This is a genomic window from Sphingobacterium thermophilum, from assembly GCF_039541675.1.
Classification (GTDB): domain Bacteria; phylum Bacteroidota; class Bacteroidia; order Sphingobacteriales; family Sphingobacteriaceae; genus Sphingobacterium; species Sphingobacterium thermophilum.
This window is the reverse complement of the sequence record NZ_BAABGR010000015.1, coordinates 57,672-173,014: the sequence shown is the minus strand read 5'-3', so window position 1 is coordinate 173,014 and position 115,343 is coordinate 57,672. Positions and strand designations below refer to the sequence as shown.

The following is a 115,343-nucleotide window of genomic DNA, read 5'->3' as shown; positions in this document are numbered from 1 at the left end:
GAAAGACCATTTGCCACTATTCATGACATATTCTGCAGCATCGCGCGCAAATTCAAGGTATTTCTTCGCCCGTGCGCCATCCAGATCATGATACTTTTGCCAAGATCCTTCAAACAGCATAAGGTTGGAAATAAGTGCTGCGGCAACATATCTGTTGAGATAGCCCACGCCGTCATTTTCACGCATATTGTCCATCACGTATTTGAAGTCCTCATAGACCTTGTCCATGACCTCGCCCCGTGGATCGCGAGCCTTATACATCTGGTCAGGATCATTCACGGCTACTTCTGTATCAAAATAAGGGATATCGCCGAAATTGCTTACTAGACGCGAATACTCATAACCTCTGAAGAATCTAGCTACCGCGGTCCAATGTTTGTATTCCTCGTCCGAAAGGTTAGGCTTAGCCACATTGTCGATACGATGGAGCATGATATTGGCTTTTCTTACCCAATAGAAGTTCCAGTTAGGTCCCGGATGTTCGGCACGCAATATAGACAAGGCCGAGCTACTAGAGCCGCCCGTACCCGTAGGTACACTTCCCAAGAGATTGGCCTGATTTCCTGAACTCGTAAAATCGTCGGCAAAATTATAGCCTGTCAGTGGAGCATATGCCGTTCCGTAACCTGTATTATACCCTACAAAGTAGTTGGGATAGAAGTCATTGGCAAACAGACGCAAATCGTTCTCATTGCGCCAGAAGTTACCTTCACTATCCACTACCTTATTCAATTCCGGTCTGTCTAATAAATCACTACAACTAGAAAGCCCCAAGGTCGTTCCCAGAAGTATATATATTAACTTTTTCATAATATCCGAATTAGAATGTCAACTGTAAACCAAAAGAAGCACTCTTATAGGTAGGCACGCCAACCCCTGCTCTATTCATATTATAGTTTGAGGTATTGAACATCGAATAGCCTGACACTTCTTCAGGATCGATAGGTAAACCTCTAAGCTTATCCCATGTAAAGAAGTTTTCCAAAGAGGTGTAGATTCTCACCCTATCCAGCTTCACCTTTTGTGAAATTTCTCTAGGAAGAGTATAACCTAAGGACAACTGCTTTATGCGCAGGTATGACATATCGAGCAGATAACGGCTTTGTATCTGCATATTATTGATATTTGCGGTACCACCATTGCTATAGGCTGCAGGGTAGAAAGCGTCCGGATTATCCGGCGTCCAATAGTCGTTAACGAAGGTTGCCGGCATAGCTCCGTCCGACACATGCCATCCAGCTTGCGCTAAGAAACCTTCTCCCCAAATCTTACGAGCCCCTACACCTTGGAAGAAAATGGAAAAGTCAAAACCTTTGTAGTCTGCACCGAACCTCAAGCCGTAGTTGTAGCGTGGCGTCGAGTTACCTATAATAGTTCGGTCTCCAGGATTATCAACGGTGCCATCCCCATTGTCAATCTCTCCATCGCCATTAAGGTCTTTAAATTTAACATCCCCAGGGCCGAAGTCGAAAGATGCTGAGTTTTCGAGAAAAGTCTGATATACAGGTTTACTGCCATCCGGATTATTTTTCAGCAAGTAGGTACGTCCCCCTCCATTCGTATAATACTTTGTCATCTCCGGCGTTAGCGTCACTAACTGAGGTTTTCCATTCGCATCCAGCACGAAATCATCTAACTGAAACAACCTGTCCGTAACATAACCCCAGATATCACCGTACACAGCTCCATCATGCAAAGATCCCTGAATACGCGAATCGGTATAACCGTACACTCTGGATTTTGCATCGTCGAAGTTAGCACGCAGGTTGATACCTAATCCATTTTCGAAGCGGTGATTGAAATCCACCGAGATTTCATATCCTTTGGTTACCAAAGAACCTTTATTCAACTGTGGTGCAGACCCTCCTATTGTCCAAGTCGTTCCGGACAATGCACCGAACATATCTTTGGTAGTCCGTTTATATATATCTACCGTTAACCCCAACTTATTATTAAGGAAACGTGCATCAAGTCCCCCATTCAAGGTTTCCAATTTTTCCCAGAATACAGAAGGATATCGTATTGCCGGAGAACCGATGGCTATGACTTTAGCGCCATTAGCAATCCAAGTACTCTCCGAAGAGGTCATATTAGAAACATACAAATCAGGTGGTACAGCCTGGTTACCGATGACGCCCCATGATCCTCTTAATTTCAGGAAGCTTATGGCTGGATTTAGTGCCTGCATAAATGCTTCTTCTGACACTACCCATCCTGCAGACATTGAACTAAACCACTGCCATTTCAGCTCTTTAGGGAACTTAGAAGAGCCGTCATAGCGTACATTTCCTTCAAACAGATATTTGTTCCTAAAAGCATAGTTCATACGTCCGAAATACCCCAACTGAGCATCCCAAGCTTCTCCACCACCTCCTGTGATTTCTCCTACAGCCAAGTCAAATTGTGGATTGGTTATATCCAAGAGGTTTGTGCGTTGGGTCCAGTGGCTCTTCTCGTTATTTGTCACCAAGTTTGAACCTACAATAAATTTGAAGGCATGGTCCGTATTCAAGTTAAGATCGTATGTGGTGAAGGCATTCAGCGTATGTTTGAATCGGTTTTCCGATCTTTGATAGATGTGGTCCGGGTTGGAACCATTTGCTGTGTAGGTTTCATACGCAAGATCGTAGGCTAACATTGCTCCTGGGTCACCTGCAGACACCACCTTACCTTCGGAATTTACATATACAGGATTTCCGGCGGCATCTCTACGCTCGCGTGCCGCCACCCAGCTGTTTGCCGCTGTAAAGCGCGTCCCTCTTCTATCCCATTTATAATCTTCTGTAGTGAAAGTATAATCTACATCAACTTTCCAATTGTTTTTAAGTTTTAGGGTCGTTCCGATATTAGCATTAACATAATTTCTATTCATGGATGCTCTATTGGCAAATTCATTTTCGCTCCATGGGCTGCGGATAGGATATCCTCTTTCATCATAACCCATAGGGTATAGAGAGCTCCATCGGTACATATAAAGCCATGGGTCAGCTGTTGTGGAGTTAGTGGCATATGGGTATGTCTTGATGCGATTCACATACATAAGCCCACCTCTTACTGTAAGGTAATCCGTCAGATCGGTGGACAGACGTAATGCTGCATTATATCGGGTGAAGTTATCTTTATTTCCAGGCTTAAGCATACCACTTTGGTCTACCGCAGCAAAGGATGTAGTGTACTTTGTCTTTCCCGCAGTACCACTGATTGAGACATTGTGGGTACGTGTCGGAGCCCACTCGCGAATCATATAATCATACGGATCATACGTTCTAAGGCCATACTTTCTTGTAGGGAACGCAGGATCTACATACCAGTCACGTCCATAGACGGTAGGGTCGTCAGGTCCCAACTTACCAGCATATTTATCGTGCCATTCCTTAGCCTTTTCATAGCTGGCCTTATCCAAAGAATAAAAAGCACCATACACTGTTGCTCCAACACGCTCCATCGCATCAATGCTATACTTTAAGGCATTGATGGTTCCCATCTCAAACTTTTTAGAAAGGTTCTGATACGAGAAGTTGTTGGAATAGTTTATACTGGGCTTACCTGCAGCTCCCGTTTTGGTGGTAATCAAAATCACCCCGGTAGAAGCTTTTGCTCCATAAATAGATGAAGCGGCGGCATCCTTCAACACCGTAATAGACTCTATATCGTCTGGATTGACATAGAGAATACTTGGAATTTCTACGTTATCTAACAAAATCAGAGGCGAACTACTTCCCGTTATGGAAGCCACAGCACCACGAATTTTGATTAAAGGGTCAGAACCTACCTCTCCACTAGGGATGGTAATGTTAAGACCCGGCGTAGTACCCTGAATAGCACGCCCTACATCCACCACTGTGCGTCCTTCCAAATTATCTTTAATATTGACAGTAGAGACGGCTCCAGTAAGATTTCCTCTACGCTGGGTACCATATCCCACGACTACTACCTCATCAAGGGCTGTACCCTGCTCATCCAAATCGATGTTTACGGTAGTTCCTGTAACTATAACCTCTTTGGTAGCATAGCCTACCATCGATACACGTAAAGTGGCTCCGACTTTCGCTTTCACAGAATAATTTCCTTCAGCATCGGTCTGTGTAGATTCTCCCCCCACTACTGACACCGTAGCTCCAGGCAAAGGACCAGACTTACTGGTAACCTTTCCTTGAACAACCTCTTGATCTACCTTTCGATAGGAATCGGAGGTTTTCTGGATCCTGTCTTTATCCTTATTCACCTTCACAAATGAATAAGTAGGGAGAGACATTCCCAGTGCAAGTGAAAATAGTACTAATTTTCGCATAACGTTTATAATTTGGTTATTGCTATAAGTAGATTAATGCAGAGTTAAATTAATCATTCCCGGAATGTTAAACAAGAAAATTTTCCAATTCTTGCCTAATTACAGCAAAAACCAGAAAGAATAGGCATTAATTGTAACAAACCAATAAAAAAGGGAGCTTATTGCTCCCTCCTTTAATATTCTTTGTTTTAAATCAATATGTTAGCTTAACTATTTTACCGTCCATTGTGCTCGCGATAACATATTTTTTGGTTACCAGTGGTGGGTTGACTAAGGCATTGGAAATCTTATATTGCCAAACTACCTCCCCCGAAACAGGATTTACCGCAGATACCAAACCTGAATTGTTCGGCACGATTATCACATCTTTATTGCTATAGATAGCCGACGGAGCTAATTCATAAGGCAATTTGAGCTTGGACTTCCATTCGATATCCATGGAATTAGCATATACCGATACGCCTATCAGCTCTCCGTCCATAGTTTTGGCGTAGACACGCTTCTTGTCGAAAGACAATCCCATAGATTCTCTGACACGCACGGTATCTTTTTTCTCTCTCCAAATCACTTTTCCTGTTTTCAGGTCTAAGGCTGTCATAAATCTATCCGGCGCCACAATGAACACTCTGTTGTTGGCTACTACAGGATAGCATGCCGCTGCGGAAAACATTCTGTTAGTATGACCGTTGTCCCATTCCCAAACCACTTTTCCGGTATGCACATCCAAAGCATAGAAGCCATTGCCCCAAGAGCCGAATATCACTTTTCCATCTGCAATCGTAGGAAGCGTAGAAACGTAGCCTTTCACTTTATCAAAACTCCAAATCACTCTTCCTGTTTTCAGATCTATACAACGGAAGATTCCGTCAGAAGCTCCTATATAAGCTTTTCCTTTATAAATATTCGGAGAGCCTAACACCGCTTTGTTAGCCTTTACACGCCAGATTTCTTTGCCTGTCTTGCTATCCACACCATAGATATGGTTATCAGAAGAACCCACCACTACCACACCATTAGCTACGGCCGGCGTTGAATAAATCTTTCCTCCGGTTTTGAAGACCCAAGCTCTTTTTCCTGATTGGATGTTTAGGGCAAAAAGCTCACCAATAGTATTGGCGGTAAAGGCCAACTTACCATCTGTGGAAATGCCTGCTCCTAGGTCACCATCGTTGATATATTCCCACACTACACGGGCCTTCGTGGTATTGTTAACAGAGAAATCCGGTCTTTTATAATTCTTATGGAAAGTAAGTTTACGCAAAGGCAACTTAAGCCAAGCCTCTTGTGTTCCTACGCCGGGATTACGTTCTTGGAAGAAAACAGAGTCTTTGGTTAAAGTGATTATGTTGTACCCTCCTACTTCGGCTTTAGCACGAAGGTTAGAACGCCCCATAATCCCTGGTATACCATCCCAATCGTAAAGCTTATTGATATGGCCGTGACCACATAAAGCAAATTGTATATTGCGCGTATGTAAGCGGTCCACCAACTCATACCAGTTGTTCAGGGATGAATCCAAAGGATAGTGATTTATGGAAATCAAAGGCACATCTTTATCGGGATGAGCTTTGAAAATGGAATCCAACCACACAATATTTTCTCGCGGAATCTGTCCCGGACTCATACGCATGTTGGGTCCGGACGTCGTACCCACAAACTGAAATCCTTTGTGCTCGAAGAAAAATGTTTCTCCTCCAAAAACTTTTCGGAAAGAGTTAGCACCGCTTTCCGACCAGTTGCTGTCGTGATTACCTGGAATAACATATAAAGGCAGCTTGAGCTCGCTAAGAATCTGCTTGCACAATTCCAATTCATGATCTGCACCAAATTCGGTAGCATCACCCGACAGGATTACGAAATCTATATCTTTCAGCTGATTGAGGTCTTTGACGGTACGGCGCAAATCCTCTTCACCGGTTTGGCCTCCCACGTGAGTATCCGTAATCTGAGCAAATTTAAAAAGCGTCTGGGCACATACAGTAGACAGACTAAAAATAAAGGCAATAGCAATAAATATTCTTTTCATAAGCAAATAAGTGTGCACAAAGATACTTTTTAAAATAATCATTCTTTACTTTTTCTCAATAGAATTTGTTGCCTTGCTTTCCACATTATCCACATTTACAGCGCTCACGCAATAATAGCCGGCTTTTGTTACAGTAGCCTTTGTCGATCTAGTTACTTCTATCAACTCTCCTTCAGCTGTAAGGCTAGAAAAGTAGTACACCGCATAGCGGACATTACTTCCTCCTCCGGACCAACTCAGCTCATTTCCATTCAATGCAAGATTCGTAGGAGTGGTAGGCGCTGCTGCCACCTCTCTTCCTGCGAAAGGCATCAGCACGTTGGCCTTATACAGGTCTGCAAGCTTGTCGGTAATGCCTATCTTGTTTGCCAGAATGCTGCTGGTATTATAGATGGAAGTACCTACTGTATAGTTGTTCTTACGTACTAAGTCAAATTGATTCACCAATTCTTGCGTATTCTGGAAGGCAGGATACGTTGGGTCACCAAACTTATAAAACCCTATCCCTATTACCAGCTTGGATTTACCACGAAACTGCGACCATATGCTTAGGTTTCCTTCAAAAGGGTTAAAAGAATTGCCTATTTCCTGATAAAGCTGAGGGATGAGTATATCTACCCAACCTTCTTGCGTCCATTTGGCTACATCGGCATACAGACTATTATAGTTGTTGTCCTTATTTGCCGCTGGCGAGACCGAAAACACTACTTGAGGTTTGGTAGACTTTATCGTATTGTACACCCCTTCTATGGCTTTATCTACATTACCCCGACGGAATGCTGCCTTGGACGTATAGCCTGAACCATACTGACTAAACTCAGCATCATCATCATGTGTCACGCCGGATGGGACGGATGGATAGAAATAATCATCGAAGTGAATGCCATCAACATCGTATTTGGTAATCAAGTCTTTAACAATATCATTTAGACGTTGTCTTACCTCCGGCAATGCGGGATTATACATCCTTATATTTCCGGGATAATCCTTTACCCAAGAAGGGTCGATAGAAGGATGTAAATCCGGATAAGGAGGAGCACTAGAAATACGATAGGGGTTCATCCAAGCGTGAAATTCAATATCTCTTGCATGGGCCTCATCAATCAAAAATTTCAGTACATCATAGCCGGGATCCTTTCCTCTGGTACCAGTAATCGCCGCCGACCACGGTTCATAAGGCGAATTGTAGAAAGCATCTCCCAAGCCCTTAACTTGGAAAAATACTGTATTGAATTTTAACTCCTTCAAGCGGTCTAAGATATCAATATACTGCTGCTTTTGGGTCGCCATATCGGTAGACTTAGGCCAGTCGATAGACCATACCGTAGCAATCCAAGCGGCACGCATCTCCTTGCGTGGGAATTTCAATTCCGTATTTGTTGGAGGGTTGGGATTTGGATTAGGCTCCGGATCCGGTCCTGGTGTCGGGCTGTCCTTACCACAGCTGCTCACCAGCAATACTACTAATAAGGCAAATATTTTAGTTATTCTCAATGATTTCATAAGATTAAGCGCTGACTTTAATAAAAAGAGATAGCACAACGGTTTGTGCTATCTCCAAATTATAATCTATTCATCTTCTAACACTTTTTTCGGAAATTCGAAGAATACAAATCCTGCATCACTTGCAGCAGAAAACAGCAATAAGCTCTCGTCATTACCCTGACTATCCTTTTTGATGGCCCATCCCGTATTGGATGAAGGAGAAGTGTTTACAGGCCCCATCAAAGAATGTTCGAATACAGGTTTCACATTAGGTGTCGAGTTAAGCGTTGCAAGTGCTTCGCTAACACTTGCCCCCTTAGTGATGTCGTATACGGCAAAGTTAGTAGCTTCTGATCCTGTACGGGCTGCCGTAGTGACGATAAGATAGCGTTCGCCGTTAAAGTAGATCACACGAGCATCCGAACTTCTTATCGGAATTGCCGTTCTGCTCATCTGAAAGATTACCGAGCCGCTTTCGGTCACCAGCGTTACCGGCGCATCGTGTCCTGTGAAGATATATTCAGAGGAGTTGCCTATCCTGTTGTAGGTCGTCCATGATCCAGCTCCTGATACCGGCATATTGAACACAAAAGGATCCGAAACAGTAGTGTAGTTTTCAACCTTAAGACGCAACACTTTTGTTCCAGCATTATCTCCGAAGAACATATAGCCATTGCCGCTATCATCCAAGCTTACAGAGAAGTGGTCTCCATGACGTACCCCAGCATTGGCCACTGTTCCTACATTTAAATCCACGATCATTTGTGGTGGCTCTGCAGGATTTGTCCAATGATAAACACGCATAGGACTGGCAGCGGTATTCCCCGATAGGTTGGCCACATAGATATGGCCGTTTACTAACGCTCCCATATTTACTGGGAAGGTACCCATTGATACACCTGTCATATTCAGCGGAATAGGTGTAGTGTCGTAATTTTTAAGATCAGAAACTTTAAGGAGATGTGTTCCCATCGTCGAACGTGAAACTACCAACACATGTTCGCCGTCGAAAGCACTTCCTCTAGTCATAGCCGTAAAGGTGTGGGCCGGATAAATAGGATTTCCTATAGCATTGTTCGTAAAGTCGTAAATAGTGCCCTTCTCGAAATCGGCGCCATAGACAGGCACTTTCAGACGAATTCTCACATAGTATTCTCTGTATCGTGGGCTATTTATCACTTTTATGACTATGGTTCTTTCTGATTCTCCTTCCGAAAAGGGTACTGTGTAAGTTTCTTGGTCCAGAGTAGCTCCCTCCGACAGTTCGGCTTCAAAACGCAACTTGCTGAAGTCGGTCAACGTATCCAGACGCGGAAAAGTCACGGTTTTCGTGTCTTCATTTACTGTCCCTATGACGACTTCATTGCCGTTAGGTCCCGCATTGACAATTTTTATGGATTTTAGTACCGTAAACTTATCCGAGGTATCCATTGCCCCAGGAAGCTCATCTTTACACGATACCATAGTAAGCACCCCTCCAAAGAGTATAGCTATAAGTATCGTCTTAAAAAATATTATTGGTTTCATAGTTGGTCCTTCTTAATTAAACATTACTAAACACAGACTTAATTTTGTGGCCATCCTTCCGTTTGTTGTAATACATAACCTCTTATCGCGTACTCGTTTATCTGGTTAATACCCACAGGAGTAAGATAAGGATTCACATTCGGAAGATTCAGGAATGGCAGGCGAGGTTTATTGTTTTGATTTTTGTAGAAGCCTACCATGGCTGCTCCATTGGTTCCGTTATACACGATCTCATTACCGTTGAGATCTACCACCGAAAGAATATTCACATTCTTCGCAGCCAACTCACCCGGAAGTTGAGCCGGGAAATTAACCCATCCTCCGGACAACAGGTCCGTGTTCAATGTATTGTCCATATATTCCAACTTAGTCCAGCGCTTCAAGTCTTCCAGACGGAAGGTTTCGAAGGCAAATTCCATACGTCTTTCTCTACGGATTTCCCATATAAGTGCCGGAACGTCGGGATCTCTGCTAGGATCTACAGGCAATGCAGACAGGTTCATAGGTGCTGTCTTCTGCACACCGCGGGAAACAGCCTCTTGTGCTAAAGGACGGTTTCTGATTTTATTTATCGTCTTGTCGATGTCATCTTGGGATACTGCCGGACCGCCTATTGTTGCCAATTCTGCTTTAGCTTCTATATAGTTGAGCAACACTTCAGCATAGCGGATAATAGGAGCATCCGTCTCATTTTTATCGCCTGTAAAGTCGGAAGGCATCGCTCCCCCATCTACTTTCACCAGCATTTCAACTTCACGTGGAATGAATTTATTTACATAATATAATGATCCTCTATTTAGCAATTCCGGCTTGCTATAAAATGTTGCCTCAAATCTGGAATCTCTGGTTTTGATCATATTTTCCAGGTCGAAATTATTGGCACCAGCCATGGAGCTAGCTTCCCATGGTTGACCGTCGTTTAAGAGATATGCTTTCAAAAGGTCTGAAGTAGGGCCGTTGTTTGTAGACTCCTGAAGGTTGCCATAAGAAGCTATTGCATGCGTCACACCCACCGCCGCATCATAGTTGCGAAAGAATACCATATCCTTGTTACCCTTGAGCTCTTTGGAAGTAAACAGCGAACGGTAGTCAGTCACAATATCATACCTATTGCTGTTCATCACATAGGTGGCTGCTTCTACTGCCAATTCCAAAAACTTCTGAGCTCTTGAATTATTTTTATAGTAATATTTCTGCCATGTTCCTTCATAGAGGGCCAATCGCGAAATAAAGGCCGCGACGACATATCGGTTCACATATTGATCGCCATCATCTGTTCGCACGTTGGTCATAGCAAAACGCCAATCTTCATAAACGGCATCCATCACCGTATTGCGCGGATCTCTAGGCTTATATAACTCGTCATAGTCGGTATCCCCTACTTCCCTATCGATGTACGGCACATCACCGTAGGTACGCACCAATCTAGCATATTCCATAGCTCTGAAAAACTTAGCTATACCTAACCAATGGTTTTTGGCCTCATTGGTCAATACGGACCCCATTCTTTCTTCAATACGGTTTACCATAATGTTCAGCGACCGTATAGTCGAATACGACCAGATCGAGCTTGTAGGAACCGCTCTGGTAAAGTTCGGTTGGTTACCCAATACCACGTAGTCGTCGTGATTGACATAACCTACCAAAGGGGCACCATCCGTAGAATACCCACTGCCATAGCCCACAAAAAAAGAAGGATAATATTTATTGGCATACAGACGCAGCTTCTCTTCGCTTGTCCATGCTGTCTCGTCATTCTCTGATGTCAAAGGTGGCCTATCCAGAAATTTCTCGCAAGAAGAAAATCCTAAAGCCAGACAGATCAACAATATTTTTGATGTAAGTTTCATATTATTCAACGCATTAAATTATAAACCAATTTGTAATCCAAATGATGCTGACTTGAACGTAGGATTACCTGTTCCTGTTCTTCCAAGGTTATAGTTTCCATTCGTCAGAAGAGGACTGTATCCGGAAATTGCTTCAGGATCAATAGGTAGGCCTCTCAGATTATCAAACGTGAAAAAGTTTTCCAAGGTGACATAGAGACGTGCTCGGTTCAACTTTACTTTGTTTAACAGAGAAGGGTTGAAGTTATATCCTAAGGTTATGTTTTTAATCCTTAGATAGGACATATCGAGCATATATCTCGACTGCACGCGCATTACGAAACCTTCGTTCGCGCCGTTGAAGTTCCACGCTCTAGGATAGAAAGCATCTGTACGGTCTTCTCTCCAATAATTTTTGGCGATTGCGGAAGGCATACCTCCTTCTTTCGAATAGTATCCCGGAATAGCGAGCTGTCCCGCCCCCCAGATGCTGCGTTTCCCTACACCTTGCAGAAATACCGAGAGGTCGAAGCCTTTAAATTCTCCCCCAAAGCGGAACCCGAAATCGTAGCGAGGAGTAATGTTACCTACCACTACTCTGTCTCCCGGATTTCCGTTGGTTCCATTTCCGGCATCGATGTAGCCATCACCGTTGACATCAACAAATTTTACGTCTCCAGGACTGATCAATAGGGTTTGGTTACCATCTTCAAAATAGGTCTGATATACAGGATTTGGTCCTGCCAATACGTTGGTACGCTTACTTGTTCCGTTGTAGATGATGTCTGTCTGAACAAAGTTGCCATCTGCATCGTACACAAAATCTTCTTTCTGGAACAGGCGGTCAGTCACAAAACCATACACATCACCATACCTTCTTCCTGTGGAGAACGTAGTACTCAACGATCTGTTTTCCCAAGGGGTTTTCCAGTCTGCTCCTTTTGTGGTGAAGGTTACCGCATCTGCAATATTGGCATTAGCAAACAACGTCAATCCGTTTTGGAACTTATGACTGAAATCAAGGGCTAACTCCCATCCTCGGGTCCTCAGGTTACCATAGTTTCCAGAAGGGGAAGATGCACCGAACGTTGCCGGTACCACATCTCCTGCTACGATCATATTTTTTGTATAGCGCTGGAACCATTCGGCGGTAAAACCTAACTTATTATTAAAGAATCTTAGGTCCGCTCCGATATTTAAGTGTTCGATATCCTGCCAAGTGATATTAGCAGATACGGCTCCCGGGGTTCCTAGCTGGAAGAACTGCTCTCCCGAAGAATTCAGCCATGTATTTTTGGCAATAGACATCTGAGGTAGGTACAAGGAGTTCGACACGGACTGGTCACCGATAGATCCCCAAGACGCACGGAATTTAGCAAAGGACAGCACCGGATTCAATGCCTCCATAAATTTCTCGTTGGATATCACCCATCCTCCGGATAGGGAAGGATACCATCTCCATTTCAAATGCGAAGGAAACTTGGATGTAGCATCTCTACGGAGACTGGCTTCAAAAAGATATTTATCACTGAATGAATAATTGATACGCCCGAAGAACCCCACCTGCGATTCCCAGTTTGTTCCTCCTCCAGAAGTTTCGGTTCCTGTGGCAAAGTTAAACTGTGGATTATCGTTATTGATAAGGTTAGTACGTTTTGAATAATGATTCAACCAGCTATAAGCCACCAAGTTTGTTCCCAACAAGAATTTAAATTCATGTTTATCCAACGAAAGATTATAGTTGGTAGTAGCATTAAACGTATGTCTTTTTTCTCTGTAGCTGCTTTGATAAAAGTAGGTATTCGCTTTTGTGGTGTGGTCTGTCATCGGAAACTGGTAGGCCAGCATACCTCCATTGTCCGTTGGATTTCCTTCCTCGTCGACATAGACATTCTGACCATTCTCGTCTTTCAACACTTCTACCCCATACCAGTGTGTCTTTGCACGGACATAAGGGACAGAAGAAGTTTCCATTCGGTTGTCTGTCTGATAGGAATAATCTCCTACTATATTCCAGTTTTTGGTAATATTAAGAGTTGACCCGATATTAAGATTAATATATCTATTGTTGTTGATTTCGTCATTTGACATTCTTGCCGAAAATGCGGGATCGATGATGTCGACACCATTTTCTTGCACACCGATAGGGAATAGACGACTCCAACGATACAGATAGAGCCAAGGGTCGGCGACAAATCCGTCAGCATTCAAGGAGTTAGGATTGCGTTTTGTTCCGTCCGCATAGCGTGCTGATCCGCGCAGTGAAATGATGTCATTCACCTTGGTGTTGATATTCAAGGTAGGCGTAAAGCGCTTATAGTCATCATGACGAGCAGGCTTCATCATACCTTCTTGCCCCAAATAACCCACACTTAAATTATAGGAGGTGTTTCCTGTCTTACCGTTGAGGCTTACATTATGTATTTGCGAATAAGCGAATTTTTTGATCATGGCCGACACAGGATCGTAAAGTCTGTAACCGAATTTCTGAGATCCATCCCAGTACCAGTCTCTGCCGTACACTACAGGATCGTTAGGGCCGACCTTGTCCCCATATTTCTGTTGCCATTCACGGATTTTTTCTAGGCTGGCTCTATCCACACGCCAGAATCCACCAGCGGGCCCGGTCTGCTTCATATTTTCATGAGCATCTACCGTATATTCCAGTCCTTCGATGCCGGCAAGTTGTATATCCGTAAAAGGAGTCTGCCAGATGAAATTATTGGAATAGACTACCTCTGACTTTTCACTTTTGGCGCCCTGTTTTGTCGTGATCAAGATAACGCCAAAGGCAGCTTTAGATCCATAGATTGCACTGGAAGCTGCATCTTTAAGTACCGTAATAGATTCTATATCATTGGGATTTATATATTGAATGCTAGGCACTTCGACATTATCTACCAAGATTAGCGGGTTATTTGAACCGTTTACGGAGCCCACCTGTCCACGGATTTTCAATATAGGATCGGAGCCGACCTCTCCCGAGGGAACCTGAATGGTCAATCCGGGAACAGCGCCCTGCAGACCTCTTCCCACATCCGGAATAGGTCTATTACCGAAAGTTTTTTCAACGTCTACTGATGTTACTGCTCCGGTGAGATGCCCCTTTTTCTGGGAGCCATATCCCACGACAACCACCTGCTCCAAGGTATTGTCTTGTGTAATCAACACCACATTCAGCGTTTGATTGGCACCCACTCGTATGTCCTGGGTGACATATCCCACCGATGAAAAGCGTAAGGTAGAACCTTGAGGCGCATTGATGGAATATCGTCCCTGAGCATCAGTAACAGCTATAGTGGAGGTTCCAACAACCTGGATTGTCACACCTGCCAACGGACCGTTATTGTCGGAAACCACCCCCTGTATGGTGTTCTGGACAATACCTCTGCTCGAATAAACAGATTTGCCATAAGAGTAGCCTTCCGAACTCCTATCCTTAGCAAAAGAATAGTGATTCAGAGCTACCCCGCAAGCTACGGTAAATAATAAATATTTCCTCATACTTAGCATATTGAATTAGATTTATAAATGTTGTAAGGTTAGTTTCAATAAACACTAGGAATCGGCTAATAAATTAATTACAGATTAGTAATATTTAAGTTTATTAATATTACTCGGAACGGCAGATATAGTAATACTTGGTTATCTGGTTAGTTAAGCTCTACAATCCATGCTCCTCCCGCAGGCCGCCATCAATCGTATAGAACCTAAAAAGTTTGATTTTTTGCGTCTTTTTTGTTGAAAAACGCACAAACACTCACCAATTTAATCAAATAAATCTTAATCGAAAAATAATTTTTCAAAAAAATTAATTACTCAGCGTTCATATTGCGTGATAATTAAGAAAGACGTAAAAAAACGCACAAAACGATAAAACGATTTAACAAGCTCATAAAAAAAGGGATGACACTAGTCACCCCTTTTTTTATAGGTATTCAAAGCAGGCCTATTTTATTATTCGGCTAAGGTCTTCGATAAGTTCTCTTGGTGTCTTATATCCTACAATTCGGCCAAGTTCCTTTCCGGAAGCATCCACCACCTTGGTAGGATAAGCATTGATTTTATATTTTTTGCTTATCTGTACGCCTTCACCTTTTTCCGCATTAATTTTCACTGACACAAACTTTGGATTCATAAACTCTCCAACAACTTGTGTGGGAAAGACTTCTGCAGACATGACCTTACATGGACCACACCAATCCGTATAAAAGTCTATGAACACCAACTTGTTGTCTTTCGAAGCTTTCAGCAGAGTCTGCTGATAGTCCAGATTTTCAAATTGAACGCCATTTTTGAACTCAAACTTCTCGTAAGCGTCCAGCATAGGACGAATGATTTTCTGATTATCTTCGGACAGCTCTTTAATGTTCTGTCTCAAAATACGCTTCTGCACAGCATTAATGCTTTCTGCATCGGCTTCTTTACGGGCAAACATATTAGCCATTAGGATAAACTTGTCGCTCGCCGTAAGGTTTGCGAACTCTTCTTCTGCCACTAGCAGTGCCTGTTCTTTATTATCGAACTTAAACCTCGCATCGGCAATTTTTACTAATGCCTCTATATTTTTCTGTTCTATCAATTTCGAGTCGACCAAATACTGTTTGAGAAAAGCATAATGCTGCTCATGGTTCAGGGCCTTGTTGGCCTTATTCCCATTGGCGAAGGCCAAAAGTTCTACCCTTCCTAAACGCATGAGGTAGCTTTGCACTTTTTCTTTTCCTAAAGTCCGCTCAAACGAGACCTGATGCTGAAGCAGGTACTTGATGCGCGGATGCGTAAACTTAGGTGTATATTGTGAAAAGACAAACCAATTGTCAGCACTATGCTTCTCCTCTTCGGAGAGTGCATTAAAATATTCGTGAAGGGCCAGCTCAGCCTCTCTGTCCTTACCTTCCTTACGTAGCAAAACTAAATAGTCCTGCATAAGCTGGGGCGACCTTTCTCCCGCAGCATATCGAGAAGCCACACTAACATCCGAACGTGAGGTATCGAGATGTTTGGCTATGAGCTCCTTAAACTCTGTTGGTGATTTTTTGCCGATAAAGCGAAAAGCCTCCTTGCGGTCTTGTTGCAGCACGACGAAGGTTGGATAGCTTCTCACAGCATATTGTTTGGCCAACTCAACTCCGTAATTTTTCTCCGCATTGACTTTAAGGAAAACAAACTTTTGGTTCATGAGGTTCTTTATGTCGTCTAATGAGAAAACCTCCTTGTCCATCAGCTTGCAAGGTACACACCAGTCGGCATAGAAGTCCAAGAAAATGAGTTTGTTCTGTTGACCGGCTTCACTTACCGCAGCGAGAAACTCTTTCTCAGAGATTATCTCCCGTTGGGCAAAAAGTCCTACAACATGAAGTTGTAGGACTAATAGGGTTAAAATTCTTTTCATATCAGTCTCTTTCTTTTATTGTGTGCTGTTTCTCCACGTCATGCTTTTTACTTTTAGCAATCCTTCCCATTTCACGTCGGCCACTTTGGTCATCACAAGGTTGTTAGGATTTGTGCCTGTGATATATTTCTGAATAGTTCCTTTAGTCTGTGGATTATAAGTAGCCACATACAGCTGGCTACCATTTCCTTGCTGTATATCACAATTGATCATGGTAATTTCATCCTCAAAATCTTCTATGAGATAAAGCTTTTCCAATCCCAAATTGTAGTCATAACCATACAGCTTGCTTCCCACCGCGTAGAACAGAATCTTCTGTGTAGAAGAGAAAGCAAATAAGCTGGCTTTATCGATATCCTTTGCCACATCTGTAATCCTGTAATAGGCCAATTTTGTAGGCAGAGTAATGCCGGTAAGCTTAAGTTCAGGCATTTCACTATCATAGACAATATCCACATCATACCATCTACTGATCTGGCTCATAACATACTGTATAGCGGTTTCTGCGAAATAGAAAAGATTATTTCTCCATGACAGATTCATATCTATATTGGCAGGGCTAACCATTATGCTATCCTGACCCATTACACTCTGCTGTGAAGGACGTAACAACACCTCCTTATCTTTGGCTCTCACCTTCACACTACCTTCCACCAAGGTCGCAACGATGGCCTTTGTCTCTGCATAAGCATTAACATTAAAGGTTGTCCCATACACGAGCACCTCCTACGAAATATTTCTGTTGCGCGCCACCACAATAAAGGCTTTATCGGGATTTTTCTTCACCGCGAAGAAAGCCTCCCCTTCCAGAAGCACCTTTCACTCCTGACTCGCAAATACCGAAGGGAATTCTAACTTGGAGCTGGAATTCAAATCTACCGTACCTCCGTCAGGAAGTGTTATTTTATAACTGCTACCGCGAGGGGTGATGATGCTGTTGATGATATGTTTGGCTTTTGGGGTCAGTGCTGACGAACGAAAGCTGAACACTATATTTCCGGCATCTTTCTTCTCGATGAGAATACCGTTGATCGTTTTAGACTCACCGATCTTAAGATCTTCCAAACTCAGCTTAATATCTTCCGATACGAAGAGGGCTTTATCTTTAGCGGGGAGTGGCTCTCTTCCATTTTTATCATCCGCTATGACATAAGACTCTGAATAGATCTTCTGCTTGTCACCCTGCACTGCAGCAACCTCTTCAGCTTGATTAGATGTTCTGAAGAGATAAACATACAATACGACAGACAGCATCATGATAAAGGCGGCAGCCACCGCCATCCAAGCTTTATACTTAAAACGTGGTCTAATAGGCACAACCGAAACTGGAGCTGCCTGCACAATGGTATCAAATATGGCTTCCTTAGACTGTTCATCCATATCCAGCAGCTCTATATTTCGGGTGAATAAGCCCTCAATCTTCTGGTCAAAAATCTGCTGATAGCGATCATCCGACAAATAATAATATAGCTCCGCCCTTTCAACCTCGTTGATTGAATCACTAAGACATTTTTCGATTAATATGGAAATACGTTCTACTACTTTATCGTCAAGCATAAAATATAATATTAGTCCGGCTATATTATTGAGCTACAATATGTGCTTTTATATTCCAAGACAATTGAAAAATAGAAATGGGGGTATGGGGTTAAAGATTTTTTGAAAAGAAAAACAAGAGCAAGACAAAAGGAAGGTCTTTGAGCTGCTGCTGACAGTAGGTACGTACGCTTTTCATCACTCTTTCGAGGTTTGATTTCACTGTTTCGGGCGAAACATTCAGTCCTTTTGCCACTTCTTCCCTCTTCAGAAACTGTTGTTTGGACAGAATGAATGCCTGTCGCTGTTTTTCCGGCAGCCTGTTTATCGCATCATTCAATATCTGTTGAAATTCCTTTTCGTGCGTATGATAATCCGCTTCCGGAAAAAAACTCATCAATGCTGTCTTGGCCTCTTCCTAGGCATAGACCTTGTAATATTCGGCCTTCTTCATCATGTTGAGGATAACATTTTTCGCTATGCGGTGCAGCCAAGCTTCAACATTCTCTATGGTAGGTAAGGATTCCTTGTTTATCCATACTTTCAGGAAAGTATCTTGCACCACATCTTCTGCCAAGGTTTTCTCTCCTAACAATTTGAGAGCAACCGTATAAATTTTAGGCCTATATCTATCATAGAAACGCCTAAAACTGGCCTCATCCGATGCTACAATTCCTGAAATAACATCTTTCATGTTTCTTTCGTAGAATCCCCAAGATTTATATCGGCCGTAAAGCTACAAAATAACACAGGGCTTCTTGCTACCATTTTACAAATTGATAATCAAATATTTGCAAATACAAACAAAAAAGGAGATGACATATACATGCCATCTCCTTTAATTTGCTGAGCGAGGAAAATTAATTCCAATACTTAGTTTGAGTTAATTTGTAACCTCTTTGCTCGTATTCATTGATTTGTGCCAAACCAACTGGAGCTAAATAATTGCGCTCACTAAATTGGTTACGGTTTTTAGCATTCTGAATAAATAAGAATCCAACAAGTTGATCGGCATTGGTGCCGTCATAAGTGACAACATTACCTGCTGCATTCAACACTTTGGTTACCCCTTTATACTTATCGGCCAACAGACCTTTAGCATCTTGAGGTACATTTACCCATGCACCTAAGAAATAATCTTGCTTTCTGGAGAAGTCCATGTATTCCAATTTTTTCCAGCGTCTGATGTCTTGCAGGCGTGAGAATTCGAATACAAACTCCATACGGCGCTCACGACGGATTTCCCACATCAACGGAGAAACGTCAGCATCGCGATTAGGGTCGTTTGGATATTGATCAAGGATTAAAGGAGCTGTCTTTTTCACTCCTTTTTGAATTGCTATAGGGTCCAGCGGTCTGTTGCGGATAGCGTTGATAGATTTATCCAAATCTTGCTGTGTTACAGGAGCACCGCCGAAAGACTCTGCCAAAATCTGTTTAGCCTCTATCCAGTTTAACACTACCTCTGCCAAGCGAATTACAGCAGCATCAGACGTGTTGGTGTTGGAAGCCCATTTTGAGTAGTCCGGATGAGAAGTAGACAGCTTGTAGCCATCTCTAGCTACAAATTTGTTTCCGTATACCAATGAAGAAGCAATAGTTTCATAATCTGTAGAGAACGAAGCTTCAAAACGAGGGTCTCTAGATTTTGCTAAGTCTTCCAGACGGAAGCTGTTGGCTCCATCTACTGAAGAGTTAGAGTACACCTCTCCATCGTTACAGATATACGATTTCAAGAAGTCTAAGTTTACAGCCTGATTTTGTGCTTCTAATCCGTTTTGGTATGACGCGATGGCGTGTGTTACCCCCAAGGTATTGTCGTAGGCACGGTAAAGGATAACCTCCTTGTTTGCTGCCAAATCCTGCGAAGCAAATAAGCTCTTGTAATCGCTATCGAAAGAGTATTTGCCGGAATTCATCACGATCTCAGCTGCTTCTACGGCAAACTCAAGGTATTTCTTAGCACGATCTTGGTCAAGACCATGATATTTTTGCCAAGAACCTTCAAACAACATCAATCTGGAGATGAAAGCTGCCGCAACGTATTTGTCTAGGTTTTGCAGCCCGTCGTTGGTACGGATATTTGCTAAAGTATATTTGAAATCATCATACACTTTATCCATTACCAAACCTCTGTCGTCACGGTCTTTGTATTGGGTGTCGAAGTCGTTCTCCGCTACAACGCCGTCAAAATAAGGCACGTCGCCAAACACGGACACTAATCTCGCGTACTCAAATCCTCTGAAGAAACGAGCCACAGCCGACCAGTGTTTGTATGCTTCGGTTGTAACTTTTGACTTACTGATATTTTCTACACGGTCGATAAAAATATTGGACTTACGAACCCACGAGAAGTTCCATGTAGGACCACCATATTGTGCAATCCACGAACCGGATTCCGATGTCGAATATCGGGACGAAGGAACCGCATTTTCAAAGCTTGACTGCGCAGCGTTTATGGTAAGGTCGTCCGAAAATGTATATCCTCGAACAGGAGTATAGTCAGTAGTCCAAGAACTGTTATATCCATTGAAATATTGAGTATAGAAACCTTTAGCAAATAATCTTAACTGTGTTTCATCTTGCCAATATTCATCATCAAAATAGGATGTCAAAGGTCCTCTATCTAACACATCTTTGTTACAGCTAGCAAACAGTAACGATGCACCAAAAAGTAGAGTTAATGCTTTATTATTGAATTTCATACGCTTTAGAAAGTTAATTGAACACCAAATGATGCTGATTTAAATGTTGGAGTACCAACACCGGTACGGCCACTGTTATAATTTGATTCATTGAACATCGAGAATCCCGATACTTCTTCCGGATCTATAGGCAAGCCGTTCAACTTATCCCAAGTCAGGAAGTTTTCAAGAGCCACATACACGCGTAAGTTCGATACTTTAACTTGATTCAAAATGTGTTTAGGAATGCTGTAACCTAAAGTGACATTTTTCAATCTCAAGTAAGACATATCCAACAGATAGCGTGTTTGGATCTGCATGTTGTTCACGTTGTCCGAACCACCATTGTTGTATGCAGCAGGATAGAACGCTCCTGTGTTTGTTGGTGTCCAATAGTTGTCTGAGATAGCAGCAGGCATAGCACCGTCCGAAGCATTGAAACCTGCTTGGGCCAAGAAACCTGTACCCCATACTTCACGTTTACCTACCCCTTGGAAGAAGGCAGCAAAGTCAAAACCTTTGTAATCAGCACCTAGACGGAAACCGTATTCAAAACGTGGAGTAGAGTTACCGATAATCTTCAAGTCACCGTGATCTTCAACAGTTTGTTTACCATTGTTGATTTCTCCGTCACCATTGAGGTCTTTGAACTTAACGTCTCCAGGGCCGAAGTAGAATGTCGAAGAGTTTTGCAAGAAGGCTTGGTACACGCCGTTAGGGTCTTTCAGTTTGTAAGCCTGTTTACCGGCATATAAAGAGGTTTCATTCGCTGTTAAGGTAATCAATTGCGGTTTACCGTTAGCATCTAACTCAAAGTCATCGAATTGGTACAGACGGTCTGTCTCATAACCCCAGATTTCACCGTATGTTTTGCCCACGTACCAGTCGTTGATAGAACGTGTGTTGCCGTATTTGGTGATTGTCGAAACAGCGTCAGATACGTTAGCACGTACACTTAATCCTAAACCGTTTTCAAATTTATGGTTGTAGTCTACCGCAAATTCCCAACCTCTAGTACGCAACGAACCGTAGTTACCTTTAGACGCTCCGGCACCGAAAGTTGGAGCCACATCCGCCGCAGGAACGATCATGTTACGTGTGTCGCGCTGATACCAGTCAAACACGAATCCCAAACGGTTTTTCAAGAATCTAGCGTCCACACCGATGTTTGTAGTTACGATATCTTGCCATGTGATATATGGAGATACGGCATTAGGTGTAGTCGTATAGTAATCTCTTGATTTATCGGCATTGATCCATGTCGATTGAGCGCTGTTAAGAAGAGACAGATAAAGGTTATTCGGAACAGATTGGTCTCCGATCATACCCCAAGAACCTCTGATCTTCAACTGATTCGTGAAGTCTGAAGCCCACTCCATAAATGGCTCTTCGGAAACTACCCATCCTGCAGAGAATGAAGGGAACCATCGCCACTGAAGGTCGCCAGGGAATTTGGAAGATCCGTCATATCTCAAGTTAGCTTCCGCCAAATACTTGTTACGGAAAGCGTAGTTCACACGACCGAAATAACCCAATTGAGCTTCCCAAAGTTTTTCGCCACCACCAGTAGTATTTCCGGTAGCTAAAGGAAGTTGTGGGTTATAGATATTACCTAAACCTGTAATCTGCGTCCAATTGGACTCGATTACATCTGCGACACGGTTTACCCCTACCATGAATTTTAAATCATGGCCACCATCCAATGCCATATTGTATGTTGTATAAGCGTTGATAGTGTGTCTTAGGAAGTTTTGAGCCGAGCGATATACGTGGTCGGGGTTGGCTCCCGTTCCGGTATATGTATAGTAGTTCAACTCATATTTAGGCATTGCTCCAGGAGTTGAAGGATCCACCACCTCACCTTCAGCATTTACATAAATCTGACTTCCGTCAGGATTCAACGAAGGAACAGCATTTGACCATGAATCCCCAGCAGTGAATTTCGTTCCCGGTCTGTTCCAGTTTTGTTCTTGGTTAGACAAGGTGTAGTCAAACTCCACTCTCCAGTTGTCCGTCAATTTAACTGTTGTACCTAAATTGATGTTGATGTAATTTCTAAGGATTGAACCTGTGTTAGCTGCGGCTGTTTCGTACTCTACACTACGGATTGGTCTTCCATTGTCATCTACACCCATTGGGTATAAAGAACTCCATCTATAAAGATACAACCATGGGTCTGCTGTCGTAGAGTTTGTAGCATAAGGGTATTGCTTGTTGGTACGGGAGAAAATTGCGCCAGCACGTGCAGTAACATATTTGTTTACTTCTGTAGACAAACGCAAAGATGCATTATATCTTGAGAACTCATCTTTCTTGGCAGATTTCATCATTCCCGCCTGATCCAACAATCCCAAACCTATGTTATAGTTTGTTTTGGCCGACTTTCCTGAAATGGACAGGTTATGTTGTTGGGTTGGAGCCCATTCGCGGATGATATAGTCGTACGGGTTATAGGTACGCACGCCGTATTTGCGGTTGTTTACAGCGTCCCAGTACCAGTCACGACCATAAACCGTAGGGTCGTTAGGACCTATCTTACCGCCATATTTCTCTGCCCATTCTACAGCTTTCTGGTAACTTTCCTCATCCACTTTATAGAAAGCACCTGTCACGTTACTTCCTACACGCTGTGCAGCATCCAAAGAATAACGCAGAGCGCTTAGAGTTCCCATTTCATACTTTTTGAATGGGTTTTGGAAGGAGAAGTTGTTTGAATAGTTTACGTTAGTTTTTTCATCTTTAGCTCCCTGTTTTGTTGTGATCAACACCACACCAAAGGCAGCTTTAGAACCGTAAATCGACGACGCTGCAGCATCTTTCAATACAGTGATACTTTCGATGTCATCAGGGTTTACCACGTTGATACTTGGAATTTCAACGTTGTCCAACAAAATCAAAGGATTGTTGTTTCCTGACAACGAACCGATCTGACCACGGATTTTGATTTTAGGGTCAGAGCCCACCTCACCACTAGGAATAGTGATGCTCAAGCCCGGAGTAGTACCTTGCAATGCACGACCAGCATCCGCGATAGGACGGCCTTCCATCGTTTCTTTGATGTTTACCGAAGATACAGCTCCCGTAAGGTTAGCTTTCTTCTGTGTACCATAACCCACCACAACCACTTCTTCCAAAGTGTTGTCTTCCAGCTGCAAGGTAACATTGATTTCGTTCGACGCCACTTTAACATCTTGCGACTGGTATCCAATGCTTGAAAATCTCAATGTAGCTCCTAAAGGTGCATTGATTTTAAATTTACCATTCGCATCTGTAATAGCTGAACCAGGAACGCCTACCACAGATACGGTCACTCCTTCAAGAGGACCATTAGCATCAGATACCGTACCCTGTACAGTATGTTGCACCAACCTACTGCTAGAATAAGCTGTTGCGGCATGTAGATTCGACGTATTAGCAACTTTAGCATGCGATGCTTCCGTCGTAAAAGTCAAACCCAATGCAATAGAGAATAGTAGTGTGTTTCTCATTTGTAGCATATTAAATAAACCGATTTTTCTCTTTAATAAATAAAAAAGCCTACCTACCTATTCTGCATAAATAGGCAAGCTTTTCTCATTAAGTGTGTGTGCTTTATTAAGGTAGATTATTCAAAATCCTTGTACAACAAATATTTCTTACGCATCTGTTTATAGGCTTTTAGATCTTCAGCCCATGAAGCACGGATCTCTTCCTCATTTTTTCCTGCGATAATCTGCTTTCTAAGTTCGTCCGTGCCGGCAAGCTTATCGAAGAATTCTGCGCGAGAGAAGAATTTCGTTTTATCTGGCATCTTGTTGTAGAAATACAAGATATATTTGAGTGTGAATTGTTGCTTGTTTGGATCCAGATTACGAAGATCTAAGCCGTAAAGTGTTTTTCCTTTTCCTTCCACATGCTTCACCATACCTGCTTTCTCTCCCGGAGTATAAGAGAAGTCACCGTATATAGGGTCATCATGTCCTACTACTTGGAATGGCCAGTCGGTACCTCGTCCCACCGAGATTTCTGTTCCTTCAAATAAACACAAAGAAGCATATAAGCGTACTGACAAGTGATTTGGCAAGCTAGGAGACGGAATCACTGGCAACTCATACATAGTTTTGTGATCCCAGTTTTTCACAGGAATAACTGTCAACTTACATTGGCGGCCCTGTTCCAACCATTTCTCACCGTTGATCATCTGAGCCAGCTCTCCTACCGTAAGACCATGAACCATGGCAATTTTATGGAAAGAAACATTCGACTTAAACTTGTCGTCTTTGCGAACAGGTCCATCTACTTGGTCTCCACAAGGATTGGGTCTATCCAATACAATCAGTTCTTTCCCATGCTTAGCACAAAGCTCCATCACACGATGCAAAGAAGTGATATAAGTATAGAAACGAGCCCCCACATCCTGAAGGTCGAAAATCATAATGTCGATAGAATTCACTATAGAATCCTGCTTCTCATTACCACCATAAAGCGAGTATAGTGGCAAGCCGGTCTTCTCATCGTATTCATTACTTACCTTCTCCCCCCGCTCTACATCACCTCTGAAACCATGCTCCGGCGCAAAAGCGAACCTTAAATCTATACCCTCACGCAGCAACACATCTACCAAGTGTTCTTTGTTGTCACCGACAATACTGGTTTGGTTTCCCATCAGACCTACACGCTTACCCTTAAGTAGCGGCAGATATGACGAAACCTGATCTGCACCGGTAATTACTTTATTGCTTTCAGAAGAATAAGCTGTCGTGGCCGACTTAGACTTGTTTTCTGTTGACTTACAACAAATACAAGAGGTCAACACACATAAAAGAGCTGTAGATAGTAGTATTAAGGTTCTGTTCATATTTAATTGCAACTAATCGCGATTAATCCATAATTTGATTATCAGAGGATAAAAATACGATAAAAAACGCATAAAAAAGCAAGTTTTACTTTTATTTTCTTCGTTATAAAGCACTGATAACGACAAAAAACGCACAAAACCGACAGTTGCAAAAACAACAAATTATGTCTTTTCTCAATAAGTATATCCTAAAAAACACTCATAAATTGAGGTTTTACCTTATGACCCACTACTACTTAGTGTAAAAACAACACTTTTATGCAACATTTATGTTACAATAACACAAACACAAAAATAGCCTTTCAGTTTGAAAGGCTATTTTTGCTAGAAGTATAATAAAATTATTCGTTAGTATCCCACCACACAGGGAACGACCAAATGTCGTCGCTCAATGCGTTTGGATGAGACGCAGCCACATTAGCAGAATTGTAGTTGATTTCGTGCGAAACCTGACGAACTCTTCTGAAATATTTACCTAGAGGGATTTTGATTTGGGCTGCCGCTGTATTTAGATATTCATATGGTACGGCCCAACCTTGGTATACCTCTGGGCTATAGTCGTATCTACGCATATCGTTCCAGTTTTGTTGCGAGTACGCCATAGCAATATATTTCTGTGTCATGATTTTCTTCAACGTAATGTCGCTAGCAGTACCAATACCGTTAGTGATGAAAGCATCAATTTTATCTTGGGTCATTGGCGATTTACTAGGGTTCACATTGCCGTAAGTCGCCAATTTTGAGTTCATCAAATTGATATTGGCTAGGACACCTTCCTTATATGCATTGAAAGCACCAGCTTTATCCCCTCTTTTAAACAACACCTCAGCTTTGATAAAACACATTTCTGCATAAGTCAACAAATATGTTGGTGCATCCGGACGGGAGTAGAATGTTCCTGTTGCTCCTACAGTACCATCTCTGAACGTATAGATATCCGATACATCGCCATTATATCCTATAGAGCTGCTCTTCAAAGATACATACACTGTATCTCCCCATCTTGCCGGATCGGAAGACGATACATACCACGAATGTGCTGAAATCACACGCGTGTTGTTATTAATTCGGATGGTATCGTCTTTTGGGTTATATTCAGCACGCACAGGACCTTTTCCAGAAAAACGGATAGGCGAAGTCATATCGACCCCTTGTGAACGCACAAACTCTTTTGGTGTACCAAACTGTGCCCATGGGATCAATTTATCTGCACGAGGGTCTTCCACACCACGACCATCAAAGTTGGTCAAGATATCCACAAACCACTTAGTTACGCGGAAGTTTTCATTCATCGCAATGTTGTTGAATACGATGGAAGTCTTCAAAGGATCTGAGAATAAAACGTCTCCCGAATTCTCTTTTACATCCTCGTGGTTGATTACGGTTCCTTCAGCGTTTGACAAAGGAGCTTTGCTCAATGCATCCAAGATAGCGTCTGGATTGTAAAGAGATGATTTTTTCGACAAGTTATTCAGCCATCTAGCCTTTAATCCATAGCAAAGCTTTATCCATTTGTTCACGTCTCCGTTGTTCCAACTATCACCGGCGCTCAAAGGAGTGGCTGTAGCCGGCTGAGTCATCTTGAAGTATTCGATGGCTTCATCGATTTCTTTCAGACAGCCTTCAAAGATGGTTTTACCGTCGTCAAACTTAGGAGTAACGGCGGCCCCTAAAGCCTCGGTATATGGCATTTCGCCGTACCAGTCGGTCATCAACATGAAGCCCATCGCACGGATGGCTTTTGCCGCACCGATATAGTGATAAGCTTGCTCAGCTTCCGCTTTGTCGATCAAATCTTGAATGTTGGCTGCGGAACCTACAAAGAAAAACTGATAAGGGGTAGTAGACATACCGGCAATAGGGTTCCATCCTGCTGCTTCACTCTGCTGAGAACCTACCACTATAGAAAGAATTTGCTGTGTGATCAATGACGCACGTACCCCTGCTGTACCTTGTGCATAAAGGAAATAATGCTGTACCCATGGAAGACGCGTACGAACGGCCGCAGTAGTGTTGGATGGGGTGTTAGGGTCAATATTGACATCCAGCCAACTTTTCTTACATCCTACAATCACAGTAGAAAGCAGGAAGGCTAATAATATATATCTTAACTTATTCATTGCTGTCAATTTAGAATTTTAAATTAATACCAAACGCTACACCAGCTGTGCTAGGCACACCGTTGTAGTCTATACCAACAGAACTTGAACCTACTACTCCCGAACCTGCTGCTGAAGTTTCAGGGTCCATACCTTTATAGTTAGTCAATAAGAACAAGTTTGATCCTGTAAGGGTTGCTGTAGCTCCTTTGATAATCTTGCTCAAACCTGCAGATTTGAACAATTGGCCACTCAAGTCATACGACAAAGAAATGGCGCGAAGTCTTAACCAGTTGGTGTTAACCATGAAGTTTGCACTTTCTCTAGCAAAATAATCAGACCAATAGTCTTGAATAATCTTACGACCGCTAGTCTGTACGCCATTGATGTTGTAGAACTGATCTGCTTCGAAAGTGTATGTTCTATCTTCATAGATCGGCTCAGCATTAGTACCTCCGGTACGAACAGCACCTGAAACTGTCAAGGACTCTCTATTTTCAGTACGTTTACTCATACCATTAATGGTCATGAAGTAGTCTGTACCGTTATAGATATCTCCACCGATTCTGAAATCTAACAAGAATGAAAGGTTAAGATTTTTGTAAGTAAAGCTGTTGTTGAAACCTCCTGTAAGCTTTGGCTCACGATTACCGATATTGTAAGTTGTCAGGTTGTCAGAAGTTGGCATTCCGGTATTGGCATCCAAGATAACTCTACCGTCGGCAGTGCGCGACCATTTAGAGCCTGAAATGCCCATGAAGCTACCTCCATTAAATGAGGCTGCCTTAGCATTACCCACCTGTACATCCGTAACATACAGGATCTCAACACCTGGCAATAGGTTGTCTACAGTACCTTTGTTTCTCGACATATTGATAGTAGACTCCCAAGTGAAGTTTTTGTTTACCACAGGTTTACCCGAAATAGACAACTCCATACCCTTGTTGTAGATATCTCCGCCATTCACAGATACGAAGATGTATCCTGTAGATTGACCTAAACGAGGAGAAAGAATCTGGTCATACGAGTTGTTGGTATAATAAGCATAATCTAAATTCAAACGACCGCCCAAGAATCTTAACTCAGCACCCACTTCGAAAGACGAAGTAGTTTCCTGTTTCAAGTAAGGGTTCCCACGTGTCCAGCTGTTTCCGGAACCGATAAAGCCGCCAAGCATTTCTCCTGGAGCCCATAGATATGTGTTGGTCACATAAGGAGCGGCATCCTTACCTACACGAGCCCATGAAGCACGAAGCTTACCGAAGCTCAACCAAGAAACATCTTTCATCAACTCAGAGAACACAAAACTACCACCCACAGATGGGTAGAAATACGATCTGTTCTCTACTGGAAGAGTGGAAGACCAGTCGTTACGACCTGTAACGTTCAAGTACAACATATCTTTATAAGATGCTCTCAATTCACCGTACAAACCAAACAATCTTTTTGTTGAGTGGTTTACCGAAAAGATTTCGTTAGCATCTACAATGTTTTCAAAGCTGTAGAAGTTATCAATTACGAAATCGTACCCCATACGACGGTTGTTGGTTGTTTTGGTTTGCTCCGCGAAATAACCTACTAGACCACCTAAATCAAAATCGCCAACACGCTTATTGAAGTTAGACATAAGGTTGGATGACCAATAATTGTACTTGAAATCACTTTCGGACATCATACCGTTCTGCCATAGTTTCTTCACTGCACCTTGAGCACCGATGATTGTCTGGTTTTTAGTCAAGTAACTGTCCATACCTACACGGTATACCACATCCCACCAGTCTGTAATCTTAAAAGATGCATTGATATTTCCGGTGATACGCTCTGTATTATCGTTAAGGTTATTTCTGTTGATAATCCAATAAGGATTTTCCACATCATCTTCCAATGCTTGACGACCTTCAAACATACGGTACTTGCTTCCATCCGGATTCAAGTAAACACGCATATCATCATTTCTTGACCATCTGTATACCGAAGTCATAGCTCCAGTACCACCTGAGTTGTACAAACCTGCAGAGGTAAGGGTCTTGTCGGTGTTGGCCAATGAATAAGCTACGTTAGCTCCTAAAGTTAACTTTCCATATTTCTGATCGCCGTTGAAACGGAAAGTAGTTTTATCGTATCCTGTATTTGGGATAATACCTTTTTGGTCAAAACGCGATGCCGACAGATAAAAAGTACTATTTGCATTACCGCCTGCCAAACTTACGTTGTGGTCATAAACGGTAGAATGCTGGAAGAAATTTTCTATATTGTTGTAGATGGTTTCATTAGGACCGAAAGCTTCACCCCATGACTGAGTAGTGTAATCGTTCAGTGTTCCTGCATTATTATAGAAACCTCTTTTGTATTTGCCTTGTTGCTCAGGAAAACGGTTGACCCAGTTGTTTCCCGCTTTAGTGCTAAAAGATACTTCCGCTCTTCCCTCTTTACCTTTTTTAGTGGTGATGATTACCGCTCCGGCAGCAGCACGCGAACCGTATAAAGCAGCAGCAGCAGGACCTTTCAATACGGACACATTTTCAATATCTTCCGGGTTAATATCCATTACCCTATTGCTATTGGTAGAAGAAACAGACTGCATACCATCGAAACCGCTGTTTCCACCAATAACTGTAGAGTTATCATAGATGACACCATCCACCACAAACAAAGGCTGGTTGTCTCTTTCCAACGAGGTACCACCTCGCAAGATGATCTGAGCACCGGCCCCTGCAGACCCTGAGGTCTGTGTAACATTTACGCCGGCAATTTTTCCGGCCAAAGAGTTAACTACGTTAGCCGTTTTATTTTTCATCAACTCATTGGCGTTAAGATCTTGAACGGCATATCCTAGGGCTTTTTTCTCCTTTTTGATACCCATCGCCGTCACGACCACTTCCTCCAACAGCTCATCAGAAGACTCCAGTACCACATTATACACTGTACCATCGCCCACCACCTTTAGCACCTCCTTACTACCGATAGATCTAAAGATAAGTTTTTCACCTGGCGCCGCCTGGATGGAGAACGTTCCGTCAGGATTGGTTTTAACTGCACGATTAGTTCCTTGAACTATTACCGTAACGTTACTCAGCGCCTCCCCGTCGGCAGAGGTTACTCTACCTGAAATAGATTTTTGCTGAGCCATCAAACAGGACGCATAGGCAGCTATCCCGAGAAATGTTAGAAGAAATCTTCTTTTCATGTGTTTGATAGTTTTACAAATAATTAGATTTAGTTATAAGTTATAGTTTGCTATGCAATAATGTGTAAAAAAGCACATCTAATCATACGCGCAAACCCCTGATACACAAAGAAGAACCCAATAGATTATTATCAAAATTTAGGTATTGGTTCTTAAAATTGCACGGACAAGTTTATATAAAAAAATGCACATTTAATAATGTTTTTGTGAAAATCAGCAAAAAGACGCATCAGTATTGCCTTTTTTTTTTGATAACAAATTTCAAATCTTACATAACAGACTACGTTTTTTTACTATTTTTCTAATATGTCACCCGAAAAGGCTAAAATTTTATACAGGCACAAGCTTCTGAAACATTTTTTTTACGAATACAATAAAAAAGCCTCCATTTAGGAGGCTTTTTAAGTAAATTCTCTTATTAAAAAGACTTATTGTACACCAAACTGCTTAACAGAAACAGTAGGCGTTGAAAATCTATATCCCGCAAAGCAGTGGTGATATATACGGCCTATCTGTGCATTCCACCAATCTGAATATTCTACAACACTTCCTGCAGTAGAACCCGCTAAAGTCAGATTTCCTTGATCTGATCCGTCCGGTCCTATTAATCGAATACGATAATCTATACGTGCCGTACCTGCTGAATTTTCAACAGTTTTGTTCACCACAACAGGTTCCCAACCTGTGGACTCGCCAAACGAAACCGGTTTACCTAAGTTAAGCCATTCACTTTTCTGCCCGGTAGCATTGTCCACCGTGTATTGAAATTGATATTGCAGCTTCAAATTGGTTGGAATGCCTTCACTTTCATAAAGGAAATTGGAGAACTTAATCCACGCTGTAGTGCCCGTATTTTCGGTTACTGTAGTAGGGAAAGGTATTTCATAATTCACCAATACCGGTGGCTTATTGAAATCGTGCACTACCAGAATATAACGTCCGGCAGGCAAATCAATGTCCTGGTTGTATGCCAACGACAAGCTGGTCACCGCTCCTCTGTATAATTTTAGATTTACTTTTCCCGGTTCCGCTGTGAAGAATTTACTTACAGCACCACTCGGAATAAAGTTAAATGTATTCAAAGGAGTCGTTTCATTGGCCAATAATTTACCGTTTAACTCCACTTTATTGATGTTGTTGGCAACTCCAGAGGATAAAGGCACCATATAATAAATCTGGAATAAAGCCACTTTTGTTTCATCAATAGGATCCGATTTATATTCTACCACATGTTTCTCACAGGAATTTAGGAGAAATATGCTTAGAAAGATTAATAAAAAGCTGTTTATTTTTTTCATTTTCTGATTCATTAAATTAACAGTTCACTTTCTACTTCCTCTATACTACCTTGGCATATCTCCCGGATATGCGAACCATGGAATAGAAGTATGATAATTATTAGCTGTACCTGCTATAGGTTTTAATTTTTCCAATGCTGGGATATTCCACATATATTCTGAGTTATATCTAGGTCTCAGACGATAACAAGGAGATCCTTCATTATAGATATTGTAAGACCCTTTTCTGTTTTGAACTTGTGCCGGCAATAGATAAAGCCCTTTATAGACTTTTGAATTGTCGGTATCCTTTTTCTGTTCCAACTGAGCTTGGATCCAGCCATTGCCATTTGTAGGATATTCACCCGAATACTCTATATCATAATGATATTTACGCATATCTACCCATGCTTCCAAAGCGCCCCAAGGATATAGAGCAGCCCATTTTTGCATCATGATATGGGACAAGGTGAAGTCTGCCAAGCCATTGACAAATGGACCGTTTACATACTCGTTGGCTAGCTGATTAAATAGTTCTCGGGTGATTTTGTCACCACCTGTAGGGCTTCCTTCCTTACCTGGATAAATATATCTTGCTGTAGTAGCCATATCGGCTGCCACCGCCTTTTTGAACGCCTCAAATGCCTCGGCTTTACGGTCTAGTTTCCAATACGTTTCAGCCAAACAGAACTGTATCTCGGCATATGTAGTCAAAATATAAGGAGCATCATCACGATAAATCCAGCGGCCGATACCATCATTAGTAGCTCCTGAATAAGTAGAAGAAGCATTTCTGCCATAGAAGGAAGGTGCTGTACCTACTGAACCTGCCGTTGAGGTGAAACTTCCACCATAGAACTTATACGATTTTACGGTATCCGCATTGCCTATACTAATGTAATTTGGATTGCTCGTCGTTCCTAGCTTCACTGCAACTCGAGGGTCGAAGTGTCCTGATTGATTAACTAATGTATCAGCAATAATCTGCTTTTCAGCCAGCTTATACGGATAGTAGGAATTGCCCTCTACACGAATTTTATCACCGGTAGCAGGATCATACTCCGGTACAGTACCTGTAAATACCTGTACAGCATACTCATGCTGGAAGAAGCTATACGAAAGATTGGCTCTTGCCGTACCCCAAAAGTTATTATAGTTAGAATAAGGAGCACTCTGTGATCCACCGGTAACTTTTACTGTAGCATCATCATCTGCGCTTTGGAAAGACTTTGATGCCGCCTCGATAAGCTCCTGAGCATATTTATCTTTAAAGTCCTTTTTGTTACTCAAGGACGCTAAGTTACGCACAATCACTGCATGAGCAAACTTTATCCACTTAGACTTGTCTCCCGCATAGATAAAGTCATTGGCACTTATTTTGGTTCCGTAATTATGATTATCTTCTCGCTCTAACAACTCTATTGCTTTACGTGCCCATTCTCGAATTTGTGCATAGATTTCGTCCTGATAATCATAATTATGTGATAATAAGCCCGGCACAAAAGCATCTTTCATTGGCAACTCGCCATGCACTTTAGTGAGAGCATCCCAGCTGAAAGCCTTAAGGGCATAGCCAATTCCGGCTAAGGTCCAGTCTTCGGCCTCCAACGACTGATTAATCATATTTTCAAGGTTCATTCCTTGATTCCAATACACCATTCTCCAAAGTTCACCTCCTGCATCGGAAGCTAAAGCATAATAATGGTTAGCAAAAGAGGTATAAGTGGAGTTCGTCGTCCCCATCATCTGGGTTAAAGGACCTATAGCACGATAATCCCAATAAATACCTTGATATTGTTGGATAATATTTGCCAAATACAAGTATCCCTCTACATAGTCCGGAGCATCAACATTCTTATTGACATCCAGATACTTATCACAACTTCCCATCATGGTAAGCAGAGGGAAAAGCATATATAAGAATCTCTTTTTCATTTCTACTTTGATTAATTTAATGTTAAACTCAATCCTACTGAAAAACCGCGTGGACTAGGAATAGACCATACGTCATATCCTTCACCTCCGGTACCTCCCGCAGCAGCGGAAACGGTATTTCCTACCGCATCAATACCTGAGTAGTTTGTCCAAGTGAACAAATCATTACCCACAAAATACACATCCATAGAAGAGAATATTTTTCCTTTCTGTAGGAATGTTTTAGGCAGACGGTATGACAGTCTCAACTCTTGTAAACGCAAATAATTAACATTTTTCTCCAGCCAGTCTTCATCCCCTCCGGCAAAGATTGTCGCTCCATACGCTCTATAATCTACAGCTATGTTGTTGACAGTAGGATTGTCGCTATTCTCATTACCGTCACGCAATACACCGCGGAAGATTACCGGACCGCTTTCCCTCAATGCTACCGACTCCCAGCTTGTACCATTGGTCATCATCGTGCGCTTAGTACCATTCACAACCGTAGCACCTAATCTTCCAGAGAACAATCCTGAAAGACGGAAGTCTTTGTACGACAACGCTGTGGTGATACCGAAGCGAACCTTAGGTTCCCTATCGCCAATCACGGACCAGGTGGATTGAGTAATAGGAAGACCTGTACTTGGACTTATCAAGATATCTCCTTTTTCGTTTCTCTCATAAGCCAACCCCGTAAGGGTAGTGATAGGATGACCTACCATTATACCGTTGCGAATATTTCCGGAGTTCCATGTATATGCATTGTAATACTCTGTAACATTCTCTGGTAGATAAACCACTTTAGACTTACCTTGAGACATGTTCACCCCAACGTTCCATGTAAAACCTCCAGGTTGCTTAATAATGTCTCCATCCAGATGGGCTTCCCAACCCCATGTCTTGAAAGTTCCTACGTTCATGTTGTTCAACACAAAACCTGTAGCGTAGCTCAAACGGAAACCTTTCACAATCTGGTCGGAATTGCGCGTACCAAAATATGTGAAGCTACCATTAACACGGTTGTTGAAAACGCGGAAATCTACTCCGACCTCATGCGCTGTAGTCATTTCCGGACGTAATGTAGGGTTAGGTCCTGTAAAACCATATTTAAAACCTCCTCCCGACTGATCACTATACTCCAACTGAGGATAGATTTCGAGTGGACCTGCATCTTTACCTACCTGTGCAATAGATCCTCTCAACTTGAGGAAATTAATTGCCGAAATATTTTTCACAAACTGTAGGTCCGAAAGGATTAATGATCCCTCAACAGCTGGATAAAAATATCGGTTATTATCTTTTGGCAATGTCGAAGACCAGTCGTTACGTGCCCTGAATGTCACGAAAGCCAAATTGTTATATCCGAACTCAAACTGTGCCGAAAGGGCTTGAATTCTTCTTCTCGTATTTCTTTGAGTACTTGTTTGCGATAATGGATCTGTATTATTAATAGATTGAAAATCAGGAACAATAAATTTGGTTCCGTTCGCTGCCGAACGCGTTACCTTATTCTCCAGTTGGTGATACCCCACTTGTCCGGAAAAAGACAATTTGTCTTGCAAAAACTTATTATTATACCCTGCTAAGATGTTGATGGTAGGATCGGAGAAATTAGATTGCACAAGGTTGTACTCTCCAGAACCGTTATTTGCATTGGCATAATAAGGGTGACGTGATGTTTCGTAAGTCTGCATACCTACGTCCCACCCTACTTGAGCACGAATAAACGTGTTAGCAAAAGGGGTGATGTTTGCAGAAACGTTGCTTAAGAAACGGTCTGATTTATCATACAGCTTATTCTTATACATAGCAAACAGCGGATTTAGCAAATCCAAATCCACATAATAGTCAGGTTTACGCATGTGACTACCGTCAGCATCAAGGTATCTGCTCATATCGTCTACCAAAGGCCACAACATTGCACGATACAGAGGCCCATCAGTCCCTCTCAAAACTTTGCTGTTTCCTGTTTTTGTGTATTGCATAGCTCCATCGAAGCTGAACCATGGCGTCACCGTAGCTTTTCCCGACAAACTTAAGTTTGTACGGTCATAGTCCGTAGTTTTAAGAATACCGTTTTGATTCAACTGAGAAAATGCTCCACGAATGGTAGCCTTTTCCGATCCAGCATCTATAGAAACATTATGTCTTTGCTGGGCTCCCGTCTGCAAAATAGCAGCAATATTATCATACAGCTTCATTCCTTCAGGATATAATCCACCGAAACGTGCTGTATTATAATAGTTTGTGGTACCATAGTTACCGTTGGCATATTTCGTCTGCATTTCAGGATAGCCGTATGCTTTCTCCCATTTAAAGTAGTTTCCGTATGAAATAGTCCCTTTACCTGCCTTACCTTTTTTGGTCGTAATAATAATAGCTCCATTCGACGCATCCGAACCGTAAAGAGCAGCGGCTGCGGCACCTTTCAAAACCGTTATACTTTCGATATCTTCCGGGTTGAAATCACCTCCTCGCGAAGAGAAGTCCAGATTTCGTACAGAATAGGTACTGCTACCGGAACCTGCCATAGATAACGGATCGAAGGTAGAGTTATTCATAGGAATACCGTCCACTACAAATAAAGGCTGGTTGTTACCCGATATGGAGGTGATGTTTCTCAGCACGATGGTATTGGATGCTCCTGGTGTACCACTGGTGGAGGTAACATTAAGACCGGGAATACGACCCGCTAATGCCGTAACAAAGTTCTCACGACCTGACTCACTAATCGTACCGCCGTCAATATGCTGTATCGATGATCCTACGGCACGGCTCACACGCTTCATACCGAACTCGGCAGTAACAACTACTTCATCAATTTCCGACCCCGTTTGAAGAGTAACATTATAGACAGTACCTTCTCCTACCACCTGCACCACTTCCTTACTTCCCACCAGCCTAAATACTAATCTCTCTCCCGGGGCAGCTTGAATGCTAAAGCTACCATCAGCATTTGTTTTTACAGCCCGATTCGTCCCCTGAATCAACACTGTAACATCGCCCAACGCTTCTCCGGATTGACTTATCACCTTCCCGGAAATAGATTTCTGTTGGGCCATCAGACAGGAGGCGTATAACGCGACCCCGAAAAATGTTAGAAGAAATCTTCTTTTCATGTGTTAATAGATTATAATTGTTAGAATAGTTGGTTAATATATATTCACCAAATAACACCTCTCGACGTGTTATTAATATTAATTTCGCTTACTCTATAAATCTACACTTCCTGATTTTTCAGAATTTAGGCACTGGTTTTTAACTGACTAATAGCAATATTAGATAAAAAGCGCGTATTTTGCAATGATTTTTTTGTAAATACGCAAAAAAACGCACGATTAACACAAAAAAAGCGTCTAAAGAAGCTCTTTAGACGCCAAATGTATCGGTTTATTTAATATGCCTTGCACTTAGGCAAGATTTTTAATCTAAATTAGTTGGGATTATTGCCCAGCAGCACAAAACCAATCCCTGTATAACCGCCCGCATAAGTCTGTAATATGTTTTTCCTTATCCAGTCGGATTTAGGATCTCCCGGTTGTTTAAGAACCAAAGAGGTGCTATTTCCACTTACAGGTTGAAATGCTTTGTAACAACCAAGGGCCTGCATCACTTTTGCCAAATCTCCCAAACCTATCCCTTCGGAGAAGTTTGCAACAATACCATCCACAGTCACTACATAAACCTTTTGGCCATCCTGGGTAAGACCTACAGCATTACGTACAGCTCTCGCATCTCCCGTTCCGATAAGGTCATTGTTGAAAACCAACCAGTTTGCCCCCCCTACAAGGTGTTTCATCTGGCTATAATTTATCGGATCGGTAGGATAAGTTGCCTGGTTAGGGCTGTTAAAGATTTCTATCACTGAAGATCCCTTTCGTACCCCTATGTGAGGACGCGTCTGGGCTGTACTTCCTGTAAGCTGCTGTATGACCCTTCCAAACTTAACATATCCTCCTCCAGCAGTGGCCGAAGAGTTTGCATCGCCTGTCGTAGCAGCGATGATCTCCCCCTCCGACGTAGCTTGGTTAAAGCTAACCATATCGTGGATATGCTGTGTTGCATACAGATAATCATTATATGGTGACAAAACCTGCATGGTCACATTAGCTTTGGTAAGATCTATCTCCAAGATGTGCATACTTATAGGCAAATCCAGATTACTGATAAATCTTGCGTGAATATACTCAACCCCTGCACGCGGAGAATAAGTAGTATCCATCTGGAAGGTTTTGACATAGGTGGTATTATCCATGATACGCTTAAATTGGACTGTAGGCGAATTATCCGGTGGGATAATATCTTCTACAGGAGGTTCTTCCACCTCATCTTCAAATTTAGGATAGTCATCTCGCTCCTTGCAGGCCGTCTGCAAATACAGTAAGGATACAAAGAGCAAACTTATCTTCAATATCTTATACAGATTCTTTTTCATAATCATCGAACTAACATGAATGAAATATATGGTTTCATAATCGTTGAGGTCTGTCCTGCCCAGCCTAAGGCGTAACAGGTGTACTGACGTTGATTCAACGTACTTCCGGCATTAGCATAGAAAGCCAATACACTCTCATTGGTAACTGGAGCTCCCGCAGGTCTTACCTTAAAAGTCCTAGTCACCGAACGGTTTAATACTATTCTAGGCGAAATCTCACCAAACTTCACATTGCTGGCCACCAAGGAGTCTTGGGCCGGCGTCTGTGAACCTGCTGCCGTAGAGTAAAATCCGTAATAAAAGTCTACTGCCTCCACGTTAGGAATCAAGTTGATGAAGCGGTATGCCGCATACGATGAATCGGGTAAGATAAATTCTTCTTCCGTCGGAATAACTTTCGTGTTTGATCCTGTATCCGCAATATGAAACGTATATCGTGAACCTCCCTTGATAGTTACGTTAGTGCTGTACAATACCAAGGAGTCCTGCCCATCGTCTTTAGACTTGGGAATACATATCTTGACATTGATATCTCCACCATTTACCATCAAAAACTCTGAGCTTGATGGACCTCTAGTATTGTAACCTCCTCCTGGATAAGGTTCACGTGCTCTGATTAGTGGTGTTACACGTACATCGTTAAATTTGACATACATATATCTGTCGTCAGGATACACGGAAGCCATATTTATCTTCACAATAGACTTGTTATCTTCCATAAATTCGACTTCCCCGAAATCTATGATCATCTCATTTTTGCAACTATTGGTCGTTGCAAGAAAGAGCATGCTTAGAATTAACAATATGAATGAATATTTTTTCATAGTCAGCATCTTTTAATAGGTGTCTAAAACAAACCAAACCGGTTTCACAACGTAGTCAGCCTCCAAACCGCCCCATTTCAGCAACTCTTCAGCATTCCACATATATTCTGAATTATATCTTGGACGTACACGATAACAATAGTCATTATGTACTAACTGACTACCTGCCAACGGAATAAATTGACGGAAAATCTCCGTATCATAACGGTATTTACGCATATCTGTCCAGATATCATATCCTCCCCAACCCCACAAAGCAATATATTTTTGTCCCATAATGTCCGCTAGTGTCAACTCATCTGCAGATTGTGCTACTTCCGACGACTCCATATATGCCTGAATTTCGGCATTCGTAATTTCTGTTGGGTTGTACGCCGCACTAGCGTTCTCATCTCCTACCGCGGTATATTTGTTAACAAAGTTCATGTGCGACCTCACACCATTCAGATAGGCCTGGTAAGCGAGGTCTTTATTTCCCATCTTTAAGGCCACTTCCGCTTTGATGAACTGCATCTGCGAATAGGTCATGATAGGAAAATCCGTCTTATTCTTGAACATATAGAAGTTGCCTACCGCTGGTACTGCACTATTTGACGTTGATCTTCCATCCGGAACTGCAGCAATATAAATACTGTCTGTGGTGCGGAATTTAAGCATCCTCGACAAACGTGGGTCCACAGAAGTCTTTGGCTCCGGATCTGGCTCTCCACGCACCCCTCCAGTCAAATAACTCAAGATAGGCTGTCCTGCTCTGTTATAATACGAACTGTTGAGTAAGGCTTGGTCTGCGCCATATACGTTTGAAGTCTCGGCACTGGAGCCCGCAAATTTAACCACAGCATTATCTGATTCGGAAGCAAATGATAAGGTAGAATATTTAATAACTGAATCAGCATAATTGGTCAGAAAGTCCGGCTTATTGATATAGCGCGCATAATTCATGGCTTTGATGCCATATACAAACTTTCTCCAGCGCTCCATATTACCGTTGTACATATAATCGTATTTGGTCAGCGCCGCACTGTAATCACCAGGACTGTTAAGACTTAGGTAATACAAGGCCGTATCGCACCACGCCTGCACTCGTTTGTACACGTCCGGTTGGTCTCTATATTCAAATTGAAGACGATCCTCATAAGCCCCATCCAAAATTATCGGACCATGATAATCCGTCAACACCTGATAGTCGAAAGCCTTGATAGCATAACCTATAGCAGCAAACTCATACTTTTTGTTAGCAATAGCATCCTTAAGAAGGTTTTCCAAATTCATGCCGTGGTTGAAATATACCATACGCCACATAACGCCCCCCACATCGCTGGTACCTCCAGGATAACTGTGCTGCTCCCATATATAAGAAGCCCTGTCCGTACTAGCTCCTAACATAGCCTGCGTAAACTTGTTGATAATACGCTGATCTTGGCCGTAACAGTTGGCTATTTGATAGATGATAGGAGACAAATACAGCTCGGCAGAAACCTCCTGCGGAAAGGAAGGACTGTAGTTTATGTCCAAAAATTTCTTACAACTGACGCCCAGAGTTGTCAATAATACCGCCCCTGCAGCTAAATATCTTCTGATTTTCATGATTTCCTGTATTTAGAGTTTCAATCTCAAACCAAAGTTCATTCCCAAAGGTCTGGTCATATTTCCATAGTCAATTCCGAATCCACCAATACCTCCCAAACCAGGCGTGTTGGCATTAGACTCCGGATCCAATCCCGAATAATTGGTTAACAACACCACGTCTGTCAAAGTGCAGAACAAAGACATGCTGCTGCGGGTTCCCAAGCGTCTGATGACCTTCTTAGGAAGGTTATAAGACAAGGTGATATCTCTTAAGCGGATGGTCCAAATGTCTTTTTCTATAAATTTCTCACCTGTGATATTATTATAGAAATAAGCCGAAGTGTAATATGGCGTTACCGCAATGGTGTTAGGAGTAGGGAAGTCGGTATTTTCAAGACCATCTTGAAGCACACCTTTTACCACACGTGGCTCCTCACGATTCAAAGTATGTTCACTCAAACCGTAAACATACATACGGTACCCCAACAAGTTGTAAACGTCTCCACCAAAGCGGGTATCCCATAAGAAATTCAAGGTAAAGTCCTTATATCTAAATTTATTAACAATACCGAGCGTGAAGTCAGGGATACGGTCACCCACATAACCCCATGTAGTTTCTGATGGCAATACAGGCAATCCGTTCTGAGGGTTGATGAGGATATCTCCTCTATCATTTCTGGCAAACTGTGTAGCAGAAAGCGAACCTATACTTTTTCCTATAAACACAGCCGAACGAACACCCCCTGTCAACCAAGTGTCCGAATCGTACGTTTCAGGAAGATCCTTTGCCATAGACTTCACTATACTTTCCTGCTGTGTATAGTTCAAAGTAATATCCCATGAAAAATCTTTCTTACGGATAGGAGCAATATTAGCTTGGATTTCACTACCACTGCTTTCTATAATACCTCCGTTGATGGTTCTCAAAATAAAACCGGTAGCATAACTCAATCGTGGTTGGAAAATCTGGTCAATACTGCGTCGACGATAATAGGTATAGTCGAACGTAAATCTTCTCTTAAATAAGGAGAACTCGATACCTCCCTCAACATCTTCTGTGGTTTCAATTTTAAGATTTGGGTTACCACCAGTTACCTGATAAGCAAAACCACCACCCGAGGTCATCTGCGTTTCCAAATTAGAACGGGTAGCATACGAGCGGAAAGGCTCCTTACCTGTTCTTGAAATAGAAAAGCGTAACTTACCGTCGTCCAGCCATTTGTAATTCTCTTTGACATAGTCAAAGTCAGAGAAATTGAACGCCAAAGAGCCCGATGGATAAGCATATACAGGGTGATTAGGCATCAGACGTGAGGAAGCATCCACCCTACCAGTAAGAGTTAAATATAATAAGGTCTTATAACCCAAAACCGCTTGCAGCGAAGCTCCCATATTTCTGCGTCTGTCAATATAGTTCTTCGCTCTTCGTTCTGCCGGATCCGTATTATTGATGTTATAAAAGTTAGGGTCGTACATCTTTCTACCGTACTGCGAATCCGTATTATAGTGGTAGTCGTAGATGTTAGCACTTAAACTCGTCTGTAAAGAAAATTTGTTATCCCAAAACTTATGTCTTGTAGAAGCTCGATATTGCCCAGACAATATTCTGGCAGTTTTGGTATAAATATAAATCTCTCCTAAATCCGGATCACTCGCACTACCCGATCCCGAATATGATTGGGCGTGATAAATCTTGAATCCGTTAGTATTCGAATAATCTACAGCCAACGTAGCTTGCATACTAAGCCAGCTGTTTACCTTGTAATTGAACTGTGTATTCCCTAAGATACGGTTTACATCATCGTAAGCACTGTTTTTATATGCATCCCAGAAAGGATTGTCCAGCTCGCTATAAATATCCGAGACGTGAAGCACCCTGTTTCCTGCACGATCAATCCAGTCTCTTACATCCCACAGAGGATTAAAACGCATCAACGTCATCAGATAACCTGCGTCCCCCTTGTTGGCTTTGTCATTGTGGGAGTTCATAAAACTGAATGTAGTATTCACATCAAGTTTCGAGTTGATTTTTGACGTACCGGTAAGACGTGAAGTGATACGTCTGTAGCTCGTATTAGGCACAATACCCTTATTGTCGAAATACTCATTCGACCATCTGTAAGTAAGAGCTTCGGCCCCACCTTCAATCACCAGATTATGTTTGTGGTTGAAGCCTGTTCTGAAGAAGTTTTTCGTATTATCCTTATAGATTTTTTGTTCTGGATTAAAGCGAGGACCCATCGCGTATGTCGACGTCGCTGAGTAAGTACCGTTGGTTCCTTGAGCATAAACATATTGACGTTCCGGATAACGGTAAGGAGTTTCTACACGTCCGCTGTAAGTATAAGATACCGACGAGCGGCCCGCTTTACCTTTTTTGGTAGTGATAAGGATAGCCCCTCCGGCACCCATACTCCCAAACATAGCGGTGGCTTCTGCACCTTTCATGATGACATAACTTTCTATATCTTCCGGATTCAGGTCAATAGCCCTGTTAGAGTAGTCGTTTTCCCGGTTTGTTCCATCATACACCAAATCGTGCTCATTGATGATAGAGTTGTCCACCGGTACCCCATCAATCACGATTAACGCGTTGTTGTCTCCGGAGATAGATACAAAGCCACGAAGGACAATCTGCGCAGAAGCTCCCGGCAAGCCATTAGAGCTGTTTACCGACAACCCCGGCACACGACCTTGAAGGCCGTTGAAGAAGGCCTCTCTTTGGGTTTCGGCAACCTCCTCACCCGACACGCGAGGCGTAGAATACCCCAGCGACTTTCTATCCCGCTCAATACCGAAAGCCGTAACAACGACCTCGTCAATAGAGGAAGCATCTTCTTTCAACACGACATTGATCACATTTTCAGAGCCCACTTTCCGCTCCACAGCCACCATCCCTACAGACCGAAAGACCAATGTCGCTCCTTCCGAAACCCGAATGGTATATGTTCCGGAAGCGGAAGACACCGTTTGATTGGATTTTCCTTTTTCTTGGATTGTTACTCCCCCTAACCCCGTGCCTCTCTCATCGGTAACCTTTCCTGAAATTGTTCGTTGCGCAAATGCATTGGCACTAATAAAGATTAGTCCAAACACGAAAAGAAGTAACCGTGCTTTCATAATAGTAGTTCATTTAAGTAATAATTGTTAGTTTATTAGTTTTCTTTAGGTAAAAACTATGGCAATAATTAGGTTAAAATTAGCGTTCGCTTTCTATAACAATAATAAAAAATCAATTTCAAATATTCACACGTTTTTTCATATTTTTTTAAAAAAATGAAAAAACACGCATAAGCTTTTTAAATTCATTTAGCATACCACAATACCAGTAGAGAATGTAAAAACTGAAAGGTTTTTGTCTATAAATAAAAAGGCCGAAACAATTGTTCCGGCCTTCTGTTTATTAATATTTTTATTATTAATTCAGCTTTGCGTCGTAGTCACTCTCATTGCCCAACCTATCCACTGCCTTTACGGCTACCGCATTCAGCTTTTCTCCATCTTTGTATAGGGCAAGTTCTTTTGCTGTAATATTACTAACCAAAATTTCTATTTGCCACTCCTTTCCGTAACGGTAGTATAATACATAATGCCGGATTTGGTCGGGCTGCTTGTGCAACCATTTTGCATGCGCATTATTTCCCTCTACAGTCAATAATAAGGTAGGGCTGAGCAGCGGATTTGCCGGCAACCACGGAGAGCGAGGTACCAAAGCTTTTTTCTTATAAGGTCCTTGAACTAGTGAAGAAAGCATCTCCGGGCTTTTGGTCAATCCTGCAATACTCCAATGTACCTGCCCAGGGCTGTTAGGCACAATCTCACGCGTTGCGGTAATCTGATTAAGAATCTCTGTAGGTCTGTGTGCCGCTTTCACTGCTACGGTATTCAACCCAGGCCACAGATGTCTCTTATACGTATTTTCGGACTCCCACCATTTAAGTAGAGAGACGAAACTTTGTTGTGGTGGCTCGATAGGCCAATAAAGCTGTGGTGTGAAATAGTCTACCCACCCTTCATTAAGCCATAACTTAGCATCTGCATACAGCTCGTCATACTGCGAAGACCCCGTAACCCCCGCAGGATAGCCCGGCTTCCAAATACCGAAAGGGCTAAGACCGAATTTCACGAAAGGCTTTTCTGCTTTAATTTCTTTGTAAATACGCTCGATAAAGATATTGACATTATGTCTTCTCCAGTCTGCACGGCTTAAGGTACCACCATTGTCTTTATAGCTTTTCCATGTCTTGTGATCCGGGAAATCGCCACCATTGTAGCTCGCATATGGATAAAAATAATCATCGAAATGTACGCCATCGATATCGTAGCGTTTCACGATGTCATTTACTACACGAGAGGCATGATCTTGCGTCCTAGGGTCGGCAGGATCAAACCAGTACATTCCATTTTTAAGGCGTACGACGTAGTCTGCTGCTTTCTTAGCCATGGATTTTTCTGTCACCTCTCCTCCGTTGGTATGATGAGCACGGTAAGGATTCAGCCAAACATGCAGCTCCAACCCTCTTTTGTGTGCTTCTTCTACCCAAAAGGCCAAAGGATCGTAATACGGCTCTGGTCGCTTGCCGATCTCTCCGGTCAAAAAATAAGACCAAGGTTCGTAAGAGCTTTCATACAAAGCATCTGCCGACGGCCTTACCTGAAATATCACCGCATTGAAATTATGATTTTTCAACAGATCCAAAAGAGCTATGGCTTCCTGCTTTTGCTGCTCCGTTGTCAAGTTACGCTTTGACGGCCAGTTAATATTGGCAACTGTAGCCACCCATGCCGCACGAAATTCACGCGGAACGACAGGCAAATCCAGTCTTATCTTCTCCTTTTTAACTTCGGCAGTAGCTTTTGAAGTAGCTGTATTAACTGCCGTGTCCTTCTTTGTATTTTCCAGAGGAACTGCAGGAACGCTAACTTCTGTAGGTTGTGTAGCTGAAACTTCAGTCGTCACCGCAGAGGTCGTCGGATTAGGTTTCGGTTTACTTGATTTACAGGACATAGACAAAGCCAACAATAAGCTCGCTGCCCAAACGGATATAACTTGTATTTTCATAGGTTACAAAACTAAGGTATATACTTTTATTTTCTCCAAGATAAATGTTAAATATACCGGAATATACTTATTACCTTATCTTTTCCCCCATAAAATAAACAGATTCCACCTCAAATGTAGAAGAGAACACTAAAACGTTAGCCACAGTTCCTTCCGCAAGGCGACCTATATCTTTACGTCCAATAAGATCTGCGGGATAGAGAGTGGCCATGCGCAACGCTTCATCAAGCGCTATGCCTACCCTACTGACACAGTTTTCCACGGCTTTAAGCAGGGTAAGGGCAGACCCGGAAAGCGTACCATCAGGCAACACATAATGATCACCATTAAGCACGTGTTTATAAATTCCTTTATTGCATGAGGCCACCGCATCTGTTATCAAAAAAAGCCGCTCCCGCAGCAGTTGCTTGCTAAGCTTTACCGCCTCAAAATCCACATGTATACCGTCCACAATGATGGAAGCGCATACTGAAGGATGTAGAAAAGTGGCCCCCGGAACCCCTACGTTACGGTGATGCAAAGGAGACATCGCATTCCATAGGTGCGTCACCGCTCTAACTCCTGTATCGAAGGCAGCCATTGCCTCTTCCCGTGTAGCATTAGAATGCCCGGCACTCAACAGAACGCCACGCTCTAGGAGAAAACGAACACAAGCCTCACTTACATTCTCCGGCGCAATAGTCATCATCTTCACAGCATCACCATGCTCAGCAAAAAGTTCTTTCAAGACAGACACTTGGGGCTCAACGATAAGCTCCTGAGGATGGGCGCCCCGCTTAGCCGCATTAAGGAAAGGTCCTTCCAGATGCAGCCCCATAGCTACCTTCGGTGCAGCTTCCTCAAAAACAGCCATAGCTCTCCTAAACACTTCCAACGTATTTGTTGCCAAAGTAAGATAAAAAGAGGTGCATCCTTGTTCTAACAAATGACATTCTATTTTATGTAATGAGTCTACCGTAAGCTCCGCGGAAAACAGCTCCTCTCCACTGCCATAAATCTGAAGATCTATAAGCCCGGGACAGATATGACTTCCTCCTACATCTGCCTGCTCGTAGCCATCCGGAATATCAGAAATATCCACAATACCCCGAATGGTAGGGCCGGAAATCAACAAGGCTTTATCACGAAAAATGTCATATTCAGAATAAATAATACCATTGATCAGCGCTATGTTCCTTTTCATTATTCAGTTATATTTAAAACGTACCTTGTAATTGCCATAAAGGCATTGTAACTTAGTCTTCCGGACAACAGCTTCTAATAATCGCCCGTTGTCCACCTAACAACCTTCCTCGAGGTCTTTTAATCTTGGAAATTATAAATATTTATACACAAAAAGAGATATGTCACAGAAAATAATTATCAACACCTCAAAGGCGCCAGCAGCCATAGGCCCTTACAATCAAGCGGTAAAAGCCGACAAAACGTTATATGTTTCCGGTCAGATTCCTTTAATCCCCGAAACCATGGAATTGGTGACTTCAGGAATCGAAGATGAAACCCACCAAGTATTCAAAAATATCCAAGCTATTCTCGAAGAAGCAGGATACGGTTTGGAAGATGTCGTCAAAGCTTCAATCTTCCTAAGTGACATGGATTATTTTGGCAAAGTAAACGAAATCTATGCGCAATACTTTACCGCTAATCAACCGGCACGCGAATGTGTGGCTGTAAAAACCCTTCCAAAAAACGTAAATATCGAAATTTCCGTCATTGCCTGGAAAGCTTAACAAATGACAACCTTAAATTTCCAATAGCGGTGTCTTCCAAGGAAGATACCGCTATTGTTTTTAGCCCTCGAAAAATTTTCAAAAAATTTCGTTTTCCCCGGTAACAAAACTTTCAGCCTGTTGATATAATGGTAAATCAGATGGTTGAACATATTAAAATCAAATATTATGAAAACGAAATTTAACTGTACTCTTATCGCATTAGCTCTTAGTGCTACAATATCATTGTTCTCTTGTAAGAACGAAACAGAGGTCATATCTCAATTGGCAAACCCGTCATCGATAGAATTTAACCATATCCGACAAAAAGCTTTAGAAGATATCTCCATCAAAAAAGGATTTAAAGCGGAAGAAGGTTTAGAATTTACAACAGACAAAGGAACTAAAATTAAAGTCCCTGCAAACTGTCTGCTCGATAATAACAATACTCTTGTAACAGGAGAGGTTACGCTCTCTTTTGTCGAGATGTATGATCGAGGCAATATGGTTATCACCAACAAACCTTTAATGGGCAAAAATGAAAATGGGGACTTGCTGCCTTTAATTACTGGAGGTCAATTCAATATCGAAGTATACAAAAACAATCAGAAACTTAAACCTGGATGTCCTTTCTACGTAAATATTCCTGCCGGCTTAACCGGAGGGTTGGATAGTGACATGAAACTTTGGTTCGGAAACATCGACGAAGAAGGTGATTTGACATGGGAGGAAGTTACAGGTGAAGGAAACCAAGGTAAGCGTGCTGGCATAACCCCAAATTCGGACTATGCGACTTACGACATCTGGTCTAATGAATTTGGATGGACCAACGTGGATAGATTTGCCGGAGAGCCTGATCCTAAAGCTCAGATAAAGGTTACCGTACCTGCCGCCTATAACCACACCAATTCTGCCGTTTACCTTTCTTACGAAAACGAACAAAACTTACTGGCTAGGTTAGACATTTACGATTCACAAGAACATTTCTTCACTGAACATTATGGCTTCTTGCCTGTCGGAAAAAATGTACATATCATTTTCACTTCCGAAAGCAATGGATCTATAGTCTACGCCATCAAAAAAGTCACCATAGCACCAAATGCTATCTTCAACATCAGCGAAAACGAATTAGCGCTTACCTCAAAAGAAAACTTGATTAACCAGATTAATAATCTAAACTAAATTCCCTAATGTACTCACTGAGTTGGTACGGGCCATTCCTTCAGGAATGGCCTTTTTAGCTTGTACTAATACGAAACTATTTGCAGCAGCTGTAAGCTTTATGCTGCGAAGCACATCTATTTTTTGTAAATTAGCTGCAAGAGAGATGGCTGATATTTCGTTAATAACTCCTATAGAATACCTCAAAGGTGTAGGGCCTCAGAAGGCCGATGTACTCAAAAAAGAGTTACAGATATTCACTATTGGAGATTTATTGCAATACTATCCGTTTCGTTATATAGACCGCACCAAATTCTATAAAATACGGCAGCTACATCCCGATCTTGTGGGCGCCCAAGTATTGGGACGTCTTGTTCAACTACAAGAAGCCGGTGAGAAGAAATCTAAACGCCTTGTAGGTCTCTTCAGAGACGAAACAGGAACCATGGAGCTGGTGTGGTTTCAAAGTATAAGCTGGCTTAAGAAAAGCCTTAAGGTAGGAGCAGCATACATCATCTACGGCAAACCCTCCCTATTCAACGGACAGATCTCCATGTCTCATCCCGAAATGGAGCTCTTTAACCCGCAGGAAAAGAAGCTGGGCAACCTGACTATGCAGCCTGTATATTCTTCTACCGAAAAGCTGAAAAAATTCAATCTCGACACCAAAGGGATACAACGTCTACAGCAGACTGCTCTAGAGTCCGTATATTCTTCACTGCAGGAAACACTGCCCGCCTATCTGGTTGAGAAGTACAACCTGATGCCGTATCCTAAGGCCATGCTATCCATACATTTTCCGCAGAATACGGAGGAGCTTAATGGAGCTCTCAAACGCTTGAAGTTTGAAGAACTTTTCTTCATACAGCTGAAGCTTCTTCGTAACAAGCAGCTCAACACCCAAAAGTTTAAAGGACACCGCTTTGATAAGGTCGGCGAGAAGTTCAACACCTTCTACCAAACACGCCTTCCTTTTCCTCTGACCAATGCACAAAAACGAGTAATCAAGGAAATAAGACACGACACCAATACGGGAGCACAGATGAACCGCCTCGTGCAGGGAGATGTCGGTTCCGGCAAAACTGTCGTCGCCTTGATGAGCATGCTGCTGGCCGTAGACAATGGCTATCAGGCCTGCATGATGGCACCGACTGAAATTCTTGCTACCCAGCATTATAACGGCCTCAAAGAACTCTTGGGTAATGATATCTGCAACATCAAACTGTTGACCGGGTCTACCTCCGCCAAAGAACGCCGTATCATACACCAAGAGCTGGAAGACGGAACCTTAGATATTCTAATAGGAACACACGCCCTCATTGAAGATAAGGTCAAATTCAAAAATATAGGCTTCGTCGTCATCGACGAACAACATCGCTTCGGCGTAGAACAACGTGCCAAGCTCTGGCGCAAAAACAGCATTCCTCCGCACATGCTGGTCATGACCGCTACACCTATACCACGGACTCTGGCCATGACCTTGTATGGCGACCTCGACATTTCGGTCATCGATGAGCTGCCGGCAGGACGCAAACCCATTAAAACCATACATTTCTCCGAAAACCAACGACTGCGGGTCTTCGGCTTCATGCGACAGGAAATAGCCAAAGGACGACAGGTATATATTGTTTACCCTTTAATCAAAGAAAGCGAAAAGATGGACCTGTTATACTTGGAAGCAGGACTAGAAAACCTTCAGAGGGAGTTTCCGCTACCTCAATACAAAATCAGCATTGTACATGGCAAAATGCCGGTCAAGGACAAGGATTTCGAGATGCAACGCTTCGTGAAGGGAGAAACACAGATCATGGTTGCCACCACAGTCATCGAAGTGGGCGTCAACGTGCCGAACGCCACAGTGATGATTATCGAAAATGCCGAACGTTTCGGACTGTCTCAACTCCATCAGCTGCGGGGCCGTGTAGGACGCGGGGCCGAACAGTCATACTGCATCCTGATGTCGGGAGACAAGCTCAGCAAAGAAGGACGCACACGCATAGAAACTATGGTGCGTACCAACGACGGCTTTGAAATCGCCGAAGTGGATTTGGCCCTTCGTGGTCCCGGCGACATCTCGGGCACCCAACAGTCCGGCGTGCTCAACATGAAAATTGCGGACCTTACACAGGATCAAAACATCCTTCACGAAGCTCGCAACACCGTCATCGACATCTTCAAAAAAGACCCTACCCTATCCCTGCCGGAAAACAGACTGCTGCTCAATTACCTCAACCAGCATAATTCAGGAATATCGTGGGATAAGATTTCGTAGAAAAACTTTTACCTTTGTCAAATGTTGTTTTAGAATAGCTGACCTCAGAATATCAAGCTATTTAACAACTTTGCAAAACACATTTTATGGCAAAAAGATTCAAACTTATAGATACAGCTCCTAAGCAAGAAACCGCTATTCTGGTTTCGGTGGTTACACCCGACATTACAGACCAGATAGCACAGGATTACCTTACAGAATTGGAGTTCCTGGTAAGGACCGCCGGTGCCCAAACGGTGAAGGTTTTTACCCAGAAACTGCCAAAGCCCGAACATGCTACCTTCGTAGGAAAAGGTAAGTTGGACGAAATCCGCGAATACGCAGAAGCGGAAGAAGTAGATATGATAATCTTCGACGATGAGCTTACTCCTTCGCAGCTGCGCAATATCGAACGTGAGCTGAAACGCAAAATATTGGACCGCTCTAATCTTATTCTCGACATTTTCGCCAAACACGCCAAAACGGCACAGGCAAAAACACAAGTAGAGCTGGCTCAGCTCCAATACCTCTATCCTCGACTGACACGCATGTGGACCCACTTGGAACGCCAACGTGGAGGTATAGGTATGCGCGGTCCGGGAGAAACACAAATCGAAACGGATAGACGTATAATCTTAGATAAAATCGCTTTACTGAAAGAAAAGCTTAAAGCGATAGATAAACAGAATGCTACCCAACGCAAAAATCGTGGTGAACTAATCCGTGTAGCATTGGTAGGATATACCAACGTAGGAAAATCTACCATCCTCAACATGCTTTCCAAAGCGGATGTGTATATAGAAAATAAACTTTTCGCCACCCTAGATACTACCGTAAGGAAAGTGGTAATAGACAACCTGCCTTTCCTGCTCTCCGACACAGTAGGATTTATCCGCAAACTGCCACACCACTTAGTGGAATCCTTTAAATCCACTTTGGATGAGGTGCGCGAAGCTGACGTGCTGATACATGTAGTAGACATCTCCCATCCAAGCTTTGAGGATCATATCCGTGCTGTAAACGAAACTCTCAAAGATATCAATGCCTTGGACAAACCTACCATCACGGTATTCAACAAAATTGATGCATACAAACCTGCTGTAGAGGTCGACGACAACGGCGAAGAGAGAACAACAACATTGGAGGGCTTCCAAAAATCGTGGATGGCGAAAAACTCATCTCCTGCGATATTCCTCTCAGCAACAAACAAAACAAATATTGACGAATTTCGGGATACCCTATATGAGATCGTGTCCAAGATGCATAATGCACGTTATCCTTATAATAATTTGCTTTATTAGACAGTTATAAGCCGTGGGCTTTAAACTTTAAGCATCAAGCGATGGGGAACTTAAAAAAATATAAGGGAAGGCAAAAGGTACACGCACTGACGTTAAAGCATTTTGAGACTAGCTAGGTTTCTACAGTCATGCTTAGTGCAGCACATGAATTATACATTATACCAAAGAAATTCATGATAAAATAGCTGTAGAAATCAATATATTAAAACGTATTTAATTGAAGTAAAAAATTAAAAGGCTAATAGCATAATGCATAAAGCCTACAGCATATAGAGATGAACAAAAAAGTTAAATTCATAGACTGGGGATTAGTAGATTACAAAGAAGCGTGGGACAGACAGGAAAAGATCTTCGCTGAAACATTAGCCATAAAACAAGATAACAGAACAAATAACACCAACCATCCTACTCCCAACTATCTTATCTTCACGGAGCATCCCCATGTGTACACCTTGGGAAAAAGTGGACATGAAGAATATCTGTTGCTGGACGAACAGGGATTGAAAGAGAAGAATGCTACCTTCTACAAGATAAACCGTGGAGGAGATATTACTTACCATGGGCCCGGTCAGATTGTAGGATATCCTATCTTGGACTTGGACAACTTTTTCACTGACATACATCTGTACCTACGCACCTTGGAAGAAGCGATTATTCTGACCTTAGCCGATTATGGTATTGAAGCAGGAAGATATGACGGCTACACCGGCGTTTGGTTGGATGCCTATAAAGATAACGCTCGCAAAATATGTGCTATGGGAGTACGTGCCTCACGCTGGGTAACCATGCATGGTTTTGCATTCAACGTCAATGCCGACCTTTCCTACTTCAAAAACATTATCCCTTGCGGCATTGAAGACAAAGATGTCACCTCCATGGAACGTGAATTGGGACATAAGCTCAATATCGAAGAGGTAAAAGAAAAACTTAAAGGTCATCTAGCTGACCTATTTCACATGGAACTGGAGTAAAAACTTATTTCCTCATAAATCAAAGTCGTTTGTTCAAATACTATCGGAGAAATGACTTTGATTTCTTCTTCTGCAAGGTAAAAGAGCGGACTCTCTTCCGTGCGGCGAGCCACCGACAGCGCTATCCCTTTACAGTGAGGACGGAAAACAGACTCTACAAGCTCCACCGTATTGTTTTCTCCAGACAGGTGTCCCAAAATCAGATGTTTCAGTCTGGATGTTTTATTTTCCACAAACACCTGTAGTGCTTCCGCATTGGAAAGGTGTCCCCATCCTCCACGAATCCTATTCTTCAAATAGTAAGGATAAGGCCCGCTGAGAAGCATCTCCGTATCGTAGTTGCTCTCCAGAAGCAACACGTCCGAATGCTGGATGACATGTTTGACATTGTCACATCCTCTTCCCAAATCCGTCATAATACTGATATTGACCTTGCCGTCTGTAACGACAAAGCTGCAAGGCTCCTTAGCGTCATGATACTTTGGAATTCCCAACACGGTGAGCTCTCCCACCTTAATACGGTCATCCGGCTGAATGAAATGAACAAGGTGGCTAGGCAGAGGAAGACGCGCTCCCTCGTAGGTCCCTCGGGTTAGATATATTGGGACCTGATACCGCTTAGAGAAGACCATAAGCCCTCGAATATGGTCGGTATGCTCATGGGTAATGAAGATTGCCTTCACACTCCTCGGATCAATGCCTGCTCTTGCCATACGCAACTCCACATGCTTTCTGTTGATACCCACATCAATCAAGACAGCATCGTCGCCTTTAGCCACATAGTAACAATTTCCATTCGATCCGGAAGCTATAGAGCAGTACTTCATACTTAAAACAAAGGTAAACAAAAAACCCTTGCATGGAAAAGCAAGGGCCTGATTTTATCTTCTTTAACATTCCGGCAAGCTTAGCGGCACTTTCACCGCCAATCCACCGTCTGCAGTCTCTTTATATTTCACATTCATGTCCTGCGCCGTTTCCCACATAGTACTTACCACCGCATCCAAGCTCACCTTAGCCTTATCCGGATTGGACTGCAGGGCCAGCTGTGCCGCCGTAATAGCCTTGATGGCTCCCATGGTATTACGCTCGATGCAAGGAACCTGTACCAAGCCTCCAATAGGATCACAAGTCAATCCCAGATGATGTTCCATAGCAATCTCGGCTGCCATAAGCACCTGTCTCTGCGACCCTCCCAAACACTCAGTCAATGCACCGGCCGCCATAGCCGATGAAACACCTATCTCAGCCTGACAGCCTCCCATCGCCGCAGAAATGGTGGCTCCCTTCTTGAAGATTGAGCCTATCTCCGATGCTGTAGCAATAAATTGGATAATCTTTTCCTCCGTGTATGCATCATGAAACGTGATGTAGTATTGAAGTACGGCAGGTATAACTCCCGACGCCCCGTTGGTAGGAGCCGTCACCACCCTACCGAAGGAAGCATTCTCCTCATTCACGGCCAGAGCAAAGCAACTCACACAGTCCAAGATATAACCGAAATCTTTTCCTCCGGCACGTAAAGCCTCCACCCACGAATCATAGTCGCTATATGTGCGACCTTTCAGCATACGCTTGTTGAGACGTGCAGCCCTACGCTCCACGTTCAATCCTCCGGGAAGCACACCTTCGGTGTGACATCCTTTATAAATACATTCTTTGATGACCCTGAAAATATCCAGAATCCCTTTTCTCGTTTCCTCCTCCGGACGCCAGGCCAGCTCATTCTCCAAAACCAGCTCTGAAATTTTCAGTCCCGTACGCATACAGGCCGACATCAGCTGCTGGGCCGTATCTATAGGAAATGGAAGGTCAACCTCCTTCAACACCGTTTCCGTATCGTTCTCCTGCACAACAAAACCTCCTCCTATAGAATAGTAAGTCTCACTGACGGCCTTTCCATTTTCGAGAAAGGCTTGAAAGGACACCGCATTAGGATGAAAAGGCAAGCTCTGGTCATATAAAAACAAAAGTTGATCGGCATAGCTGAAAGGGATATATTTCTCCCCTCCTAGATGTAATATATTGGATGATTTAATCTGTTCTACCTTCGGAATAACCTGATTCACATCGAAAGTAACGGGATCATCCCCGCTTAATCCTAACAACACCGCAATATCGGTTCCGTGACCAATCCCTGTTTTGGCCAAGGAACCATATAATAGGATTGTGATTTGCTCTACTGCCTGTAGGACTGAAATACTTCTCAGTTTCTGAATAAAACGTTCTGCCGCCCGCCATGGTCCCAGCGTATGTGAACTTGAAGGACCAATCCCAATTTTGAACATGTCAAACACAGAAATCTGTTCTGATGCCATATATACCGATATTAGTTTATAATTGTTGACTAAGTTAGGATTATAATAACGAAAAAAAAAGCTAAGCTTATTCAGCTTAGCTCAAAAACAGAGTGTTTTTCATAGGAAATTAAAGGCCTTTTCCGAAAGTATATGTCTTATTTATTGTGACCGGTAACTTCCCTTTGGTTTTAATATCTTTAAAGATCACTTTTACGGCGGCGCGTTGCATGAAATCTTCATTTTGATAGCCCATAATGATGGACGCACTGCGATCCACATTTACCGATGTCAAAGCATAAGGATTGGTCAACATGACTGTGATGGTACGTCTTCCTGCTATCTTATGGATAAATTCCTTCACACTTTCCGAGAAGTCTAATGTAGGTCTTGGACGTGAACGGTTGTCATGCACAGCCAAAATGATCTGGTTATGCGCTCTGATCTCTTTTATAAGATCTTTGAGCTGCTCTTCGCTTTCTTTACCTGTAATATAATAATTTTTTGCATTAGTAAGACGTGCAGCCATGCCTTTTTCGAAATCTTGTGCTTTGTTAATACCTACAGACACTATGGCTGTCTCCACTTTAGGATTGAAAGCGTGAATACGTTTATTAGATTTCAGCAAAGTTACTGAAGCGTCTGCCATACGTTGGATCAGAGACTTTGTTTCTGGACGGTTTACGTCGGTAATAAGGTTGTTGCGATTAGCGTCTCTGTAGTTATCCAAGCCTAGCCATAGTTTGGCTGCCAACACACGCTTTACACGTGCATCAATATCTGCTTGCTTCAGACGACCACTCTTGATAGATTTTTCTACAAGCTCTATGGCGCGACCGCTGTTTTCCGAAAGTTCCAACAAGTCGTGACCAGCCTCAATAGCTAAAATATCACCTTCTCCGTTAGGGAAAAACTTGGTTACCCCTTTCATGTTCATTGCATCGGTAACAGTAAGACCTTTGAATCCTAACTGTTTGCGCAGAAGGTCAGTAACTACTTTCTTCGATATAGAAGAAGGCATATTCGGAGTGTTATCCAACGCAGGGATAAACATGTGGCCGACCATCACTGCCGTAGCACCTTGATTGATAAGCTCACGGAAAGGATATAACTCCAAGCTTTCCAGACGCTCTTTCGTGAAGTTCAGCACAGGCAGGTCGTGATGTGAATCCACATCCGTATCGCCGTGACCAGGAAAATGCTTGATAGAAGCCAACACTCCTCCATCGATCATCCCTTTCATATACGCCGCCGATTTCAAGGCAACATTTTCCTTGTTATCTCCAAAAGAGCGAAAGCCAATAACAGGATTCTTAGGATTGTTGTTTATATCTACCGTAGGGGCAAAGTTGAAATGGATACCCATACGACGAAAATCTTTGGCTACCTCTCGCCCCATATCGTACAGCATGGAGTTGTCCTGCAAAGCACCCAATGTCATTTGATAAGGGAAAGAAAGGGTAGAATCCGGAAGACGCATTCCTAAGCCCCATTCTCCGTCGATAGTAACTAATAAAGGAACTTTAGAAACCTTTTGATATTGATTAATCATATCGACGTGACGCACAGGACCTCCTTGGAATACCACCAATCCCCCAAGCTGCTCTTTTGCGATGACATTCTTCACAGAGTCAATATACTTTTGGCCCAAATCGGTATGTGCACGCACCAGAAACAATTGAGCAATACGTTCTCTTGGTGTCAGACTGTTAAAAACAGAATCAACCCATTTGTGCTGACTGTTAATAAAAGTCACAAAATCCGGTTTTTTCTGCGCATAAACTCCTAAAGAGCTTAAAATAGCAAGTGAAAAAGCTAAAATAGGTTTCAGCATGATGAAATCGATTTTAATGTATAATTAATACGAAAATAGAATAATATTTGCAGAACACCAATGATTTTGCAAATTCCACAACAAAAGACGCAAAAAAACGCATCAATCCAATTGGTATTTCTTTTCTAGAAGAAGAGCAAGATCCAGCGAGTTATCAATTTCCCCGGAAGCTTCTTTCTTCCACAGCATATCGATCACCAACAGCAAAAATTCGGCCTCAATTTCAGGATCTTCATATCCCAGTTCCTTAAATGCGCGGATAATAATAGGGTGTACGGGCTTCATAAACTGTTCATGCTGCTGCCTAGAGAAAGGAATATGGGAAAGTCTCTCTTGTAATTTCCAGAACAAAGGTTCTTCCGCTACCAGCTTGCCAGGCAGGAAAATCATGTTACGCAGAAAGTCCTTTGCATTTTTATAGGTCATCATACCGCGATGATGTTGCAACACACGTCTATATCCGGATTTGATAAGATGTGCTAGCAAAGAATCCTTATTACCAAAATGCTTGAAAATTAAAGCTTCAGAAACACCAGCCTGATTTGCAATTTCTTTGGTAGATGTGTCAGCATACCCATTCTCTGCAAATAAAGCTAAAGCCGCTTCCAAAATCTTCTCTTTTCTGCTCAATAAGGAACTTTTCATATAAACGTGAACGATGTAGCAAATATATTCATTTTGGGAATAAGTTTGAAGTATGATAACTTTAAACTATAATTGTATTATATATCTGATAGCTAACGGTGAAACCTTTTATTAAACTAAACCTAATACCTATTTTATTCTTTCTATGTTTACATTTAGAACTTAATGCACAGGTAAGCATAAGCGGGACCGTACTGTCTAATGAAAATATCGTACCGGGAGCCACCCTGAAACTTACTTCCGCAGGTCAAGACAGCACTGTACTCAAGACCACCGTATCCGATAAGAAGGGACATTTTGTATTCCAGAATATCAAAGAGGGCAATTATACGCTTCATGTTACAGCCATTGGCTACCAGCCTTTCTTTACCTTGGTGAAAGCTGTAGCCAAGCAGGCATCACCATTGACTATACAGCTGACTTCCGGTAACATCGCCATCGAAGAGGTGGTCATCAACCCTCCTTCCACCATTCTCATGAAGGGCGACACCTTGGAATATGATACGAAAAATTTCCAAACCCGCGATTTTGCGGATGCTGATGAGGTAGTCTCCCAAATCCCGGGAGTAATGATCGACGAAGACGGCAATGTCACTGCTCATGGCGAACCCGTAACTCGCATCATCGTAGATGGCAAAGAGTTTTTTAGTACAGATCCTAAAATAGCATTAAAAACACTACCGGCAGATATTATCGCCAAAATCCAGCTGATAGACGAAAAGTCCGAACAAGCACGCTTTTCGGGATTCGACGACGGCAAAAGAAACAAGGTTATCAACATCGTTACCAAACCAGATAAAAAAAGAGGTTATTTCGGGAAATCTTCGATAAGCAAAGGCGATAGCGATAAATTCTCCATAAACTCCTCAACAAACCGCTTTAATGGAGACAAAAAAATAGCCTTCAACCTCCTTGCCAACAACATCAACGAAACCAACTTCGCCGAACAAGGCAGAGGTGGCGCTCGCCGCGGCAACAACAACACGGACCGAGGGCTTTCCGAAACCTATGCTGCTGCTGTCAACTACAGTAACACTCTCCCAAAACAAAATATGGAGGTCAGCGCCGACTACAACTTCAACTCCACCTCGACGGTGACAAACACCTTGTCCAACATAGAATACCTGTCGGAAAAGCAGGCCAACCAGTTTCGCCATCAACAGAACCGCTCAGACATTCACAACCAGAACCACGACTTTGGCGCACGCGTGAAGTGGAACATAGACTCCTTGAACCGCATCGACTTTACGCCAAACATAAAATATACCAGCAGCAATAGAGAGGTCGCCACGCAGTTCAATACCATTAAAGACGGTAATATGCCCATAAACAATTCGGACCGCTCGTCCGACAGCTACAACGACAATTTCTCTTTCGGAGGGTCACTGACCTTTATGCACCGCTTCAAAAAGAAAGGTCGCACGATGACCGTAACACTCAGCGGCAACAAAAGCTCCAACAATGCCGACGGACTTAACCTCGCCATCACCGAATACTTCAAAAATGCAGAACTGAACCGCGTGGATACTAACAACAATAAAAGTGTCACCAACGGCTACGGTAGCGGCTTCAACAATAGAATAGCATTTACAGAGAATCTCTCTGCCCACAGCAGATTGCAACTGCAATATGGTTTTCGCAATACAGCCTCTTATTCCAACAAGGAGACCTTCGAATACCTCGCCGAAACCGGACAGCTGGGAGAACTTAGAGAAAGACTTTCTAACGAGTTCAGAAATGATTACAACTATCACAATGCAGGACTATCTTACATCTACGCCATCAAAGATTCTTTGCGCATTCAAATCGGCCTGCAATACCAGCACGGTATCCGCAACAATGACCGCATCGTGCCCTACAGCATAAAGACAGTGGCCGACTTCAATAGCATCTTGCCCGCGGTGTCGGCAAATTTTAAGTTCAAAAACAACAAAAGTTTAGAACTGACCTACAACACCCAGACAAATACACCTTCTATTGCGCAGCTGCAAGATTTCATCAACAACCAGAATGAATTGCGCATCACCAATGGAAACCCAAACCTAGACCAAGAATACGCACATACCGTAAGACTACAATACAAAGCGATAGACAGGCAAAGCGGACGTTCGCTGACCACAAACCTTGCCTTCGAATATATTCAAGACAAAATCATCAACAGTATATTTCTTACGGATTCCAGCGTCTATATTCTGGATAATATACGTCTGGGAGCCGGAGGACAATACTTGAGGCCGGTGAATGCCGACGGTGCCTACTCCTTCCGTCTCAACAACAGCTTGGGATTCCCTATAGAAAAACTGAAAATAAACTTTAATGCCAATACCCGACTTTATCTCAACAATGAGCTGGCCGAACTGAACGACGTGCCCATCAGTAACAAAACATTCGGTTACGGGCAAAGTATAAGTATTAACTCCAAATTCTCGAAAAGATATATCATAGGCCTGAATTACCATATAGACGGACGTATCACCTCCAACGTCATCGCCCAAACCGAAAGATATCATGTAATCAATCAACGCTTGAGTACCAACATCTCGCTAGAACCTATTAAAAGCTGGATCATAGGCTCCAACCTCGTCTACATAAGCAATGGCGGCATGCTTAACTACCCAAGTATTGAAACAACACTGCTGAACGCTTCCATAGGTAAAAAGATCTTCAAGCGTAGCAATGGAGAGCTCACACTCAAGGGATTCGATCTGCTCAACAAGGCGCAGAATGTAAGCCGCAGGGTGACGGAAAACAACATTTCCAACGTCATTTCCAATACGCTAAACCGCTACTTCCTGCTTTCTTTCACGTATAACCTACGCCGCTTCGGCGGGAAGAACAGCGCTAGATAAAGATTCCACCACGTTGTAGAAAGAATTCTTTCTTCTTCATGTAGGCATCTTTGTCTATGGCTTTGGTAGCTTTAGAAACCACCGCAGTCTTATAGCCAAGCTCCAAGGCATCCATAGCTGTAAAATGTACGCAGAAGTCGGCGGCAAGGCCACAAACATGTACTTCACTCACTCCTTTATCCTGTAGAAAGCCATGCAATCCCGTATTTCTCATCTTATTGTTGTCGAAAAAACCACTATAGCTATCTACATTAACATCTATACCTTTACGAAAGATTGCTTGGATATGATGGGTATTTAAAGACGAAGATAGCTCCGCTCCTACGGTTTGCTGTACACAATGGTCAGGCCAAAGCACCTGTTCTACGTGGTTGAAAGTGATGGTATCAAACACCTTATACCCTCGGTGTTGAGAAGCAAAGCTCTTGTGGTTGGCAGGATGCCAATCCTGTGTTGCGATCACCACCTCATAATTGCTTTGGATTCTGTTTATATAATTTATCACTTCATCCCCATGTGGAACAGCCAAAGCACCGCCAGGAAGAAAATCGTTCTGAACGTCGATAATTAAAAGAGCTTTCATATGATGAAGTTAACAAAATATTTCAGCTATTAGGGCGGGATTTCAACATATTCCTCTAAAATAGCTACTCTTTTGTAGCAAAACCTTTATCCCTCACGTATTTAACAAGAGCGATTTTATGGTTTTTTAACAGTTTCAAAACGGAATTAAATTATTAGATTTGCACGGCATACTTGCCGGGAGCAGATTTAACATATTATAACAGATTATCCCGCAGGTATTACTTAAATTTGCTTAGCAACGAATATATATGAGGCAATTATTACGAACAACATATTTTAACCTATTAGCTTTAATTCTTATCGGCATATCTTTCACGGCATGTAACAAAGATATGAGCATAGCCCTAAACAGTCCCATGGAAGATATCTCTGTGACTCGCATAGACTCTTTCACGGTATATGCCTCAAGCTATCAGATGAATTATCTCCCATCCGCAAATACGGGAGCTGTTTTGATCGGTAAAACCCAATACGACGGATTAGGCTCCATAAAATCCACAGCCTATTTCCAGATTACCTTTGAGTCGTTCATACACAGTCTTCCTACAGGAGCACAGTTTGAATCGGCGAATATTTATTTCAAGCCTACAGCAGAAAAATATTACTATGGCGACACCACCCAAAATCAGACATTCTACATTCATAAGCTGTCACAAACGTTGACAACAGAGAATATTTTGGGTGATATAGACAACTACAAAGCACCATTCTATGTGTCGGGCCCTACTATTTTCAATTACAAAAAATTCAACTACGAAAATACACCTATAGGTAACGGCACCTTCAAACCTTTCGTCAATTCGGTAGACTCTTTCAGTATAGATTTGGATTACAACTTTGGGAAAGATCTTTTTGACAAAATCGTTTCCAATGAATACGAAGTTTCAACAAACGATGCTTTCCAAGAATATCTGAAAGGTATAGTGGTCGTACCGGATGAAAATAATACCGCCATCCTAGGCCTTAACGACACCGTGTACATCAACATCAATTATTCGTATGTAGGTTCGGACGGCTTCAAAGTATATGACAAAAAAGTCCTTTCTACGGCCACAGTAAGCTATCGTTATAACAACATAGAATACGACCGTACAGGAACATTGTTCGCTACCTTAAACGAAACAAACAATGTGTTGCCGGCACAAGCTACTAACAATAATCTGTACGTGCAGTCCGGAACGGGCTTGGCAACAAAAATCAGTATCCCTTCATTAAACCAGTTTATGGAAAATGAAAACATAGGGATCAACAAAGCTGAACTCATCATTGAGACAGAATCCGTAAATTACGGCAAATTCCCGGTGCCGACATCCTTGATGCTGATGGTGCTAAACAAAAACGGTATACCTACATCGTATGTACCTTCACCATTCAGCAATGCCGCACAACAGGTAAACTTCATCAAGGGTACGGAATTCGGAGAACCGGGAAAATATGTGTTCAACCTGATAGATTATGTCAAGTATGTGAACACAAACCGATATCTTGATACAGAGTTATTAATCACAACTTCGTCGTCAAGTTTGTATAACTCCGTAAATACTTTTAAAATAGCAACAGAAAACGGCAAACCTAAGATTAAGTTAAATATTGTATATACTAAATTCAAATAATTTATGAACAAGAAAAGTTGGCTATGTATTATTTTAGCCTGTGCGTTTACGTTATCAGCATTCAACTCTTGTAAGAAGGACGAGGATGATACTACAGATGATGGTCCTACAGAATGGGTAAAAGCATCGGCATTCGATGGTGATCCTAGAAGTGCTGCAGCTTCTTTCCAAATTGACAATACCGGATATTTGGCTACTGGAATTCTTTCGACAAACGAAAGAACAAACGATGCGTGGTCATTCAAAAATAACATTTGGACTCGTATAGCTGATTTTCCGGGAGCACCTCGTAACGGCGCTGTAGGCTTTGCTATCAATGGCAAAGGATACATCGGTCTTGGTTATGATGGTACTGACGTGTTGAAAGACTTCTACAAATACGACCCTGAAACAAATACCTGGACTCAGGTAGCCTCCTTGCCAGCGAATGCTGAAGCACGTTACGGTGCGGTAGCCTTCACCCTTGGCAACTACGCCTATGTAGGTCTTGGAGCTACCAAAACCCAAAAAACCTTGAAAGACTTCTACAGATACGACCCTAATACCGATACTTGGGAATCTATAGGTTCTGAGTTCAAAAACAAAAGAGTGAATGCTTTTGCTTTCGTAATTGGTAACAAAGCGTACGTAGGCGGTGGTCTTGACAACAACCAATACCCTGAAGACTTCTATTCTTTCGACGGACAAAACTGGAATGAAGAAACTCCATTGAAAGATACTGAATTAAGCTACGACTTAACTCGTCAAAGCGCTTCTACTTTCGTGATCGGCAACTACGGATTCGTAGTAGGTGGCAAAAAGTCAGGCGCTATGGGTAACGTTTGGAGATACGATCCTGCAAGCAAAACATGGGAAAGCAAACACCAAGCTTTACCTCAAAACTCAAGAGAAGGAGCCGTAGCATTCTCTATAGACGGTAAAGGATATTTAACTACCGGTGCTAACGGTACTACCAAATTCGACGACACTTGGGTGTTCACCATGTTAAGATAAGAACAACAAAATCTTTACAACATAAAAAGGCTTTGCATCTGCAAAGCCTTTTTTATTGGTTGATGAAACGGCACAAGACTGCATCGCCAACTGTGCTTATCCACCACCCATCTCAAATAAACCAAAATTTAAATTATTAGCTAGTAAAAAACATTTTATAGATTTTTGTACTAGCTTTGTATGACAATGGATATCTTTGCTCGTTCATAGATACTTATGAGCTTAATACCGATTTGTGAAAAGTGAATTCGAATAAGGTGTTTGCAAACGAAACCTATTTGCTGGAAAGATTTGCTCTTTCGGACGAGATGGCTTTTGAATACATTTTTCACAAATACTATGCAAGGTTATGTCTTTATGCATCAAACATATGCAACAGCAAAATACTTGCTGAGGACATAGCAAAAGAAGCCTTCATGAAAATATGGAAAGGAGAAAAAATTTTTAAATCCCTCGACCACCTAAAAAATTCTCTATACCAAAGCACAAGGCAACTTGCACTAAATAAGCTGCTGTCACTAAAACGTTCCCTCAAAAGAGAAGAAGACTATTATTCGGATCTTCCTCAGCATGAAGAATCGCCTCTACACCGTATCATACATGCAGAAGTTATGGGGGAACTCTACGATGCAATAAACAAATTGCCCGATCAAGCGAAAAAAGTTATCATTCTTTCATATTTGGAAGGTAAAAGTAATCAAGAAATCGCCGATGCATTGCAAATAAACCTTCAAACCGTTAAAAATTATAAACTAAGAGCTATTAAACATTTACGAAGCTCCTTGAAACCTGAATCCTTTATCATTTTTATTTCCGCACTCTATTTAATTGAAAAAAATCACTTTTAGAATGAGTACTTTTTGATGACGGCGCGGTATTAATAGCAAAAATTTGCCCTAAGCATGCACCATCATCAAGAAGAAGTTTCAAGAATAAGTTTTCTAATCCGTAAGAAAATAAATGACCATCTTACGGATACCGAAGAAAAGGAACTCAAATCTTGGATTTCCCAATCTCCTAAGAACAAGGAATTATACGACAGATGTCTGAACACTGCCGAACAACAACAGGCCTTTCGATTTCTGCAAAACATAAATGTTGCCGCCGCTTGGCAAGATTTAAAACTACAGGAAGAAAAACCACAAAAAATAAATAGCCCTAAACTCCTTCAGATTGTCGGTTACGTGGCTGCATGCCTATGTATCATGCTTACTACTGCCGTATTAATTCGAAGAAACCAAGAGACAGCCCCCACAGCTCAACAGTCCGTCAACGTTGATTATAAACCTGCGCAAAACAAAGCTACCATCCGACTGTCAAACGGCAAACACATATCGCTTGACAATAATCACGAAGCCATTATCATAAAATCCAACTCCATAACGTACAATGACGGACAAAAAGTAACATCAACAGAAGAACTTACTTCCGCACAAATAACTACCCCTAGAGGAGGATATTACAAAGTCATCCTTCCTGATGGCACCAAAGTGCAATTAAATGCAGAAAGCAGCATGACCTATCCCCTTGCCTTCAAAGGCGACAAAAGAGAGGTTTCAATAAGCGGAGAAGTTTATTTCGAAGTTACTCCTGCTCGCAATAAGCCTTTTATAGTACATTCTTCTACACAAGTCGTAGAAGTACTAGGAACCACCTTTAATATAAATGCTTATGATAATAGCAAGGTTAAAACTTCTTTGGTAGAAGGAAAAGTCAAAGTATACAGCAAAACAAATAGCTCCCTAGCCCCTAAGTTCCTAACCCCAGGACAACAGAGCATCTGCGCTGCCTCCAACATAGCCGTAAAAGCTATAGAACTGGAGACAGAACTGGCCTGGATCCAAGGAAAATTCAACTTTGATAAAAAAACATTAAAAGAAGTAATGGAAGAAATTTCCCGCTGGTACAACATCGACGTAATCATCGATAAAGATGTCCCTAATATCGAATTTTTCGGAGGAACATTCCGTAACAACAACCTATCTACCATACTAACCTTACTAGAACAAAATGATATCTCTTATACTTTAACCGAAGATAGAAAACTTTATATAAAAAGATTATGAAGAAAGGAGGAGGATTTAAGACGTAAAAGAATATAACTAAACTTTACTAAATCGATTCAGTTATACGAGTCTTGACTTATGTTAAACTAACAAATCGCTAACCTAAACTTATCTAGACATTAATGAAATTAAATTTCTTACTAAGAATAACCAAACTAACCACATTACTGTTTTTCGTCTTCTTTTTGCAGGTGAGTCACGCATCAAACGCGCAGACCATTACTCATACATTTCGAAACGAGTCGTTAGAAAATGTACTGCAAGAAATTAAAAGACAGACGCAATATGAAGTATTGGGAACAAAGTCTATGCTAAAGGGAAGTCTACCTATATCCATAGACGCTAAAAATATGACTTTGGATATTTTCCTACAGCATGTTTTCAAAAATCAACCTATAGGATTTAAAATTGTCAACAGGACGATTATCCTCACCAAAAAAGAAATTAACAAAACAACCAAATCGGAAAGTATAGCTGACGAAACACAGCAAACACAAATTATCCTTAAGGTCATTAATGAAAATAAAGAACCTGTAATAGGAGCTACTATTGCTACAACCAAAACCGACTTGGGAAACACCAATGAAAAAGGAATCTTCCAGCTTAACAGCCTTCCCGATGATGCTCTTATCATAGTAAAAATGATAGGTTTTGAAACCTTGACCATGAAGTTGTCATCAGACAAAACAGATTATGTTCTCGTATTGAAGGAAGAAATCAGCAATGTAGGAGAAGTAATCGTAACCGGCTACCAATCCATTAACAAAAACTCCTTCACGGGAACAGCAATCTCCAAATCAGGGGAAGAATTAAGACAGGTAAATCCTCAAAACGTCTTGCAAGCCATACAGGTCTTCGACCCTTCCTTCAAACTGTTGGAAAACAACTTGGCAGGCTCCAACCCGAACGCTACACCTAACATTACAATTCGGGGAACATCATCCTTACCTACAGGGAACAATGAAATCTTGAGACGAGATAATATTACCACCAACACCAATATGCCGGTGTTTATCCTAGATGGATATGAAGTGAGTGTCACTAAAGTTCTGGATTTGGATATGACACGTATAGAGTCTGTCACCTTGCTGAAAGATGCCGCCGCCACAGCAGTATATGGTTCGCGCGCAGCAAACGGCGTGGTGGTAATCACCACGAGAGCACCAAAAGAAGGGCAATTAAGATTAAGTTACTCCCATGAGACGAATATCAATATGCCCGACTTGACTGACTACAACCTCCTTAACGCAAAAGATAAACTAGAATACGAAAGATTGGCTGGTCTTTATAGTAACGAGAACCAGAATATCGCTCAAATCGAACTCGACAGATTATATTATAATAAGCTTAAAAATGTAGTAGGAGGAGTTAACACAGACTGGCTATCGCAGCCCGTAAGAGCTGCAATAGGTCAAAAACACGGCATTTATTTGGAAGGAGGTGCTCCAACATTTAGATATGGCGTCGATTTACGGTATCAAACCCGCCCTGGTGTAATGAAAGGTTCTTCAAGAAACCAATATTCCGGTGGGGTAAATTTAAGTTACCATCTGAAAAACAAACTCAGATTTCAGAATGAACTCACCATAACTTCCGTAAATGGAACAGAATCTCCATATGGCGACTTCTCTAACTACGCCCGCATGAACCCATATTACCGCATTACCGACGACAATGGTAATATACTCCAACAGTTGGGAACATGGGATCGATTTTACAGCAATGGAGGATCAACAACCGAAAATGTATTAAACCCCTTATACAATGCTACGTTAAGTAATTTTGACAAATCAAAATACTCCGAAATATTAAACAACTTTGCCATAGACTTCGAAATCCTTCAAGGACTAAGGCTGCGTGGACAACTAAGTCTCTTAAAAAGAATCAGCCTCTACGATAAGTTTTTATCGCCGAAATCTAATGAATTCTACAATTACCCAACCTCCCAAACCTCCGAAAAAGGCAGCTATACCAGCAGCCAGAACGATGAAATCGATTGGGATGGAAACATAAGGCTTAACTGGATTAAAAGCTTAGGAAAAAATTATATCAACGTTGTCGCTGGCTCAAATATTCGCAGTGATTTTTCGGACTATAGATCCTTCACCGCCCACGGCTTTGCGAACGATAGGTTCAACAGCATAGGTTTCTCTAAAGGTTATCTCGAAAATGCTAAACCTTATAGCAGCTTAAATCAATCTCGCTTGATCGGCGCATTCCTAAGTACAAACTATTCTTATGATAATAGATATTTGGCCGATGCAACTGTAAGAATTGATGGATCCTCTAAGTTTGGTGCCAATAGAAGAATCGCTCCATTCTGGTCGGCAGGAATTGGTTGGAATACACATAATGAACATTGGTTTTCGTCCGACGTTATTTCTCTTCTACGATTCAGAGCAACCACAGGAATCACAGGAGCTGTCCAGTTTGCTCCCTACATGTCACGGACCACGTACACATACGACCAAAATAATTGGTACTCTTCCGGTATAGGAGCAATTGTCAACAACTATGGCAACGAAAATTTGGGGTGGCAAAAAACTAAATCTACCGATATAGGCTTCGACGCAGGCTTGTGGCACGACAGAATAACTCTCTCTGCAAGATATTATTATAAGCTGACAAATGACATTCTCGCCGACATCAATATAGCCCCGTCAACAGGTTTTGTATCCTACAAAGAAAACCTTGGAGATCTGGAAAATAAAGGATTCGAAATCAATTTCAACGCCTTTGCCATTAAAAATACCGACTGGACCGTAAGCTTTATGGCAAACATTGTACATAATGAAAACAAAATCCTCAAAATATCCAACGCTTTGAAAAGCTATAATCAACGCGTAGATGATGCACAAAAAGGTAATGATTTGATGGGAGTGCCTCTATTACGATACAATGAAGGTCAATCCTTAGATGCCATCTACGCTGTACCATCGCTAGGAATAGACCCTGAAAACGGCCGCGAAATCTTTAGAAAAAAAGACGGATCGCTAACATATGAGTGGGACACCAAAGATATTACCGTGGTAGCTATAGGAACTCCAAAAGCCGAAGGATTTTTGGGCACCACATTACGATATAAACAGTTCTCCGCGGTAGCATATATGCAAATACGTGTCGGAGGAAAGTCCTATAACCAGACTTTGGTAGATCGTGTGGAAAATGCTGACCCTCGCTATAACGTAGACCAAAGGGTGTTTGACGAAAAATGGAAACAACCCGGTGATCGTAGCTTTTATAAGAGCATAAGAGATTTAGGACAAACTCGCGTCTCTTCAAGATTTGTGATGGACGACAACTTATTGAATCTTCAGTCTCTGTTTGTATCTTACGAAACCACACCGGAGTTTTCGAAAAAACTGAAACTCTCCAATCTTCGATTTAGCGCTACTACCAACGACTTATTCCGTTGGTCTTCCATTCAGCAAGAAAGAGGTATTCAATATCCATTTGCTCGTAGTGTAAGTTTTTCGATCCAAGCATCTTTTTAATCTTAGATAACATGAAAAAATCAAAAAGATTGTCAACAATATATATCCTTTTCGTTGCGCTTCTATTAACGTCATGTTCCAAATGGCTGGACATCAAACCGGAAACCGAAATCGATAAGACAGAACTGTTCTCTACCGAGGACGGATTCAAAGAAGCTCTATTAGGTATTTACATCAGAGCCAGCAAAACTGACCTCTATGGAAAAGAACTGACCGTCGGAACTCCGGAAGTGCTGGCTCAGAATTATATGATTTCTTCCATAGATCCCTTCCGATATAAGGCTACGGCTGAGTTTAAATACGATGACCAATACTTTATTGCACGAAAAGATAATATCTGGAAAGGACTCTACAACGGCATAGTCAACGCAAATCTCATACTAGAAAATATCGATAAGCGTCGCAATATCTTTCTCGGGAATAATTATAACATCATAAAAGGAGAGGCATTAGCTTTACGTGCATATTTTCACTTCGATGCGTTGCGTTTGTTTGCTCCAAGCTATAAGCAGGCAGCCACAGCCAAAGCTATTCCTTATGTAACTAAGTATAGTAATCTTTCTACACCATTCGGCTCCGTATCCGAAGTAATTGACTCTATAACCCACGACTTGGAAAAATCAAAAGTCCTTTTGGAAAAAGATCCTATACGCAGCAACTCTTATAGAATAGGCTATCCGACCCAAACCGACACCCTCCTGAACAGCGAGTTGTCCAATCCCGATCTTTTTCTTCAAAATCGAAGACACCGCATGAATTATTATGCTGTCTGTGCAACTTTAGCTAGAGTATATCTTTATAAGGGAGATACCAAAAAAGCTCTTGAAAACGCCAAAGAAATAATAGATGCGAAAAAATTCCCTTGGACCAACACAACAGATTTTATTGCCGTTGAAGAAAAAAATAAAGATAGAATTCTGTACAAAGAACTCATCTTTGGTTGGTACATCCCTTCATTGAGCACAGACTTAAACAGCAATTGGTTCTCTAACGGCTCTTCGGGCATGCACCTTGAGCAGATCGATGCCCAGTCTATATATGAAACTTCAGGTATCGGAGCTACAGACATACGATATATGCATTGGTTTATGACCGTGAGCAGTGGCAACAATTATATTTCTGAAATCGTAAAATATCGAAGAAACAGCCTCTCGGATAATGAATCAGCCAACCTCCACTACCTGATGGCTCCCGCAATAAAGTTAAGTGAGGTTTACCTCATAGCGGCAGAATGTGTATATGATACCAATCCTACGCAAGCAATTCAATATTTAGATGAGATCCGTAAAAATAGAGGTATTGGGCAAACAACATCTGTGAGTGACAAACAAGCATTCTTACAGGAAATACTAAAAGAATTAAGAAAGGATGCCTTTGCCGAAGGACAGATTTTCTATGCCTACAAAAGACTCCATCTCCCTATTGTCGGATTACAGGGCAAGGTTTTCCAACCCGATAATAAAATATTCGTACTCCCTCTTCCTGACGATGAACTTATTTATGGAAATCAAAAAGACTAGACCATGGAAACTAACCTTAACTTCAAAAGTATAATAACTATTCTAGTGATATTCCTTACTATCTCTTCATGCAAAAAAGCTGAATTGATAACCTATAACCATAATGCTGGTATATATTTCAATCTCAGCAAAAACGAAAGAGACAGTATAGTGTATTCCTTTGCTTACGATATCACTAAATCCTCGGATACCATAAATATCCCGGTAAGTATCTCCGGCTTGAGGGAAAATAGAGACCGCGTATACCAAGCGTATGTAGAAACCGACTCTTCCTCCGCTCAAGAAGGATTTCATTATAAAAAATTAGAGGAAGGGTATGCAATCTCCGCCGGAGAAGGTAAAGGCTTTCTTCCTCTTATAGTATATAACACACCGGACTTAGAAGAAAATAGTGTATCCGTGATTATCAAGCTTAAGGAATCTTCCGATTTTAATGTTGATAACCCGCAAATCATAAGAGCAAAGGTGGTATTCTCCGCAAGGCTGGAAGAGCCTATCTGGTGGAGCATGTGGCTTGGCGAATATTCAAGGACCAAGCATCAACTTTTTATCATTGCCACAGACCAAACATCATTGACCATGGACGGGCTCGATGCACCTAAAAACCTGTATTTCGTAGACCTATTGCGCATCATGCTCAACAACCCTTTCGAATGGGTAAATAAGAATCCGGAGAAAGGATATCTACTGCGAACAGATGACAATGGAATAACCTATAAATTCTACCACAAGGATAATCCCGAGCGTACAATCCTATTACGAAAAAATGCAGGCACAGGAGTATTTCAATTTATTGACGAACTAGGTAAAGAGGTTAGATAATGAAAATAAAAGTACAAAAATTCAAACTATTTAGCTATAGCTACTTCTTGTCCTTTGTCCTATTGCTTACTTCATGTTATAAAGACAAAGGAAACTATGAGTATGACATGCCGGTAGAGCCGGTAGTCAAAAACTTAGACACGCTATACAATATTATGGTAGGAGATAGTCTCATCATATCCCCTACATTTGAAAATATAGCTGATGAAGATATTGACTGCACGTGGGAAATCGCCGTACCGGAAGCTGTAGACCCTAGCTACTATACTTTTCAAGGCAAGGCACTACGTATTGTTTTCGGACTACAAGCAAAATTGTATTATGCTCGTCTTACCCTCCTCAATAAGTCTAATGGAATCAAATATTTCTATGATTTCAAAATTCAGGGAAAGACAGAATTTTCTGCAGGATATCTGGTGCTAAGTGAAGAGGAAGGCAAAACACAATTATCGTTTGTCAGACCCAATGGAGAGGTGCTCCCTAGAATTTACGAACTCATAAACTTAAAACCCTTACCTGAAAATCCTTTATCCATTCATTATCTCGCCAATAAATTAACAGGCAACACTCCATTAGGCTATTGGATAATATGTAAAGAAGAAGGCATAAGATTGGATGTTAACAACCTTAAACAAGAAGAACTAAAACCCGGAAGCATTACAGACAACTTCTTCCTCGCCCCTAACAAAATCGAAATTGGAAGCTTCCAAACCCATCCTCAAGGTGTGTTGATGGGAATTATTAACGGCAAATTTTACGGAGGCATTACCACCACGTGGGATCAAGCACAAACCTATGGCATGTTCGGCTCCTACGCAGATGGTGACTATGAGCTTCATGATAAATTTATCCTTACCAACATCAATGACAACATCAGCATCATTGCCTTTGAGAGAAACAGAAAACAATTCTTACGGTTCAATATCTATGGCTCTGTAACCTATTTCGGAACACAATACTCGGTAACCAACAGCAGCATTTTTGACCCTACCAATATTGGCATGGACCTACTGAATATCGTACAGATTAATAATACAGACACCTATGCTTTCTGTCAAGATGCCAACAAAAACATCTACGAGCTTAAATTCAATGTCAATTTCTATGGGCCTTTTACTTTTACACCCCTTCATAAAAGAAACTTTGTAAACCCTCAGATAATAACAGAAAAAACCAAAATGCTTGCCACAAAAACTGGCATCATATATATAGCCTCCGGAAACAAGGTATATAGTTATACACCTATAAACCAGAATCTACAGGAAATAGCTACAAAGTTCAATGATGAGGTAACCATGCTCAAGTTGTCCGATGATGAACAAACTTTGATCATTGGATCAGGATCATCCATCTATTTTACAAATATTTCAACAGGAAATAATGGGGTGCTTATAGACACCATAGAAGGCATACCCGGCTCAAGTATAGATATTACATGGCGTTAAACTTTTAAATAAAAAACTATGAAATTTGTGTATTTATTAATTACTACTGTTCTTTTGTACTCTAATGCATTCGGACAAAACAATAGTTTTCTCATTCAAGGGAAGGCTGATAAACGATTTGAAGGAAAAAAATTATACCTCGACTACCAACAAAACGGCAATTCAATAACCGATTCAACAGTAATCAAAAACGGAAAATTCACTTTCAAAGGTCAGGCAGATGAACCCAACTATGCCCGCATGGTACTCGATACCGAAGGTGTAGGAAAACTTAAAGCACAGTATACTGGGGATCGACTATATTTCTTTATTGGAAACGAAACATATAAATTCAACATTACTGAATCATTAAAAAAAGCAACTATAAGCGGATCTTCCCTTCATGAAGACTTCCTCGAATACATCAATTTTATTGGAGGAGACTTCATGGATATTATCGATCAGGCAAACAGTGCTTTCGCTGCTGTCCCTCTCGACGCTCCCGATAAAGAGCAACAATATGCTGCCATAAAACAGAAATACGACCAAATTCTGGAAAAAAGAAACGATCAACAGCTTATTTTCGCAACACAGAATCCTAATTCGATATTTTCTATAGGAGCCCTAGTCGAAGTGGCCAACAGAAGAGGAACAAAACCTGTAGAATCCGCCTTCTATAACCTCAGCAAAGAACTCCAAAACACCATCAATGGTAAAGAACTGGCTGCCAGAATATATGCCGACAAAAATATCATCGTAGGAAGTATAGCTCCCAACTTCTCACAACCGGATACTCAAGGCAATATGATTCAATTATCCGATTTCAAAGGTAAGTTTGTCCTATTAGATTTCTGGGCCAGCTGGTGTGCCCCATGTAGGGCTGAAAATCCTAACCTAAAAAAGGCTTACAATATCTATAAACCTAAAGGATTAGAAATTTTTGCGATATCACTGGACGACAAGAACAGTAAAGCGGCATGGATTAAAGCTATACAAGACGATGGATTACCGTGGATTCATGCAGCGGACCTCAAAGGTTGGAGAAACGAAGCTGCTGTGCTTTATGGTGTAAAAGGTGTCCCTCAAAACTATTTAATTGACCCAACAGGGAAAATCGTAGCTATAAACATCCGTGGCGAAGAACTTCACAAAGTGTTGGCAGAACATATTAAATAGTTGAAAAAACTTAGCCCCATAATATATGTTGGTATTATGGGGCTAAACCTTTAAAATTATCTATTTAAAAAGCGCTAACGCCTTGTTTACTCTTTCTATCACCTTTTCCTTACCTAACAGCTCGGTGATGACAAAAACATCCGGACCGAACTTCCCTCCTACCAACATAATACGAAAAGGCATCATAAGCTCACCGATCTTCATTCCTGATTCTGCCACCTTTCCTTTAAACATGGGCTCCAGCACTTCGGCAGTCCAGCTCTGCTGAGCTTCAAAATCCTTTACTATATTCTCGAAGAAAACGGTTTTGTTATCATTCCACTTAGGTTTCACTGCATCTACGTCATACTGCACCGGATCTGCAAAGAAAAATGAAGCTTGGTTCCAGAAATCAGACACATACGTCATTCTTTCCTTAACAGCGGCCAACACTCGCTCTACGTAACTATCTTCCACGTCAGTGATGCCATTTGCTGCCAACACCTCTTTGACCTGAGGAAGCAACACGACATCATCAGTCTTTTTAATCCACTCGTGGTTAAACCATTTTGCCTTCTCGAAATCGAATTTAGCTCCGCTCTTACTGATACGTTCCACCGTAAACTTGTCGATAAGCTCTTCCATGCTGAACAGCTCCTGATCAGTACCGTCATTCCATCCCAGCATAGCAAGCATGTTAACGAAAGCTTCTGGCAAGAACCCTAACTCACGGAAACCTTTGGTAAGCTCACCACTCTTAGGATCGGTCCAGTTCATCGCGTAAACAGGGAATCCCAGACGATCGCCGTCACGCTTGCTGAGCTTGCCATTACCATCCGGCTTGAGAATCAAAGGTAGATGCGCCCACTGCGGCATATCGGCTTTCCAGCCTAGATACTCCCACAACAATAGATGCACAGGTGCCGAAGAAAGCCATTCCTCACCACGAAACACGTGTGTGATCTCCATAGCCTTATCATCTACTACCACAGCTAAATGATAGGTAGGCATCCCATCCGCCTTCAACAACACTTTATCATCAATAAGTTTGGTCTCAAAAGACACCTGTCCCCGAATCATATCCGTGAATGTCACCACCTGATCTTCCGGCATTTTAATACGGATAGTATGAGGCACTCCCGCTTTAAGCAGCTCTTCCGTCTCTTCCTTCGAAAGACTTAGCGAGTTACGCAACTGCATACGGTTTTCGTGTGAATATCTGAAGTTAGGCTGTAACTTGCGTTGTTCCTCCAACTCTTCCGCTGTGTCAAAAGCATAATAAGCATAGCCGTCAGCGACAAGCTGTTCGGCAAACTGACGATACGAAGGCTTACGCTCACTCTGTCTGTATGGGCCATATGCTCCCGGCTTCAGCGGACTCTCATCCGGAATGAGACCACACCACGCAAGACATTCCTGAATATATTCTTCAGCCCCCGGCACAAAGCGGGTCTGATCCGTATCTTCAATCCTTAGAATAAAGTCTCCTTGATGATGTTTAGCGAATAAATAATTGAACAAGGCTGTTCTTACTCCACCTAAATGTAGACCTCCCGTAGGACTAGGTGCAAAACGCACCCTTACTTTTTTCTGCGAACTCATAATGCAAAATTACTTATTTCTCAACTAATAAAGGAATTAGTCCGGCAATTAAGGACAATTTAAAAGTCTCACTTTTGCCATAATTTTTTTATTTTGTAGCCTAAACTACAGGATATGAATATACCTTATACTCATAACAAGCAGATTTGGAAATTGCTTTTGTTCATTTTCGCAGCAGCAATAGCCATCGCTTCTTTGGTATATACTAATTATCTTGTGGAGAGCCTCTCCAAGTCGGAACGGACAAAGGCTGAAGTATGGGCCATGAGCACCAAGAGCATCATGACCATGCCCGATGTGGACGACGACTTTATAAGCTTCATCTATGCGGTAAGGGATAGCCTCACACTGCCGGCAATCATTACGGACAAGGAAGGGAATATCATCTTCTGGCGAGACTTGGATAGTACCAAAACCAATATCAAAAGTGACGACTCGCTCAATAGCCGCCTGCAATACGACCCCGGCTATTTCCAGAAAGAACTCCAAGCCATGAAAAGAGCTCACGACCCCATCACCCTTAACCTGGAAAATGGGGAACAGTGGAAAATATACTACAAAGAGTCCAAAGCGCTGCAAAACCTTCGCGTATTCCCCTACATTCAGCTTTCGCTTATCGCCTTGTTTTTGGTTATCGCCTATTCAGTATTTAATTCGATAAAAAAGGCGGAACAGAACCTTGTCTGGGTGGGTATGGCCAAAGAAGCAGCACACCAGTTGGGAACTCCAATCTCTTCACTCATGGGATGGATAGAAGTCATCAAGCTCAAATACAACTCGGACGATGAAGTTATCCACGAGATGGAACGCGATGTCAACCGCTTGGAAACTGTGGCCGACCGCTTCTCAAAAATAGGGTCCAAACCTGTATTGACCAATCATAACGTTTATGAGGTTATCCAAGACTTCGTAAACTACTTCAAGATAAGAACCAGCGAAAAGATTTCATTTATTCTAAAGGGAGACACCCACGTAGAAGCTATGCTCAACGTTCCTCTCTTTGAATGGATTATCGAAAACCTACTCAAAAATGCCGTAAATGCTATTGATAAAGAGGGCACTATAACCATCTCAATAAAAGAAAATATTGCGAAAGAAGAAATTTTTATAGACATTAGTGATACGGGTAAAGGAATACCCAAAGCTAATTTCGATACTATATTCCAACCGGGATTTACTACACGCCAACGCGGATGGGGATTAGGATTAAGTCTCACCAAACGCATGGTACAATACCATAACGGACATATTTTCGTTAAAGAATCAGAAATTGGTAAAGGAACGACGTTCAGAATAGTACTAAAAAGCAATCTAAATTATGAACCAGCTCAAATCTGAAGACTATCCAGCGATATATGAAAATTACGTAGAATCCGTTCAGGGAGATGTCATGGCAGTATTGGAAGAACAGCTGACCTCCTTCCCGAAATTTATCCGCCGCATCCCTGAAAGCAGGCATACCTACACCTATGCCGAAGGAAAATGGACAGTGAAAGAGATTCTTTGTCACATCGTAGACACCGAAAGGGTGATGTCTTATCGTGCTCTGCGCTTCGCTCGAAATGACATGACCGAACTGGCATCTTTCGAACAAGATGAATTTGTAGCCAACGGGAGGCACAACGAAAGATCTATAGACAGTATCATAGAAGAATTCGTACATCTTCGCAAAGCCAATATTGCGTTGTTTAAAAGCTTCAACGATATAGAACTCACCCGCAAAGGTATGGCCTCCGGACGTCTCATCAGTGTCTTGGCGTTCATCTATGTCATTGCCGGACATCTTAACCATCACAAATTTATCTTACAGCAAAAATACCTTAAAGATTAGCTATGATATGGAAGAAACCTTTTTCGCTCGATGAGATAAACCAATATTTTGGTATCAATATGACCAAACATCTGGACATCAGAGCTTCAGAAATAACGGATAACAGCATCAAAGCCACAATGCCTATTACGGAGAAGGTACTGCAACCCTTCGGTATACTTCACGGAGGAGCTTCTGTAGTATTAGCAGAATCCGTGGGCAGCATAGCCTCCGCCCTCGTCGTGGACACCGAAAAATACAATGTTGTGGGAATGGAAGTCAACGCCAATCATCTTCGCCCAGGAAAGCAGGGTAGCACGTTGGAAGCAACCTGCACCCCCATCCATCTAGGACGCACCACCCATGTCTGGGATATCAAAATACATGACGAGAAAAACAAGCTGATATGTATTTCCCGCCTTACTGTGGCAGTCGTAAAAAAATAGCTGCTCCTCATTTCACAGAAGAGCAGCTTCCTATAATTTTCGATAGGTAGTTTATTTCACTCTGACAAAAGGTGTCTCCGCATCCCCCACCCACTTGTACTTGTAGATGGTGGTCTGCTGCTGCCCGTCTTCGGACTTACCGTTATGGGAAATATAAAAATATCCGTCGCCTAGAGGACACAGCCCCGTAGCTCCCCATTTGAAATGCCATCCTCGGATTCCCGTCTTTTCATCCTTCGACCCCAAGTCCGCCAAAGATAGCTGCGTTACCTTTAGCCACTTGTCATCGGATTTAATTTTTCCTTTGAATGGCTTTTTGTTTCCGTCAATGATAAATAGATCGTAGTTCGGATATTGTGGTTTGCTCCCTTTATATACTGCCGCCATAAGGTGCCCCGTAAAAGGATCGTAAGCTAGATTCTGTATACCATAGCGTGTATTGCCTGTTTTCACAAAATATTTGTTCAACGGTTTCTTAGGGCCCGAATGATGCAGGTTGTCTTGCAATAGCGGACTGGCATACTTATTCCAGCCACTCACATCATATCTTAATATTACCTGATAGTCATTGTCGTCACGCTCATTATCGCCATATACGCCGTAAGCCACATACAGATACTTCTTACCCTGCTTATTGCCTCCGATGGCAGGAGCAAAAGCTACTCCATCTATACCGGAGCAAGCAAAGCGGTGCGCCTTCTCTTGGCCATTTACCAGCACTTTAGCCTCATAATCCTTCAACACCTCAGGTAGAAATACCGTATTTATGATGTCTTTTTCTTCTTCTGCATTCATCTCCGGACGGACAATCTTAGAGCCGTCAATCACAGCAATATAAAAACCGTTGCTGCTGCCCTCTTTAACACCTAACGCATTGCGGATTCCCTGCCCTATCGCATCGTTCTTATATTCCAGAGAGCCGTAAATCTTGCCGTCCTCTTCATTGAAATCCAGGTCCCCCAGATGTCCCAAAAACCCTGTAAGACTACCTATTAATTTGCCAGAAAGGTCCATTTTTAGCAGTTTGTGCGTAAAGGACATATATACGTATCCATTCTTATGGTCTACCACTACTCCTTGGACGTGGAGCTTGCCTTGCTTTCCGGAATACAGGGAGTCAGGTAGATGGACTGGGCTAACCTGCCCTCTTACCCCCACTGCAAAAACACCTAAAATCAAGGTTAGAAAAATCGTCTTTATGTATCTGTTCATTTCTACGTAATGAGTAATAATTATTAAGGTTTACGATATGGAATATAATTGAGCAATTTAATAAAATATACTTTATTTTCCTTATTTTAAATTATTTTCTCTTTCATTCCAGCGCATTTGAGCAAGAAAAACATAGAACTCATGGAAGTATTACGTTTAACCTTATAAAATTAGAGGGAAAACAAACTTTTTCAACAGTAAAATGTTATCATTTTAGATACCATTAATTTGGTATTATGATACGGTTTAGGTTTTGGAGAGACTTTACCCCTCAAAGTCTCTCTTTTTTTATAAAAATCTTTAACGAATGCCTTTGCAAATTGTTATTTTTTTTCTAAAATCAAATTAAATTTATTAGTCTTGTAAAATAGTAAAAATTAACCAAGTCTTTAGTTTGATCAAATAACAAAAAATCTATCGATGAATTCGCAAAACCTAAGTAACCAGAACGGCAGCTCCACTGTTGGGCCGATGATTATTATTGGAGCTTTATTTTTCATTTTCGGCTTTATTACTTGGCTTAACTCCCTACTGATTCCTTATCTGAAGATAGCTTGTGAGCTTTCCGAGTTTCAGGCATATCTTGTAACCACTGCCTTTTACATTGCGTATTTGGTGATGGCTCCTGTATCCACATGGGTGCTCAATAAGTTTGGTTTCAAGCGAGGGATGTCCATAGCATTGGCTATCATGGCTTTCGGCGCATTGCTGTTTATTCCGGCAGCTTACACCCGAATCTACATTATCTTCCTCTTAGGCTTGTTCATTATAGGTGGCGGATTGGCTATCTTACAGACAGCATCCAACCCATATATCACCATCCTTGGACCAGTAGAGACCGCAGCAAAGAGAATCAGTATCATGGGGATTTGTAACAAACTGGCAGGAGCCGTAGCTCCTATCATCTTGGGATTGTTCCTAAATCTTGAAGCAGCCGACAATGTCTCTAAACAACTCGAGACATTGAGCGAGGCCGAAAGAGAAAGTGCGCTTAGTGAAGTTGCTCTTCAAGTGGTAAACCCTTACATCGGTATTGTCGTAGCATTACTTATTCTAGCGTTTTGGATTGCTAAAGTTCGCCTTCCAGAAGTTCAGGGCGTAGAAGAGGAGAGCGAAGATCACCATGTGATTTCGGAAGGCAAAAAAAGCGCATGGGGATTCCCGCACGTGGTACTGGGTTTCGTAACCTTATTCCTCTATGTAGGGGTAGAAGTTTTGGCGGGAGACACCATTATCTCTTACGGAAGCTCTATCGGTGTTCCTCTTTCAGAAGCGAAATTCTTTACCGGAATGACCATGATTTCCATGGTAATCGGCTATATCATAGGTATTATTGCCATCCCTAAATTTATCAATCAGGAAACTGCCTTGAAGCTTTGTGCTATTGCCGGTATTCTATTCACTTTCGGCATCGTCTTTACTTCCGGCATGACATCGCTTTACTTCGTGGCTCTGTTAGGACTAGCTAACTCCTTGATTTGGCCTGCTATTTGGCCTTTAGCACTCAAAGGTGTAGGTAAATTTACCAGTGCAGCTTCAGGAATTTTGGTGATGGGTATTGCCGGTGGAGCGGTAATCCCTCCTCTTTACGGACAACTAGCACATGCAGTAGGCGCACATCAAGCTTACTGGATTGCATTGCCTTGTTATTTATTCATCCTATTCTATGCCACAATAGGACATAAAGCCGGAAAAAAAAGAATAGCTAATTAACATATACCTAAATACGAAATATAAAAAAGGCAGCTTAAAATGCTTGGGCTGCCTTTTCTATTGGAAATAATGAATCCGTTCGGGGCTAATGCAACACTTTAAAGGAATATCCCATTCCCCTATATCTTCTATATGCTCCACAGGTTCAAAATAGCTGAGACCTACGGTATATACATCCTTCCTGCATTGCTGCAACAGACGGTCATAAAATCCTTTACCATACCCTACCCTGTTTCCTGCTTTATCGACAGCCAGTAAAGGTAAAAGTATGACGTCCAGTTTTTTCTCCTCCACCGGGACAGCATGTACAGGCTCCGGAATACCCCATTTGTTGACTTCCAACTTTGTGTCTCTTTCATACAGAAAATTCTGCATGGTGCCGTTGCTAAAATCAGATTTTGATATAACAATATTAACGGATGGATGTGCAACGCGCATCCATGCTATAAAAAGCGAAGTGTCTGGTTCATTTGCGGATGCTATAGACAAAAAAACATGTACATACTTACAGCTATTCCAGTCAAGCTGTTGCAGATGTGCGAGCAACTGATTGTCGTAGCTCTTTTTTTGGTCTGCGCTCAGCCTATTGCGTAGCTGTTTATATTGCTCTCTTAATTCAGACTTGTACATATTACAAGTATACAAAAAAAAACGGCCTTGTAGTTGGGAACTAACAAGACCGCAATAATCAACCTAAACCTAATATTTTATTTCGTATTATTTTACACGTTCGATGTAATCACCTGTAGTAGTATCCACTCTTACTTTATCACCTTGGTTGATAAATAGAGGAACATTAATCTCAACACCGGTTTCTAATGTTGCCTTTTTCAAGGCGTTGGTAGAAGTGTCGCCTTTCACTGCTGGCTCTGTATAAGTAACCTCCAATTCCACACTTTTCGGTGCTTGTGCCATGATAGGCTCTTCACTTTCGAAGGCCACAATCACGCTCATACCTTCTTTCAAAAATCGTGCCGAATCACCGAATAAGAATTTAGGGATATTGTATTGTTCGTAGGTATTGTTGTCCATTACCACGAAATACTCACCATCTTCATATAAATATTGGTAATCGTTAGTTTCTACACGAGCGATTTCTACCACCTCATCCACACGGAAACGGTATTCTACCAGCTTACCTGTTCTTACATTACGCATTTTTGCTTGGTAGAAAGCACGCAAGTTTCCCGGAGTACGGTGTATATATTCTTCAACAGCAACTAATTCGCCATTAAAACGTAAAATATTTCCTGTTTTTACTTCTGAAGCTTTAGCCATTGGAATTATATTAGTGTTAATAAATTACGAATGCAAAAATAGAAAAAAGTCAGCGTTTATGAAAAATTTACTTATAAGAAAGAACAGATAATTGCTCTTCGCAGAAAGCATATTCTTTTTCCTGGTTAGAACCTATAATGATGACGCGGTCGGCTTTTTTGGTCTGTGCCACAAGATCGAGATACCAAGTCTCGCCATTCTGGTCGAGGTTGCTTGTAGGCTCATCCAAAAATAAAATCTTCGAATCACTGCAACAGGCAAGAGCAAGCTTGACACGTTGTTTCATGCCCGAGGAGAAAAATTTCAAGCCCTTGTTGAGGGACTTTTCCATCTGAAGAAGCGCTACGATACTCTTCTTGTCGAACGATGGCAAGGGAGATTTGAACTTAAAATGAAAGTCTAACAGCTCACTTAAAGTAAACTCTTCAATAAGCTCTATGTACGGCGCAGCAATGCTGATATGTTTATAGATATGTTCTACATCGATGGCCTGCCCTTCATGTTCGTATGTTATAGCGCCTTCACTAGGGGTAAGCTGTCCTGTCAACACCTTGATAAGTGTCGATTTACCTGACCCGTTAGGCCCTAGGATGGCATAAGCTTGGGGAGCGGAGAAGGTATAATCTATTCCTCGGAAAATCCATTCCTGATTAAACCTTCTCCCTAAATTTTGTAGAGTTATCTTCAATAAATATCCTTCCTTTAATAGTTAACTTATTTAGTGTTAAAACCTCGCACTACACCGCGATCGGAGCTGCGTACAAAGCTTAGAATTTCATCTCGTATCTCTGTAGCCTCAAATTCAGCTTCCACGATATCCAAAGCTTTAGAAAGATTTCTGTTTTGCACGAACAGTACTCGGTAGATATTCTGGATTTCGGCAATCTGCTCTGTTGTAAATCCGCGACGACGTAATCCTACAGAATTGATGCCGGCATACGAGATAGGCTCACGGGCAGCCTTGATATACGGAGGCACATCTTTACGTACCAAAGTACCTCCCGTCACGAAAGCATGAGACCCTATTTTCGTAAACTGGTGTACCGCAACTAATCCGGCCAGCACAACATAATCTCCCACGGTGATATGTCCTGCCAAGGTACTTGAGTTGGAGAAAATACAGTTGTCACCAATGATACAGTCATGTGCAATATGGCTGTACGCTTGAATAAGACAATTTTTTCCGACTACGGTTTTGTAACGATCTTTAGTACCTCTGTTGATGGTTACGCATTCACGGATAGTGGTATTATCGCCAATTTCCGCTGTAGTAATCTCTCCTTCAAATTTCAGATCCTGTGGTTCTCCCGAAATAACAGCACCAGGGAATATTCTACAGTTTTTTCCTATGCGAGCTCCATCCATGATGGTGACATTTGAACCAATCCATGTCCCCTCGCCAATAACTACATCCTTATGAATGGTGCTAAAAGGCCCTATTTCGACATTAGCACCAATCTGTGCATCAGGATGTATATACGATAACGATTGTATCATTTACTATAATATTATTTCACTTTAACTATTTGAGCCATTAATTCCGCTTCACTCACGATCTTTTCGCCTACCATACCTACACCTTTCATACGGGCAATACCGCGACGAATAGGTTCCAACAGTTCACATGAAAAGACTATAGTATCGCCTGGATGCACTTGGTTCTTGAAGCGCGCATTTTCAATCTTCAAAAATAATGTCAGCCAGTTTTCCGGATCAGGGACGGTGTTAAGCACCAAAATACCGCCAGTCTGTGCCATGGCTTCAATCTGCAATACGCCTGGAAACACAGGAGCTCCCGGGAAGTGGCCCATAAACAGATCTTCATTGATGGTCACATTCTTAAGACCTACCACATGTGTTTCCGACAATTCCAAAATTTTGTCTACCATCAAGAATGGCTGTCTGTGTGGAAGAATCTTCATGATATCCACCGTATCATACACCGGTTTGGCATGGATATCATAAGTATTGATTTTTTTCTTGCTCTTTTCTCTCCTTATCTGATTTTTGATGCGCTTAGCGAAAGCTACGTTGGCGGCATGCCCAGGACGTGCTGCCATGATATGGCCTTTGATAGGACGACCCACCAAAGCTAAGTCACCTATCATATCCAGCAGCTTGTGACGTGCCGGCTCGTTCTGATATCTCAATTGAATGTTGTCCAAAATACCTTCATCAGCAACGGTAACCTTCTTGTTGAACAGCTTCTGAAGCTTATCGAGCTCTTCATGTGAAACTTCCTTATCCACTATAACGATAGCATTCGACAAATCGCCACCTTTGATAAGGTTATTATTTACCAACATTTCCAACTCGTGCAGGAAGCAGAAGGTTCTTGACGAAGAAATTTCCCTCTCAAACTCATCAATAGAGCTTATAGAAGCATGTTGACTTCCCAATACCGGCGAGTTGAAATCGATCATACAGGTGAGCCTATAGCCGTCCAAAGGCATACCAACGATTTCTACCTTTCTCTCCGGTTCAGAATAATGGATATTTTCCTTTATCTCGTAAAAGTCTCTGTCCGCATCCTGCTCCACGAATCCCACTTCGGAGATTTTCTGCACAAAAATGCTAGAACTTCCATCTAGGATAGGAACTTCAGGACCATCCAAATCAATAAGGACATTATCTACCTGTAGGCCCACCAAGGCAGCCATCAGATGTTCAATGGTACTTACTGACGCTCCGTTTTCCGAAATGGTTGTACCTCTAGAAGTGTCTGACACATTGTCCGCATCTACCGATACGATAGGCTGACCTTCCAAGTCTATACGTCTGAACTTGAACCAATGGTTTTCAGGAGCGGGTCTTAAGGTCAGGGTAACAGATTTACCGGTGTGTAAGCCTATACCTGAAATTACAACCTCAGATTTTATTGTCCTTTGTTTTGTATTCATCTCATCCATCTTATGGTAATAAGTTTTTGTTATTTGTTTTTTATTAACTTTTCCAGCTCACTGATCCGTCTTTCCAGCTCAGGCAGTTTATTGTAAACTACCTGCGAACGCAATTGGCTGGTATATGGTCCGAATGGAGTTCCTCCCCACTTCTTATTTGCTTCCGTAATACTTCTATTGATGCCGGACTGTGCCTGAACTTGTGAACCATCCGCTATGGTTATATGTCCTACCGCACCAACCTGACCACCCAACACGACATGCTTACCCACCTTGGTACTACCCGAAATTCCGGTTTGCGCGGCAATCACCGTATTCTCACCGATCTCCACATTGTGCGCTATCTGGATAAGGTTGTCCAGCTTCACCCCCTTGCGGATAATGGTAGACCCCATGGTTGCCCGGTCCACCACCGTATTCCCCCCAATCTCTACATTGTCTTCAATGACTACATTTCCTATCTGCGGGATTTTCTCGTAGGTACCATCAGCCTGAGGCGCAAAGCCAAATCCATCACTTCCGATGACCACTCCCGAGTGAATAATCACGTTGGCACCTATCACACAGTCGTAATAAATTGTCACACCCGGAAAGATAACGGTGTTGTCTCCAATGGTAACGTTGTCTCCTATATATACACGTGGAAATATTTTTACATTATTTCCTATCTTCACATCACGGCTTATATAAGAAAAAGCTCCTATATATCCTCCCTCACCGATTTTGGCCGTCTCATGTATATATACATTGTCCTCAATTCCGGAACGCTCTGTACGCAAGGCATTGTAAATCTTAAGAAGCTCGGAAAACGACGTATAGGCATCTTCCACACGTATCAACGTGGCCTTTACCGCCCGCTGTAACACCAAACTCTTATTTACAATGACAATACTTGATTTCGTGTCGTATAAATACTGCTCGTATTTAGGGTTAGACAAAAAAGACAAAGCCCCCTCAAATCCTTCTTCAATTTTAGCTAACTGTGAAACTAAAACGTCCGGATTCCCTTCTACTTCTCCATTTAATAATGTCGCTATCTGTTCCGCTGTAAATTGCATGAATACAAATGTATCTTTTTTTCTTAAAATTTTTATTCAAAATTAAATGTGATACCATCCTCAACAAAGCCTAACTCCTTAGGATATATCAAGGCATATTTTACCACTTTCTTCGACAGTGCCTCCAAATTGGATAAATCCGACGCTTCAGCAATATCTAATAGCTTTCCTTTATTGTTAATAATTTTAATAGGCTCTTTGTCAGCACTATAGGCTGAATTGTAAATAGTCTGGTGATAAACAAAATAGTCCACCTCAGCTTCCGAAAGGTCAAAGTGTTGCTTGGCCTTATCTCTGACCATGGCAATCTCTTCTTCCGAAAAATCCTGTGAGCGCAACTCTGTACGAAACAGATCTCTCCGCATCAGCTTGCTACATAACGTGCTCAAGATCTTATCCTCATGGTTTACCCACGATTTAATAGCCGACATGATGTCTGTATCATCCAGCTTCGTAAACCAATTAAGATGAGACTCCTCCGTGGTGAAGTTGTCCGCATTGACTTTATTCTTCAGAAAATGTTGAAGCGCCTGCGTAGCAAACAGATCATACCCTTGATTGCTTAACTCTTTGGCTCTTTTCAAAGCCTTTATTAACATCTGCTCAGCGCCCACCACAGTCTTATGAAGATACACCTGCCAGTACATCAAACGACGGGCTATCAAAAATTTCTCTACCGAATAAATACCTTTTGCCTCTACGACAAGCTCATCATCCTTTACCGCAAGCATCTTGATGATACGATCAAAGGAAATTACCCCTTCCGACACTCCTGTGAAGAAGCTGTCCCTATTGAGATAGTCCATCCTATCTGTATCCAGCTGACTGGAAACCAGCTGATGCAAAAAACGACGTGGATATTTATCGTTGAAAATCGTTATGGCTAAGGTAAGCTTTCCTCCAAATTCCACATTCAAGCGGTCCATAAGCATGGAGGAAATAACTTCATGCGACACCCCTTCGATCAAAGTATGTTCAAGCGAATGGCTAAACGGCCCATGCCCAATGTCGTGCAGCAGAATGGCCACCAATGCGGCCTCTTCTTCCTCGTCGCTGACCAGCACGCCCTTGCTCCGCAAAGTATCTATAGCCAGCTGCATGAGATGCATAGCACCAATAACATGCTGAAAGCGGGTGTGCAACGCTCCAGGATACACCATGTGGGTCATGCTGACCTGCTTGATATACCTTAACCTTTGAAAATAAGGATGTTGAATCAAATCAAAAATAAATCCCGACGGAATTGACACAAAACCGTAAACTGGGTCATTAATGATTTTTTTCTTGTTCAACTGTCGTTCGTTTTTTGAAGTTTGTTATCTTTATATGGTAGATAGCCGCGCATTCGTACGAACACACAACACTGCTAACATAGGGTCAAAGATACGGAGATTGGTGTTAATAAATGTTAAAAATGTAGTAGTTATTTCCCTTTCCTAAGCATTTTTACTAACTATTTGATATATTTTTGAACTTTGACGTCTACAAATTACAATGCATTGACGGGAATCTGTATAATCTGGAGGTCTTTTAAATATTACTATCATGGCAAAAACACATATTTTATGGGCTGATGACGAGATTGAATTTTTGAAACCTCACATCCTGTTATTGGAAGGTAAAGGGTATAAAGTGAAAACCGTAAATAACGGTGCCGACGCCGTGGAGGCTTTCAAAAACGAACCTTTCGACCTCGTTTTTCTGGACGAAAATATGCCAGGCATGACGGGATTGGAAACCTTGAGCATTCTTAAATCCATAAATCCCACCATTCCTAACGTTTTAGTAACCAAAAATGAGGAAGAGCACCTCATGGAAGAAGCTATAGGTGCTAAAATAGACGATTATCTCATCAAACCCGTAAATCCCAAACAGATTCTCCTCACCATAAAGAAATTTACAGAAAATAAACGTATTGTCACAGAAAAAACCTCCATGGCCTACCAACAGGAGTTCCGCAATCTCTCCATGTTAATCAACGACGGATTGGACTACAATGGTTGGGTTGAGGCTTACAAAAAACTCATCTATTGGGAACTTTCATTAGAAAAACTGGAAGACGACAGCATGCACGAAATCCTGCAGGCCCAAAAGTCCGAAGCAAATAACGTTTTTTTTAAATACATTGAAAAAAACTACCTTAAATGGATAAAAAATCCGGAGGACGCACCTATCCTTTCTCACCAGCTGTTCCGCAAAAAAGTCCTTCCTTCCTTATCCGAAGAACGTCCCACATTTTTCTTCCTCATCGACAACCTTCGATATGATCAGTGGAAGCTTATAAACGACATTATCACGGATTACTTCCGTCTAGAGGAAGAAAGCAGCTACTACAGCATCCTCCCTACAGCTACGCAATATGCGAGGAATGCTATCTTTAGTGGTCTTACACCTCTGGAAATGGAAAAACGCTTTCCTGACCTGTGGCAAAATGATGAAGATGAAGGAGGCAAAAACCTTCATGAGGACACCTTCCTCGCCGACCAACTCAAACGGCTGTACCGCAAGGAAATACGACATAGCTATACTAAAGTCCTTACGCATGAGCAAGGGCGCGACGTACTGGACAACCTAAGTAATCTGATGAACAACAATCTCAACGTACTGGTTTACAATTTCGTGGACATGCTTTCTCATGCCCGTACGGATATGGCGATGATTCGTGAGTTAGCTAACGACGAAGCTGCCTATAGATCGTTGACCTTATCGTGGTTTGAACACTCTCCGCTGCTAGACGCCCTGCGTTGGCTGGCCCAGAAAAACGTCCGTCTCATCATCACCACCGACCATGGCACCATCCGCGTGAAAAAACCTAGCAAAATCGTGGGATATAAAAGCACAAACACCAACCTCCGCTACAAGCAGGGGAAAAACCTCAACTATAACAGTAAAGATGTTTTTGTGATAAAAAATCCGCACGACGCTCAGCTGCCCTTACTGCATATGAGTTCTATCTTCGTCTTCGCCAAGGATGACCTCTACTTTGTGTATCCAAACAATTACAACCAATTTGTAAATTATTTTAACGGCACCTTCCAACACGGTGGGATTTCTCTTGAGGAAATGATCATTCCTTACGCCACTTACATTCCAAAGTCCTAACTTTGCGCTATGAAAATAGAGGTCAAACATCTGGAAGAGCTAAAAGAAGCAGCACAAACAATCATCGACGCCTTCCCTCAGGAACGCATCTTCTTGTTCTATGGACATATGGGCGCAGGTAAGACCACGCTTATCAACGAGTTGTGTCTTCTTCTAGGTGTCACAGACCATACCTCTAGCCCTACCTTTTCTATTGTAAACGAATACGAAGCTGCAAAAGGACAGATCTACCATTTCGACTTCTACCGACTCAAGGACGAGATGGAAGCACTGGATATGGGTTATGAAGAGTACTTCTACTCCGGCCACTATTGCTTTGTGGAATGGCCTGAAAAGATATCCAACCTTCTGCCCCTACATTATGTCAAAATCAGCATTTCCGCAATAGAAAACCAACATCGCATCATCGAAGCAGAAAAAATTTAACTTTTTTATGCTACCCGTGCAACCTTTTGCCCCTTGCTAGCGTCTTCCTAATAAACGAACTAACGAATTGGAGAATTCTAAATTACATAGCATCTGGCAAGGCTGTAAAAAGCAAGACAGAAAAGCTCAAGCCGAGCTCTATGAGTTATTCTCCCGAAAAATGTTCGTCATCTGTCAGCGCTATGCGCAGACGACATTGGAAGCTGAAGATATCTTGCAAAATGGGTTTGTCAAAATTTTCACCAAACACCACCTGTATGATGAAAAAGGCTCTTTAGAAGGTTGGATAAAACGCATAATGGTCAATACTGCCATAGAGCATTATCGCAAAAACAAGACATTGACATTCGAAACATTAGAAGGGACACACGAAAATTATACACACAGCGAGCTGTCTTCAACTCATGTTTCATACAAAGACTTGTTAAACCTGATCCGCGAATTGCCGGCAGGATATAGAGCAGTGTTTAATCTTTATGCTATAGAAGGATATTCTCACAAAGAAATTGCTGAAATGCTGGGCATAAGTGAGAGCGGTTCAAAATCACAGCTTTCCAGAGCACGACAGCTACTACAACAAAAACTGACAAAAGAAAAAATGCTTTAGGATGATGGAGCCAAATAACATAGACAAATTGTTTAGAGATGCTTTCTTAGACAAGGAAGAATCTCCTCGTCCTGCTGTTTGGGATAAAATAGAGCAACAGTTGAATGAGGAAACAAACGTTGTTCCCCTATATAGAAAATACCTTCCTGCTATTGCTATAGCTGCGACCTTAGTGCTATTATCTTCCTTGGCAATAATGTTGTTTCAGCAACGCCCACAAGAGAAGGAAGTGAACAGCCACATTATAGCCCTTGCTCCAGACACTGCGGACGACTTGTCAGAGAAGACTTCAACACCTCAAGATGCCATGGAGACACCGCAGCAGCCTCTCTCCATAGAAAAGACAGAAGCTCAAAGCTATCTTTCCTTTGAAAAGACTTCAGACCCGTATGAAACGGAAAAAGAACATGAGACGAGAGCCTCAAATATTATGTCGGAAGAGCTTATTGCAGCGGCAGAACACAAGGTTGAACTCGAAAGTCTGGAGGAAATAGAAATGAAAACCATCTCCATAGAGCCAGAACCGGCGGATATAGACGTAAGTCCGATAGCAATTAGTGATAACCACGAATCCGAGCTGCAATATGCTGTAAACTATCGCGAGACAAAAAGAACTTCTGTAATCACCAGATTCTTAAATAAAGTAGCACAAAATATTGAAATCCAAAAAGGCAAAAACCTCTTCTTCAGCAATGACGAGGAAGGCTCCCTATCTATTAATCTATCACCAGCTTATGTGAGTAAATAACCCAAAACGTAGGACATGAAAACTTTCATCATATTTCTTCGGCTGATAATTCTTGTCGCTCTCCTTTCCTATACCTGCAAAGAAAGAAAGGAAATTAAGCCAGAAAAGAAGCCGTCAAAGACCGTTACAATGTCATTTTCAATAAACATCATTTAAACTCTTAACCTTTAGAACTATATGAAAACTTTTACCTTAAGATTTATACTGTCGGTAGCCCTCCTATGTACTTTACTTACCGGAACGTCATGGGCACAGCAACCTTTCACACTCAAAGGAAAAATAGGACAATATAATGCTCCAGCAAAGCTTTTCTTACAATACACAGAAGATGGTAAACAAATTACGGAAGCTATTCCTTTGACTGACGGCAAATTCGAATTCAAAGGAACACTGAAAAACGCTACGCCCGCGAACCTTTATCTTGTAACAAGCGGCAATGAAGCCGATATTAAGAATGCAGAGTCTTTCGACCTCATCATCAATCCGGCATCTATAACATTGAAGGGAAGTGCTTTGGAAAACGTTTCTGTACAATACACCCACCGCCCGAAGATAGTAACCGCCCAATCCTCATCCTCCGTAACCGGGGAAACGGTCGACACAAAGGCCTCCTCCCAATCGAAATCCGTAACGTTGGAAGTAGGAACCAAAGATGATAAAGACGACTCAGATAAATTCCCACGCGCCTTCGGTGGAATAACCTTTACTCGCCTGGACTGGGGACTGTCCCGCCTTCTCGATGACGGCAAGTTTTCCTTGTCGGACGACAACCAATTTATGAAATATAAAAAAGCTTCCAACTTCGGCTTTGATCTAGCACAATTCGGATTGCGGGTGAGTGACAACTTCAAAACATACATCTCCGCAGGATTCGAGTGGAATTACCTACGCTTAAAACAAAACATCCTTCTGAAACAAGATGTCTCTCCTATTGCTTACGAACAGATAGACCCCAATGAGGTAGAATACACCAAAAATATACTAACCTCGACCTACCTTCGCCTCCCTCTTACATTCGAGTGGAGAAGTGATAAAAACAGCAAAGGAGAAAGAGTAAAAGTTGCGTTCGGCGCCATGACAGGTGTGCTATTAAAGGGTACACAACGCCTTAAGAGCAAAGAACAGGGAAAACAAAAGTTCAAAGACAACTACAGCTTGGCATCCTTCCAATATGGTCCTTTCCTAAGAATAGGATATGACGACCTAGGTATTTTTGCCAAATACTATGTCAACGACTTTTTCGAAAACAGTCCGGCACAGAAAGGGCTAAGCAACCTCGCCTTCGGATTGACGTTAGGATTTTAACATTGTAATTACTTTTTTTAATGTATTTTTATGCCGAAAGTTATTTCGGCATTTTTATTTTTTTATGGCTAACACATCTTCTTGTCAATATATATCCACGGACACACAAAAAATCGGTGTACCCGCCATCTATGGAGAAGGACTCAGTGCAACTTTTGAAGGGAAAGAGAAAGTCACGGCCGTGGATACAGTCTCTTTTGGCATTGAAGAGAAAAAAATCACAGCCATAATAGGTGAGTCGGGTAGCGGAAAAAGTACGCTGCTAAAACTGATATATGGCCTACTAGAGCCGGACGGTGGTGAAGTGCGATATAAGGGATGGCTAGTCCCCACACGCAAAGACAAGTTGATACCGGGACATGACGCCATGAAGATGGTTTCCCAAGGATTTGATGACCTCAACATGTACGCCAAAGTCTGGGACAACATAGCTTCCCAACTGCCTAACACTGACTTGGGGCTGAAGCAGCAACGAACTTCCGACATTCTCGAAAAACTGAGAATAGAACATCTAGCACAGCAAAGGATTGCAGACTTAAGTGGAGGAGAAAGACAAAGGGTAGCTATCGCTCGCGCACTGATAAACGACCCTGAAGTACTGCTTATGGACGAACCTTTCAACCAAGTGGACGCCGCCTTCCGCGATGCCCTCCAACAAGATATAAAAAATATTGTTCAGGAAACAGGATTAACGGTAGTCTTGGTTTCCCACGATCCCTCAGAAGTGCTGGCCATGGCTGATGCCCTCATCGTGATGCGCAACGGTAAAATTGTCGATATAGGCAATCCAAAAGACCTTTACTACCACCCGAACCATCCCTATACGGCTCAACTACTGGCAAAAAGCAACATTCTCACTAAGGAGAAGGCCTCACAAATAGGCATCATGACCGAACATACCATAGCTGTACACCAAGAATGGATAGACGTACAGCAAGATGATTCCTCACCTTTCACAATCAAGAATGTACGCTTCCGCGGCTTCTATCAGGAATATATTTTGGGCAATGAATCCCTCACGCTTCATGCTATCGTAAAAACGCAAGAACCATTGCCCAAAGGCACCAAAATCAAGTTGGAAATACAGAACTTTATTGCTTTCCCACTTCGGCCTTAATGAGTTCAACCATCTTGGTAAACTCCTGATCTTCAAAACCTATAGATTGGTAGATAATTTTGCCGGAACGGTCCAAAACGACATTACGTGGAATAGATTGGTCCGCAAAAAGACCGAAAACACCTCGTTTCAGATCCGGATATACCGGGAACGTATAGCCATTATCTTTGACAAAAGGATCTATCTTATCCCACCCTTCTTCACGTGCCAGCACCAATACCGCAAATTCTTCATTATCTTTCAAGGGCTCCCAGATTTCCTTTTGCAGACGCGGCAGCTCTCTCCGACAAGGAGGACACCAGGTTGCAAAGAAGTTCAACAGCACCACTTTGCCTCTTAAGCTTTCTGAACTGATTTTTTTCTGGTCTTTACCTTCCACCACAAATGAAGGTGCATTACTTCCAAGGTTAACTTTCCAGTCTTGTGCTTTCGTAGCAAAAGCAAAACAAATCAAACCGCATATTAACAAACCTACTTTTTTCATAACTTATAGCTGTTCTATCCAATTTATCATCTCCCTAAACCAATCTTTGCTTTCCATCTTGTTGTTCATCCCAAAACCATGTCCCCCCAACTCAAAAGTAAATAAATAGTTTTTTATACCATATCGATCCAAAGCAGTTGTATAACGATAGCTATTCTCAATAGACACCACTTTGTCATCCTTAGCGTGAATCAAAAAGGCCGGAGGAGTATTTTCTTTTATGTTCTTTTCATTCGAAAAGCGGACTACATCTTCTTCCTTAACATCCGGCCCAATTAAGGATTGCTTCGAACCGTTATGGGTTACCCCGTCCTCCATACTTATTACGGGGTATACCAATACTGAAAAGTCAGGTCTTAAGGAATACCCTCCACTTAGCTCAGGAAGATAATTCGTGTCGAAATGGGTGGATAAGGTAGAAGCCAAATGCCCTCCTGCAGAGAAGCCTATCACTCCAAACTTCAGATTTTGCAACTTCAACTTGTAGATTTCCTGCTGCATCACCACAAAAGCCCGCTGTGCATCCTGAATAGGAGCGATACGCTTATCGACCTGCTGTCTCTTCGCAGGAATGCGATATTTGAGCACAAAAGCACAATAACCTAATGTTTTCAGCCGAAGCGCCACCTGATGCCCTTCATGATCCATAGCATGATGGGTATAGCCTCCTCCCGGAAGTATCAAAAAGACCTTATCCTTAGTAATATTCTCAGGGATATATTTATAAAATTCTGGAATATTATTCTTCAAATCCGCTGTATCGAGCGTATTCGGCAATACGTCGTACAGCTGCATTTTTTCCTGTGCTTGCAACATGCCCCAAAACATGGTCATAAAAAGAAATATGTACGGTTTCATCTCAATTATTGGTTTGTCAAAACCATTAATGACAGATCTTTAAACGGTATGTTGAAGCGCTCCGCCATATCTTTGTTGGTTAGATTTCCTTGGTAAAGATAAATGGCGTTGCGAATACCCGGATGACTCCATATCAAACTGCTAAGCCCTCCAGATTCACCGATCTGCAATAAAATCGGCGTAAAAATATTGGTTAGGGCATAGGTGGCCGTACGTGCTACACGAGAGGCTATGTTCGGCACACAATAGTGAATGACATCATATTTACGAAACACGGGCTTATCGTGCGTTGTAATCTCGGAAGTTTCAAAACACCCACCTTGATCTATGGACACATCGATAATCACCGAATTGGGTTTCATCTTGGATACCGTCTCTTCTGAAATGATGCACGGACAGCGGCCATTTCTTGCCCTCAACGCTCCTATTGCCACATCACATGAACGCACCGCTTTATTCAGAATAATAGGCTGTATGACAGAAGTATAAACTCTAGAACCTACATTATTCTGCAGCCTACGCAACCTATATACGGAAGAGTCAAAGACCTTCACCTGTGCTCCCAAAGCTATGGCAGTACGCGCCGCAAACTCGCCAACGGTGCCTGCTCCGATAATAACAATCTCCGTAGGAGGAACACCTGTAATACCTCCTAACATCAAGCCCTTACCGTCAAACACATTAGAAAGATATTCAGCCGCAATCAAAATGGAAGTAGCACCAACAATCTCACTCATCGCTCGTACCACAGTCAGATGTCCTCCCTCATCCTGTAAATATTCATAAGAAAGAGCTGTCACCTGCTTCTTTATTAACGCCTGTAAAACCTCCTGCTGTAAAAGACTGGGCTGCTGCGAAGAAAATAAAATCTGCTTCTGACGCATCAGCCCTACCTCTTCCAATGTAGGACCCGCTATCTTGACAATAATATCCGCACTATAAACATGAGAACGCTCATAAACAATCTGTGCTCCCTGCTCACTATAATGATGGTCCAAGAAGTTGGAATGGTCTCCCGCCCCAGACTCAATGAGCACCGTATGACCATGTTCTACAAGTAAAGCTACAGAAAGTGGCGTCAGTGCTATCCTTTTCTCCTGAAAAACCGTTTCTTTGGGAATACCAATTACCAAATTCGATTTCTTTTTTCCTAAAGCTTTGGCTAGTTCCTTAGGCTGGCCGAAAATCCCTTCTACCACTTTAGACATATAAAAATTACAATTTTAATTCAAGTTTAATAAATATAACTTACAGATACACTGACAAATCGCGTAATAAAACAAAAAAATATAGTTTTTATGATGGTATTTTTTAGCTTTGTAATATTTCCATACCTTAAAAGGACCTATGAGATTTTTCAAAGCAATAAATCACGTAAAAATCTTACCTAGATGGGTAATATTTTTCTTGGATATGACAGCAGCAGTAATCGCTTTTCTGCTTGCTTATTACATTTATCAAGATACCAAAAATATTGTATTCAGTCCAAATGATTTTGCGCTTCAGTTCCTTCTCTGCCTTGGAGCTACAGCAGCGTCATTTATAGTATTCAGACTTTATTCCGGAATTGTGCGGTACACAAGCTCTACCGACTCCATCCGCATATTATCGTCCAACATCCTAACGATTATTATTCTTTTCATTATAAAACTATTCTGTTTGGCAATCCGTACAACCCCGCCAATTGAAAATTCCCTGATTATCATCTATGCGTTACTGCTATTCTTAGGGTTGGTGACCTACAGAACATCTATCAAAGTATTCTTTCAGTATTCCAAAACAGCGAAGAAGGTTAAGAAAAATGTGGTGGTCTTCGGCGCAGGGGAGATGGGAATAGCCGTAAAAAGAACTTTTGACCACGACCTTACAACAAACAAAATCATCGTTGGTTTTCTGGATGACAATCCCTCGAAAATTGGAAAGTCTATTGACGGTGTCAGAATTTATAAGTCTGACAAGTTGATAGAGGTCATCAACCGCCTGTCAGTAGACGAGCTGATTATTGCAACACCGGCCATACATCCGGACCGTAAATCGCAGATTATAGACATCTGCCTAGAACAAAATGTTTCCGTATTAACGATTCCTCCTGCTCAGAAAATTATAAATGGAGACCTTTCCGTCAATCAAATCAAAAATGTGAAGATTGAAGATTTGCTGGAAAGAGCGCCTATCAAAATAAATAATGAGTCTATCCTCGAACAGCTGAAAGGGAAACGTGTCCTTGTAACAGGGGCAGCAGGGTCAATAGGTAGCGAGATTGCATCACAGCTCGGTAAATACGAGCCTCAGATGATTATCCTCTGTGACCAAGCCGAGTCTCCATTACATAATTTACAGCTCGACTTACAGGAAAGGTATAAAAACCAGATTTTCCATACCTTCATTGGCGACGTTAAAGATGCTTTAAGGATGGAGTATCTTTTTGAAGAATTACGCCCGCACATCGTTTATCATGCCGCCGCATATAAGCATGTGCCTATGATGGAAAACCATCCTATAGAAGCTATCCGTACCAATGTGTGGGGGACATATAACATCGCCAATCTGTCGGTTAAATATGGCGTCCAAAAATTCGTGTTCGTTTCGACAGACAAAGCCGTAAACCCTACCAACGTGATGGGCGCTTCGAAACGTATTGCTGAAATTTATGTACAATCGCTAAACAATAAACTTTTGAAGGAAAATCCTAACAAAGGAACCCGCTTCATAACTACACGATTTGGAAATGTGTTGGGCTCCAACGGATCTGTAATCCCTCGCTTCAGAGAACAGATTGAAAAAGGAGGCCCAGTCACCGTTACTCACCCGGAAATAACCCGTTACTTTATGACGATTCCGGAAGCATGTCAGCTCGTGCTCGAAGCCGGAAACATGGGCCAAGGAGGAGAAATATTCGTGTTCGACATGGGTAAATCCGTGAAAATCGTAGACCTAGCGAAAAAGATGATTAAGTTATCCGGATTGGAACCTAATAAAGATATTGAAATAAAATTCACAGGATTACGTCCAGGAGAAAAACTGTTCGAAGAGCTGTTGAATGACCATGAAAATACGTTGCCTACCCATCATGAAAAAATTATGATCGCCAAAGTACGCGACAATGACTTCGAGGAAGTAAAGCAGCATATGGAAGAACTATTCGCCTTGATAAATAGTCAAAACAATACTAACATCGTGCGAAAAATGAAAGTCATAGTTCCTGAGTTCAAAAGCCAAAATTCGGAATACGAACTATTGGATAAAGAGTTAGCGCTGAAGAGCATAACATCATAATCATTTTTGCTTTTTGTTGCTTTAAATATTGTAAGTTTTCAATAAAAGTGTATTTTTGCGTTCCATAGTATTATTTTTAATATAAACTGATGTCAACAAACTATAATTCAGCGGATCAGAAAGGATCATTTTTTCAAGACAACCAAAAAAGCCTAATCTTCATTTTAGGAGGTGTTGTAGTTTTAATACTGCTTTACATAGGTTACCAAAAATTATATTTAGCTCCTCGAGCAGCAGAAGCTGCCGACGCCATGTATAAGGCGGAAGAGCTCGTGTTGATTGACTCTTTGGAACAAAAAGCTATAGAGGGAGACGGAAGCTTCCCTGGTCTAAAAGAAATTGCCGAAGAGTATTCGAATACACCGTCGGCAAACATTGCCAACGCTTACCTTGGAGGTCTTTATCTACGTCAAGGAAAATTCCAAGAGGCTATCAACTACCTAAAAAAATATTCTGATACAGGTAGTGACATCATCGATCCTCTAGTAACAGGAATGATTGGCGACGCTTACTCAGAAAGCCACGACTACAAAAGCGCGGCGGAATATTACAAAAAGGCAGCCGACAAGTCCAACAACTCGTTCACCACACCCCTGTTCTTAAAAAAATTAGGCTTGGTGTACGAACAGTTGAATGAGTACAAAAAAGCAGAAGAGGCATATCAAAAGATCAAAACAGAATATCCTCAAAGTAATGAGGCTGCATTGATCGACGGACCTCTAGCGCGCGTGCAGGCTAAGCAATAATTATTTAAACAAAAGATATTGATTGAGGCTGCAATATTGCAGCCTTTTTAGTTCATAATAAATATGGCAAGTTCATTAAAAAATTTATCAGACTTCTCACATCTTCAAGTCAAATCGGCACAGGGACTTAAATTCGCTATAGTCGTGTCGCAATGGAACGCTCAAGTTACCGGCGCCTTACTCAACGGCGCTATAGAAGGGCTTACCAAACACGGAGCCGAAGAAAAAGACATTAAAATTATCGAAGTTCCGGGAAGCTACGAACTGACTTCAGGAGCTGATATTGTATTACGCAACAAAGACATCGACGCCGTAATCTGTCTGGGCTGTGTAATCCAAGGAGAAACTAGACATTTTGACTTTATTTGTGACGCTGTAGCCAACGGTATAGCCAACGTGTCCATCAAATACAATAAGCCTGTAATTTTCGGTGTACTTACTACGGACAACCTCGAACAAGCATTAGACAGAGCGGGAGGAAAACACGGTAATAAAGGTAAAGAGGCCGCTATTACCGCAATACAAATGGCTCACATCAGCAAGGAAAATTAGTTTATCATTACACAATAAAAAAGGAATCCTGAAGGATTCCTTTTTTATTGTTTTATCGTGAAAGAGCCTCTTCTTTCGGGCAAGTCCTGCTAATATATAAATATTCTACAGAAACTTTTTTCCTAACAAAAAAGCGCCTCCATAATCTCGGGAGACGCTTTTCAATTATAAAACTACACTACTAATTATTTTCTTTCTAATCCTTTTGCAACAAGTCCCTCTACATAATTTCTAACGGCTTCGTTAGAAAATCGGGATGTTACATCAAAAGCAAAAGCATGTACAAGTAATATTCTTGCAGACTCTTCACCAATTCCTCTTGCTCTTAGATAGAATAAGGAATCGTCTTCAAATTGTCCCATGGTACAGCCATGTGAACATTTCACATCGTCAGCAAAGATTTCGAGCTGTGGCTTAGTATATACGGTAGCTTTGTCACCCATCAACATGTTGTTGTTTTGCTGGAAAGCATTTGTCTTCTGCGCATCCTGACGAACAAAGATTTTACCGTTAAACACCGCTGTTGACTCTTCCTGAGGGATATTCTTGTACCACTCGTATGATTCACAGTTAGGCTTAAGGTGATCCACAATAGTGTGGTTATCTACTAGCTGTTTGTCAGCTAATAGGTTGATACCATACAAATGAGACTCTACATTTTCGGCATCTAGGCGCACGTTGATATTGTTGCGCACGAAAGATGCTCCCGGGAAACTACAGTTGTAGTTGTTGTATAAGCTGTATCTTGTTTGATATACTTCCGTATGGGTGAAATAGTTACTCTCCTTAGCGGCAGTCTGAAGGTAGTAATGCTGTACTTTGGCATTTTCTTCCACCACGATTTCTGTTACCTTGTTGTGCAGATTGTAGGCTGCTCCTTCCACAGTGACAAAAGATTCTACAATCTCCACCTCCGCATTAGGTTCGATAACATACAAGTTTCTTGTCTGCGCGAAGAACTCCTGTTTTCCTGTAGCTACATGTATTATATGCAAAGGCTTTGAAAGCACTTTACCCTTAGCCACTTCAAGATATAATCCTGAAGTATATAAGGCTGTGTTGAGAGCTACCAAAGGGTTATCCGACTTATCGGCATATTGCGCAAAATGCTTCTGGAAATTAACTTCCTCGGCAGCTTCCTCTATAGGTTTCACTTTCAGTCCTACCTCATCCTCCAAAGAGGAGAAGGCCAACACATATTGTCCGTTTACCAACACAATGCGATGGGCATCCAATTCAGGGATGTCTGCTTTACTCAAATCAATGTCGGCAACATCCACATCCTCGTTCAGCAAATACGTTTTGCTTACCAATGGATGGATATTGGTATATTTCCATTCTTCATTCTTAACAGTCGGAAAACCTTCCTTCTGAAATCTTGCAAAAGCCTCCTGACGAAGGGTACGCAAAAACGAAGGTTCGTTTGTAGCTTCCAGCTCTTGAAAGGTAGAAGTTAACTGTCCGAATAAAGAGTTTGCTACTGTTGTACTCATGTTATTTGTTATCAATCCGCTCATGACCTTTTAGTTTTATCGATGACCAATTAGGCATTTTGCGCATCTAATTCTTTCAACCAATCGTATCCTTTTTCTTCTAGTTCTAATGCCAATTCTTTTGGTCCCGATTTTACGATACGACCATCGTACAATACGTGCACAAAATCCGGAACGATATAGTCCAATAATCTTTGGTAGTGCGTAATGATGATGAAAGCGTTGTCTTTTGAGCGCAATTGGTTCACTCCATTGGCTACGATACGCAAAGCATCGATATCCAATCCGGAGTCTGTCTCGTCTAGGATAGCCAGCTTAGGCTCCAACATCGCCAACTGGAAAATTTCGTTACGTTTCTTCTCTCCTCCCGAGAAACCTTCGTTCAACGAACGGTTTGCTAGGTCCGCAGAGAACTCTACCAGCTTCTGTTTCTCCTTCACCAAAGTCAAAAATTCTTTTGCTTCAAGGGGAGGGAGACCCTTATATTCACGGATTTCATTTAAAGCAGTCTTCAGGAAGTTGATATTTGACACACCAGGGATTTCCACTGGATATTGGAATGCTAAGAAAAGACCTTCGCGAGCACGATCTTCAGGCGATAAATCTAACAAATCTACCCCATCTAACGTTACCTCACCGCCAGTCACTTCGTACGACTCGCGTCCGGCCAAGACGTTTCCTAATGTACTTTTTCCGGCTCCGTTAGGTCCCATGATAGCATGTACCTCACCAGCTTTTACTTCTAAGTTTAATCCCTTTAATATTTGTTTGTCCTCTACAGACGCTTGTAAATTCTTTATTGATAACATTTCTTTTAATATTTGGGAATTTGAAAGATAATGGCAGAGCAGACTCAAACAATCTTATTGCGATAGCTATCGCTCTTTAATTATCTTGCTTTTTATTATCTAATTTTCAAATTATCCTATCCAACAGATCCTTCCAGCGAAATTGCCAACAGTTTTTGTGCTTCAACGGCAAATTCCATCGGAAGCTGGTTAAGCACTTCTTTGGCATAGCCGTTTACAATTAAACCTATAGCCTTCTCCGAATCGATACCTCGCTGATTCAAGTAGAAGATTTGATCTTCCCCAATTTTTGAGGTTGTAGCTTCGTGCTCCAGCTTCGCCGTTTTGTTTTTGTTTTCTATATAAGGGAAGGTGTGTGCACCACAACGGTCTCCGATTAATAGGGAGTCACATTGTGTGAAGTTACGCGCATTGTCCGCATTAGGACCAATCTTCACCAAACCACGATAGCTGTTGTGGCTTGTTCCGGCAGAGATACCTTTGGAAACGATTTTCGAACGTGTATTTTTCCCAAGGTGCACCATTTTGGTTCCTGTATCTGCCAGCTGCTTGTTTCGGGTCATCGCCACCGAATAGAACTCTCCTACTGAGTTATCCCCCTTCAGGATGACACCAGGATATTTCCATGTGATGGCCGAACCTGTTTCTACCTGAGTCCAAGAGATTTTCGAATTATCGCCTTTACAGATTCCTCTTTTCGTTACAAAATTGTAGATACCGCCTTTACCATCTTTGTCACCAGGGTACCAGTTTTGTACGGTAGAATATTTGATTTCGGCATCTTTCAACGCTACCAACTCTACTACCGCAGCGTGCAATTGATTTTCATCACGCATAGGTGCCGTACATCCTTCCAGATAAGAAACGTAAGCCCCCTCATCGGCAATGATCAAGGTACGTTCAAACTGGCCTGTATTCTGTGCGTTGATACGGAAATAAGTAGAAAGCTCCATAGGACAACGTACGCCCTTAGGAATATATACAAACGAACCATCCGAGAATACGGCCGAATTCAACGCCGCATAAATGTTGTCCGTCTGAGGTACTACCGACCCTAGATATTCTCTCACCAAATCCGGATACTCCTGCACCGCCTCCCCGAACGAGCAGAAAATTACGCCCTGCTCTTTAAGCTTCTCACGAAAGGTGGTCTTTACCGATACCGAATCGAAAACGGCATCCACAGCCACCACCCCCGCCAACACTTTCTGTTCGTCCAACGGAATACCTAATTTCTCAAAGGTAGCCAACAATTCAGGATCTACTTCATCCATGCTTTGCAACTGCTTTTTAGGCTTCGGCGCAGCATAGTATGATATAGCTTGAAAATCTACTTCAGGATGTTCAAAGTTTTGCCACGTAGGCATAGTCATAGCCTGAAAATGACGAAACGCTTTCAACCGCCATTCCAAAAGCCATTCAGGCTCATTCTTCTTCGATGATATTAGGCGAATCGTATCTTCATTCAATCCCTTCGGAGCAATATCCATCTCAATATCGGTCGTAAAACCGTATTTGTATTCCTCTTGCTCCAGTTCTTTTAATAATTCGTCGTCTTTGGTACTCATATTATATGTTTCCCTTCTCTTCGGTCAAACCTTTTCAGTTGATCTTTGGGACTACAAAGTTACGATATAAATACCAATAATATAGCATCTTTTAGTCCCAATAGCATCAAAAATGTGACAAAAATCACTTCTGTTTATGCCCCAGGCAATTTTTTCATTTTTTTATGACAGAAATATGATTGACAATCAACAAAAACTATATTTTTTCGTTTAAAATATAAGATTTATCTATTCAACATAGAAAAAGTCAACCTATTTATGACACAAACAATACAATCCGAAGAAAAGTAACATCGAGCCCCTTCGCCCCTTGTGGCTTTGAAAAAACAAATAATAATACAATATTTGTTATATTTATAAGGTGAAGAAAAGAGTATTATGTCCTATCAATTAGATAAGCTTGATCTTAAGATACTACGACTATTACAGGAAAATGGCCGTATTACGAATTTACAATTAGCGACAAACATTGGTTTATCGCCAGCACCAACATTAGAACGTGTCCGTAAACTGGAAAATTCGGGTTATATCAAGAGTTATCATGCTTTGGTAGATGAAGAAAAACTAGGTTTAGGCATTAAATCTTTTATACAGGTTTCGCTGGATTTCCACACGCACAACGCCATTCCAGAATTTGTGGAAGCCGTAAAAGCTATTCCCGAGGTTACAGAATGCCACCACGTGACCGGAAACTGCGATTTTATCTTAAAAGTCTATGTGAAAGATATAAAAGCTTATGAGGCTGTCATCATGGAAAAGATTTCAAAAATTCCTTTTGTGAAGACATTCCAGACCATGATGATCATGTCCACATCGAAGAAAGAACCAATTATACCTTTAGAATATTAATGAAAATCAACTATCAGGATTTTGCCATAATCTTGACATGGCCGGATGCCACGATCCGTGGCGATGAAAAATGGATGATGTTTTTCAAAAAAATAGGCCTTGTCAAAAATCTTAATTTTAAAGTTGGTCATACAGGCATCGTCATCGTCAACCGACAAACAGGAGAGATGCTCTTTTATGATTTCGGAAGGTATATCACCCCGCGAGGATACGGTCGTGCCCGCTCCAAATTTTCAGACCCCCTACTAGACATCAACTTAAAAGCCAAAATAGAAAACAACACCATCGTCAACCTGGAAGAAATAGTACAACTTTTCGAAGAAATGAAACCTGCCATGTATGGCGACGGAAGGCTTTTCTTTTCTATCGTTCATGGAATAAATTTCAACCTAGCAAAAGCTTATGGCGATGAATGCGTCGAGCAAGGCACGTACCCGTACGGCGCCGTAGCCAAGAACAACAACAACTGCTCTCGCTTCATCACACGCATGCTCATGAAATCCTCCAGAAAGTTCCACTTCTGGCACTACATCAACTTCCCTGAAACCATAAAATGCAGTCCCGTAAGTAACTTGGTCAATGCCGTGGACGACCGCATCATCTACTCCTACACCCCGGAAGAAGGATTAAAACGCTTCAAGATGAACCGCTTCCAATCGTTTTTGTTTTTGCTGAAACAGCTGGGAGACAATATCTCTTCGGCCAAAGCCTCCCAACTTCCGGACGACCTCATCATCGGAGGAATGACATACCGCTCCAAACCAATTACCATACCTAAAGACGCCCATTATCTGGGCGGTGTAGGAGATGGAGCTTGGTACACCATATCTCCATCAGAAAACGAGAATCAGTTTATTATCAAACGCTTTACCTCCTCAGGAAAACTGGAATATGTAGTAAGGGGCGAAACGACAGAACCATTCTCCCTAAACGAGCCTTGGGAGATAACATACGACAGCCACCTGCTTTTTACCCATGTACAACAACACGGAAGAAAAATAAGAATCAACCATCTGGAAAGGCTGGAAAGTCCCAAATACGACTTCGAAAATATCAAAGAACGTTACGCCTGATTACAACCGCCAGTCTATAGGTTGCTTGCCGTGTGCCTGCAAATAGGCATTGGCTTTAGAGAAGTGTCTACAACCGAAAAAACCCCTGTATACCGATAATGGAGAAGGATGTACAGCCTTCAATACCAGATGCTTACTAGCATCGATGAGCACTGCTTTCTGCTGGGCATAAGAGCCCCATAACAGAAATACCACATGCTCCAACTCGGAAGAAACCTTGGCTATAATCTCATCCGTAAAGCGTTCCCACCCTTGCTTTTGATGTGATGCCGCCTGATGTGCCCGCACGGTAAGCGTAGCATTGAGCAGCAACACCCCCTGCTTCGCCCATTTGGTAAGATCCCCTGAAGAAGGTATCTGAAATCCTTCGATATCCGTAGACAGCTCCGCAAAAATATTCTTCAGCGATGGAGGAAAGGCTATACCCTCCGGAACGGAAAACGAAAGCCCATGAGCCTGTCCCACATTATGATAAGGATCCTGCCCTAAGATTACGACCTTCACCTCCGAAAATGGGGTCAGACGAAACGCATTGAAAACCAATTCTTGAGGAGGATACACCTCATAACGTCTTCGCTCTTCCTGCACAAAGGCAGATAGCCTTTTCATGTATTCTTGCCTGAACAAAGGCTTAATAACGGGAGCCCAGCTTTCGTCATACAGTTTTTCCATACAACAAAAGTAATTAATTTACTCGTATAGAAAGGGTTGAAAAAAGCGCATTTATTGTCCAGAGAATGCTTTAATAATTTGCATAACTACTTAAATTAATGGATATTTGCGTGTTAGAAAATAGAAAAAGAGATGTCAAATTTAGTGCGTATTATTATTTGCTGTTTACTGTTGGTAGGTACAGTAGTGTTATTCTGGTTTGGATACTGGGGTTGGGGAATTCTAGGAATATTAATCACCATCATCGCGTGGGTTACCGTATTCTTTCACGAATACATGCTTATCGCACAATGGTATTTCCGCAAGCAAGATGTGGCTAATGCCGAAAAATGGCTAAGCAAGATTACCAACTACGAAAAACAACTGATTCCTGCACAACACGGATATTATCACCTTCTGTTAGGACTTATAGAATCACAACGGGCTCCATTGCAATCCGAAAAATATTTCAAAAAAGCTCTTTCCTTAGGTCTACATATGGATCACAACGTGGCCTTAGCTAAATTGAGCCTAGCAGGTGTCATGATGGCAAAACGCAACAAACGCGAAGCTGAAAAATATTTGCAGGAAGCAAAACGTGCAGATAAAAACAAATTGCTCGCCGAACAGATTAAGATGATGAAAGACCAGATGGGATTGCTCGATAAACAGCAGTTCCGTTACTCACGATAAACAAAATCCCCGAAATTCGGGGATTTTTTATTTTTTGTTTCCCTTTTGACTTATTTCCTTCCTTTTAAAATCTAATCGATAGTCTTCCTATCTAGCAGAATCGATTCATAACCAATATTTAGCTATTTACATCCTGAAGGATTAATGAATAATTTACAAAATACTAAGACAAGAAAACTTATTAAAGGAGGATAAGACCACAGGAGAACTTACTTTTCGGGCTAAGGATAGAAGAAATAGAAATTTTCTTTTAAGGTTTTCCTTCTAAGCAATCACACACTATAAACCAAATGTGTTTGAAGCAACTGAATCAAACCAACTCCTATATCAGTATGGAGGATTTACTTTTTGTGTGCAATGTAGAAATAAAAAAGAGGCTGAAATGGCCTCTTTTTTATTTAAGCTCTTACTAATTCGAAGATAGTAATTTCCGGCAGAATGCCTACTCTACCCGGATATCCGAGGAATCCGTACCCTACATTTACATAGAGCTGCTTGTGCCCTTCGGTATATAAACCCGCCCATTCATTGTACACATATTTAGCGGGACTCCATTGATAATGCTCACCACGTACGCCAAACTGCATGCCGTGTGTATGTCCAGCAAACATCACATCCACATCGGTATCCAACACCTGAGCTCTCCAATGCGAAGGATCGTGAGACAACAGCAACTTCACCGCCTTTTCTTCTGTCCCGGCCAAAGCCTTCTTCAGATCTCCTTTCTTAGGAAAACGGCCCGTACCCCAGTTTTGTACGCCTACCACGGCAATCTCTTCATTATCTACCTTGATGGTTCTGTGCTCGTCCATCAACAAGTCGTATCCCATCACCTTATGGGTATCTATAAGCTTTTGCAGGTTTCTGCGCTTAGCGGGACTGTCCTCCTTACCATAGAAATAGTCTCCATAATCGTGGTTCCCTAGTACCGAATAGACCCCAAGGTCAGCATGCAACTTTGCGAAGATATCCTGATAGTTGCGCATCTCGCTGGCAACATGGTTTACCAGATCTCCCGTAAAGAAAATCATATCCGGCTTTTCTCCCAACAGCATCTCCACACCTCCCAACACGGCTTTCTTATTATAAAATGAACCGGAATGTATATCCGAAATCTGGGCTATGCGCATACCATGAAACGCCTTAGGAAGATTTGGAAGCACCAACTTCTGGTAGCGCACCTCATAATCATATGCCGAAGAAAGGACACCCCATGCCAAGGGAAATACAGGCAAAGAAGCCACCACAATACCCGACTTCAGCAAAAATTCGGACCTAGAAATCTTGTTGGAATGATCTTCCGTCTCCGGCAAAGGCTTCTCCAGCTCTTCCAGATTGTCTTCAACGGATTTTTTAGGATTTACGCTTAAAAGCCTAGAAAGCCAAATACCTCCTCTTCGCAGATCATCTATCGCTAGCACTAGCACATAAATAAACTTGCTTACCGCCGTCAAAAAGAAAGCTACAAGAATCATAGAGCGGTAAATAAGAGGAATATTATACTTAAGCGAAACGAAAAGGCCGATGAGCAAAGCTATAGAGTAACCCCACCACACTATACCGAACCACTTCTCTCTGACGAACCTGATTTTTGTCGACCGAAGAGAAAAGAAGATATAGAAATCGAGGACAAAAAGCAATATAGCGTTAAATACTAACATCATCAATCTCAGTTGGAAAGGACCAATCGCTTCAAGGATTGAATCCATTTCGGATTATCATTCAAACTTTCCACCATCACCACCTCTTCACCTCCCAGCTCTTTGAATTCGTTGGCGTACTCTACCTGAATTTCATCCAATGTCTCTATACAGTCTGACACGAAAGCCGGGCTAAATACCAACAATCTTTTCACTCCTTTGTTTGCCAGCTCATGTAAGGTATCCGAGGTGTAAGGCTGTATCCATGGCGTCTTACCCAGACGGGACTGAAAACATACCGTATAGCGCTCTTCAGTGATGCCTATGCGCTTGGCGATAGCCCGCGAAGTAGCATAACATTGGGAAAGATAGCAATACGGATTCCTTTCTTTCTTACATCCCGTACATCCGAAATCCGGACACTTCAGGCTGCCGCTAGGGTCCACCTTCCCCAACTGCCTCACCGGCAAACCGTGATAGCTGAACAATATATGATCGAAAGAATTAACATCATGTTTCATGCCATTTTCGGCATAAGCTTCGATCATCAGGTCATCCTCACAGAAGCTGCTAACGAAAGATATTTTGGGAATGTACTGCCAGCTGCGGACAATCTCCATCACCTTTTCGATTACCGAGCCCGACGTTGCCGAAGCATATTGCGGAAACAATGGTATTACAGTCAGGCTTTCCAAAAGCATTCCCTCCAGTTTCTTCAAGGCTGAAGCTATAGAAGGGTTCTGATAGCGCATGGCGAGCTCTACATGATATTCCTCTCCCAACGCCTGCTGTAGCAGCTCTTTCTGTAGCTGCGAATAGTGCATCAAGGGCGATCCGTGCTCTCCGTGCCAGATGGTCTTATAGGTCTCTGCCGACTGCGCCGCCCGCTTAGGTACGATAATACCTTTCACCAAAAGATTTCTACCCAAGACAGGGATATCCATCACGCGACCATCCATCAAAAATTCGGTCAAATATTTTCTAACCTCAGGTGTAGTAGGAGCATCAGGAGTCCCCAATTGCACCAAAAGAACACCTTTTTTACCTTGATAATTCATTGGCACAAAAATAAAAATTATTTATAAGCCCCCTTGTAGAGTTATCGAAAATGATAATGACATGACGGGTATTAGAAGTTTTCCAATGCTCTTTTCACATCTTCCATAAGCCACATCGGGGTGGATGTAGCACCACAAATACCCACTGTATCTCCTTCAGCGAAAAGTGTCTCATCCAGCTCTTCCGGTCCCGAAACAAAGTAAGTATTGGGATTGGCCGACTTGCATACATCATAAAGCACCTTGCCGTTGGATGATTTTTTACCGGACACGAAGACTATTTTGTCATACTGCTTGGCAAAATCACCCAAATCCTCATAACGGTTGGATACTTGTCGACAGATGGTATCATTGGCCTTCACGTCATACCCTCTCTTGATAAGTTCCTCTTTAATTTCGTAAAACTTGTCCACACTTTTGGTCGTTTGGCTATATAAAGTAAACGACTGAGGTAGATTTATACTGTTGAGCTCTTCTAAATCTTGGAAAACGATAGCTTCATTATTGGTTTGTCCCTGCAGACCGATAACCTCGGCATGGCCATGCTTACCGAAAATAAGAATCTTCTCATTCTCATCGTAAGAGGTCTTGATACGGTTTTGCAGCTTCAACACTACCGGACAGGAAGCATCAATAAGGGTAATATTATTTTCCAAGGCTATGCGATACGTTTCGGGTGCCTCTCCATGGGCACGAATCAGCACCTTCTCATTCTGCAAGGTAGGAAGAACGTCATGGTTAATGATACGGAGTCCCTTTGCCTTAAGCCGCGCCACCTCCTCATCATTATGCACAATATCTCCCAGACAATACAGATAGCCGTCTTGTTCTAGAATCTCTTCGGCCATGTCTATGGCGTATACCACACCAAAACAGAACCCCGAATCTTTGTCGATCGTAACCTGCAGATTTTTTGACATATTACAAAGTTACTAAATTGCCGTCTTATCAAAAAAGTTTGGACCAATAACTAAAAAACATTCAATTTAATATTTCTTTATATTTTTTCAAAATCTTTACCTTTGCAAAAAATTTGAGAAAACAAGCTATGGCAACGAACAGAACTTTTACGATGATCAAACCAGATGCAGTAGCAAATGGTCACATCGGCGCTATTTTAAATGACATTATTGCCGGCGGTTTCAAAATCGTGGCAATGAAATATATTAAATTGTCAACAGAAGCTGCTAGTCAATTCTATGCAGTACACAAAGAAAGACCTTTCTTCAACGATCTAGTAAGCTTCATGACTTCAGGACCTATCGTCGCAGCTATCTTAGAGAAAGAAAATGCGGTTGAAGATTTTCGTAAATTAATCGGTGCTACCAACCCTGCCGAAGCAGCAGAAGGTACTATCCGCAATAAATACGCAAAATCTATCGACGCTAACGCTATTCACGGTTCTGACTCTGACGAAAACGCAGAAATCGAAGGTAACTTCTTCTTCTCGCAATTCGAAAGATTCTAATTTGAAATCCGCATAAGCAAAAAAGGACAATCCGAAAAGATTGTCCTTTTTGTTACAAAACATTTAAAAATTTCTTTTTCCCAGATATTCGTCCTCCTTAGAGGTCATCAGCTCTTTATCTTCCTTTTTCTTATCCAGATACCCGCATAGGTGTAGCACACCATGGATAATCACGCGATGCAGCTCATCTCTCTCAGTAACACCGAACTTCTCTGCATTTTCGCGCACACGCTCCACCGAAATGAAGATATCGCCCGCAATAACATTTTCCTCCTCCGAATTGTCGAAAGTGACAATATCGGTATACGTGTCATGATTAAGGTATTGCTGGTTTATGTTCAGCAGATAGGCGTCCGAACAGAAAATAAAATTCAGCTCGGCAACACGCTTGAAACCTTCCGCCTTGACAGTTTCTCCTATCCAAGCTCTTATTTTGCTTTTATCTTTTAAGGTGAAGTCAATATCCTCACTAAAAAAAGAGATATCCTTTAATGCCATTATTTAAAAACCTTTTGATTCCATATATGATTGCAAGATAATTGTCGCCGACACCGTGTCGATCAACGCCTTACTTTGTCTTTTATTTTTGCGCATACCCGATTGGGCAATAGCCGAAGATGCCATCTTGGATGTAAACCTTTCGTCCACCTCCACCACTTTAATCGACGGAAATTCCTTCTGTAACTTGCGGATAAATCCTACCACATGCTGTGCCGATTCTGATGCTGTACCATCCAGCTGCAGTGGCTTCCCTACCACGAAAGTTTCAACCTGTTCGGTTTTCAGGTATTCCTTCAAAAAGGTAAACACCTCATCAGGATGTATCGTAGTCAGGGACGTTGCTATTATTTGCAGCGGGTCCGACACCGCAATACCAATTCGTTTGGTTCCATAGTCAAAGGCCATCAATCGCATAGGCTTCCAAAATTTTAACAAAGGTACGATTCCATTTTGAGGATAAAAATCTATAAATTTGGTAGAATTTATTATACAATCATTATGCGACAACTTTATTTATTTGTTCTCATCATCTTCCTTCCCTCTTTTGTGAAGGCTCAATCGTATGAGAAAGAGATCGAAGAATACCGCAAAACCATCAAAACACAGCTCGAACAGGACGCCTACGGCCCTCTGCGCAAGGAGAATGTACAATATCTATCTTATTTTCCGGCAGACAAAAAGTATGTCGTGGAAGCGAAAGTGAATTATTTATTTAACGAACCTTCCTTCCGCATGCCTACCTACGACGGCACCAGCAACGAATACAAACGCTTCGCCCTGCTAGAGTTCGAACTCAACGGTGAAAAAACTACGCTTACCGCCTATCAGAGTGTTTCCCTACTCCAAAACCCTAAATACAAAGATTATTTATTTTTACCCTTTTTGGATTTGACAAACGGTGAAGAAACCTACGGTGGAGGACGTTATATCGAGCTGGATGCTTCGACCATCAAAGACAACAAGATTGTCATAGACTTCAATAAGGCATACAACCCTTATTGCGCATACAGCTCCGGTTACAGATGTCCTCAGCCTCCGGCAGAAAACACCATCTATCAGAAAATATTAGCCGGCGAAAAGAAATATGTCGGCCCAAAGAACGAAAGACCCGTAAATAAAAATATGGCACAAGGATTTACAGATAAAGAAAAAGCTATTATCCTCAGTGGAGATAAAGAAAGCAAGATGCATGTATATCAGGTTACGGATGAAAAAGAACTTGCCGTCCTGCGCACGCCCTCCCAAGACGTGAAGGTCGACGACCCTCTGTTGGAAATCTTGGAAAAAAGAATGCTGCTTACCGTTCAGGATCCTGATCATCCCGGCGTAGGTATTGCCGCGCCACAGGTAGGTGTCAACAAAAACCTTATCTGGGTGCAACGTTTCGACAAAGCCGGCGAGCCGTTTGAATTTTACATTAATCCTAAAATCATCTGGCGCTCCAAACTTACTCGGCTAGGGGCGGAAGGCTGCCTCTCTATCCCCGACAGAAGAGAAAACGTGAAACGCAGCTACGCCATACGTCTACAATACTGGGACAAAAAGGGTAATATCATCGAGGAAAACATAGAAGGCTTTACCGCTGTTATCTTCCAACACGAAGTAGACCACCTCTACGGTATACTCTATCCGGACCGCCTGGAAGAACAGGAGAAAAACCCTGATGTCCCACTAAACGATAAAATTCAGTTTTCCATAAATCCGCAAGCAGTAAGACCCTAATAAAAAACGCCGACAGAATCAGTCGGCGTTTTTTATTGTGTTTATCGTTCTATTAGTTTGATTTCAAATAGTTGTGGCCACAGTTTTCCGGTAACGAAAAGACGTTTACCTTTGGCGTCATATGCTATGCCGTTAAGCTCATTGTCCGTCTGTTTTCTCCCTTCAGCCTCCGTATAAAGCCCCACAAGATTAATCCTTCCTTCGACCATACCGTTTTGTGGATTGATAATAACGATAATATCCTGACCGTATACATTAGCATACACCTTTCCTTCAATATATTCCAGTTCATTTAGATTGGCAACAGGGCCGTTTTCATCATACACCCCAATAAACCCTTCTTCTTTTCCGGTTTGTGCATTCAGAAAATACAGCTTGTTACTGCCATCCGACTTGATAAGACGGCTGCCATCGTAAGTGAGCCCCCATCCTTCTCGACTGTTGCCATACTCAAAGGAACCGATCTTTTTAAAGGTATTCTTATCGTAAAAAAACCCTTTGTTATGCTCCCAGGTCAAAAATACAATCTTATCACCCACTATGGTCATCCCTTCACCAAAGAAATCCTCATTCGGTTGTTCGATTTTGATAATTTCACCTGTGTTAAGGTTTACCTTGCGTAGAGAGGTCACTATTCCATCCAACATGCTCGGCTGTCCCGTAGTCTCGTACAAAACCCCGTCGGCATATTGCAGACCTTGTGTATAAGCTTTGGTGTCATGCGGGTATCTGTTTACCACCTCAAACCCATAATTTTTTGCGGCTCCCGGCAGCACCACAATATTGCTGTATGCTATATCTTCCTTACCTTCAGCATACACCTTAGCAGAAAGAGAGCGGTCTCCGAAGCCATAGTTTTTAGTGTCTAACTGTACACTAGTGGTGTCTGTCTTTCGGGCAATAACTTCTCCATCCACCGAGTACACCACAGAATCTATACTGTTGAAAGGAATATTCAGCTTTAGGGTTACAACCTCTCCGAAAGCCACCCTTGTACCTGACTCAGGGTGAATAAACTCGAACTTCCCCTTTGTGGATTTACATCCGAAAACACCCAACACCCCTAACAACGCCATTCCTGCAAAATATCTGATATTCATATTGCTTTGTTATTTCCTGTTAATCATTCCAAAAAGCATCTTTGATAAGCTCTACCCTGCCATCCGCCAAATATACCGAAACAATATCAAAACGTATATCACCCTCATACTCTTGCTGTTCGATAAAATTTTCGGCAGCCTCCTGCAGGTGTTGTCTCTTCTTCTGATCCACAAAATCCACAGGCTCTCCAAAAGACGTCATGCTACGGCTCTTCACCTCAACAAAGACCAAAACATCCCTTTCCTTAGCCACAATATCAATTTCCCAACGTTTGTAACGCCAGTTGACGAAAAGTATGCTGTACCCCTGACCTTCCAAATATCGGGTTGCCAACTGCTCTCCGTATTTTCCGCTTTCCAGATGTTTAGCCATAATCTATTTGACAACCGTATTGCCCAACAGCTGTCCCAGCATCTTCTCCGCTTCTTTCAACTTCTGGTATTTGTGCAGCTCTATCTCCATATCTTCTGGAGAAAGATTCTTCTTCAGCTCTTCCCGCACACGAAACATTTCCCGCTCAAACTTACGCTTTTTAATCCTGTAGATTGCTTGTATGACCAAGTCTTTGAGATGTTCTATTTCCTGTGAAACATAGATCTTACGCTTCTCATCATTCCACTTCGGGCTTACCTCATACTTGCTGGCCACACAGTCTATAGCCAATGCCGACACCTCAGGATCTTGGCTGGAGACAAAGTATTTTGCATCCGGCACCTCGAAGTTTTCGGCCTTCCTTCTGAACTCCTCCACAATTTTTGCTGAAGCAGCATCTTCAAAGGTCACATCCTCAATACTTCCCAGCAGATAGGG

88 protein-coding genes (2 of these 88 cut by a window edge) are annotated in these 115,343 nt (G+C 42.0%); 33 read left to right on the top strand and 55 right to left on the bottom strand.

Annotated elements, in window-relative coordinates; genetic code table 11:
- The 26 genes from ABD873_RS06755 to nagA form a co-directional block, all read right to left on the bottom strand.
- Window positions 1-810, bottom strand: the 5' portion of a protein-coding gene (locus ABD873_RS06755; RefSeq protein WP_345066379.1) for a RagB/SusD family nutrient uptake outer membrane protein. It extends 1,044 nt beyond the left edge of the window; the window shows 810 of its 1,854 coding nt (coding positions 1-810); its start codon is at window positions 808-810; its stop codon lies beyond the left edge, outside the window.
- Window positions 811-820: 10 nt separating this feature from the next.
- Window positions 821-4,291 (bottom strand): SusC/RagA family TonB-linked outer membrane protein, encoded by a 3,471-nt coding sequence (locus tag ABD873_RS06750; protein WP_345066376.1) that lies wholly within the window; start codon window positions 4,289-4,291, stop codon window positions 821-823.
- 193 nt (window positions 4,292-4,484) lie between these two features.
- Window positions 4,485-6,317, bottom strand: coding sequence for an outer membrane protein assembly factor BamB family protein (locus ABD873_RS06745; RefSeq protein ID WP_345066374.1), 1,833 nt, complete (start codon window positions 6,315-6,317; stop codon window positions 4,485-4,487).
- Between the two features lie 45 nt (window positions 6,318-6,362).
- A complete protein-coding gene (locus ABD873_RS06740; protein WP_345066371.1) occupies window positions 6,363-7,820 on the bottom strand; it encodes a glycoside hydrolase family 10-like protein in 1,458 nt (485 codons plus the stop codon).
- A gap of 66 nt (window positions 7,821-7,886) precedes the next feature.
- Window positions 7,887-9,329 carry a DUF4623 domain-containing protein gene (locus tag ABD873_RS06735; RefSeq protein ID WP_345066368.1) on the bottom strand — a complete coding sequence of 481 codons (1,443 nt, stop codon included), beginning with the start codon at window positions 9,327-9,329 and terminating at the stop codon, window positions 7,887-7,889.
- Window positions 9,330-9,367: 38 nt separating this feature from the next.
- On the bottom strand, window positions 9,368-11,179 hold the full coding sequence (locus ABD873_RS06730; RefSeq protein WP_345066365.1) for a RagB/SusD family nutrient uptake outer membrane protein: 1,812 nt from the start codon (window positions 11,177-11,179) through the stop codon (window positions 9,368-9,370).
- A gap of 18 nt (window positions 11,180-11,197) precedes the next feature.
- On the bottom strand, window positions 11,198-14,662 hold the full coding sequence (locus ABD873_RS06725; protein ID WP_345066362.1) for a SusC/RagA family TonB-linked outer membrane protein: 3,465 nt from the start codon (window positions 14,660-14,662) through the stop codon (window positions 11,198-11,200).
- A gap of 445 nt (window positions 14,663-15,107) precedes the next feature.
- Window positions 15,108-16,550: a thioredoxin domain-containing protein gene (locus ABD873_RS06720; protein WP_345066359.1), complete on the bottom strand. Its 1,443-nt coding sequence runs from the start codon at window positions 16,548-16,550 to the stop codon at window positions 15,108-15,110.
- Between the two features lie 15 nt (window positions 16,551-16,565).
- Window positions 16,566-17,267 carry a FecR family protein gene (locus tag ABD873_RS06715; RefSeq protein WP_345066356.1) on the bottom strand — a complete coding sequence of 234 codons (702 nt, stop codon included), beginning with the start codon at window positions 17,265-17,267 and terminating at the stop codon, window positions 16,566-16,568.
- A gap of 102 nt (window positions 17,268-17,369) precedes the next feature.
- Window positions 17,370-18,107 (bottom strand): hypothetical protein, encoded by a 738-nt coding sequence (locus tag ABD873_RS06710; RefSeq protein WP_345066353.1) that lies wholly within the window; start codon window positions 18,105-18,107, stop codon window positions 17,370-17,372.
- Window positions 18,108-18,198: 91 nt separating this feature from the next.
- Complete coding sequence (locus ABD873_RS06705; RefSeq protein WP_345066350.1) at window positions 18,199-18,483, bottom strand: RNA polymerase sigma factor; 285 nt, start codon at window positions 18,481-18,483, stop codon at window positions 18,199-18,201.
- A gap of 21 nt (window positions 18,484-18,504) precedes the next feature.
- Window positions 18,505-18,780 carry an RNA polymerase sigma factor gene (locus tag ABD873_RS06700; protein WP_345066347.1) on the bottom strand — a complete coding sequence of 92 codons (276 nt, stop codon included), beginning with the start codon at window positions 18,778-18,780 and terminating at the stop codon, window positions 18,505-18,507.
- A gap of 166 nt (window positions 18,781-18,946) precedes the next feature.
- A complete protein-coding gene (locus ABD873_RS06695; RefSeq protein ID WP_345066344.1) occupies window positions 18,947-20,791 on the bottom strand; it encodes a RagB/SusD family nutrient uptake outer membrane protein in 1,845 nt (614 codons plus the stop codon).
- Between the two features lie 5 nt (window positions 20,792-20,796).
- Window positions 20,797-24,258 carry a SusC/RagA family TonB-linked outer membrane protein gene (locus tag ABD873_RS06690; protein ID WP_345066341.1) on the bottom strand — a complete coding sequence of 1,154 codons (3,462 nt, stop codon included), beginning with the start codon at window positions 24,256-24,258 and terminating at the stop codon, window positions 20,797-20,799.
- Window positions 24,259-24,374: 116 nt separating this feature from the next.
- Window positions 24,375-25,607, bottom strand: a complete 1,233-nt coding sequence (locus ABD873_RS06685) for an exo-beta-N-acetylmuramidase NamZ family protein (RefSeq protein WP_039054022.1) — start codon at window positions 25,605-25,607, stop codon at window positions 24,375-24,377.
- Between the two features lie 341 nt (window positions 25,608-25,948).
- A complete protein-coding gene (locus ABD873_RS06680; RefSeq protein ID WP_345066336.1) occupies window positions 25,949-27,727 on the bottom strand; it encodes a SusD/RagB family nutrient-binding outer membrane lipoprotein in 1,779 nt (592 codons plus the stop codon).
- Window positions 27,728-27,737: 10 nt separating this feature from the next.
- Window positions 27,738-30,893 (bottom strand): SusC/RagA family TonB-linked outer membrane protein, encoded by a 3,156-nt coding sequence (locus ABD873_RS06675; protein ID WP_345066333.1) that lies wholly within the window; start codon window positions 30,891-30,893, stop codon window positions 27,738-27,740.
- Between the two features lie 428 nt (window positions 30,894-31,321).
- Window positions 31,322-32,122: a hypothetical protein gene (locus ABD873_RS06670; RefSeq protein ID WP_345066330.1), complete on the bottom strand. Its 801-nt coding sequence runs from the start codon at window positions 32,120-32,122 to the stop codon at window positions 31,322-31,324.
- 114 nt (window positions 32,123-32,236) lie between these two features.
- Window positions 32,237-34,105, bottom strand: a complete 1,869-nt coding sequence (locus ABD873_RS06665; RefSeq protein WP_345066327.1) for a SusD/RagB family nutrient-binding outer membrane lipoprotein — start codon at window positions 34,103-34,105, stop codon at window positions 32,237-32,239.
- An 11-nt stretch (window positions 34,106-34,116) separates the two neighbouring features.
- Window positions 34,117-37,206 carry a SusC/RagA family TonB-linked outer membrane protein gene (locus ABD873_RS06660; protein ID WP_345066324.1) on the bottom strand — a complete coding sequence of 1,030 codons (3,090 nt, stop codon included), beginning with the start codon at window positions 37,204-37,206 and terminating at the stop codon, window positions 34,117-34,119.
- A 314-nt stretch (window positions 37,207-37,520) separates the two neighbouring features.
- Window positions 37,521-38,522 carry a phosphodiester glycosidase family protein gene (locus ABD873_RS06655; RefSeq protein WP_039053735.1) on the bottom strand — a complete coding sequence of 334 codons (1,002 nt, stop codon included), beginning with the start codon at window positions 38,520-38,522 and terminating at the stop codon, window positions 37,521-37,523.
- Between the two features lie 2 nt (window positions 38,523-38,524).
- The gene (locus ABD873_RS06650; protein WP_345066319.1) at window positions 38,525-39,346 is read right to left on the bottom strand and encodes a DUF4397 domain-containing protein; all 822 of its coding nucleotides are present in this window, start codon (window positions 39,344-39,346) and stop codon (window positions 38,525-38,527) included.
- Between the two features lie 12 nt (window positions 39,347-39,358).
- Window positions 39,359-40,933, bottom strand: a complete 1,575-nt coding sequence (locus ABD873_RS06645) for a SusD/RagB family nutrient-binding outer membrane lipoprotein (RefSeq protein WP_345066316.1) — start codon at window positions 40,931-40,933, stop codon at window positions 39,359-39,361.
- Window positions 40,934-40,945: 12 nt separating this feature from the next.
- A complete protein-coding gene (locus ABD873_RS06640) occupies window positions 40,946-44,035 on the bottom strand; it encodes a SusC/RagA family TonB-linked outer membrane protein (RefSeq protein ID WP_345066313.1) in 3,090 nt (1,029 codons plus the stop codon).
- Between the two features lie 298 nt (window positions 44,036-44,333).
- Window positions 44,334-45,977, bottom strand: a complete 1,644-nt coding sequence (locus tag ABD873_RS06635; protein WP_345066310.1) for a glycoside hydrolase family 10-like protein — start codon at window positions 45,975-45,977, stop codon at window positions 44,334-44,336.
- Window positions 45,978-46,047: 70 nt separating this feature from the next.
- Window positions 46,048-47,160: an N-acetylglucosamine-6-phosphate deacetylase gene (nagA, locus tag ABD873_RS06630; protein ID WP_345066307.1), complete on the bottom strand. Its 1,113-nt coding sequence runs from the start codon at window positions 47,158-47,160 to the stop codon at window positions 46,048-46,050.
- A gap of 160 nt (window positions 47,161-47,320) precedes the next feature.
- Between nagA and ABD873_RS06625 the strand changes: the two genes are divergently transcribed.
- From ABD873_RS06625 to lipB, 5 genes are all read left to right on the top strand, one after another.
- Window positions 47,321-47,707: a RidA family protein gene (locus ABD873_RS06625; RefSeq protein WP_039054369.1), complete on the top strand. Its 387-nt coding sequence runs from the start codon at window positions 47,321-47,323 to the stop codon at window positions 47,705-47,707.
- 168 nt (window positions 47,708-47,875) lie between these two features.
- A complete protein-coding gene (locus ABD873_RS06620) occupies window positions 47,876-48,868 on the top strand; it encodes a hypothetical protein (protein WP_345066303.1) in 993 nt (330 codons plus the stop codon).
- Window positions 48,869-49,013: 145 nt separating this feature from the next.
- On the top strand, window positions 49,014-51,119 hold the full coding sequence (recG, locus tag ABD873_RS06615) for an ATP-dependent DNA helicase RecG (RefSeq protein ID WP_345066300.1): 2,106 nt from the start codon (window positions 49,014-49,016) through the stop codon (window positions 51,117-51,119).
- An 86-nt stretch (window positions 51,120-51,205) separates the two neighbouring features.
- Window positions 51,206-52,399, top strand: coding sequence for a GTPase HflX (gene hflX, locus ABD873_RS06610; RefSeq protein ID WP_345066297.1), 1,194 nt, complete (start codon window positions 51,206-51,208; stop codon window positions 52,397-52,399).
- Between the two features lie 275 nt (window positions 52,400-52,674).
- Window positions 52,675-53,370, top strand: a complete 696-nt coding sequence (gene lipB / locus ABD873_RS06605; protein WP_039052994.1) for a lipoyl(octanoyl) transferase LipB — start codon at window positions 52,675-52,677, stop codon at window positions 53,368-53,370.
- Here the strand turns inward: lipB and ABD873_RS06600 are convergent.
- From ABD873_RS06600 to ABD873_RS06585, 4 genes are all read right to left on the bottom strand, one after another.
- Window positions 53,352-54,197, bottom strand: coding sequence for an MBL fold metallo-hydrolase (locus ABD873_RS06600; protein ID WP_345066292.1), 846 nt, complete (start codon window positions 54,195-54,197; stop codon window positions 53,352-53,354). The genes lipB and ABD873_RS06600 overlap by 19 nt on opposite strands.
- A gap of 63 nt (window positions 54,198-54,260) precedes the next feature.
- Window positions 54,261-55,688, bottom strand: a complete 1,428-nt coding sequence (locus ABD873_RS06595) for an L-serine ammonia-lyase (RefSeq protein ID WP_345066289.1) — start codon at window positions 55,686-55,688, stop codon at window positions 54,261-54,263.
- Window positions 55,689-55,797: 109 nt separating this feature from the next.
- Window positions 55,798-57,501, bottom strand: a complete 1,704-nt coding sequence (locus tag ABD873_RS06590) for a glycoside hydrolase family 3 protein (RefSeq protein WP_345066286.1) — start codon at window positions 57,499-57,501, stop codon at window positions 55,798-55,800.
- 102 nt (window positions 57,502-57,603) lie between these two features.
- Window positions 57,604-58,146, bottom strand: coding sequence for a TetR/AcrR family transcriptional regulator (locus tag ABD873_RS06585; RefSeq protein WP_345066283.1), 543 nt, complete (start codon window positions 58,144-58,146; stop codon window positions 57,604-57,606).
- A gap of 98 nt (window positions 58,147-58,244) precedes the next feature.
- Here ABD873_RS06585 and ABD873_RS06580 point away from each other — a divergent pair, with 98 nt between their 5' ends.
- Window positions 58,245-60,995 (top strand): outer membrane beta-barrel protein, encoded by a 2,751-nt coding sequence (locus ABD873_RS06580; RefSeq protein ID WP_345066280.1) that lies wholly within the window; start codon window positions 58,245-58,247, stop codon window positions 60,993-60,995.
- On the opposite strand, the gene pncA is transcribed toward ABD873_RS06580, so the two are convergent.
- Window positions 60,988-61,578 (bottom strand): bifunctional nicotinamidase/pyrazinamidase, encoded by a 591-nt coding sequence (gene pncA, locus ABD873_RS06575; RefSeq protein WP_039052998.1) that lies wholly within the window; start codon window positions 61,576-61,578, stop codon window positions 60,988-60,990. The two genes, ABD873_RS06580 and pncA, sit on opposite strands and share 8 nt — an antisense overlap.
- A gap of 250 nt (window positions 61,579-61,828) precedes the next feature.
- Here pncA and ABD873_RS06570 point away from each other — a divergent pair, with 250 nt between their 5' ends.
- The 9 genes from ABD873_RS06570 to ABD873_RS06530 all read left to right on the top strand — a co-directional run bounded on the left by ABD873_RS06570 (window position 61,829) and on the right by ABD873_RS06530 (window position 74,688).
- On the top strand, window positions 61,829-63,193 hold the full coding sequence (locus ABD873_RS06570) for a DUF4270 family protein (protein WP_345066276.1): 1,365 nt from the start codon (window positions 61,829-61,831) through the stop codon (window positions 63,191-63,193).
- Between the two features lie 3 nt (window positions 63,194-63,196).
- Window positions 63,197-64,186, top strand: coding sequence for a Kelch repeat-containing protein (locus ABD873_RS06565; protein ID WP_345066273.1), 990 nt, complete (start codon window positions 63,197-63,199; stop codon window positions 64,184-64,186).
- A gap of 242 nt (window positions 64,187-64,428) precedes the next feature.
- A complete protein-coding gene (locus ABD873_RS06560) occupies window positions 64,429-65,034 on the top strand; it encodes an RNA polymerase sigma-70 factor (RefSeq protein WP_039053002.1) in 606 nt (201 codons plus the stop codon).
- A 54-nt stretch (window positions 65,035-65,088) separates the two neighbouring features.
- Entirely contained in the window at window positions 65,089-66,252 is a 1,164-nt protein-coding gene (locus tag ABD873_RS06555; protein WP_345066268.1) for a FecR family protein, read from the top strand.
- 122 nt (window positions 66,253-66,374) lie between these two features.
- A complete protein-coding gene (locus tag ABD873_RS06550; RefSeq protein ID WP_345066265.1) occupies window positions 66,375-69,746 on the top strand; it encodes a SusC/RagA family TonB-linked outer membrane protein in 3,372 nt (1,123 codons plus the stop codon).
- A gap of 11 nt (window positions 69,747-69,757) precedes the next feature.
- The gene (locus ABD873_RS06545) at window positions 69,758-71,266 is read left to right on the top strand and encodes a RagB/SusD family nutrient uptake outer membrane protein (protein WP_345066262.1); all 1,509 of its coding nucleotides are present in this window, start codon (window positions 69,758-69,760) and stop codon (window positions 71,264-71,266) included.
- A 3-nt stretch (window positions 71,267-71,269) separates the two neighbouring features.
- Complete coding sequence (locus ABD873_RS06540; protein WP_345066259.1) at window positions 71,270-72,088, top strand: DUF4843 domain-containing protein; 819 nt, start codon at window positions 71,270-71,272, stop codon at window positions 72,086-72,088.
- Window positions 72,088-73,533 carry a PKD-like family lipoprotein gene (locus ABD873_RS06535; RefSeq protein WP_345066256.1) on the top strand — a complete coding sequence of 482 codons (1,446 nt, stop codon included), beginning with the start codon at window positions 72,088-72,090 and terminating at the stop codon, window positions 73,531-73,533. The genes ABD873_RS06540 and ABD873_RS06535 overlap by 1 nt, the downstream gene beginning before the upstream one ends.
- A gap of 18 nt (window positions 73,534-73,551) precedes the next feature.
- Window positions 73,552-74,688 (top strand): redoxin domain-containing protein, encoded by a 1,137-nt coding sequence (locus ABD873_RS06530; protein WP_345066253.1) that lies wholly within the window; start codon window positions 73,552-73,554, stop codon window positions 74,686-74,688.
- 60 nt (window positions 74,689-74,748) lie between these two features.
- Here ABD873_RS06530 and gltX read toward each other — a convergent pair whose 3' ends face one another.
- A complete protein-coding gene (gene gltX, locus ABD873_RS06525) occupies window positions 74,749-76,269 on the bottom strand; it encodes a glutamate--tRNA ligase (protein WP_345066250.1) in 1,521 nt (506 codons plus the stop codon).
- 114 nt (window positions 76,270-76,383) lie between these two features.
- Here gltX and ABD873_RS06520 point away from each other — a divergent pair, with 114 nt between their 5' ends.
- The 3 genes from ABD873_RS06520 to ABD873_RS06510 are packed head-to-tail and all read left to right on the top strand — an operon-like array spanning window position 76,384 to window position 78,525.
- On the top strand, window positions 76,384-77,607 hold the full coding sequence (locus tag ABD873_RS06520) for a sensor histidine kinase (protein ID WP_345066247.1): 1,224 nt from the start codon (window positions 76,384-76,386) through the stop codon (window positions 77,605-77,607).
- Window positions 77,588-78,100 carry a DinB family protein gene (locus ABD873_RS06515; RefSeq protein ID WP_345066244.1) on the top strand — a complete coding sequence of 171 codons (513 nt, stop codon included), beginning with the start codon at window positions 77,588-77,590 and terminating at the stop codon, window positions 78,098-78,100. The genes ABD873_RS06520 and ABD873_RS06515 overlap by 20 nt, the downstream gene beginning before the upstream one ends.
- Before the next feature lie 2 nt (window positions 78,101-78,102).
- On the top strand, window positions 78,103-78,525 hold the full coding sequence (locus ABD873_RS06510; protein WP_039053011.1) for a hotdog fold thioesterase: 423 nt from the start codon (window positions 78,103-78,105) through the stop codon (window positions 78,523-78,525).
- A gap of 51 nt (window positions 78,526-78,576) precedes the next feature.
- On the opposite strand, the gene ABD873_RS06505 is transcribed toward ABD873_RS06510, so the two are convergent.
- A complete protein-coding gene (locus tag ABD873_RS06505) occupies window positions 78,577-79,737 on the bottom strand; it encodes a hypothetical protein (protein WP_345066240.1) in 1,161 nt (386 codons plus the stop codon).
- A gap of 420 nt (window positions 79,738-80,157) precedes the next feature.
- Here ABD873_RS06505 and ABD873_RS06500 point away from each other — a divergent pair, with 420 nt between their 5' ends.
- Complete coding sequence (locus ABD873_RS06500) at window positions 80,158-81,450, top strand: sugar MFS transporter (RefSeq protein WP_345066237.1); 1,293 nt, start codon at window positions 80,158-80,160, stop codon at window positions 81,448-81,450.
- A gap of 57 nt (window positions 81,451-81,507) precedes the next feature.
- On the opposite strand, the gene ABD873_RS06495 is transcribed toward ABD873_RS06500, so the two are convergent.
- The 7 genes from ABD873_RS06495 to ABD873_RS06465 form a co-directional block, all read right to left on the bottom strand.
- Window positions 81,508-82,080, bottom strand: coding sequence for a 5-formyltetrahydrofolate cyclo-ligase (locus ABD873_RS06495; protein WP_345066234.1), 573 nt, complete (start codon window positions 82,078-82,080; stop codon window positions 81,508-81,510).
- 87 nt (window positions 82,081-82,167) lie between these two features.
- Window positions 82,168-82,728, bottom strand: a complete 561-nt coding sequence (gene efp / locus ABD873_RS06490; protein ID WP_039053015.1) for an elongation factor P — start codon at window positions 82,726-82,728, stop codon at window positions 82,168-82,170.
- Window positions 82,729-82,795: 67 nt separating this feature from the next.
- Window positions 82,796-83,416, bottom strand: coding sequence for an ABC transporter ATP-binding protein (locus ABD873_RS06485; RefSeq protein ID WP_345066231.1), 621 nt, complete (start codon window positions 83,414-83,416; stop codon window positions 82,796-82,798).
- Between the two features lie 26 nt (window positions 83,417-83,442).
- On the bottom strand, window positions 83,443-84,225 hold the full coding sequence (gene lpxA / locus ABD873_RS06480) for an acyl-ACP--UDP-N-acetylglucosamine O-acyltransferase (RefSeq protein WP_345066228.1): 783 nt from the start codon (window positions 84,223-84,225) through the stop codon (window positions 83,443-83,445).
- A gap of 11 nt (window positions 84,226-84,236) precedes the next feature.
- Complete coding sequence (locus tag ABD873_RS06475) at window positions 84,237-85,628, bottom strand: bifunctional UDP-3-O-[3-hydroxymyristoyl] N-acetylglucosamine deacetylase/3-hydroxyacyl-ACP dehydratase (RefSeq protein WP_345066225.1); 1,392 nt, start codon at window positions 85,626-85,628, stop codon at window positions 84,237-84,239.
- A 29-nt stretch (window positions 85,629-85,657) separates the two neighbouring features.
- Complete coding sequence (lpxD, locus tag ABD873_RS06470) at window positions 85,658-86,686, bottom strand: UDP-3-O-(3-hydroxymyristoyl)glucosamine N-acyltransferase (RefSeq protein ID WP_345066222.1); 1,029 nt, start codon at window positions 86,684-86,686, stop codon at window positions 85,658-85,660.
- Window positions 86,687-86,718: 32 nt separating this feature from the next.
- Window positions 86,719-87,978 carry an HD domain-containing protein gene (locus ABD873_RS06465; protein ID WP_345066219.1) on the bottom strand — a complete coding sequence of 420 codons (1,260 nt, stop codon included), beginning with the start codon at window positions 87,976-87,978 and terminating at the stop codon, window positions 86,719-86,721.
- 253 nt (window positions 87,979-88,231) lie between these two features.
- Between ABD873_RS06465 and porX the strand changes: the two genes are divergently transcribed.
- The 6 genes from porX (at window position 88,232) to ABD873_RS06435 (ending at window position 93,991) form a co-directional block, all read left to right on the top strand.
- Window positions 88,232-89,788: a T9SS response regulator signal transducer PorX gene (porX, locus tag ABD873_RS06460; RefSeq protein ID WP_345066217.1), complete on the top strand. Its 1,557-nt coding sequence runs from the start codon at window positions 88,232-88,234 to the stop codon at window positions 89,786-89,788.
- Between the two features lie 9 nt (window positions 89,789-89,797).
- Window positions 89,798-90,214 (top strand): tRNA (adenosine(37)-N6)-threonylcarbamoyltransferase complex ATPase subunit type 1 TsaE, encoded by a 417-nt coding sequence (gene tsaE, locus ABD873_RS06455; RefSeq protein WP_039053017.1) that lies wholly within the window; start codon window positions 89,798-89,800, stop codon window positions 90,212-90,214.
- Between the two features lie 67 nt (window positions 90,215-90,281).
- A complete protein-coding gene (locus ABD873_RS06450) occupies window positions 90,282-90,821 on the top strand; it encodes an RNA polymerase sigma factor (RefSeq protein ID WP_345066213.1) in 540 nt (179 codons plus the stop codon).
- Window position 90,822: 1 nt separating this feature from the next.
- A complete protein-coding gene (locus ABD873_RS06445; RefSeq protein ID WP_345066210.1) occupies window positions 90,823-91,569 on the top strand; it encodes a hypothetical protein in 747 nt (248 codons plus the stop codon).
- A 177-nt stretch (window positions 91,570-91,746) separates the two neighbouring features.
- Entirely contained in the window at window positions 91,747-92,874 is a 1,128-nt protein-coding gene (locus tag ABD873_RS06440; RefSeq protein ID WP_345066207.1) for a DUF4369 domain-containing protein, read from the top strand.
- A 64-nt stretch (window positions 92,875-92,938) separates the two neighbouring features.
- Window positions 92,939-93,991, top strand: a complete 1,053-nt coding sequence (locus ABD873_RS06435; RefSeq protein ID WP_345066205.1) for an ABC transporter ATP-binding protein — start codon at window positions 92,939-92,941, stop codon at window positions 93,989-93,991.
- On the opposite strand, the gene ABD873_RS06430 is transcribed toward ABD873_RS06435, so the two are convergent.
- The 3 genes from ABD873_RS06430 to ABD873_RS06420 are packed head-to-tail and all read right to left on the bottom strand — an operon-like array spanning window position 93,966 to window position 96,541.
- Complete coding sequence (locus tag ABD873_RS06430; RefSeq protein WP_039053021.1) at window positions 93,966-94,475, bottom strand: TlpA family protein disulfide reductase; 510 nt, start codon at window positions 94,473-94,475, stop codon at window positions 93,966-93,968. The two genes, ABD873_RS06435 and ABD873_RS06430, sit on opposite strands and share 26 nt — an antisense overlap.
- Window positions 94,476-94,478: 3 nt before the next feature.
- Window positions 94,479-95,333, bottom strand: coding sequence for an alpha/beta hydrolase (locus ABD873_RS06425; RefSeq protein ID WP_345066201.1), 855 nt, complete (start codon window positions 95,331-95,333; stop codon window positions 94,479-94,481).
- Between the two features lie 5 nt (window positions 95,334-95,338).
- Window positions 95,339-96,541: an alanine dehydrogenase gene (locus ABD873_RS06420; protein WP_345066199.1), complete on the bottom strand. Its 1,203-nt coding sequence runs from the start codon at window positions 96,539-96,541 to the stop codon at window positions 95,339-95,341.
- Between the two features lie 139 nt (window positions 96,542-96,680).
- Between ABD873_RS06420 and ABD873_RS06415 the strand changes: the two genes are divergently transcribed.
- The 3 genes from ABD873_RS06415 to ribH all read left to right on the top strand — a co-directional run bounded on the left by ABD873_RS06415 (window position 96,681) and on the right by ribH (window position 99,907).
- Complete coding sequence (locus ABD873_RS06415) at window positions 96,681-98,609, top strand: polysaccharide biosynthesis protein (protein WP_345066197.1); 1,929 nt, start codon at window positions 96,681-96,683, stop codon at window positions 98,607-98,609.
- Window positions 98,610-98,698: 89 nt separating this feature from the next.
- On the top strand, window positions 98,699-99,355 hold the full coding sequence (locus ABD873_RS06410) for a tetratricopeptide repeat protein (protein ID WP_345066194.1): 657 nt from the start codon (window positions 98,699-98,701) through the stop codon (window positions 99,353-99,355).
- 63 nt (window positions 99,356-99,418) lie between these two features.
- The gene (gene ribH, locus ABD873_RS06405) at window positions 99,419-99,907 is read left to right on the top strand and encodes a 6,7-dimethyl-8-ribityllumazine synthase (protein ID WP_345066191.1); all 489 of its coding nucleotides are present in this window, start codon (window positions 99,419-99,421) and stop codon (window positions 99,905-99,907) included.
- 185 nt (window positions 99,908-100,092) lie between these two features.
- Here ribH and sufD read toward each other — a convergent pair whose 3' ends face one another.
- The 3 genes from sufD to sufB all read right to left on the bottom strand — a co-directional run bounded on the left by sufD (window position 100,093) and on the right by sufB (window position 103,777).
- Entirely contained in the window at window positions 100,093-101,400 is a 1,308-nt protein-coding gene (gene sufD / locus ABD873_RS06400) for a Fe-S cluster assembly protein SufD (RefSeq protein WP_345066188.1), read from the bottom strand.
- 50 nt (window positions 101,401-101,450) lie between these two features.
- Window positions 101,451-102,209, bottom strand: coding sequence for a Fe-S cluster assembly ATPase SufC (gene sufC / locus ABD873_RS06395; protein ID WP_345066185.1), 759 nt, complete (start codon window positions 102,207-102,209; stop codon window positions 101,451-101,453).
- 116 nt (window positions 102,210-102,325) lie between these two features.
- Window positions 102,326-103,777: a Fe-S cluster assembly protein SufB gene (gene sufB, locus ABD873_RS06390; protein ID WP_345066182.1), complete on the bottom strand. Its 1,452-nt coding sequence runs from the start codon at window positions 103,775-103,777 to the stop codon at window positions 102,326-102,328.
- 378 nt (window positions 103,778-104,155) lie between these two features.
- Between sufB and ABD873_RS06385 the strand changes: the two genes are divergently transcribed.
- Together ABD873_RS06385 and ABD873_RS06380 are read left to right on the top strand one after the other, a co-directional pair.
- Window positions 104,156-104,626: an Lrp/AsnC family transcriptional regulator gene (locus tag ABD873_RS06385; protein WP_039052927.1), complete on the top strand. Its 471-nt coding sequence runs from the start codon at window positions 104,156-104,158 to the stop codon at window positions 104,624-104,626.
- Window positions 104,626-105,699, top strand: coding sequence for a DUF6695 family protein (locus ABD873_RS06380; RefSeq protein ID WP_345066178.1), 1,074 nt, complete (start codon window positions 104,626-104,628; stop codon window positions 105,697-105,699). The genes ABD873_RS06385 and ABD873_RS06380 overlap by 1 nt, the downstream gene beginning before the upstream one ends.
- On the opposite strand, the gene ung is transcribed toward ABD873_RS06380, so the two are convergent.
- The gene (gene ung / locus ABD873_RS06375; RefSeq protein ID WP_345066175.1) at window positions 105,700-106,371 is read right to left on the bottom strand and encodes a uracil-DNA glycosylase; all 672 of its coding nucleotides are present in this window, start codon (window positions 106,369-106,371) and stop codon (window positions 105,700-105,702) included. It lies immediately after the preceding gene.
- A 132-nt stretch (window positions 106,372-106,503) separates the two neighbouring features.
- On the opposite strand from ung, the gene ABD873_RS06370 reads away from it, so the two are divergent.
- Complete coding sequence (locus tag ABD873_RS06370) at window positions 106,504-107,043, top strand: tetratricopeptide repeat protein (protein WP_039054560.1); 540 nt, start codon at window positions 106,504-106,506, stop codon at window positions 107,041-107,043.
- A gap of 398 nt (window positions 107,044-107,441) precedes the next feature.
- On the opposite strand, the gene ABD873_RS06365 is transcribed toward ABD873_RS06370, so the two are convergent.
- From ABD873_RS06365 to ABD873_RS06355, 3 genes are all read right to left on the bottom strand, one after another.
- Entirely contained in the window at window positions 107,442-108,704 is a 1,263-nt protein-coding gene (locus tag ABD873_RS06365) for a metallophosphoesterase (protein WP_345067384.1), read from the bottom strand.
- Window positions 108,705-108,712: 8 nt separating this feature from the next.
- Window positions 108,713-109,741 (bottom strand): ferrochelatase, encoded by a 1,029-nt coding sequence (gene hemH / locus ABD873_RS06360; RefSeq protein WP_345066171.1) that lies wholly within the window; start codon window positions 109,739-109,741, stop codon window positions 108,713-108,715.
- A gap of 71 nt (window positions 109,742-109,812) precedes the next feature.
- Entirely contained in the window at window positions 109,813-110,661 is an 849-nt protein-coding gene (locus ABD873_RS06355) for a 4-hydroxy-3-methylbut-2-enyl diphosphate reductase (RefSeq protein ID WP_039053274.1), read from the bottom strand.
- A gap of 128 nt (window positions 110,662-110,789) precedes the next feature.
- Between ABD873_RS06355 and ABD873_RS06350 the strand changes: the two genes are divergently transcribed.
- Entirely contained in the window at window positions 110,790-111,209 is a 420-nt protein-coding gene (locus tag ABD873_RS06350) for a nucleoside-diphosphate kinase (protein WP_039053279.1), read from the top strand.
- Window positions 111,210-111,272: 63 nt separating this feature from the next.
- On the opposite strand, the gene ybeY is transcribed toward ABD873_RS06350, so the two are convergent.
- Together ybeY and ruvX are read right to left on the bottom strand one after the other, a co-directional pair.
- Window positions 111,273-111,707, bottom strand: coding sequence for an rRNA maturation RNase YbeY (ybeY, locus tag ABD873_RS06345; protein WP_039053273.1), 435 nt, complete (start codon window positions 111,705-111,707; stop codon window positions 111,273-111,275).
- Window positions 111,708-111,710: 3 nt separating this feature from the next.
- A complete protein-coding gene (gene ruvX / locus ABD873_RS06340) occupies window positions 111,711-112,124 on the bottom strand; it encodes a Holliday junction resolvase RuvX (protein WP_039053272.1) in 414 nt (137 codons plus the stop codon).
- Between the two features lie 84 nt (window positions 112,125-112,208).
- Here ruvX and def point away from each other — a divergent pair, with 84 nt between their 5' ends.
- A complete protein-coding gene (gene def / locus ABD873_RS06335) occupies window positions 112,209-113,432 on the top strand; it encodes a peptide deformylase (RefSeq protein WP_052258652.1) in 1,224 nt (407 codons plus the stop codon).
- 41 nt (window positions 113,433-113,473) lie between these two features.
- On the opposite strand, the gene ABD873_RS06330 is transcribed toward def, so the two are convergent.
- The 3 genes in view from ABD873_RS06330 to dnaG are tightly spaced (at most 19 nt apart) and all read right to left on the bottom strand, a layout consistent with a single transcriptional unit that may run on beyond the window.
- Window positions 113,474-114,532, bottom strand: coding sequence for a glutaminyl-peptide cyclotransferase (locus ABD873_RS06330; RefSeq protein ID WP_231561172.1), 1,059 nt, complete (start codon window positions 114,530-114,532; stop codon window positions 113,474-113,476).
- Between the two features lie 19 nt (window positions 114,533-114,551).
- A complete protein-coding gene (locus ABD873_RS06325; protein WP_345066158.1) occupies window positions 114,552-114,905 on the bottom strand; it encodes a YraN family protein in 354 nt (117 codons plus the stop codon).
- A 3-nt stretch (window positions 114,906-114,908) separates the two neighbouring features.
- Window positions 114,909-115,343, bottom strand: the end of a protein-coding gene (gene dnaG / locus ABD873_RS06320; RefSeq protein ID WP_345066155.1) for a DNA primase. The gene runs 1,551 nt beyond the window's last position; the window shows 435 of its 1,986 coding nt (coding positions 1,552-1,986); its start codon lies beyond the right edge, outside the window; its stop codon occupies window positions 114,909-114,911.

Coding starts and splice junctions, on each gene's coding strand:
- ABD873_RS06350 (WP_039053279.1), top strand. CDS start 110,790: ATGGCAACGAACAGAACTTTTACGATGATCAAACCAGATGCAGTAGCA.
- ABD873_RS06695 (WP_345066344.1), bottom strand. CDS start 20,791: ATGAAATTCAATAATAAAGCATTAACTCTACTTTTTGGTGCATCGTTA.
- ABD873_RS06675 (WP_345066333.1), bottom strand. CDS start 30,893: ATGAAAAGAAGATTTCTTCTAACATTTCTCGGGATAGCTGCCTATGCG.
- ABD873_RS06740 (WP_345066371.1), bottom strand. CDS start 7,820: ATGAAATCATTGAGAATAACTAAAATATTTGCCTTATTAGTAGTATTG.
- sufB (WP_345066182.1), bottom strand. CDS start 103,777: ATGAGTACCAAAGACGACGAATTATTAAAAGAACTGGAGCAAGAGGAA.
- ABD873_RS06620 (WP_345066303.1), top strand. CDS start 47,876: ATGAAAACGAAATTTAACTGTACTCTTATCGCATTAGCTCTTAGTGCT.
- ABD873_RS06565 (WP_345066273.1), top strand. CDS start 63,197: ATGAACAAGAAAAGTTGGCTATGTATTATTTTAGCCTGTGCGTTTACG.
- ABD873_RS06330 (WP_231561172.1), bottom strand. CDS start 114,532: ATGAATATCAGATATTTTGCAGGAATGGCGTTGTTAGGGGTGTTGGGT.
- ABD873_RS06570 (WP_345066276.1), top strand. CDS start 61,829: ATGAGGCAATTATTACGAACAACATATTTTAACCTATTAGCTTTAATT.
- ABD873_RS06640 (WP_345066313.1), bottom strand. CDS start 44,035: ATGAAAGCACGGTTACTTCTTTTCGTGTTTGGACTAATCTTTATTAGT.
- sufD (WP_345066188.1), bottom strand. CDS start 101,400: ATGAGTACAACAGTAGCAAACTCTTTATTCGGACAGTTAACTTCTACC.
- ABD873_RS06370 (WP_039054560.1), top strand. CDS start 106,504: ATGTCAAATTTAGTGCGTATTATTATTTGCTGTTTACTGTTGGTAGGT.
- ruvX (WP_039053272.1), bottom strand. CDS start 112,124: ATGCGATTGATGGCCTTTGACTATGGAACCAAACGAATTGGTATTGCG.
- lpxA (WP_345066228.1), bottom strand. CDS start 84,225: ATGATACAATCGTTATCGTATATACATCCTGATGCACAGATTGGTGCT.
- gltX (WP_345066250.1), bottom strand. CDS start 76,269: ATGAGTTCGCAGAAAAAAGTAAGGGTGCGTTTTGCACCTAGTCCTACG.
- efp (WP_039053015.1), bottom strand. CDS start 82,728: ATGGCTAAAGCTTCAGAAGTAAAAACAGGAAATATTTTACGTTTTAAT.
- tsaE (WP_039053017.1), top strand. CDS start 89,798: ATGAAAATAGAGGTCAAACATCTGGAAGAGCTAAAAGAAGCAGCACAA.
- ABD873_RS06745 (WP_345066374.1), bottom strand. CDS start 6,317: ATGAAAAGAATATTTATTGCTATTGCCTTTATTTTTAGTCTGTCTACT.
- ABD873_RS06410 (WP_345066194.1), top strand. CDS start 98,699: ATGTCAACAAACTATAATTCAGCGGATCAGAAAGGATCATTTTTTCAA.
- ABD873_RS06725 (WP_345066362.1), bottom strand. CDS start 14,662: ATGAGGAAATATTTATTATTTACCGTAGCTTGCGGGGTAGCTCTGAAT.
- ung (WP_345066175.1), bottom strand. CDS start 106,371: ATGGAAAAACTGTATGACGAAAGCTGGGCTCCCGTTATTAAGCCTTTG.
- ABD873_RS06445 (WP_345066210.1), top strand. CDS start 90,823: ATGATGGAGCCAAATAACATAGACAAATTGTTTAGAGATGCTTTCTTA.
- sufC (WP_345066185.1), bottom strand. CDS start 102,209: ATGTTATCAATAAAGAATTTACAAGCGTCTGTAGAGGACAAACAAATA.
- ABD873_RS06680 (WP_345066336.1), bottom strand. CDS start 27,727: ATGAATAAGTTAAGATATATATTATTAGCCTTCCTGCTTTCTACTGTG.
- ABD873_RS06710 (WP_345066353.1), bottom strand. CDS start 18,107: ATGCTTGACGATAAAGTAGTAGAACGTATTTCCATATTAATCGAAAAA.
- ABD873_RS06600 (WP_345066292.1), bottom strand. CDS start 54,197: ATGAAGTACTGCTCTATAGCTTCCGGATCGAATGGAAATTGTTACTAT.
- pncA (WP_039052998.1), bottom strand. CDS start 61,578: ATGAAAGCTCTTTTAATTATCGACGTTCAGAACGATTTTCTTCCTGGC.
- lpxD (WP_345066222.1), bottom strand. CDS start 86,686: ATGCAATTTACAGCGGAACAGATAGCGACATTATTAAATGGAGAAGTA.
- ABD873_RS06655 (WP_039053735.1), bottom strand. CDS start 38,522: ATGAAAAAGAATCTGTATAAGATATTGAAGATAAGTTTGCTCTTTGTA.
- ABD873_RS06545 (WP_345066262.1), top strand. CDS start 69,758: ATGAAAAAATCAAAAAGATTGTCAACAATATATATCCTTTTCGTTGCG.
- nagA (WP_345066307.1), bottom strand. CDS start 47,160: ATGAAAAGGAACATAGCGCTGATCAATGGTATTATTTATTCTGAATAT.
- ABD873_RS06495 (WP_345066234.1), bottom strand. CDS start 82,080: ATGTACAAGTCTGAATTAAGAGAGCAATATAAACAGCTACGCAATAGG.
- lipB (WP_039052994.1), top strand. CDS start 52,675: ATGAACAAAAAAGTTAAATTCATAGACTGGGGATTAGTAGATTACAAA.
- ABD873_RS06660 (WP_345066324.1), bottom strand. CDS start 37,206: ATGAAAAGAAGATTTCTTCTAACATTTTTCGGGGTCGCGTTATACGCC.
- ABD873_RS06355 (WP_039053274.1), bottom strand. CDS start 110,661: ATGTCAAAAAATCTGCAGGTTACGATCGACAAAGATTCGGGGTTCTGT.
- ABD873_RS06380 (WP_345066178.1), top strand. CDS start 104,626: ATGAAAATCAACTATCAGGATTTTGCCATAATCTTGACATGGCCGGAT.
- ABD873_RS06705 (WP_345066350.1), bottom strand. CDS start 18,483: ATGAGTTTTTTTCCGGAAGCGGATTATCATACGCACGAAAAGGAATTT.
- ABD873_RS06645 (WP_345066316.1), bottom strand. CDS start 40,933: ATGAAAATCAGAAGATATTTAGCTGCAGGGGCGGTATTATTGACAACT.
- ABD873_RS06385 (WP_039052927.1), top strand. CDS start 104,156: ATGTCCTATCAATTAGATAAGCTTGATCTTAAGATACTACGACTATTA.
- porX (WP_345066217.1), top strand. CDS start 88,232: ATGGCAAAAACACATATTTTATGGGCTGATGACGAGATTGAATTTTTG.
- ribH (WP_345066191.1), top strand. CDS start 99,419: ATGGCAAGTTCATTAAAAAATTTATCAGACTTCTCACATCTTCAAGTC.
- ABD873_RS06735 (WP_345066368.1), bottom strand. CDS start 9,329: ATGAAACCAATAATATTTTTTAAGACGATACTTATAGCTATACTCTTT.
- ABD873_RS06665 (WP_345066327.1), bottom strand. CDS start 34,105: ATGAAAAAGAGATTCTTATATATGCTTTTCCCTCTGCTTACCATGATG.
- hflX (WP_345066297.1), top strand. CDS start 51,206: ATGGCAAAAAGATTCAAACTTATAGATACAGCTCCTAAGCAAGAAACC.
- ABD873_RS06535 (WP_345066256.1), top strand. CDS start 72,088: ATGAAAATAAAAGTACAAAAATTCAAACTATTTAGCTATAGCTACTTC.
- ABD873_RS06635 (WP_345066310.1), bottom strand. CDS start 45,977: ATGAAAATACAAGTTATATCCGTTTGGGCAGCGAGCTTATTGTTGGCT.
- ABD873_RS06430 (WP_039053021.1), bottom strand. CDS start 94,475: ATGAAAAAAGTAGGTTTGTTAATATGCGGTTTGATTTGTTTTGCTTTT.
- ABD873_RS06730 (WP_345066365.1), bottom strand. CDS start 11,179: ATGAAACTTACATCAAAAATATTGTTGATCTGTCTGGCTTTAGGATTT.
- def (WP_052258652.1), top strand. CDS start 112,209: ATGCGACAACTTTATTTATTTGTTCTCATCATCTTCCTTCCCTCTTTT.
- ABD873_RS06690 (WP_345066341.1), bottom strand. CDS start 24,258: ATGAGAAACACACTACTATTCTCTATTGCATTGGGTTTGACTTTTACG.
- ABD873_RS06585 (WP_345066283.1), bottom strand. CDS start 58,146: ATGAAAAGTTCCTTATTGAGCAGAAAAGAGAAGATTTTGGAAGCGGCT.
- ABD873_RS06540 (WP_345066259.1), top strand. CDS start 71,270: ATGGAAACTAACCTTAACTTCAAAAGTATAATAACTATTCTAGTGATA.
- ABD873_RS06550 (WP_345066265.1), top strand. CDS start 66,375: ATGAAATTAAATTTCTTACTAAGAATAACCAAACTAACCACATTACTG.
- ybeY (WP_039053273.1), bottom strand. CDS start 111,707: ATGGCATTAAAGGATATCTCTTTTTTTAGTGAGGATATTGACTTCACC.
- ABD873_RS06650 (WP_345066319.1), bottom strand. CDS start 39,346: ATGAAAAAATATTCATTCATATTGTTAATTCTAAGCATGCTCTTTCTT.
- ABD873_RS06415 (WP_345066197.1), top strand. CDS start 96,681: ATGAGATTTTTCAAAGCAATAAATCACGTAAAAATCTTACCTAGATGG.
- ABD873_RS06510 (WP_039053011.1), top strand. CDS start 78,103: ATGATATGGAAGAAACCTTTTTCGCTCGATGAGATAAACCAATATTTT.
- ABD873_RS06520 (WP_345066247.1), top strand. CDS start 76,384: ATGAATATACCTTATACTCATAACAAGCAGATTTGGAAATTGCTTTTG.
- ABD873_RS06590 (WP_345066286.1), bottom strand. CDS start 57,501: ATGCTGAAACCTATTTTAGCTTTTTCACTTGCTATTTTAAGCTCTTTA.
- ABD873_RS06720 (WP_345066359.1), bottom strand. CDS start 16,550: ATGAAAAGAATTTTAACCCTATTAGTCCTACAACTTCATGTTGTAGGA.
- recG (WP_345066300.1), top strand. CDS start 49,014: ATGGCTGATATTTCGTTAATAACTCCTATAGAATACCTCAAAGGTGTA.
- ABD873_RS06425 (WP_345066201.1), bottom strand. CDS start 95,333: ATGAAACCGTACATATTTCTTTTTATGACCATGTTTTGGGGCATGTTG.
- ABD873_RS06530 (WP_345066253.1), top strand. CDS start 73,552: ATGAAATTTGTGTATTTATTAATTACTACTGTTCTTTTGTACTCTAAT.
- ABD873_RS06685 (WP_039054022.1), bottom strand. CDS start 25,607: ATGAACAGAACCTTAATACTACTATCTACAGCTCTTTTATGTGTGTTG.
- ABD873_RS06475 (WP_345066225.1), bottom strand. CDS start 85,628: ATGAATACAAAACAAAGGACAATAAAATCTGAGGTTGTAATTTCAGGT.
- ABD873_RS06420 (WP_345066199.1), bottom strand. CDS start 96,541: ATGTCTAAAGTGGTAGAAGGGATTTTCGGCCAGCCTAAGGAACTAGCC.
- ABD873_RS06625 (WP_039054369.1), top strand. CDS start 47,321: ATGTCACAGAAAATAATTATCAACACCTCAAAGGCGCCAGCAGCCATA.
- ABD873_RS06595 (WP_345066289.1), bottom strand. CDS start 55,688: ATGGCATCAGAACAGATTTCTGTGTTTGACATGTTCAAAATTGGGATT.
- ABD873_RS06750 (WP_345066376.1), bottom strand. CDS start 4,291: ATGCGAAAATTAGTACTATTTTCACTTGCACTGGGAATGTCTCTCCCT.
- hemH (WP_345066171.1), bottom strand. CDS start 109,741: ATGAATTATCAAGGTAAAAAAGGTGTTCTTTTGGTGCAATTGGGGACT.
- ABD873_RS06365 (WP_345067384.1), bottom strand. CDS start 108,704: ATGTTAGTATTTAACGCTATATTGCTTTTTGTCCTCGATTTCTATATC.
- ABD873_RS06440 (WP_345066207.1), top strand. CDS start 91,747: ATGAAAACTTTTACCTTAAGATTTATACTGTCGGTAGCCCTCCTATGT.
- ABD873_RS06325 (WP_345066158.1), bottom strand. CDS start 114,905: ATGGCTAAACATCTGGAAAGCGGAAAATACGGAGAGCAGTTGGCAACC.
- ABD873_RS06500 (WP_345066237.1), top strand. CDS start 80,158: ATGAATTCGCAAAACCTAAGTAACCAGAACGGCAGCTCCACTGTTGGG.
- ABD873_RS06515 (WP_345066244.1), top strand. CDS start 77,588: ATGAACCAGCTCAAATCTGAAGACTATCCAGCGATATATGAAAATTAC.
- ABD873_RS06555 (WP_345066268.1), top strand. CDS start 65,089: ATGCACCATCATCAAGAAGAAGTTTCAAGAATAAGTTTTCTAATCCGT.
- ABD873_RS06700 (WP_345066347.1), bottom strand. CDS start 18,780: ATGAAAGATGTTATTTCAGGAATTGTAGCATCGGATGAGGCCAGTTTT.
- ABD873_RS06435 (WP_345066205.1), top strand. CDS start 92,939: ATGGCTAACACATCTTCTTGTCAATATATATCCACGGACACACAAAAA.
- ABD873_RS06505 (WP_345066240.1), bottom strand. CDS start 79,737: ATGAACAGATACATAAAGACGATTTTTCTAACCTTGATTTTAGGTGTT.